The sequence below is a fragment of the Chryseosolibacter indicum genome (genome assembly GCF_018598585.1).
Classification (GTDB): Bacteria; Bacteroidota; Bacteroidia; order Cytophagales; family Cyclobacteriaceae; genus Chryseosolibacter; species Chryseosolibacter indicus.
The window spans coordinates 57,672-173,014 of sequence record NZ_JAHESD010000004.1 but is presented as its reverse complement, the minus strand read 5'-3'; the positions used below and the strand labels follow the sequence as shown (position 1 = coordinate 173,014).

The following is a 115,343-nucleotide window of genomic DNA, read 5'->3' as shown; positions in this document are numbered from 1 at the left end:
GACATTTGGAGGGGTACCTTTGGATTTAGGTGCAGGTGAATTGAAGTTTAATACAAACATCGTGAGAACTTCTGTTCGTAATACAGTACCTGAAGTTTATACAAAGGCCATTTTTCCTGATCTTTTAGCAGCAATTAATGATCTACCCGTTAACGGTCGTGTTACTGGTGGTGTAACAAAGACAGTTGCGCGACTTTACCTGGCAAAAGCTTATCTGACGTATGCGTGGTGGCTTGAAAATCCAAAGGGCATTCCTACATATCCCGAAACTCCGCGAACAGATCCTGACGGACATAATGCGCAATGGTATTTCCAGCAGGCATATGATGTAGCTGCAGCAGGCATTGACAATCCTGGTCCTTTCCGTTTAATGGATACCTACTATGATGTTAACGTGGGAACAAACGACCGTAACGCTGAAATTTTGTTGTATGCTGATCATACGGAATCAAGCCAGTTTTATAATGGTTCCAGCCTTACCTACAGCAACGGCGAGGCACCGGAAAACTTTGCAGGCTGGATGATGACATGGAACTATACCGAAATTAGAAGTGCTTCCAAAGCAGATGGAACAGAACCTGTAAGTTCAGTACAACGTGAAGCTGCCCAGGCACTAGGTCGTCCGTGGACACGGATGAGCCCTACAATCGGTGCCATTGAGAATACTTTTGCTGACAAGACTCAAGACTCACGATACGATGGTACTTTTGTTACCGTTTTTCGTGGTAACTGGCCTAAAGGTGGTGTTAAGAATGCTGTGTTATACAATGCCAACAACTTACCGGTTAACCCTGGTGATCCGATACTTACTTTCCTGAATGAGGAGCCAGGTACCCCGATTACATATCCAAATAACGGAGGTAGTAGTAATATTGGGGCCGGTACACTACCAGGAAGAGCGGATTATGTAATATCACCTCGTGGTATAAGCAGATTAACCTATCCTGGACTTTGGAAGCTTGGCCCTTACCGTACCGACAATGGTAGCGGATTAGGACAACCAAATGCTGCAAGTACCCGTCCTTTCAATATTGCGAAATTCTCTGAGTTATACTTTATAGCTGCTGAAGCTGCTGTTAAGGGAGCTGTAACACAAGCAGGAAAAAGTGCCAGAGAGCTGATCAATGTTATCCGTGCCCGTGCTGGTAAATGGCGTTGGGATAATAACGGAAATACAACGAAGATAGCTGACCATAGCGCCGATCTTGTAAATGCTACACCTGCAGTGTTAGACGTCGACTATATTCTTGCAGAGCGTTCTCGTGAATATTTTGGAGAAGGTTATCGCTGGTACGATCTGATCCGTACGCAAAAGTGGGAAGAGCTGGCTTCTACTTATGAAATCGGTGGAACGGCTAAGGGAGCTCATACGCCTGCAACGGTAACGCGCAGTATTAAACCGCATCACTACCTCCGCCCTATCCCGCAACGCCAGCTCGATGCGTTGAACATGAGCGCTGCAGAGAAGGCGGCTTACCAAAACCCTGGGTATAATAATTAAGAACAATCTCAGTCAATTTTCTAAAAATCCCCTGCTATCTTTTAAAGAAGCAGGGGATTTTTTTTCTATCTCCCGCAATCATTTGATGGAATTAAAACCAACTGAAAATATTCAACACATTGTTCCCTGATTGAAAAGGGGAACTTAAGTGAAGTTAGTTTGAAGCGCGCGAACTACCTATTACTCGGGAAATAGTATTCCCTTGATCTATTTTTTTAAGCCTGTTAAATTATACCTATTGAACTAATGAAACAGGTAGATCAGTACTATTGATACTGTTAATCCTTTACTCATATAGAACGTGAAATACCAAATTCCAGCCCTCGTAATTCCGCGAGGCCTTTAAGTCGGCCTATAGCAGAGTAACCAGGATATGTTTTCTTGTTGAGGTCGTCCAGCATCTGGTGTCCGTGGTCGGGGCGCATTGGTATCGATTCGCCTCTTCTTCGCATAAGCAGTACAATCTCTTTTACAACCTCATACATATCTGCATCGCCGCCAAGGTGGTCAGCCTCGAAGAAGTTTCCTTCACCATCATCACGTTTGGTATTGCGCAAATGAAGAAAATGAATATTATCACCAAACTTGCGTATCATCTCAACAAGGTTGTTGTCTGGTCTTGCGCCATAAGAGCCCGTGCAAAAACAAAGTCCGTTGGAAGATGACGGAACTGCATTCAACAATTCTTCAGCATCTTTTGCAGTACTCACTATTCGTGGTAAGCCCAACACAGAATATGGAGGATCATCAGGGTGTATGGCCATCGCTACCCCTACCTCTTCAGCTACAGGAATTATCTGCTCAAGGAAATGAAACAGGTTCTGTTTTAGTTTAGCCGCATCAATACCTTCATAGGTTTTTAACGCTGCAAGCACCTGCTCAGCAGTAAAGCTATCGTCACTGCCCGGCAGCCCCAACAACGCGCTCCTGTATACCTTGTCTATGGCTTCCTTGCTCCTGGACTGATACCACTTTTCTGCTTTTTCAATTTCCTCCTTCGGATAATCTTTTTCAGCCCCTGGTCTCTTCAGCATAAATAAATCGAAGGCAACAAATGCGGCCCGTTCAAATCGAAGGGCTTTACTACCTGTCGACAAGGTATATTCAATATCGGTTCTTAGCCAGTCGAGAATAGGCATGAAGTTATACGTAACAACGCGCAGCCCACACTTCGCTACGTTGCGCAGGCTTTGCTTATAGTTGTCAATGTATTGCTTATAGTTTCCGGAACGCTTCTTAATATCCTCATGTACAGGCAGACTTTCAATCACAGTCCAGGTCATGCCTGCATTTTCGATAAGTGCTTTTCTTTTATTTATTTCTTCAACTGTCCATACGTCACCTACTGGAATCTGGTGAAGTGCTGTAACAACACCTGTACATCCCGCCTGACGGATATCTTGTAAACTAACGGCGTCGTTGGGTCCGTACCAACGCATTGTTTGTTCCATTAACATATTCAATACTTTACAATTTTAAGATTTAACTAATCAAACTAGGTGCAACAATATACTACAACGATTATTTTCAAATAGGTTAATCGGCATAAAAAGACTTGCCTGCTTATAACCTGATCATTTAATAACAAATAAATCGGTCTGATAAACAGGGCAAATCCTTACCGTACGACCCAAATTCTTAGTAGTACTATAAGCAGACGTAGTAATGGCTAAATGCCCCTTACAGGTACACGTAGCGTAATTAATCCATCAGTAGTAATGCGTTGTCTTGTTAAAATTTAATGCATCATCTTAAATCGCCATTAGGCTTCCCGGATTCGATCCCGCTTAATTATATAAGCAATATGGAAGATTGCAAGAGGAAATGCAACCGATTGCAAAATATTTCTTTAAAATAACCTTTTTAATTCTTTTTTTAACCAATTTAGCATGCAACCGATTTAAATATAAGAAAAGCCGTAGCTATCTCTTTTATAAATCGTAGCACTTGGATTCTTTATTTACCAGGCTTATTAATGCAACTTATGAAACACGCTCTTTACAAGCTTCAAAAAAAACAATTCCTCCTCATTACTTTATCCTTCTCTATTCTTTTGCTTATAAATAGTACAACCCAATTACAGGCACAAACCGGGGAACCTGGCCTTAAAAATTACTATAAGGATTATTTTCCTATAGGAGTAGCTGTCTCTCCTCAGGTATTAAAAGGACCAGAAGCAGCGCTTATTAAAAAACATTTTAATAGCCTTACGCCTGAAAATGCTATGAAGATGGGGCCTATCCATCCTGAAGAAAATAAATACAACTGGGCTCCTGCCGATGAGATAGCCCAGTTTGCGAAAGTTAACAAGATGAAACTTCGCGGGCATACCTTATGCTGGCATAATCAAACACCAAACTGGATGTTTACCGATACGAAAGGTGATACCGTAACCAAAGAGGTGCTCTTAAAACGTCTTAAAGATCACATAACAACCGTAGTTTCGCGCTATAAGGGAACTATCTATGCGTGGGACGTAGTAAATGAAGCGATCGACGATAATGATAGCAAGTACCTTAGAGAGTCTGCCTGGTATAAAATCTGCGGCGAAGAGTATATTGCAAAAGCCTTTGAATATGCACATGCTGCAGATCCGAAAGCTAAACTCTACTACAATGATTACGCTACGGAAGAGCCTGGCAAAAGGGAGCGGATCTATAAGCTTGTAAAAAGCTTAGTTGAAGCCAATGTACCCATTCATGGTGTAGGCCTGCAGGCGCATTGGTCTATTTATGAACCCGATGCTGATGCTATTCGCGAATCGATTTCCAAATTCTCGGCCCTGGGCCTTGATGTTCAAATAACAGAACTTGACGTATCCGTATATAAACTTGAACATAGCAGACGCGAACGCAGACCCGATGATATCGATACGTACACACCTGAAATTGAACAGAAACAGGCTGAGCGATACAAGATGTTTTTCGAAGTATTCAGAGAACATAAAAAGCAACTAACCGGAGTAACTTTCTGGAATGTATCAGATAAACATAGCTGGCTGGATTCTTTTCCGGTAGCGGGAAGAAAAAACTATCCGTTGTTATTCAATCAGCAACTCGAACCGAAGAAAGCATATTGGGAAGTTATTAAATTTTAAAGGTGTAAGTAATAGTTGGCACTAATGATACTTAACACATCGAATGTTCAATCACAATGAATGGCTCTAAAGAAATTACCATTTACGACATTGCAGAAGCGCTTGATCTATCTCCGGCTACAGTAAGTCGTGGTTTGAAAGATCATCCTGCAATAAAAAAAGACACCAAGAAAAGAATTTTGGAAAAGGCCAAAGAAATGGGTTATCAGCATAACCTGTTCGCCAGCAATCTTCGACGAAATAAGACGAATACAATTGGTCTTATCGTGCCCAGGCTTAATAGCTACTTTATGTCAACTGTAATTGCGGGTATTGAAAAAGTAGCAAACCAGGCAGGATATAATCTAATCATAAGCCAATCGCTGGAATCTGTAAAGAAAGAAGAAATTAATGTACGTACCCTTTACAACAGTCGCGTTGACGGGCTATTAGTTTCTCTGGCCTACGATACGGATGACATCTCTCACATGGAAATGTTCCTCGACAAAAACATCCCGGTTATTTTCTTTGACAGGATCTTCCACCATCCGCAGTGCACCAACATTATTATCGACAACTTTAAAGCAGGCTATGACGTTACCAGTCACCTGATTGACCAAGGCTGCAAACGCATTGCTCATATAACAGCTAACATGAAGAGGAACGTTTATGCTGACAGGATGAAAGGTTATAAGCAGGCTTTGAGCGACCACCAAATTCCTTTTGATGAAAAACTTGTGTTCATCAATAACCTGAGTGACCATGCAGGCATTAAAGTATCAAAGGAAATCCTACAAATGAAGCCGCTTCCTGACGCCATATTTACTGCAAATGATGCTTGCGCGGTAAGCTGTATCCGCGAACTAAAAATGGCAGGGATTAAAGTTCCTGATGATATCGCTGTAGCTGGATTTAATAATGATCCGCTATCTAAAGTGATTGAACCAAACCTAACAACGGTGAACTATCCAGGTCAGGAAATGGGCGAAGCTGCAGCCTCTATACTTATCAGACGACTGGATAAGTTAGAAGGTACAAGTCTAAATACAATTGTACTTCGTCATGAATTAATTGTACGAGAATCTTCATTAAAGAAGAAGTAAATAGCTTTTTACACAACATCTATTTTACCTTATGCTAAACAGAGTAAATATCATTGTTATCCTTTTTCTATCTTTTATTTCTTCTTACGCAGAGGACGGTTATAGGCTATGGCTCCGTTATGATCTGATTAAAGATCAGGCAAAACTGAATGCTTATAAAAAAACAGTAACAGGTTTTATTATTGATGGTAATTCTTCGACCCTTGCCATTGCTTCTAAAGAGCTTGACAATGGACTAACCGGATTACTTGGTTCAAGAGTACCCTTGGTAAAATCCGTTCGGGATGCCAGCGTTATTATTGCCAGATTCCCTTCTCCCCTTTTAAAAGATATAAACCTGAAAACGGATACCAAAGCCATTTCGGAGGAAGGTTATGTTATTACTACAGCACTATTGAATAAGAAAAATGTAATTGTAATCGCTGCTCATACTGATGTTGGATTACTCTATGGTTCATTTCATTTTCTCAGATTAATTCAATCCTTTCATGATCTTAACAACATTGATATCGCAACGTCGCCGAAGATCAAACATAGACTATTAAATCATTGGGATAATCTCGACAGAACCGTCGAAAGAGGTTACGCGGGATTTTCTATTTGGGATTGGCACAAGCTTCCTGATTATATCGATCCGAGATATCATGATTATGCCAGAGCAAATGCATCCATTGGTATCAATGGTACAGTACTCACCAATGTTAACGCCAATGCGCAGATATTAACAGAAGCGTATTTAAGAAAGGTAGCAGCGCTTGCCGATATGTTTAGACCGTACGGGATAAAAGTTTATTTAACAGCACGCTTTAGTGCACCGGTAGAGATTGGCAATCTTAAAACAGCAGACCCACTTGATCCACAAGTACGCACCTGGTGGAAAAACAAGATTGATGAGATTTACAAGTACGTGCCCGACTTTGGTGGATTTGTTGTAAAAGCAAATTCAGAGGGTCAGCCCGGACCACAAAACTACAAGCGAAATCATGCTGATGGCGCTAACATGCTTGCTGAAGCACTGGAAGCTCACAAAGGCATAGTAATGTGGCGAGCTTTTGTTTATGACAACGAAGTGCCAGAAGACCGGGTAAAGCAAGCTTATAATGAGTTCAAGCCCCTGGATGGTGGTTTCAAAAGTAACGTACTCGTACAAGTAAAAAACGGACCGCTCGACTTTCAACCTCGTGAGCCTTTTCATCCGTTGTTTGGCGCGCTGCCTAAAACTCCTATTATGATGGAATTCCAGATTACGCAGGAATATCTCGGGTTTGCAACACACCTTGTATATTTAGCTCCGCTATTTAAGGAGTGTCTTGATAGTGATACCTATACAAAAGGTCAGGGATCTACCGTTGCGAAAGTAATTGATGGTTCATTAGAAAATCATTCATTAACAGGTATCGCAGGCGTTGCTAACATTGGTAATGATCGAAATTGGACTGGCCATATATTCGGACAGGCAAACTGGTACGCCTTCGGAAGACTTGCCTGGGACCACAACCTTACCAGCGAAGCAATTGCAGATGAATGGATTCGTATGACATTAACTAATGATGATCAATCCGTAAAGAAGCTTACGCAAATGATGATTGCATCGAGGGAGATTGTAGTGCAATATATGACACCTCTCGGATTGCATCACATTATGGGATGGAGCCACCATTATGGCCCTGGCCCATGGATAAAAGACAAACCTCGTGCCGATTGGACATCGGTTTACTATCATCAGGCAGAGGCCAATGGCATCGGATTTAACCGTACCACTACTGGCAGCAATGCGCTGGAGCAATATGCGCAACCAGTACGCAATCGGTTCGAGACATTGGAGCAGTGCCCTGAAAACTTTCTATTATGGTTTCATCATGTATCGTGGGATCATAAAATGAAATCAGGCAGGTCACTTTGGGACGAATTATGCCATACATATTATAAGGGAGCAGATTCTGTTAAATGGATGCAAAATGTATGGGAGACTGTACGGCCTAACATCGATGAAGAACGTTTCAGCCATGTAAAGACATTCCTGGGTATTCAACATAAAGAAGCCGAGTGGTGGCGAAATTCATGTGTTTTATACTTTCAATCATTCTCTAAAAAAGAAATACCGAAAGGACTGGCAAAACCCGAAAAGCCACTCCACTATTACGAATCCCTTGAGTTTCCTTTTGCTCCTGGTATACGACCACATTGGTAGAATAAAATTGTTCAGGAGATGAACGATAAAAGAAGCCCTGCTTTATTTTGATAAGGCAGGGCTTCTTTATGTTATACATCATGTGACTTAACAGGCTATACCAGAAGATAATTCAAGAGGAAACATACTCTACGGCTCCTGAAAAAGAAAAGATCCCGGACTAGTCAGACCGGGATCTATTATTTCCATAGATGAAACCATATTTCTATTTCACCGAAATCTTGGCAACAAAACCACCACCTGGCGCTAACGACACTTTTATCTTCTTGCTTTGATCAAGCGTAATTGTTTCCTGCTTAAAGTCTCTTGCTGCACGATGAGCATTTACACCATCTTTGAAAAGCTCTACGTTATAATTACCATTGGGCAAGAACGAGAGATCAAGGGTTAACTCACGCGCGTTCCAATCTGTTATTGCTCCGACATACCAATCATTACCTTTTTGCCTGGCGATTGCCACAAACTCTCCTACTCTTCCATCCAGTGCCCGGGTATCATCCCAGGTCGTAGGCACGCTTGCTATAAACTTCGTACATTCCGGTTCACGCATGTAATTGGAAGGGTTATCACAAAGCATATTAAGCGGCGATTCGAAAATCACATATTCAGCTAGCTGGTGGCAACGGGTTCCCTGACTCATTGGATCTGAGTTCACGGGTCTATAGCTATGTTTTGTCGCATTGCGCATCGCACCTTGTGTGTAGTCCATCGGTCCTGCTACCATCCTTATAAAGGGAATCGTTACGTCATATTCTACCATGTCAATAGATGGAGCGCCCCACTTCAATTGTTCAAGACCATGTACTCCTTCAAAATTAATTACGTTAGGATAAGTTCGTTGCAAGCCTGTTGGTTTAAATGCACCATGGAAGTCAATAAGCATTTTATATTTAGCTCCCATCTCCGCAGCACGATAATAGAAATTAACAACCTCCTGATCGTCTCGATCCATAAAATCTACCTTGAAGCCTTTTACCCCCATCTCGCTGTAGTGTTTACAAACCTTTTCCATATCTCTATCAAAGGCATAATATCCAGCCCAAAGAATAATTCCGACATTTTTTTGCTTACCATAATCTACCAACTCCTTTACATTAATTTCGGGGACGACCTGCATGAGATCGGCCTGAAGATTTACGGCCCACCCTTCATCAAGAATAACATATTCGATGTTGTTCGCAGAAGCAAAATCTATATAGTATTTATAAGTATCGTTGTTAATGCCGGCTTTAAAATCGACACCGTATATATTCCAATCATTCCACCAATCCCATGCAACCTTCCCGGGCTTTATCCAACCTGCATCCGCAACACGCGAAGGAGCGGCAAGTTTGTAAATTATATCGCTATCTGCTAAATTCCTATCTTCAGCCGCTATCACCATTACTCTCCAGGGGAAAGCCCGTGTCCCTTTAACCTTTGCAATAAAATTCTCACGTTCTTTAACCAATAATTGAAGTTTATTATGTCCGCCCTGCTCTACAGTTTTAGGATAAGGAGCAAAGACACCGGTTAACTTTTGAGATCCATCTTTATTAACCAGGTACATCCCTGGATATTCTTCAAGGTCTGCTTCTGTAATACATACTTTTTTTCCAGCCACATCTACCAGTAAGGGTAGGAATATTAACCTCTTTGAATCAATAGCGGAGAGTTTTGTTGATGTATATGTGTTCTCAAATGAATTCCAGAACTGCTCTTCGTATGTAGGCTTTGAATCTTTTACATAAGGTACTAGCGCAGTATAGTCTGATGAAAAGGAAAAGGCCGCCTGCTCCTCAACAACATTAAAGTCTTTCTTTTTGGAGGTGGTAAACCGATATGCCGCACCATCGTTATAAGCCCGGAAAATAATACCGTAATCGCCTTTGAAGGTCAATTTCAATTCATTGTAGGAGTCCTGAATCTTTTTTCGCTTGTAAAGCGATGCTTCTATTGCCTGGTCTGTCTTGCTTCTCTTTGCAGCCGAAAGTTTAGGCTTGCTTCCTAAAGTTTCCCCTGTTGAAAGCTTCATAGAAATTGGTGAAGCCGCTATAATGACATCGTTCTCATGTTTAACGGTATACAAAATCTGATCTCCAAGACTAACAGTTATTGCTATTTTACCGTCGGGAGACTTTAGCACCTGCTCTGTTTGAGCAATGCTGCTAAAGGATAGAAGAACAAAAAATAAAATCAGGACTTTCATTAATGTTTTTGGTTTTAAGTAATCGGAAGGAAAGCTATAGGAAATCGGCTATAATTCAAATGTTAAAATCTGTCGCAACTATTAAGCCTCAGATTGTGAAGATATTATTTGAAAGACATTGACAGTGATTACTTCTGGTATACTTTTTTATTATCCCATAGCCGGGAAAGTGGCGTCCACCCCCTTCCTACTACTATTCGTTAATAACAAAATTAAAAATTGCATATATGGAAGTTCTAGACTTCGTATCCAATCTCATATTGTTAGTCGCCGTTGTTGGATTATTTGTCTACATCAAATGGTATTCGTCCACCTTATCAAGTAACGTAAGAAACAGGCTTCAGACTCATGAAATCATCGTTAATATTCTGTTAGGGTTTATCGTGTTTTTCGTCATATACAACAAAGAGGTTTCTCTATCTTATCGATACTTTTTCTTTATACTGAGTGTGGTGATGCATATCGGCTCTTGCTATCTTATGTTAATGCACATCAATCGAAAAGCTAATGTTTACTCCAAATCCTATCTCATATTTCATAACGGCAAGTTCCTTAAAGGTGCTATACTGAAGAATGATTTGTCCGAAGAGGATATTATAAAATCTTTAAGATTAAAAGGCGTCCTTAACTTAAGGGAGATAGATACCATTATTCTAGAAGCAGACGGCGAACTTACAGTTATCTATAAAGAAAAAGTAAGCGAGCAAATTAACGCGTAGGACAACTTTTGTTTAACTAAACATTCTCCGCTTAAAATACATAATGCTAATCGGACAATCAGCATAGAAATGCTGATATTAATAATCTGCTTGTTATCTTTCAGGATTACCGTAAAACAGCAACCAGGATTTTTCCTGTTTTTTCATTTAAAAATTTTCTTTCATTTTGGATAATATTTAAACGTAAAATTCAACAAATAGTATTTTAATTGAACATCATCTATATTTTTATAAATAATTAAATAGAACTATGAACGTGCTGATTATTGATGATGATGACGAGGATAAAGAACTGTTTTGCGAAGCACTGCAAATTGTTGCACCTACTTTTAATTGCTTAACAGCGTCCTCCTGCCAATCTGCAATCACACTTTTATCAAATACCAAGGCTATTCCTCAATTCATTTTCATTGATATGCATATCAATGGCGTAAGTGGTATCGAGTGTTTGAAGAGCATTAAAACGCTTGAAGATATTCACAAGGCTACTATTATTATGTACACAGGTGTTATGAGTCCTGCTGACAGGGATGAATGTATTGCTTTGGGAGCCAATGAAATTTTGATTAAGCCAACAAGTTTCAATTTACTTGGCAGAGCTTTAGATTTAATTGTTAACGCGGGCAACAAGGATGATCAGTAATAGGCACCCCCCCAACTTATAACATAACACTTCCTTCTTGAAACATGAATAATTATATCTGGATCATTGTTGCACTGGCGGCGGGAGCACTCCTACCCATACAAGCAGGATTAAACACCCGACTGGGAAAGACAATAGAAAATCCCGTATATGCTTCTTTGATTTCATTTGTTATCGGCACAATTGCACTAGCCCTTTATGTAGTAGTTACAAAACAACACGTTACCTGGGCCGGAATTAAAACCGCTCCATTTCATATTTGGCTAGGTGGAATTCTTGGAGCCTTCTATGTTACTGCTATAGTTATTGTATTTCCTAAAATCGGCCCTGCTTTAACATTTGGGTTAATTGTAACAGGACAAATGGTTATATCTGTATTGCTCGATCATACGAATATACTTGTAGCAGAAGCACACAGCTTTAGCCTATGGAGGTTAGTTGGAATTATCCTTATTGTTGCAGGTGTGGTTATTCTTCGTAGATTTTAGAAAGTATTATCAAAATGGGATGCGCTTTCCCAACTAGGGTTAATTGTTTTATTTGATAACGGTTTTAATTTACTAAAGTAATATTTACGACAATATAGCTAAGTATTTATCCGTAGGTACTAGCGACTAAACTGCTGCAATAGTTGTATTTTTACCCTTTGACCAGGTCCACATTTGCCACGGTAAAAATTAGTTGAAGGCGTGTAGAAGTAAATGTCATTTTCTGGTTAGAAAAATGCTCAGAAAGCCTATCATCTAGTTTTATACAAAATGCTTAAACAATTAACATATAGTATACCCCTACTATTGTGTTTTATATTGAATTCGGTTCAATCAAAAGCTCTGGCACTTTACACTTATACAGGTAGCGGAGCCAATGGATTTTGGAATGATGCAAATACCTGGACTACGGACCCTACTGGCGTAACCCTTACCGGTAGCACCATTCCTGGCAATAATGATATAGTTACTATTCTTAATGGCTTTACAGTAACTTTAAACTCAAACGTTACGACCTTAGGATTAACAATTAACATTAACAATGGTGGAACTCTTGACCTTTCAACCTTCACGTTTCCTACAATTAATAACCTTTCGGGATCAGGAACTTTAAAAATTAAAGGAGGTTACTTTCCTACAATTACAACTAACAGTTTTCTATCAAATTTTGCTACAGGTGCAACCGTAGAATTTTATGACTTTACAGGATCACTTCCAGTTTCCACTAACTATCCTAATCTTACCTTTTCAAATTCAACTGGTGTAAATCAAACTATTAATTTATCCAATGCGACTGCATATAATTTAACTGTATTTGGAAATCTAATAACAAGAAGAACAGGAGCCGGTACTTTAACTGTAAAACTAGGTACCCAGGCCACAAATGTTATCAATACTATAGTAAATGGAAATGTATCCATTGGAGCAAACACAACTTTGGGAGTAGGATCATTTAATGCGGTACATAAGATCACTATCTATGGCAATTTCACTAATAATGGATCTGTAAGATTAAGTAACGACACGCAATACATTCCAACAGATGCGACCAACACGGGGGCTGCATCGTTATCATTCACCGGAGCAACAGATAATTTTTTTACTTGCAATGGAATTACTAATCTCTATACATTAACTGTTGATAAAGGACTTAATTCAACTAACATCCTTTCCGTTACATCAAACAACACGGCAAATCTTAATTTTTACTTTAGAGATAAACTCATTAACATTTTAAGAGGAACATTAAAATTAGGAAGTAACATTGATATCCCCCGGTTATATGGTAATGGCAGTCCTAACTACGATCTCGGCTCTACGACACTAAGTCCCATGCTTTGGGTTGATGGTGCTACTGTTAATTCCAACGGGTCTGCGTTAGTTGTGTACGGGAAGTTTAGAATAACCAATGGAAGCTTTACAACTATAGGGGGCGAGGGAAGCGTAATACGGGAGGAAGGACAATATATGATTGAGGGCGGTACTTTCACTACCGAAAAATTCAGACCTTCAAGTACTGCAACTACTCATCGCGGTTCTTTTATTATGACAGGAGGTGTTTTCAACTCAATTGGTACCACTGGCTCTGACGCGAGCTATTCCAGGTTCTCTCTTCCTTATCCTGAACAGGTTTTTATTATGTCAGGTGGAACTATTAACATAAAGAACTCCCAAAATTCAACTGGCATATTACACATTGGGTGCAATCCCTCAAATTATAATATTACAGGAGGAGCAATTAATGTTATTCTTTCAGGTACTTCCGCTGCCTATAATATGCTTTCGACAGCACCTTTATGGAATTTTAGCATCACAAGAGATGCAAGTGTTACACCTACTACTGTAACGATAAACAATATTGGCAGTTTATCTGGCGCACAAAATTCAGCACAGCCTTTGGTGATCCAAAATGATTTCATCATTGACGGCGCAAATAATCCTGTTTTCAATCCCAATAATTTAAATTTAACAATAGGAAGAAATTTCATAATAAATGCCGGAGCTACTTATACCCCAGGAACAAATACCACAATCTTCAATGGTACTGCTGACCAAAGTTTCAGTAATAGCGGAACCATAACAAGTGGTCTAAATAACCTTTCTGTAAATAAATTATCGGGTACCCTTACGTTAGGAGGATCGGCAACGACTTATCTGGTACGCCAAAACCTTACTCTTAGCCAAGGAATTTTGAACGACGGAGGTAAAACACTTCAGGTAAACGGAAATATACATAATGAAGCGGTGCACAGTGGGACGGGGAACATTACACTTAATGGTCCATCAACACAAGTAATATCCGGAAATGGAAGCGGCACTTTTGGCAACGTTGTTCTTAATAATGCCAATATACCGGGAGCAAGATTAACAGCTGATATTGCGATAAGCGGAACACTGACTCTAGCAGGCATTGGTAATAGTTTATTTGATATAGAATCATATCAATTATGGCTAACATCACCGTCAGCAACAGCGCTTACAACATCAGGATCGGGATTTACCAGTTCCAAAATGATTCGAACCCTGGGCTTGCAATCAGACAAAGGATTAAAAAAGACTTTCGGCAATCTCTCTGCCTTTACATACCACTTCGGTTCGGGCAGCGATTATACTCCAGCCACAATACAGTTAACTTCAGTACCCACGGGCTATGGTTCAGTTGCCATCAAACCTGTTAACTCAAGACACCCTTTTGTAGTGGCATCGAATACAAGAAATCTTCTTTATTACTGGAAGGTAGTGAGTTCTGGCTTTACTGGATTTGTATCTGCAAATCACGAATACCAATATCAGGCTTCAAAAGTGAGCCCGGGAAATGATGACGTAAATTATATACCTGCAAGATATAACAATACTACTTGGACAGAGATCAACGATCTGGCAAAAGTAAATGAAGCTTCCAAACTCATACTTTTTACAAACGTGAATTACCTGGATGGCGACTTCACGGCAGGAATCCCTGCAGCATTTGATATTGTTAGAATATTTTACAGTATAAGAGATGGTAATTGGAATGATGTTAATCCTGCAACCACGCCCTGGTCAACTCAAAGTCATACAGGTACGCCAGCAACAGTATACCCATCAGCGTCAGACCAGGTTATTATAGGAGATGGTGCAACTTTTAATCACTACATTGCAATTACGAACAATAATCAACTCTCAGGGGGTCTTGAAATCAACTCTGGAAGTACACTAGACATCGGAACTTCTACAGGACATAATTTTGGACGATTAGAAAACATCCAAATTTCTGGTAGCGGACTAATGAGAATATCCTCTGCAACTCCCTTGGCAGAGTTTCCTGCAGGAGACTTCGGCCTCTTTATAAGACAAACTGGTGGCACAGTAGAATACTATACTACAGGGTCGCAAAACTTTAATATCCCTACAAACTCTATATCCCCCACTAATCTACCTCTTATCACTTACAGAAATTTAATTCTTAAACCGAGTTCGGGTACAAGTATCACAATGCCAAATCAAGATATGCTTATTTTCGAGACCATAAGCATTCAAGGCACTTCACCTACCGCTATTGCAAGATTAAATTCAATAGCAGAAACCACCTTAACAGTAAATGGAAATATACATGTTCAAAGTGGCAATCTTGAATATGAAAATGAAACAGCGCAGACAGTTTCCGTAGATGGAAATGTTACTATAAATACAAATGCAATATTTGATGTTTTACCGTCGGGAACCCCTGTGAATAACACACTGATCATTAAAGGAAACCTCATTAACAACGGGGTATTTGACATGTCGGTTACCGGCTCGCGATATTGTAACACCACTTTTACAGGCACTGCAAATACATCTATTACCGGGACGGGTTCCATTACAGACTTTAACATTCTTACGATTTCAAAAGGTAGCAGCCAAACTCCAATTCTTAATGTAAATGCCGCGGCATTTTCTCTTTCTGGCGGTGGCTTACCTTTAATATTAAGCAGTGGAACATTCAGATTGACAAGTAATCAAACAGTAACTATTGCTAACGGAGGTATCTTTAATATACCCTCTACTTCAAGGTTATCGGCAAACGGCGGCATACTTCAATTAACGGGGGGTAATGGAATTGATATGAGATTAGCGGGCACACTTGAAGTTCTGAACGGCGCAATTCATGTAGGGACAACTTCTAATGATAACTCAATCGAATACGCTGCTACCGGAAGTCCTACAATAAATATCAGCGGCGGAGCATTAACTGTTAAATCACAGATAAGGAGATCAACAGCAAGCACGCAAGGTGGATTGCTTTACAATCAATCAGGAGGCATTGTTACCGTAGCAGATAAAAGCGCTATCTCCACTACACGGGGTGTATTTGAAATTTTAAATCCGGGCAGTTCGTTTACATTAACTAATGGCACATTAAGGATTTTACGTGGTTCAGGAAGTACATCTATTTCTGATCTGTACCTCTTTCCTTCATCCTACAATGTCACTGGTGGCACCTTAGAAATAGGTACTACTGAAACGTTACAAGCTGTTGATATCAATACTATTGTTCCGCTGTATAACTTAACTGTAAATGGTACTAATAACATAGCCAGGCTTGAATTTAATCCATTGACTCTCTTAGGAACTCTTAATATTAGCGCTACTAATGTATTCAATGCGAACACACTGAACGTAAACATTTCCGGTAATTTCATAAACTCCAACACAGATAATTTAGCAGGTGTTTCAGCAGGGGGCTTCCGGGCAGGGGCAGGAACACAAACAACAACATTTAACGGAAGTACTTCTCATCAAACAATAAGCGGAGTATCAGGTAATCTTACTAATTTCTCAAATCTTATTATCAGCAATACTTTTTCCGGTGGAATTGTATCATTACTTAACAGCACTAATCTTAGGGTCAGCGGAACATTAACATTGGCAAACGGTATATTGGCAGGGGAAGAAAATACTATTACTACCTTAGGCACGGTATCCAACTCTTCAACGCATACAAGTACAGGAGTCGGAAGTATAATTTTAGCAGGATCGGCTAATCAATTAATTACAGGCAATGGCAATGGGAAATTTGGAAACCTTACATTAAATAATGCTTCTGGTGCCTCCTTTGGTGCTAATCAGGAAGTAACGGGTATCCTCACATTTGCAAACGGGTCTTTGTTCATAGGTCAATATGGATTAAATATTTCCAATACGAGTTTAACAGCCATTAATAACGCCTCACCTACCCGATATATCATTACATCTGGTTTATTGTCCAATGCTGGGGTTTCTAAAGCGTTTGCCCCATCAGTAACAAATGGCAATTTTGTTTTTCCAATAGGAGTTGGCGGAAAGTATACTCCGGCAAACTACACCTTAACTACCGGCGTTGTAGGAGGAACAATCACAGTTACACCAGTTAACAGTAAGCATCCAAGTGCAACCGGATCCGGTACCGCTTATATTAATTACTATTGGCACGTTACACATAGTGTCATAGTTTTAAATAGCCTGGTTCATAGGTATACATATGTTGCGGCCGATGAACAAGGTACAGTTACCGATTACAGAGACGCCAGATTTAAAGGAGGTGCATGGACTATTGGTGTTACTTCCGGAAATCCTAATACTACTACTCGGGTTATTACTTTTACTAATACCGATCTAGCAGGTGATTATACTGCAGGAGAAGCAACAGCATTTGTTAATCCTACTACTTACACCAGCATAGTTTCCGGCAACTGGGAGTCCGATGCCACTTGGGATATTGATCCTCCCGGAACAAATCTTGGCCCACCACAAGGTTCGTTTGTGGTTATTAGTCAAACCCATACTGTTACCATGACAAACAATGCCAAACGAATGGCAACATTAGAAGTACGAGGAAGGCTACATTTAGGAAATACTACGGGACATGATTTTGGAATAATAACCACAAGTGGTACCGGCGAGCGCACAATTCAAATTCAATCCTCTACTTTCCCTTCAGGTGATTTCTCTTCTTTTACTGCCCAAAATGGAGGGACTATTGAATACAACGGTACAGTTATTCTCCCCACCCAGAACATCTATAATAATCTTTCGTTTTCAGGTTCAGGAGCAAAAACACTTCCGAACGCAGACCTCACAATAAATGGAAATATTACCATATCTGCTGGCACTGTTTCCAGTACTGTAAATAACAGGAGTATCGTAATGATAAATCCAAATGGTGACTTTACGAACCAAAGTATCTTTACATCCGGAAGCGGAGCCATCATTATCGGAAGAAACCTGATCAATAGTGGATCAGGCGCAAGTTTTACTGCAGGAAATGGTGATTTTGGTCTTCTTATAAACGGAAGTCTTATTAACAATTCTAACGGAACTTTTATTGCCGGCGCAGATAGTATAGGTATAAGGGGCAACTTCAATAACAGTGCAACATTCTCGGGGGGAATTGGAGCCATAAGAGTCAATGGGAATTTCAACAATACAGCAGGAACTTATACGGGAAGTACTGGCAAATTAAATATCTCCGGATCTTTAACAAACAATGCGAATTACAATGCAGGAAGCGGTGCTACTACAATAAAGGGTTCCTTTATTAATAGCGGTAGCTCCGCATTATACCAGGCTAATGGAAACACCATGAACATCTTTGGAAATTTTACCAACAACTCAGGGGCTGTATTTAATGCCAATAGCAGTTCAATACTACTTTCAGGAAGCTGGAATAACTCGAGTACATTTAACGCGGGCAGTGGAACAGTAGCTTTTATAAATTCTCTTCCTCAAACCATTTCCGGTTCTACTACATTTTTTAATATCGCAAAAACAAATGGAGGACCGCTTACCCTTAATAATTCAATTAATGCAAATGGAACTTTGACATTGACAAGTGGCAATATTATTACCGCAAACAATACGATCTCACTCACCAATACAAGCATACAACCTGTTACCGGAAACAGTTCAAGTTTTATTGATGGGAAGTTATCTATTAGTTTCCCAAACACAGCTTTATCAAGTCGCACATTTCCATTAGGAAAAGGGACATCCTATAGACCGATAACGATTTTCCAGGGAAGTTCATCTACTTCACCAGTTGTGCGTGCTGAAACGATTAACAGTGCTCCTACCGGAAGTTTCCCCGCTACTATTGAGCGTTTGTCGGAGGCAAGATATTATGCTGTCGATCTAATTTCCGGAATTCTTAATTCTCCAACACTTGAAATAAGCTTCAACACTAACCCACCTACTGATGAGAATATTACTGTTCCTGGTAATGTTCACATTTTAAGATCAGTTTCTCCTGGAGGTCCATGGGTTGATGCAGGGGGATCAGGGGTTTTTTCCCCTTCTGCACCTTCTGGATACGCAACATCAGATATAACATCTTTAGCTAATCCAACATACTTTACATTGGGTTATCAAAATGCTGCGTTACCTATTACACTCTATTCTTTTGAAGCTATTCTTAAAAACAGCTTCGTAGCCTTACACTGGATTACCTTACAAGAAATTAACAATGCTACCTTTTTTATTGAACGTAGTGAAAATGGTAAAACGTTTGAACCCATTGGTACTGTTGACGGAGCTGGAAATAGTAAAGAGCTAAGGCATTACAATCATACTGACACGAATCCTTTATTAGGCATATCGTACTATAGACTTAAACAAACCGATTTTGATGGTAACTATACGTATTCTAAAGTTGTAAAGGTATTCTATGAAGGAGATGGTTCTTTATTAACAGTATATCCTAACCCTTCTTATAATGTAACTGATATTCGCATTAAGGCTTCGGATAAGAAAACGAATTATACTAAACTCGTTATTACAAGTACCACTGGTAAGGTTTATTATTCTGGTTATGTTGATTTTAGTACTGAAATACAGCTGAAAGATTTAAAGTTAAATTATGGCCTATCCAGCGGCACCTACATTATTAGCGTGTTCTCCGAAAATCTAAAAGAGACGAGGAAGGTTATTATTTACTAGGATCTTTACTTATCGCTAAGTACGAAGCAAAATTAAAGCCTTAAAACCTAACTGACTTTAAGGCTTTAGTCTTAAGAACACTTAACGTTGTTTCACCAATTTCTGCGTAAGCATTTTCTCGCTGGTTTTTACTTTAAGGATATACATACCTGTTGGCCAACGTTCGCCTATTGAATAATCCGTATTGCATTTAAGGTTTAGAATGTTGTCAAACCTTGCTCCTGTTGGAGTGAAGACATCGACCTGTGCTTCTTCGTTTTCTTTTCCATTAACTCTGAAATTGAATTGGTGGACAAACGGATTAGGATAAGTTATGAGTTGGTCTTCGTGACCTCCTACTATGGCAGATTGCACGAAACCGCTTGCCATTTGTAGTTCTTCATCACAAGGTGGTTGTGGTATTGAGCTTATATCTAAAGCATAGGGTTCCGTTCCATATTCTAATGTATAACCGCCAAAGACCAATTTAGTTCCAGCTGAACCTAACTGACTTATCGGCTGGAGTCCAGTGTCAAAAGGATAGGTACCGCAGACAGTGCCATCGGTCCTCCAAATATTTCTTTCATTATAGACATTCGGAATAAAATAAGTGACATTGCCCAACTGTTGATCATATAAATACCCTGTATTCGGAAGGGTTTTAAGAAACGTTGTTCCTATACCTGTCCCATCCGTTACCCATAACTCTGATGCGGTGTTATCCGCACTTGCCACAAGAAGATAGAGCTTATCTCCTGCGTTGATCATTTGTTTTATCCGATTGATTTTAGTCACACGCTGCACGCCGCTACCTGATGCACCTCTCGTTTTGTATAATGCCCATTGACCATCATTGCCTATTGCACTAATGTAGAGTGAATCGCGCAGGACCCCTAGTGTGCTGATGTCGTACTCGAGGTTATCTGCAACAGGATCGGTGGTATTTAGATCAGCTACCATATAGGTGTTGGCTGTAGCACCTTGTGTTCTCCATACTTCATTACCATTAACTCCATTGTTTGCAATGAAGAAATGGACGCCATTAATCGTAGCAGTAGGTAGTGGTTGATACCGTAATTTTACACCTGCGCCTGAACGAATTGTTTTTATTTTATAGGTACCATCCGGTTGGCCATTCGTTCTCCAAATCTCTTCAACATTATTTTCAGTTACGTGCGCTACAATTACCTGGCCAGCTACTGCAAGAGAGTGAATGGACTGAAAATCTTTAAGCAAGGCTACTTGTGTGGTAACACCATCTATTTTCCATAGCTCACCTGAAGCATTTGAATAGTGAATGTTGTTATTAAGGTTTGTCAGGTTAACGGCTGGCTCTTTGTAATAATCCTGAATAATATCTAGTGTACTTGTGCCATCGGTTCTTCTTATATCCAGCCATTCCTTACCTGAACCGTAAATATGTGTATTTGTTGTTTTAATTTCTCCAATGTAATAGTCAAAATATAAAGCTTCATGTGTACCTGATGGTGTTCCATCCGTGAAAAAAATAGACTCTGCTCCCTGGTAATATGTTACTTGATTGATGAAATAAGTTTTACCTAAAAATTCACCAAAGGCATGAGGATTACCAGATTCGCTTGCGGCAAAGGGGTCATTCACACTTTCCGGATACTCCATTCCTGCCTGATATCTTAGAAGCTCTATTCCTCCGAATGCTATTTGTCCATAAAAATATAAACTATTTCCTACTACATTCATATCAGGGTAGTAATACCCGTATGTATCATTATAGAGTTCAAAAATATATTGCTGGCCATTACTGCCGTCTGTATTCATCCGGTACAAATGATACTGGTATTCGTAACCTCTCTCGGTATTGAAATAATAGATATAACCATCCAATAATGTAAAATCGGGACGAGGCTGACCTATACCTGGGCCATGAGCAATAAAAAGAGGGATTGTTCCTGCAGTCGTTCCGTCACTTTTCCAAACATAATAGTCATTGTATTGATAAGCGGTATAGAAGAGTGTGCCATTAATATTAGTGAAGTTGGCCATTTGATGCGTAAAGTCCTGCTCACCATGGCTACCCGGCTTGCCAGGTGTCATATCTTTCACTAATACCGTACCAGCTGAGGTACCATCACTCTTCCATAACTCCTGACCCGTGATACCATCGCTTGCTGTAAAAAAGAGCGTGTTGTTTACTGCAGTCATGTTACTAATGCCTGAACTCGCAGCACCTGCATAAATGTCTTTTACGAGCACTGTACCCGCAGCGGAGCCGTCACTCTTGTACAACTCCCTGCCTGTAGTACTTTCCGAGGCAGTGAAATAAACAATACCATTTACGCTTATTAACGACTGCGGAGCACTGCTTACTTTTGATCCTGTACGAATGTCTTTCACAAGAACAGTTCCAGCAGTTGTGCCATTGCTCTTCCAAAGTTCGTAGCCATTTGTCCCGTCATTGGCAGCAAAGAACAACGTACCATTCACATTGGTAAGAAAGGCAGGATTACTACTGCCTCCTTTTGCAAATACGTCTTTAACGAGAGTTGTACCAGAATCTGTACCATTGCTCTTCCATACTTCCTTGCCATCGACACCGTTGTTGGCAACAAAGTAGAGCACTCCATTAACATTAGTCAATTGCTCGGGATTACTTCCAACATTCCCTCGTCGTATGTCTTTAACACGAACAGTACTACTTACCGCGCCATTGGTTTTCCAAAGCTCAGCACCAGCTTGGCCGTCGTCTGCAACAAAATAAACAGTATTGCCTACAACCTCGAGCTCCGTAACTGAAATAAACTCACCCAGCTTTATTGACTCGTCGTAATTCTGCTCATTTAAAAAGGATGTCCAAAGTTCCTTTTCATCACTTACATAATAAGCATTAGTATTCGTTGTATATAGTTGGGAGAATTCGTTATAGGCTTGATTCTTTTGTTCATTAAAATCACCAAGAAGTATTGGTTGACCATGAGCAGAAAACATAACAGAAAGAAAAGCAAAGCATAAAGCCGAAACGCGTGCAAAAACATCCAATGTTGTCAAAACATTGAGAAAGTGAGAGGGTACATTTTTTCTCATATGATAGATAGTTTTATTAAGTATCCTTACCCTAATCACTATCTATAATTTAATCTGCTCATTTACGACATCTCATTGCCGGTAGATGCTATTTAACATTATAAAAGAATGAAGGGCTAAGATTACAATTTCAATCTGACAAAATATATACCCATGCAGTTTGCCGATATGTATTGCGATTTATCCTATTATCACGTTGGCAAACGAAAAAAAGAATGGTTGTGCTCCAAATAAAAAGCCCGTAAACCAATTAAGATTTACGGGCTTTAATGAGGTTCCGAGCGGATTCGAACGGTTACATACCGATGCACATCGATGCCCTAAATTGCACTGAAAACGCACTTTTTTCTTACCAATCCGAACTGAAGCCAGGCCATTTCTGTATTTTTAGTACGAAAAGTGTACTAAAAGTGTACTAATTTTTGGACGAGGGGTATGGCAAAGATCCACGCATTTATCAAAACCGATTACGTTGACAAGAACAGTGAAGCTCCATTGATCATCGAGTATTCACACCTCAAGAAGCGTTGGCGTATCAACACCGAGATTAAAGTAGATCCGGAATTCTTTTCATGCGATTATGCCGAAGACACGGAGTTGTTCAAGCTCTCTGGCAATGCTTCGATGAAGCGCGAGCAACGGAGCAAGCTCGGACCCTTCAACACAACACTGCAGGCCATCCAGCTAAAGCTGACTAGAATTGTCGGTGAGTTGAAACTGAAATCTGCTTCCCTCTCTCCTGCTACAGTAAAGAAGGAGTACGAAAAGGACACTCCGGTACAAAAGGAAACGAATAAGCCGGTCTCTTCCTGGTATGCTGAATTCATTGCAGTGAAAGAAAAAGAAATCGGTGAAGGAATAAACTCTTATCGAGCAACATTCCGTCACTTCAAAAGTTTCACCGAAAAGAAAGGGTCTGTTTTGCTAGAAGAACTCACCAAAGCATATCTTGAAGATTTTAAACAATATCTGATTGGCATTGGACTTGACGCTCCGACGGTCCACAAACAATTTAAGAACCTAAGGATCTTCCTTAACTGGATTCAGTCGCACGACGATAATGATAACCAAGAAATAAAAATTCCATCTGCGTATAAGAAGCTAAAGGTGAAAGCAAGGTATGGCGATCCAATTGGGTTGACTGTAAAGCAGTTCTTTGAATTGTACAAACTCGATTTATCCGCACACAAAGAACTCGAGCGCACTCGAAATCTTTTTGTGTTCGGGGTCTCAATCGGCGGGCCTCGCCATGGGGACTTAAAACGCTTGGGCGAATCGCTCCGTCGCTTTGGCTTTAATCTCAATAGCAACTCAATAAGTTTCTTTGAAGGAAAGACTGGAAACGCCCATAATGAAATTCAAGTCAATCGCTTCGGAATAGAAGTATTGGAAAAGGAGAAGTTCATCTTTCCTCATGTTCCATCCAACCAGCGAATGAATCAGAATCTTAAATCGATCGCAAAAAAGCTCGATTGGGACGAGATTAAATTTATTCCAAAGTATGATGTGTACGGAAAATTAATTTCAACAGAAGAGATTCCACTTAAAGATATTTTCTCGACCAAGTTCATGAGAAAGACGGCAGCAACGATTGATAATTACCTGGGTATTCCGACCAAGACTTCAATGAAGAGGACAGGTCATAAGACGTTTGCTGCGTTTAGCAGATATGTCGATGTGAATAAGGAGAGCATGACGCATGCGAACCAGAAGTGGGATGAGATGTACGCCTCATTGTCTAAGGTGGACGGTTAAGATAATTATATTAATTTCGGACAACCCTAACGTAAATGCGCATAAAGCAACATTTAATTCTTCTTACTGCCTCAACCTTGCTGCTCCTCTTGGCTTGTAAAAGCAAAGAAAAGCAATTAAAGACAATTGATCTCGGTTCTTTTACAATCGAAGCTCCGACATCTTGGCATCCAATAAAGCAAGCTGGTATAGACTCGTACGTTGGTCAGATAGCTATCGATGACAGAGATACTTTGTTTTTTGACCTAGGGTGGTACTCCAATGATCTCTCCGAAGACCAGCTATTTACTGTTCACGAAAAGAATATATACCTTCTGGATGAAGAATTGCTTTATAATGAAGATTCCCTTGTTTACACCTTCGTTGGAACTACGGATTCAATCAATGTTAATCGCTACTTCAAGGATTCTGTTGCATGGGAGGTAATCGACAACCGAAGAGCTAAAATTGTTCGGCCGAAAAAGACCGGGGTTGGGACAACCGGCATCTTTATAGATAGCCTCTGGCAAGCAGGTTCAGCAGTGGATAGATTTCAAATGAATGGCAAGAATTTGAAGCCGGAGAATGAAAAACACTTACTGACAGCAATTAGAACATTGAAGTTTAAAAACAATTAACAAAATAAATAGCCATAGTCAAACCTTAACAGTGCCGTTAATGGTTTAGAAAAAATTGGCCACAATATCCCCGCTATGACTCTTTTAAAACAACATTCTTTTCTTAAACAGCCGAAGGACGAAGATTATCTGTGGAGATACATTAAACCTGAAAGAATCCGTGACTTCTTGGATGGCAATATATATTTCTCTCCATTGGCATCCTTTGATGACTACTACGAGGCGATCAGTCCTCTCCATTATTGTGTTCTCAGTTTTTTAAAAAGATCAGCACCAAGAAATTTCGATTTAAGTATACCTATTTCAGAAGTGCCAGATATCGAAACGTTTATAGGGAACATTTTCATGTGGATGAACTTGTATCACACAAACAAAGTATTATCCCATTTGACTGGCGTCACAGATGAGAAACTTCTTCGAGAAAAACTCTTTCACTATTGTGAAAATCCAAAAATATTTAGTCAACCTCGTTTTGAAATACAAAGCTCACATTGCGCGTCTTGTTGGTTTGTTGGAGATAGCGTTGAGTCTGCATTGATGTGGGCCAGTTATTCGCAGCCTGGAGGGATAGCTGTACGAATTAGATACTCGGACTTCAAAGCAATTGTGCAAAATTACTTCACGACTAACAGTTATTCCCTTGCGTCACAAGGTGTGACCAACGTTTATTCGGGCTTAATCGAATATGTTGATTTTGATGATCAAGAAAAATGGTCGCAGCTTTCTGACACCGGTGTACCATTGGCCTTCTTCAAACAGCACTTCTATAAACAAGAGAATGAATACAGGTTGATGATTGTCAAGAAAGATGCACAGCAACCGTTTAATAATTTGATTAGACTGATTGATGATATCACTAAATTTACAATTATCCTCCATCCGAGCTCTACCCACCTGGATCTACTAAAAGTCAAAGGAATGATTCCCAATCCCACATATGTCCATATCAGCCTATCAAGAATGGAATCAAAAGACAAGAAATACATAGAGTATATACAGGCACAACCCTCCGGCCCTTCATAAATTCTTTGCTAAGGCAGTTTTCTTAAACTGTTTAGCACAAACCATATGGCATTGTCTTTAATACTCGAGTTGCACAATTAAAACATAACACCATGATCGACAGAAGATTTTACAAGAGTACTTCAATGTTTGTAGTGTTTCGGCAATTAGTTGAAACAGAGTTGAAAGATCTTGAGGACTACATTAATGAAGTCAGTCATGACCTTATTGAAAAGCAGCAAACTCTAACCGATAAATACGAGGAGGCAAATAAAAGGGTGGTTGAAAGCGAAGATTTCGATGTGCATTCATTTTTTGAAAACGACATTGACAGATACTTCAGAGTGTTTCCGATTTATTCGTATAACCCTTTACTTCTAAGCATTTACGGACAATTTGAAAACTGGTTAAAGAGACTATGCGAACTAGACAGAAGTAAGGGTCTATCACTAATTGGCGTTACCGACTTAGCAGGAAATAATTTGATCGAGAAAAGTAGACGCTATCTTGAATTGGTTGCAGAGGTCCCATTGAATGAAAAAGACCCTAGTTGGCTTCGAATAATCGAAATTCAGAAGATTAGAAATCTTCTAGCTCACAATAATGCCAGCATCGCAAAAAATGGTCGGAACATCAAAAACCATGAACTGTATAAAACCTTATCAGAGGACAAACGGATTACGTTCAATGAACAAAATGGCGACTTTTACATTCGAGATAAAGACTTTTTAATTGAGGTTATTCAACTGGTAAAGAAATATTTATTTGACGTGATTGATGTATTGAGATTGCGGAAAGTCGTAGCAAAAAACGACACAATGCCATTCGATAACCAAGCTTGGGGTGCTGAAAAAACGGAAGGATTGCTTAAAAGTGTAATTGCAGGTTTGAGGTTGTTAGATGCAACCACGGCAAGAACGGATGAGTTTAAAGAGGATGATCTGCAACACAACATGCGTGGAACTTTGCGAACCATGGCTTATGATTTAACAAAGCTTTACGCGTTTTTTACTAGTGGAGAATGGAACGTGCGAGACGCTGATTTAATAGTGAATGACAGGGAAAACGGCCTAGCCGAGGTAAAAAAGATATACAATTAGACTTCGTCCAACCGAGTTGGATTCTAAGGGCTTAAACAGAAAAGTTACCTAGGTTGAACACAACTGAATTATCGGTATCTGTGTTTTCAACGTCAATTTCCTCAATACTCATTTTTGTCATTGCAAGAATATAATCTGCTAATTCATCCTTGTGATTTAAATTCCCATCATGATTCAACTTTCGATTTACCGCTCCGGTAAACAAATCTGCTACCTGTATAAAGTAATTGCTTTCTGAGCTAACTGTATGAAAATTGTCTAGGTAAAGGCCATCAATTTGCTGGGCCTTAATGCGCTCCTTGATGTTAGCAACTTTCAACGCATCAGCTCCGGCTTCGTCTTGATCCATCCACACTTGAAGCAAACGCGGAAGGGGCGCCCTACCAGTATGATGCTCGTGGTTGATGCCTTGGTCGATCAAATGGAATGTTAGGTCATTAATCGGCTGAGTGAGATCTGAAAAACCAGAATTTCTGACTACGATAATTTTGAAGCCAGCCGTGGGATTTAACTTTAGAAAGCGGGCGAAAAATTCCTTATAGTTTTCAAGCTTCGCTCTTGTAAGTTCTGAAAAGTGAAATTCATATTTGATAGATGTTGATTCGCGCCATTTATCGAGTTCTTGCTTTACTTTAACTACATTGATACCGCTATCAGGAATCCATAGACCACCTACGCAAAGAAAATTTTGATTCTTGCCCGTTTCATCAAGATAGATTGTTGTGTTAGGAATCCCTGCTGGTCGATCTTCGACAGCCTGCTGTCTCGCATCCTCCTCTAAGGTCCCGCGAAACTCTTTAACATCGGCATCGGCCTGAAACAGCTTGTACTGATTTTGAATTCTTGCCCGCTCTCTAACCAACGAAGGCATCCTCGTCAACGCAAACATTTCATCCTTTGTAATAGATCTCCCAGAAAATTTCTCGGGCTCAAACAACGTCCAATACAGCCATGCCAGTTCTATGTCGGAGTTCCGAGCCTCCCCATATCTGTTGAGAATAAAAGCCACGCGGTCGCGGAGTGTGTCAACCGTTGCGCCACCTACGCGGTCTAGAAGCTCATGTGCTTCCTTTTCAATTTCCTCAATTGACTTACTTCTTTTTTTGCGACCCTTTTCTGATTCGTCACTTTCCTCACTTCGTTTTTGTTCATCGTTCGCCATAAACTATTTGATAGAAGAGAAGCTATAATATGTCCCTTGACTTCTCCACAAAATCCAACTTGATCAACTCCCAATGCTTCCCCTTCAAGCAGATAGGAGCAAAGTCTTCATCTGCCCGCTCGAAGTCGACTAAGTTCTCACGGATAACTTTCTCATCGTGAGCATGCGGATATCGTTGTTTGTGTAAAGCAATCATTTGTTCAATCGAATATTTCTCGATCAACTCATCCAGATCCCAGAAATCCTTCTTCCTCGCCTTGCGTTGAACGATGTCTATCTTCATTGCAATTATCTCTTCAACAGTAGCCAGTCTGTACGGACCAATCTCTAACGCTGGCTGAATGAAAGTGTCGGTGTAAAACAAATCGAGTTTAACGCTCTCATCCGTAGAATGACCAACCAGGTAAGACAGACCCATTCCAACAGGACCCGGTGCCAAATCTGAAACGTATTTGAATGTCTTCCGAAGAAATTTATCTATAGCTGTAAAGTCGAGTGAACTATAAGGTTCGTCTGTAAATAAATCAATGTCGTCAGACATCCTGTGACCAAGCTGCAAGCTCAACGATGTACCACCCACGAGCCTGAACGGGTCAAACAATTTTTCATGCATCAAGACCGTCAGCACTTCTTTGAGAATCGGCTTGACCGTATTCCAATGCAGACGATCAGGCATGTTGCAGTTTTAGCGCACCAGCAATCTTGTTGAAAGCCTTTTCACCATAAAAACGTTTGATCTCTGCTTTCTCTTCTTCACTGCCTCTCTCAATCACACGTTCAATGACTGCACGTTTCTGCCCCTGCCAATCAATCGTATTGATATCTGTATCCCAGAACAATCCAGGACGAAGCTTGGATAAATCCGGAGTTCCATTGCTGGAATGTTGACGCAGCTTTTCTTCTTTCATGTCATAGAATGCCTGCAGCACCATGAAGTAGCCCTCCTCCAAACCAAGTGCTTGTTCAATCTTGAATGCAAGCGTTGGATTCATTGCCCGTTTTCCTTTCGTGATCGCCGTGAGTGTTTGAGGATATTCCTTAATAGTAATAGCAAACCGGCTTTTCTTCAGCTTCTTTTCCCGAAGCTTTCTTTCCAGGATTAGCCCCGGGTGGATCCCCTTAATTATTGATATCTCCTTAAACATAAATCCAATCGATAAACAAATATAAGTAATAACGAAAATGTAAACAATTTTGTTTACAAATAGTAAAAATGGCGTAAATTGATGAAATTGGAGCTTAAATGCCGCTAATATTTTGAACAGTCTAGTAATAAAATGACAAGACGAACTGTAACCAGCCTGAGTGCACTTACTTCTTTGGTTCTGTTGTTGACCCTGATTTTCAAATTGAAAACAGTTCCAGGAGGGCTTATACTGTCTGGGCTGTTTCTCGGTGGAATGGTGTTGGTCTTAATCTTAATCACCGGATTAATCCTCAGTTATTTTCTCCGACTCCTTTTCAAAAAAGCATCTTTCTGGGCCATCTATTTCTTAATAATAAGTCTAGGCTTCTGCATATTCCATTACAAACTTTATTCACCAACGCTGACGATCATTGTTCCAGTTAATTACTCCGGTGAAGTCGATCTTATTCTTTCCAACGTGTCAGAAAACATTCTAAAACTTGACAGCAATGGAATAGGTTACTTGAACGAATGGACCTTTGAGAAAACGTACACAAGACCAATCGTCATTGACGAAAACGGAAAAAATCTCGACAGTCTGTTGGTCGGATTTAACCCTAGCACTTTTTGGGCGCTAGGAAAATCTTGTTGCGTTGACAAAAAGGAAGTTTATACCAAAAGATTTACGATCAAAAGCACACAAGCTAACGCTGAATTCAAAACCAGAATATTGACTACCCTCATAGACCCAAGATTAACAAAGACGATTGAGCCTGATCATCATACAATCATTCAAACAAATGAGTAGAACTTAGTCTATCGATAACAAGATCATGAAAAGTACTATTTCCCTCCTGTTAGTCATATGCCTGTCGTCAAGATGCAGCACGACCAATCAAAGCGAACCTGAAAAGGTTAAAGGAATACCAGATCACGCATTTTGGGTTGGCGGCGCGGATGGTGGGCAATGGTATCTCATCAGGGACATTGAAAAAGTATCCTCAACTGCTGCCATAGCAATTTACAATGACAATACTGGCGACCTCGAGGCTGACAAGAGATTTACATTGATTTGTAACTCAGCCTCTTTACTAGACCTCGACAATTTAAAAAACGAAATAGAAGCCTTCGATGGCGAAACAATATTCCTTAAACGAGTGGACAGTGACGGCAGGAACTGTATTCTGAAGTAACGGCAAAAGTATGACAATAACCTGGGACGACTTGACTGTCAAATTTGATGAGTATTCTTCCGACCGATTACTTCATGATTGGACGTGGCTCATCGGTACCGACAAAATTCTAGTTCTGGTTTCAAGCATCGGAGACATGTTCCTCCGCGATGGTACTGATAAAGTCTATTGGTTGAACTCTGGTGACGGCACCCTAACTCAGGTCGCGGAGAGCGTTGATGATTTTAAAACAAAATTACAAGATCCCAAAGTAGTACAAGATTGGTTTCTTGTTGGCCTCATATCCTCTTTGAAAGAGGAAGGTCACAAACTACAATCGGCACAGGTGTATTCTTATAAAAAACTGATAGTGCTTGGTGGTGACTATTCAACGGATAATTTTGAGCCCACCGACATCGAAGTACATTTTTCATTTGCTGGGCAGATTCACCAGCAAGTAAAAGATCTTCCTCCAGGAACGAAAATCAAAGCTATCAAATTCACAAAATCGTAATCACCTAAACGTTTTTCATGGGACTATTGGGAAATATTTTTGGCAAAAAGCACAAGACAAGAACACAACATCCAAGCCACAAAGTAGACTGGGATTTTTATTTTACAAACGTCGACCGCAAACTCAGCTCAATAGCTGTGGACCTTGGGTTAGCCAATATCGCACCAATAAAAGACCAGAAAAATGTTTGCTGGGTTTCAATCAAAATGCTTGCGCCAAGAGAGGATGGCCTTTCATCTAATAGCGAGAGTGAAATTCTTGGCGACATTGAAGATCAACTTGCCGAAAGTATGAAGGTAAAGCATTCAGCAACCCATGTGGGACGACTGACCTCTGACGGCAATCGGGATATATATTTTTATGTAAGCGACATTACATTAGTTGATAAAACCATTTCAGATGTAATGTTACTTTATCCGAAGTATTCGTTTGACTATGGGACAAAGGAGGATGAGAAGTGGAGTGGCTATTTCGATTTTCTATATCCGCTACCTCAACAAATGCAGTCTATTCAAAACAGGAGAGTAATTGACAATCTTGAAAAAGGGGGAGACAAATTAACGAAGGAACGACCAGTCGACCACTGGATCTATTTTAAAACCGAAAACGACAAGCGACAATTTTGGAACAGGATAGAAAATGAGGGATTTAAAATTGTCACGGACGACCATGACAAATCGTTTGGCGAGAATCCTTACAGGCTGCACATCAGCCGAGTTGACAAAGTTGATCAAAACAGTGTCGATGAGTATGTGATTCACTTATGGAAACTAGCTGGTGAATATAATGGCGATTACGATGGCTGGGAAACGTCTATTGAGACAGATTGAGTGTAATCCACGCGTCACATAAAATAAAATTTCAAGCGGCAACCTTTAAATCACTACCCCTGGCTAAAGGATTTTTGCTAATGTGATTTTCCAGCTCACGAATCGATACGAACGTCTTCCCTTCCGAGCTGCAAAGGGTGATGTACCCGCGCTTGTGATAATTGTAGATTGTTCTCCTGCAGATGTTGTATCGCCTGGTCGCTTCTTCAATTGAAACAAAGTCCTGTCCGATGAAAAGGTCATTTGATGCAATGGCCTCTTTTAATAACACTGGTAGCAATTCTTTGAACGTTGTCTTCAAATAGCAGCTTAACATTTCCTTGATCAGTTCCTTCGAGATTTCCATAGCTCATTTCATTTCATTTTCCTTCTCATCACCTTCGTATCAATTTCCTCCAAGTTCGTGCACCTTCTTAGCCTGACTCGCGACCTTAAGGAGGAATTCTAGGCACCATTCCTCCACCTTAAGCACGGCAAAGATTAAGTTTTTCCAGTCGCTCGACTCATGAGTTAAATAAAGGCAAAGCTTGAAAGCAAAAACAGTTACAAGGGTACTAGTACCCCCTTCAACTAGCTGATCTTCATTGGATAAAAATTTTAGGGTTTGAAAGTGCCTTGCGCGACTCTGATGTTCAGGAACAGAGTCTATCTGAGACATGGTTATGAGTCAGGGGTCTTTTATGATTCATGAAATGCCGAGTTCCGAGGCATTTTTGGCAGACATTTGTACATCTTGCTAATGCACCTAAAGCATTGATTTTTGTGGACAAAAATACATCTTGCTAATGCAGCTAGCATAGGGTTTTTGTATTACAAAAATACATCTTGCTTATGCTGGAGGATCAGGCATAGAACCTATGAATATTGACGAACGGGAACACCAAAATTTGAAGAGAAAATTCTGGGTTATTGCCGGAGTGACATTGCTAGTCTTGGCAACTACAACCACCATCGCAGATGTACTTGACACAAACCATAGTGATGGTGTGCTGGTAACAGTTCTCATTATCCCTTCAATGCCCGGTTTCATACTATACGTCCTGATCACAGGAGATATTCATGGTTGGCAACCCGGTCCGATCGGACAAGCCGGGCGAATTATTATGACAACATTAGGGTCGTGGGTATTCTGGAGTCCTGTCGTTTATTGGATTTACAAGAGAGTCGGGCGATGACTAAGGTGCCAGTGTCCTAAATGTGTTTGTTCCTTTGATTCTTTGTAATTCAGTTCCGACTGGTGAATCTAAGTAGTCAATAATTGAAGGATCATAATTTGCAATTGTATTGACATCGTAGATCGCCCAATGGTTTGCATTATCAGCGTACTCCTGCGACTCGGTGCCGGACAAGAATCTCCAGCCGCTATCGCTGTTGAAGTCAGGAGTTTCGCGATACATGTAATCGACAAGTTCACCCTCAACGGTGATTTTGTCCGTAGCCATACAACCACCCATTGGTTGAATCAATTGTTTTATGTCTCTTCCGTTGATTTTAAACTTCTTTGTCGTCATCCTATTGGCAGTAACAAATTAGCGTGTTTATCGGAGCTTATTTATCATATCTGAAAAGACCGCGATTCATCAGATCTTGCCAATTGGGAATGCTTTCAGAATTTGTCATGACTTCTTCGCCATTCTTCAACTTCATTAAGCTTCGAACATTGTTATCTCTGCCAACCGTCACTACTAAAGTGTCGCTGTTGTTCTCATGGTAAATATATTTTGATGTGAAGAAGTTTTGGTATTTAGAAAGGCTATAACTTCCATCTTTTGTGGAAATGTCTTGGGTCCACTTATATGATAGTGCGATGAAGGTAACGTAAGCCCAAGGCAACAGGAAGGTTACTGGGGTTCCGAAAACGATGATAAATGTTTTCATCAGCTTAGCCTTCTTGAGAATTTCTCTATCAACTCGCCTAAGTAAAAGCAATGCCCCAACCGTTACAAAAGACAGCAAGATGGCCGCCATCATGAATGTTACGGTTTCGACAAATAGGTCACTGGCGAATAAAGCTTGGTACACCAAGAGCCATATCGCAATTGGAAGAATCAAGGTGATGGTCCAGAGTACTTTTTTGGGGTTCATCATGGAAGGCGTCTATATCGCATTTTAAAGCAGTCTATCGGATAAGCCCCAACAATTCAATATCGAGCATGGAAAAAAACTTATAGATTTTTAAATCTTGATTCTTAGTTCTTATTGATTCGGTGTTATCCCGATCAACGCACTCTTTGCAAAAAAACTTGTAAGTCATCAGCTTTCCGCCTCTAAATTCATACAACGAGTAAAAAACGGTGTGATCAATAGACACTCGCTCTTCAACCGACTCGCGAACGATCTGCTCTCTGTTTTCCGCGTAAAATTTCAACGCTTTAGAGCTGACTGTCACTCGCGATTGCCCGCAGTTGTCGTACTTTATGAACTCGCTATTATTCGCGTCACTAGTGTTTACTAGTATAAATTTCAAAAAAGTCTCGTCTTTGCAACTGTCATACTTCGGGTAATACATTAATCCAGGATGCATCCTGTCCACGAAAATAAAATCAGTATTCCCAGCGGCAATAAACGATTCAACGAGGTTTCGATCGTCTCCCTTTAAATGTTTAGCGAGATCCAATGCTTTGTCTTGCCCGAATGCACTTAACGAGATTGTTGTTAATAGGTAAATGAGTTTGTTCATAGTTAATTGGTCTCGGACCGATATGAGCGATTCACCTTGAATCATTACAGTTTTTCAATCCCAAGGAGGTCCAAGGTCTTTCGATTGAAGATGCTCTCGAACTCACCCTCGCGTTTTTCAACAACGCAATAATTACCCAGGCTCACAAATGTCAGGTTACTCTTGCGATTTTTCTTTTGCTGCTCGGCACTCCACTCAACACTCTGGCTTCCTCCGATCGATAAATAGATGGGTGTGCCTTCCTCAAATAAGAGCTCAGCGAATTCTTGAATTCTGGCAGTCATGCTCGCTAACTCAGCTGGCTTGAGATTTCCATGACTAAAGACAACCAAGCAACTACCTAGACTGTTAAGTTTCGTTCCATACCACGCTTTCAGCCGGTTTAACACCGTGTCAGATTTTAATTTCAAGAACTCCCTGTTTATGAATCTATCTAAGCGCTCCCGAAAAACTATTGAGTCCGGTGTCGCGTCCTGTCCAACTGCTGAAAAGAGTATAGCTGATAGAACTATCGTTAAGGAAATTTTCATGTGTCCAATCTCATTTTTACTTTGCACACATACCAGGGAACTGGTTCAAACCCGTTCTCTTCATCGTTCATATATTCAGTAATCCGTCCCCAGTCTGCTCGTTCCTGAATTAAGCCATACTTATTAAATGTGACCCCAAACTTATTACTAAGGTCGTCAGCAATATCATGACAGTGAAGAGAGTGAAACTCTCCGCCAGATTCAATTCCAATTAAATCATAGCCGATTAAAACTTCATTAATGTCATCGGTCTCGCTGATCTTGAGACTTAGATTTTGCCAGATCCCTAGAGCCCCATTCGTTCCTTTGGGCATGAACGTCTGCATTATATCATTGACCTCACTGTCGGGGAAGTAAATAGTTAGAACCTTGAGGTCATTTACATGAGGAAAGAATCTGTTCCGATATTCCTTAACCGCATCTAGATCCGAAAAGACGTTTATCCATCCGACTTTCTTGTCGTTGAAATTTTTGTCAGCCCATGTATTAATCTCAGTAATCGTCTGTTCACTGATTTTGAAATCATTAGACACACTTACTAATTCATCTTTTCCTTTTGTAGTCCACGAAAGACTCCAGCTTCCAAATAACGAGTCGTTGATACAGTCACTGCAGGTATAGACAAACTTGTCCTTCAGTCGCCCGAAATCAAATTTCCTCAAGTGAATTAAATAATATCCTCCGAAGTAGCTGCTCATCTATTATTATGCTTCGTATAATTACTAATATACGGATTACATTACAGCATTTCCTTCCGATGCACGTGCGTGCACACTTGGTTTTGAAAGAGTTGTTGTATTGCCAAAAAGTGTACTAACGGTGTACTAATAAAATAAAAAACCCGCAAGGCTTTACGCCATGCGGGTTTTTCGAGGTTCCGAGCGGATTCGAACCGCTGTACAAGCTTTTGCAGAGCTCTGCCTAGCCGCTCGGCCACGGAACCATGCTTAAATCTCAAGGACAGCAACACCTGCTGCTGTTGCCGATCTTGAGGAGGCAAAACTATAAAATTCGCCTGTTATTGCAATGCTATAAAAAAATAAAAGGTGGTTCAATGAACCACCTTTTTATAATACGATAAGTAAATTACTCACCTTTGTCTCCACCGGACATTTTTTCTCTCAACGCTGCAAGCGCATCAAGATCGCCAAGTGTTGACTTCTCAGACTGTTGATTGATGTTCTGGATGGTTTTGTTACCACCTTTTGCAGGTGCCTTTTTCTTGGCAGCAGCAACTTCTTCTTCAACAGACCATGTTGCTTTGTGAGACAACACGATTCTTCTGTCATCTTTAGAGAATTCCAGAACTTTGAACTCAAGAGCATCACCAACTTCTGCTTTAGAGTTATCTTCTTTCTGAAGATTTTTAGCAGAGCAGAAACCTTCGATACCGTAAGGTAACTCAAGTACTGCGCCTTTGTCGTTTTTGCTGATGATTGTACACTTGTGGACTGACCCGATAGTGAATACAGTTTCGAAAGTATCCCAAGGGTTTTCTTCAAGGTGCTTGTGGCTTAATGCTAATCTACGGTTAGCTGCGTCAAGCTCAAGAACCTGAACTTCCATAGTGTCACCAACCTTTACAAATTCAGAAGGATGCTTGATCTTCTTGGTCCAGCTTAAGTCAGAAACGTGTACTAAACCGTCGATACCTTCTTCAAGTTCGATGAACAGACCGAAGTTAGTAAGGTTACGAACAACACCTTTATGCTTAGTTCCAACAGCGTACTTGTTAAGTACATCTTGTCTTGTCCAAGGATCTTCAGTAAGTTGTTTGATACCAAGAGACATCTTACGCTCTTCGCGGTCAAGTGTCAACACAACAGCTTCAACTTCATCACCAACTTTCAGGAAGTCCTGAGGGTTGCGTAAATGCTGAGACCAGCTCATTTCACTTACGTGGATAAGGCCTTCAACGCCAGATTGCAGTTCAAGGAATGCTCCGTAATCTGCTACGTTAACGATCTTACCTTTAACTTTAGAACCAACCTGGATATCAGCAGAAAGTGCATCCCAAGGATGAGGCGTAAGTTGCTTCATACCAAGAGAGATTCTCTTCTTGTCGCCATCGAAGTCAAGCACAACCACTTTAACTGTCTGGTCAAGCTTAAGTACTTCTTCAGGGTGGTTGATACGACCCCATGAAATATCAGTAATGTGAAGAAGACCATCTACACCACCAAGATCGATGAATACACCGAAGTTGGTCATGTTCTTGATAACACCTTCCAATACCTGACCTTTTTCAAGGTTAGTAAGGATAGCTGCCTTCTGTTGTTCAAGATCTTTCTCAATGAGGACTTTGTGTGATACAACTACGTTATCATTGGTGTAGTTGATCTTCACAATCTTAACCTCGATTGTTTTGTTAACATAAATATCGAAATCGCGGATAGGCTTCACATCGATTTGAGAACCTGGTAAGAAAGCTTCTATACCAAATACATCAACGATAAGACCACCTTTCGTTCTGCGTTTTACAAAACCTTCTACAACTTCATCTTTGTCTAATGCTGTTTGTACATACTCCCAGCCTTTAACAAGCTTCGCTTTTCTGCGGCTAAGAATAAGCTGACCCATTGCGTCTTCTCTTTCTTCAATGAAAAGATCTACAACATCACCTATTTTAAGGTTGGTCATATCTTTAAATTCAGCTAGCGGAACAAGTCCGTCTGATTTAAAACCAATGTTAAGAATAACATCGCGATCATTGACACCCACTACTGTACCCTTAACAACTTCACCCGAATTAACGGTTGCCACTGTTCCGGTGTACATTTTGTTCATCTCATCGCGCTTGTCTTTAGAATAGCCTTCTCCAAAACCTTTGCTTTCGAAAGCATCCCAATCAAACTCACCAGGCACTTGCTTAGTGTAAAGTGATTTTCTGAGTTCAGTAACAGGGATAGCCTCTGTGGTTATCTCGTCTTCTTCTCTCTTACGTCTTTTTGCTGCTTCGATTGGATCTTCATCTTCTCCATCAATGGATTTAGATCCTTTGGCTTTACTTGCAGGTGCTGCATTTGCTGGTCCTGCTGGCTTTTTTGGTCTTGATTCAGGACCTTTTTGTTGTTTTGCCATAATAAATGTGGTCGCCCTTATTACATGTATGAACCGGGCTTATTCATACAAATTTGGTTAAACATTATACTTTTCTTTCAACGAAAAGCCCTGTCCAATAGAACAGGGCTGCAAAGATAATAAAATTTTGGTAATCTAAGTTCCCCTATTACTGAGGAATGTCGTCAACCTTAAGTGTTCCTACCGCGTAATCCAGCAAGATCTTTTGGAACAAGAACCGGTATTTGGCCTGGGCCATGTCAGTCTGCGCTTGAACATAGGTTCTATTGGCTGTTGCAAAATCTACAAAACTGGTGATCCCCAGGTTATATCTTTCCTGCTCGAGGTCCAACGCCATTTTTGAAGCTTCCAATCCTGTTAAACTTGCTGAATACCCTTTCTTTACACTTTCAAAGTTTTCATAAGCACGCAATACGTCTGATTTTACTGTGATCTCACGGCTCTTGGTTAGCAGCTTATTATTCTCATAAGTTACTTTAGATTGAATGTAGAAGTACCTGTTCTGAAAGCCAGTAAAAATGGGTATGTTCAACGAAAGACCAAATGAGTTAGAGCGGTTATCAGTAACAAATTGATCATGGAAATTCCGATATGATGGATCCGACTTATCTGCACCTTTTACCTGGTTGTATGCCGATCCATTGTTGTAAAAAGCATACAAGCTTGGAAAATAGTTGCCTTTACTCGCATGCACGCCAAATTTTGAAGCTCTTTCAAGATCACGCGCCGATTTCAGGTCACTTCTATGCTGATTGGCGGCTTCCAAAAGCTGATCAAGGTTGAGGTTGTCGAGTGCAATTGCATTAACATCCCATAGTGGTTCTTCGATTCTTGTTTTTATGGTTGGGTCAACCATTAGCGATTGAAACAAAAGAACCTTATCGTTAGTCAGGGTCAGCTCTGCCTGCACTACCCTAACCTCTGCTGTACTTACCTGTGCCTGCTGATTATATTCGTCAACCGGAGAACGGCTTCCTACTGCAACCTGCTCTTTAATTAATTCAAATTGTTTCTGTTGTAATACGAGGTTTTCATGCGCTATCTTCAACAACTCCTGATCGAGAAGAACCTGAAGAAATTGGGTTGATACGGTATTGATAACATCTTGTGCTGACCGGTTAACCTGCTCAAGCTGTGCATCCAACTGGCTGGAAGCCTGTCGTGCTGTACTTAAAATATTAAGTCCGTTAAAAATAGGTTGATTAACAGATAACTGTGCCTGTAATCCGTTTACTGTTGCATTCACAACTTTGGCTTCTTGTTGAATGAAGCGATTACCATTACTTTGATAAAGTGACGCAGTGATAGAAGCTTGCGGGCCGAGCTGAGCTAAACGGTACGTCTTATTTACCTTTGTTTGTAAAAGATTATTGCGTTGTGTAATAAGCGTAGCATTGTTTTGTAACGCTACCCTCACAGCATCCTTAAAAGTTAAGACAGAATCAATTTGCGTCTGTTGCTGACCAAATGCCAGCGCTGTGCAAAAAGACAAAATTGCTGTAATCTTTAATCTCATAAACATCTGTTAAACCCTTTCTAAAACCTGTGTGTCTTCTACAATAGCCCCATCACCTACTCTCACAATGCGCTTTCCATACCGTGCATTTTCCTCTGAATGGGTAACTTGAATTATAGTAATGCCTTCGTTATTTAATTTCTGGAAGATCTCCATGATTTGCCGACCTTGATCAGAATGAAGATTACCTGTAGGTTCATCGGCCAACAATAATTTGGGTTGACCCACTATAGCACGGGCTATGCCCACAAGCTGCTGCTGCCCCCCGCTTAGTTGTTCAGGAAACAGATCTTTCTTTGCCACCATATTGAAGCGATCGAGCATTTCTGCAACCATGCTCTTGCGCTGCGGCGAACTTACGCCCTTGTAAAGTAAAGGCGTTTCTATGTTCTCGTAAACTGTTAATTCGTCAATGAGATGATAAGCCTGAAAGATGAAGCCAATGTAATTTTTATGCATCTCTGACTTCTGCTTTTCTTTCAACTTATGCACGGGTTGATCAAAAAAGAAGTACTCTCCGTCTGATGGTTCATCCAGCATACCAATAATATTCATTAAGGAAGATTTTCCAGCACCACTGGGCCCCATAATGGTTAAAAATTCACCTTGTTCTACATCCAGGTTAATTCCTTTTAGAATGAAAGTGCGTTGAAATCGTGAATCGATATACTTGTCGATGTCGCGGAGTTTTATCATAGTATGATTATTAATCGTTTTTGCTACGTGACTGGTTTTTTGCACATCCTACCACTACTTTATCTCCCCAACGCACAGATGCAATATCCAGCGCCTATTAAAGGAAAGCCAGAATGGTGCCAGAGGACTTTTAGCATTTAAAACACGTTTTTCAGCCTTTTTTAATTGAATGCTTCGTTCGCTTCTGAAAATGGGTGTCCGGAAACGGACTGAGAAGGTACATCACTTGTTCTAGAATGAGGCAATGGGTTGACCTGCTTATACAAGAATTTGGGAAGAATCACTAGAATATAATCGGATACAGTATTACATCTACCCTACGGTTTAATTGCATGCCCTGATAGGATTGGTTGCTATAGACAGGGTTTTCTAAACCCCAGTCTTTGACCGTGATTTTGCGTTCAGGAATGGGCTTTTGAACAAGGACGTCTCTTACCGCAGCACTTCTCATTTTCGAAAGCCATTCGTTATAATCCCGCCCCCCGATAGGATCTGTATGACTGATAAGGTGGATATCGTACTTTTCCAAAATATTGGGGATGGAATCGAGCCAATGGTAAAGGTCAACAATTTGATCTTCAGAGATGTAATAGCTTCCGCCGCCGAAGTAGATGCTTTTTCTGATCTCATCATTCTGCTGCTGGGCCATCCCCTGAAAGACTATAATAGTGAACCACCCCAGCAATAACCATCTCATATGCTAAATCTACAATGATTCATGGTGCGGTTCCAGAATTAATATTAATATTTTGTCTACGATGGATCTTAACCTTATTCTTTTTTGAAAAAGCCTGATGCGCCTGGAAGCGCTCATGTAGGTTAGGTACAGAATCAGAGTAGCTTTAGTACAGATTCTGTGACAATTCACTGCTAATTGTGTTATTCTTCAACAAAAAGCCCTTTTTATGATAGTTGATAGAAGGATTGCAGAAGAACGACACAAGCAATACTAATGCGTCTCTGATCCTTCTCTATAGCGAGAACTATCATTTATGAACCTTCAATAAGAGTTTGAGAAAGAGACAAGGCTGTATGGAGGTCATTTTTTTAAATTACTTCTACGTGTTTTCAGTAATCTTTAGCAGGGCATTTAAATCACTTAATGTGTTTGCCTCTTTGGCTAGTTTATCTTTCCGCCAGCGGGCCATTCTGGGAAATCTCAGGGCGATGCCAGATTTATGTCTTGATGACTTATTAATACCTTCAAAAGCTATTTCAAAAACGAGCTCGGGCTTTACGCTTCTTACGGGTCCAAAGCGTTCTACTGTATTTACCTTTACCCATCTGTCTACCTGACGGATTTCTTCATCTGTAAGGCCACTATAAGCTTTTGCAAAAGGTACGAGCTGGTCTCCATCCCAAACAGCAAAAGTGTAGTCTGTATAAAGGTTTGCTCTTCTTCCATTTCCACGCATGGCGTAAATCAATACAGCATCCACCGTAAGCGGATCTATTTTCCATTTCCACCAGTCGCCTCTTCTTCTTCCGTTTCGATATATAGAATCTTTGCGTTTAAGCATGATGCCTTCACTAAGAAAATCACGTGAACGGGCACGTTCTTCTGCCAGTTGTTCCCATGTGTTAAACATTACTCTAGGTGATAGTCTTAATACGGTACTTTCTTTACTGCAGATTTCTTCAAGAAGTTTTCGCCGATCTTCAAATTTGCAGGTGCGGATGTCTTGCCCCTGCCATTCCAATACATCGTAAGTTATGAAGGATACAGGAACGTCTTTTAATAGTTTCTGTGATATCGTTTTTCTGCCAATACGTGTTTGCAGGTGATTAAATGTAAGGGGCTTGTCGTCTTTAAATGGAAGTATTTCACCGTCCAGCACAGTGCCTTCCGGAAGTAGGCTTAGCATTACGTGGTACTCAGGATACTTATCGGTTACCAACTCCTCTCCTCTTGACCAGACAAATAATTGCCCGTTTCTTACTATTACCTGCCCACGAATGCCATCCCATTTTCTCTCAGCAATCCAGTCTTCAGGGTCGCCAAGAGAACTTATCTCATCTTCTAACGCATAGGCTAAGTAAAAAGGATAGGGCTTTGAGAAGTCCGTGCCTTCATCAGCAAAAAGTAAATCCTGAAAAGTATTGATATCTGGAGACCAATTCCCCATAAGTCTATGCGCAATTATATTTTCTTTTACGTTTGCATATTTAGCAAGTGCTTTCACCATTAATTGCTGTGAAACACCTATCCTGAAACTTCCTGTGATTAGTTTATTAAATACAAATCGTTCTGTTTCATTGAGCTGACTCCATGCCCACAAAATCTTCTCCTTTTTCTGATGCACTTCAAGTGGCTCCAGTGCTTTAATAAAATCTATCCAATAAGTTAGTGAGTAATTGGACTCTTCAAACTCTGCAGGTAGCATGAGTGTGATTGTCTCAGCCAAGTCGCCTACAACGTGATGCGATTCATAGAATAACCAATCGGGTAATCCAGATAACTCATTCGCCCATTGTGCAAGGTAGGATGCATTTACAGTACGCTTGGGCCTGCGATGAGAAAGTAGTGCTATTGCCCATAGTTTATCCTGATCACTTGCTTTCTCGAAATACTCTACCAACGCTTTAATCTTGCCAAGTGTTTTGGTGGTTTGGTCAAGATCCGTAAAAAGCTTGGTGAAGTGTTTCATTAGTTCAAGGTTGTAGAGTTCTGGTTGATTTTGTTAAAGGTTACAGGTTTAAGGTTGCGTTGTGGTGGTGTCGTTTTTAGTTCCGTCTTCATTTTCAGTGCTTGCCGTTTCTGCCATTTCACCTAGCTCCCCTTCGTATTTTGTTTTCACTTCATGCGCTTCAACACCTTGTTCATTTAGCCATTGAGCGAAAAGCTCAGAATAGCCATGAGTAACATATACTCTTTGTGCGCCTGTTTCTTTAATGGCTGTATTTAAGTCATCCCAATCAACATGATCTGATAAAACAAAACCTCTGTCTGCCCCTCTTCTTCTCCTCGTTCCTCTAAGCCTCATCCACCCGGAAGCAATACCCAGTGAGTATGGCAAAAACCTTCTTACCCACGGTGAGCCTACTGCTGAAGGAGGACATATAATCAATGCACCTTTTAAATCATCCTTTGAAACCTCATTTGTGATGCGCGGAGCTTCAGGTAAATCAATTCCTTGTTTTCGCATTACCTCATTTATCGTGTCTACTGCTCCGTGTGTAAATATCTTTCCTATTGAAGGATCAACATTTTTGAGAATACGCTGACTTTTCCCAAGTGTATATCCCGCAATAAGAGAAGCTTTACCTTCTGCCTTATTCTTCAACCACCACTGATTAATTTCTGTAAAAACCTCTTGCTGTGGTTTCCATTTATATATCGGAAGACCAAAAGTAGATTCTGTAATAAAGGTGTGACACTTCACCGGCTCGAAGGGTGTTGAAATTCCATCATCCTGCAATTTGTAGTCGCCCGAAAACACCCATACTTCTCCCTTGAATTCAACACGAATTTGAGCGGAACCTGGAATATGACCTGCAGGGTGAAATGAAAAGTTTACGCCGTTTATATTAATTATCTCTCCATAGTTTAGTGTTTCAATATTATCCTGGAGATAGAGCCTGTGTTTAATTACAGGCATGGCAATGGAAGTGCTCAGATAATACTTATGACCAAAGTAAGCATGATCAGAATGTCCATGACTTATAATAGCTTTTTCAACCGGCTTCCATGGATCGAGGTAAACACCGGCCTGGGCGCAATAAATTCCTTTATCTGTAAATTGAAGTAAATCCACGAAAGAAAACTATTAAAGTTTAATTTAATGTGGTTGTAAAAAGGAATGCCGCCATCATTGCATTGTTAACGGTTACAAGGTTTGAGGTTATAAGTTTTTCATAACCTTAACCTTAAACTCCACTTCATTAATCAGCCACGATTAACTAGTAATTGAGCCAGACGCTAGTGGCTGTTTTACCTTTTTCACACACTGTAACTATCAGTATGTTGTCATAATCCTCGTCAGCAAAATCGTTGTACTGCTCTTTTCCAAGAAGGTAATTGGCAGTCCACGGAATTGTATTAGAATGACCCACAAGTACAATCGTTTTTCCTCCGTACTTATTTAACATTTCATCTATTGTAGCTCCGTGCTTTGGTTGATATACAACAACGTTTACACCTTTTGCGTTCACAAGCGGTTCTGCTGTTGACAGCGTACGTTTGTAGTTGGTAGAAAAGATTGCATCTATTGGTGTATCTTTAAACAATGACACTAACTTCTTGGCCCTCTCTTTACCCATCGAACTTAGTTCAGGATCTGAAGTACCATCATTATCCTTCTCAGCATGGCGAACAAGAATAAAAGTAGTTAGTGGCCTTGTTTCCTGACCTGCTACTTTTGTTACAATCAGTATAACAAAGAGGAACATACTTACTAGAGACCTCATATCTACTTGTATTTGTTTTGTACTGCAACAGGAATATTACAATCAGTTTTTCTTCTTGTGTCAGCAAGGTGAAATATTTTCCATCCATCTTTTGTGCGATACATTTCAAATGCATCAACACCGCAATGGCTAAAGTTTTTATCTACATAAAAAGCATAATTGCACCAGCCTTGTGCGAAGTCGCCATCTACCCTAATCTTAAGGTCCCATATCTCTTCATTCCATACTTCTTTATGTGGCGTACCCACTGCCTTAAGGAAATCAACAATAGAAGATTCTGCTCTAAGATTTACATTTCCTTCTTTGTCTTTATAAACAGTACCCATTGTTACTTCTGATGCGAATGTAGAATGTACCATGGCACTATCACCAAGTTTCATTCCCTGAAAAAGCGTTTCAATAACTTTGCTTACCGATTTTTCGTCGGCATTTTGTGTTTGGGAAAACGAAGCCGGTGCGGTGACAACAAGAGTGAGGATCAAAATAAGTTTTTTCATTGCTTTTATTTTTTACTGAAGATGTGGAATTCTTTTGACATACAAATGAAATTTTATGTCAACGGATTTAACATGACATCTTCAATTCTTAGGAAATGACTATTTTTGAGATTGCATAAAACCCTTTATGAAAATAACATCAGCATTGAGTCTTTTTCTGGTAATTTCTCTCCCTCTACTTGTAGTAGCACAGAAGCACGACAGTCTTCGGGCCGTTCTTGATACCGTGCGGGGCGAGCAGAAAGTAAAAACGCTAAATGAGTTATTCAGAGAAAACCTGTATCACGATCCAGTTAAAGCACTAGGTTATTCAAGAGAGGCGCTAAATCTAGCTACTGAAATAGAAGATAAACGGGGCATGGCTGCATCTTACAATAACCTAGGCGTAGCTTATAGAAACCAAGGTGCTCTCGACAAGGCTTTAGAGTATTATATAACTTCTTTAAAAATATATGAATCACTGAAAAATCAGGAAGGCGTCGCCACTACGAAAAACAACATTGCCAATATTTATAGCATGAAGAAAGACTATGGTCAGGCCATGCGCTACCTTGAAGATTCCTACGCAATTTTCTCAAAACTTGGTGACCAGAATAAGGTGATAGGAACCATGAATAACTTAGGCAATCTATACAACGATATACAGCTTTTTGAAAAAGCCCACAAGTACCTTTCGGAAGCTTATCAGCTTAGTGAAAAGAACGGAGTAAAATATGCTGACCCTCTCAATAACATTGGCAATATTTATTTTAAACAGGGCAATTACGACAAGGCCATTGAGCAGTACGAGAAAGCATTGGCAATTGAAAAAGACCAAGGCAGCAGACTTGGTTTACTCAATGTAATCACTAACCTAGGGATAGCGTATACAAAAGCCAAGAATTCAACATTTGCGGAAACGTATCTTGCTCAGGCGGTATTACTTTGTAAGGAACTTCACGCATTCACTTCTTTACCTGCCATATACAAAGCTAGCGCTGAGAATTACTTCAACCAGGGAAAGATGAAAGAAGCTTACGAGATGCTACTCAAGTATGACGATGAGCGTGAAAAGATTTATGGAGAACAAAGTAGTCGCAATATCGCGCAGATGGAGATGGTACTCGACTTCCAGGAAAAAGAACGGGAGCTTGAGGTATTAAAAAAAGAATCTGAAATTCAGCGTTTAGAGTTACGGAACAGTCGCCTATTTATTGTGATGGTTATTTTAGGCGTGTTTTTCGTGCTTGCTATCATCAATTTATTGTATCGCGACAGAAAAAGAAAATTAATAAGCCCTTAATTCATGATCAGTTATAATCTAGCGAAGGAAATTTTAAACGAACATACCAAAAGTGCAAGTTTGCTACGCCATATGCGCACAGTAGAGCTTGTAATGGAAGCGTATGCGGAACAATTCGGGGAAGACAAGCTGGAGTGGGCCATAACAGGAATGCTGCACGATGCTGACTATGAAGCTTTTCCTGACAAACATCCTTCTATTATAGTTGATAAACTAAGAAGTATGGGAGAAGAGAAAATAGCACATGCTATATCTGCTCACTATACCAAATGGGGTGTTCCTTACACCAATACGCTTGATAGAGCTTTACTTGCCTGTGACGAACTCACAGGTTTTATTGTAGCATGTGCCCAGGTAAGGCCTGAAGGAATTGCAAGCCTTGAACCAAAGTCAGTTATTAAAAAACTAAAGGATAAAGGGTTTGCTGCTAAAGTAGAACGAGACGAGATACATAAAGGAGTAGAACTGCTAGGCGTAGAACTGACTGCGCACATCGCTTTCATTATAGATGTTCTGAAAAAGAATAAGGAAGAGTTAGGCCTTTGAAGACAATCACTCCTCCTTTTTTCGAACCGTTATACGGCAACGAATAGTGACGTTGTTTAGAGTTCGAGGAGATAACTGATATCCTCACCTGCTTTTATATCAACAATTGGTTTATGAAATTCATACAACCTCGCAATTCCTTCTCCCTGAAGCGAAAGCTTATCCCCTTCCCGTTGAATAAGCATACCCTCTGGTAAACCCAGAACCTTACGTGCCGGATTTACTGCAATAAATTCCTCAAGTCTCTCTCTTCTTGTTTCTCCTCCCTGGTTTGCAAATTTCAGCTCGTGATAATGCGGATTAATCTGAAATGGCACCAGGTTAAGCGCGTTAAACGATGGAGGTGCTACTACGGGCATATCGTTGGTTGTCATAATAGTAGGACATGCAATGTTTGAACCCGCGCTCCATCCAATATAAGGAATGCCGTTGAAAACCCGCTCTCTAATTACCTCGAGCAGATCTTCATTATATAAATTACTAAGAAGACCAAAAGTATTGCCACCTCCTACTATGATGGCATCTGCATCGCGTATAGCCTGGGTTTTATCGTTAACTTTATGAATACTTTTAATACTGTATCCCATCTCTTTATATACAGTCTCAACTTTAGACGAATATTCGTCCCAGGAAATTGTAATTCCAGCAAATGGAATGAAAATCAACTGCTTAGAATCCTTTCCCAAGAACCTTTTAACCCATTGCTGCGGCCATGTAAAGAAGTTTGTTCCAGGCATTGTAGAATTACTGAGAAGTAGCAATCTGATCATAATTTAATTCGTTACACAATTTTAACAGAAATTCATTTTTCAATTCAACTATATAATATAGATTTGCCCCTGTAAAAAATACAACAATGTTCAATCAATATCTTCAGGACGGTGCCAACACATTCATAGCAATAGTAGCTGTGCTTGTAGGCTTTGCTACAGCCCTAGGTTATGTAGATTTTCTTAAAACAAAAAAGGCCGACAAGAAGGAAGACTAAATGATTAATCATCAGTAGGATATATAATAAAAAAGCCCTGATGCCAGGGCTTTTTTATTATCTCGATGTTATGCTATTCTTTAATTGTTCTGTCTTTCTTCCGGCCCATATGGCGATTTATATTTAGTTTGCCAGTCAGTCCATTTAACTGTCTTGTAATAATTTTCGCCAATAAATTGGGCGATCATATGGAACTCAGGTGCTTTTCGATATCCTGGCACGGGTTGAATCATTTTAAATTCCTCGTCGAGAAAAACCACTGTTGGATAACTTAGTTGGTTGTTTAAAAGGGCAGCTGCAAGCTGGTGATAACCATTCCTGCCGCTTTCGACAAATTTGAAGGTGTTGCCATTAAAAATCACATCTTCCCTTTGCTCTGCATCAAATTTTACGGGGTAGAAGTTTCTATTCAGAAGGTCGGCAACTTTAGGATCATTAAAAGTGTTTTTGTCCATAACTTTGCACCAACCGCACCAGTCTGTATAAACATCAATAAAAATCTTGCGCTTATCCGTTTTTGACTTTTCTACAGCTTCTTCAAAAGACATCCACTTGACTAAACCCGCTTCTGGGGGAGCGGCGTCATAGCCAGAAGATGCTGCCAATAACAACACTGAAGCAACAGCAATAAAAGACGCAACAAAAACCTTATTCATATTAAAATATCTCTTTTCGGATAAAAACAAATTTAGCAATAAAACCGCTCACTTGCTTTTAATCTTTTTCAGCCAAATTCTGTAACCTCTGTCATTTAAACTGGTAATGTATGTACGAATCTTCTGTTATCTATGTCCAAATGTGAACATCATAAATGGAGAAAGTAGAATCAGATCACGTAAAAACGCATTTTTTACAACTGGCATGTTATTCGTAAATCCGATTGAAGTGAAACATCGCATTACATATAAAGAGATAACAATGGCAATCGGAATTGTGGTTGCAGTTGTTGTTGTGATGTTAACGTTATGGATAAAGTTACCTCAGCCAGAATCTGCGACGGCCCCAAATAAACCTACTTTATTAAAAAGCGCTGTCTCCAAAGTTGTGATTCACTCTGCTTCAGAACTTATCTCCCTAAAGAAATTTCCTTTTAATTTATAAGCCTATCTCCTGGCCCTTTGCGGCATTTTCCGTGCTTCGCGAATATTGTAGTAATCAGGATTGAGATTAAAAATAATAGAGAATCTATTGGATGAGATTGCCTTAAATGTCTCGTCATTTAAATTGATATTCCTTCCATAAAAGATGCTTACGTAACCAAAGAGGCTGATGCCAGCTTTAGGGGTAAACATTACTGATTTATGCTTATCAAAGTCGGTATAATAAGTAAAGTCTGCCGCTAAACCGAGAAGTCCTGCAGTGAGCTCATAACCAGCCTTCGGACCTATAATAACCTCGTCAGTTTGAAATACGCCATCAACCGAAATGTATGGTCCCATAGAGGCAAGACTTAATGGATGCACGTAGATCTGATGCAATTGTGCACCTATTTCTCCAAATCCTGTTTCCTGAACACCGAAACCTACTTTTGGCACAACACGTGGCTTGGTCCAGTATCTGGCAAAAGGTCTTATGCTAATGGTGTCCGCCTTTAATGTTTGATTTTTTTGAGCAACAGAAATGGTAGTAGATAGTAGTATTAACAGTATACCGAGACCTAGCAGTGATCTAATTTCGATAAGCATAGTAGTGAAGAACAGTTTCAATGGCGCGTTGAATGGCCTTATTGATTGGATAAAAATCCTGCGCCAGCTGGTAGTCAATCCCATGAAGCTTCATGTAATATTGATTCATTACCGGTGCAATTTCATCTTCCTCAACTTCAATCTTTGATTTTTCGTAAGCTTCTGCCTGTTCAGTTTTAATTACCTGGCAGGTTACAAGCTCTTTTTTTCCATATTTATTAGTACGGGCGGAATAACCAAATAACCGACAAATTAAACCACGATAAGTGTATTCAGAACACAAACCTGCCCCTTCTTTAGTTGGATTAAGAATAAGACATAGTGAAGTGTCGGTATTTTGCAGCCGTTCTAACCATTCGTATGCAACGTTGTTCTTGTACAGCTCAAGGGCAAAAGGCAAGAATTCGAGCGCTGTTGCCTCAATATCAGATTTAAAACAACATTTACCACAGCCAAATTTACAATGAAGGGTAGACTTTGACTGAAACGCTGCAATCTTATTATCGAGGTCATTAAAGACCTCTTCAACCGCCTTAACTTTCTCAATCAATTCCATTTCTAACACAAAGTTAAGACAGAAGATGATTTATTCATGCAATATTTTCTCTCAACCGATTGCACCATCAAAAGTTATACTTTTTTAAGCGTAAAAATTTAATCGTTTTTTAATGGCCCTGCTGGTTAACAAAATTGTAAAATTATGTGTTGGAGTAATTGATTATTTAAATTCATTTTAAATGTCAGAATATTGTCGTTAATGATAATTTCTATTGAAAATAAGACTTAATTTTGGCGGCTTGTTAAGCAATACGATATGACAAATCCAGGTTTAGCAGATTATTTACCCATAGGTTTAATGTTTCTACTCGCGGCAGGCTTTGTTGCTGTAACTATGGTAGTAACACATTGGTTAGGACCTAAGCGTAAAACCAAGGTAAAACTCGAATCATTTGAATGTGGAATTGAGACAAAGGGTAACGCCCGTGCTCCCTTTCACATTAAGTACTTCCTGGTAGCCATTCTCTTTGTATTGTTTGATGTAGAAGTAATCTTCATGTATCCATGGGCTGTTAATTTTGAAGAGTTTGGCATAGTTGGATTTATTGAGATGATTTTATTCATAGCACTTTTGCTGGTTGGATTCTTCTATATCATCAAAAAGAAGGCGTTGGAGTGGGAAGATTAAAATTTAAAAGAGATGCAAGCAACACAAACACAAAATACAGATATAAAACTTGTTGAGAAGCCAGAAGGCTACGAAGGCGCAGGTTTCTTTGCAACCAGTCTTGATAAGGTTGTAGGAATGGCCAGAAAAAATTCAATTTGGCCCTTACCATTCGCAACGTCTTGCTGCGGTATTGAATTTATGGCAACAATGGGTGCTCATTACGATTTAGCACGCTTCGGTTCTGAACGTTTGAGCTTTTCTCCCCGTCAGGCTGACCTATTGATGGTGATGGGAACCATTGCAAAGAAAATGGGACCGGTACTAAGACAAGTATATGAACAAATGGCTGAGCCACGTTGGGTTCTTAGTGTAGGTGCTTGTGCTTGCAGCGGTGGTATCTTTGATACCTACAGCGTTCTTCAAGGTATAGACAGAATTATTCCTGTCGATGTTTATGTTCCAGGATGCCCTCCACGCCCGGAACAAATTATAGACGGTATTATGAAAATACAACACCTGGTAGAGACTGAATCCCTTCGCAGAAGAGATTCACCTGAATACAAGGCGATGCTAAACAAATACGGTATTGAATAACCCCATGGATAGTACAATTCAGGAGAAGATTATATCAATTATTAAAGAGAAGTTTGAAGGCGACATCCTTTCAATAGAAACGCCATATAATTTCCTTACGATTAATTTAAAACAGGACAACATTATTGAGATCATCCGGTACTTGTACAATCACCCGGAAGCCAAGTTTCAATACCTGACGACGGTCTGTGGCATTCATTATCCTGATGTGAAGCAAATTGCTATCATGTACCAGCTTCACAGCTTAACCAACAATTGGAGAGTTAGGCTAAAGATTTATTTACCTGAAGAAAATCCTGTAGTACCTACATTAACAACTGTTTTTGCAGGGGCAAACTGGATGGAACGTGAGACGTATGATTTCTTCGGAGTGAAATTTACCGGCCACCCTGACTTGAGAAGAATTCTGAATGTTGAAGATATGATCATACATCCACTACGGAAGGAATATCCGTTGGAAGATCAAACACGTGAAGACAAAAAAGACTTTATGTTTGGACGATAAATCATGGCGAGTACAGATATATTAAATACACCCAGCGACGTAGAGAAAGGTTACTCCACGTTAAACCTTGGTCCAACACACCCTGCCACCCATGGTATTTTCCAAAACGTACTTACCATGGATGGCGAAGTGATTGTAAAATCCGAACCAACAATCGGATACATTCACCGTGCATTTGAAAAACTAGCGGAGCGCAGGCCATTCTATCAGATCACACCGATTACTGACAGGATGAACTATTGCTCCTCTCCTATTAATAATATTGGTTGGCACATGACGGTTGAAAAACTAATTGGTGCTGACATCCCTAAGCGTGTGCAATACCTCCGAGTTATCATTATGGAGCTTGCACGTATTTCTGACCACCTGATCTGCAATACGGTTATTGGTGTAGATACAGGAGCACTAACAGGTTTCGTTTACCTCTTCCAATTCAGGGAACTGATCTATGAGATTTATGAAGAGATCTGCGGTGCTCGTTTAACAACCAACATTGGCCGCATAGGTGGATTTGAAAGAGACTTTTCTCCTAAAGCATGGGCAAAAATTGATAAGTTCTTAAAAGAATATCCTGATGCCCTCAAGGAGTTTGAAAAACTGGTAATGCGTAACAGGATTTTTATGGATCGTACTATTGGTGCAGGTCCTATCAGTGCTGAGCGCGCATTAAGCTACAGCTTCTCAGGTCCTAACCTTCGTGCTGCAGGTGTTGACTACGATGTGCGTGTAATGAATCCTTACTCTTCTTACGAGGATTTTGACTTCATTGTGCCTGTAGGAACAAACGGTGATACGTATGACCGCTTTATGGTGCGCCAGGAAGAAATGTGGCAAAGCTTAAGCATTATCCGACAGGCTATCGAGAAACTTCCTGAAGGCCCTCATCATGCTGAAGTACCTGAGTTTTATCTTCCTCCGAAACAGGAAGTTTACAATAACATGGAAGCCCTTATCTATCACTTTAAAATTGTGATGGGTGAGACAGATGTTCCAAAAGGTGAAGTATATCATTGCGTTGAAGGCGGCAATGGCGAGTTGGGTTTTTACCTGATCAGTGATGGCGGAAGAACACCTTTCAGGCTTCACTTAAGAAGACCATGTTTTATTTATTACCAGGCATATCCTGAAATGATTCAGGGAACAAACATATCCGATGCTATTCTTACCATGAGTAGCATGAATGTAATTGCCGGGGAGCTTGATGCATAAAGCAGTAGGTAATTTTCAGTTGACAATTGACAATAATGTCAATTAGGCAAAATCTAGAACTTTAACCGGAAACAGGGAGCTGGCGACCGGTAAACAGAAAGAAGAATGACTGACAGAATTCAACTAGGAACGATGGAACAACCCCAATTCTCACCTGCCGCGATGGCATTGGTTCAGAAAATTATTAAAAGATATCCTGAAGGAAGACATAAATCTGCATTGCTTCCCATACTTCATATCGCACAGGCAGAATTTGGCGGATGGCTTAGCCCATCTACAATGGACTACGTGGCCTCTATCCTTAACATTAAACCCATCGAAGTATACGAGGTTGCGTCGTTCTATACGATGTACAACATGAGACCTGTTGGTAAGTGTGTACTTGAAGTATGCCGTACAGGTCCGTGTGCATTACGAGGTTCTGACGATATCATTGAATACCTCGAAAACAAATTGGGTATTAAAGAAGGCGAAACAACTGCCGATGGCATGTTCACTTTAAAGGCAGTGGAATGTCTTGCTTCATGTGGTTCAGCACCAATGATGCAGGTTGGCAATCATTATATAGAAAACCTTTCTGTTGAAAAAATGGATGAGGTTCTCGATCAGTTAAAAACAAGGCATAATGTTCCGAATCCGGATTATGGATCACCATATCCGGTGTCACCAGAAAATAACGGTTAATAGCAATGGGAAGGAAATTATTATTAAAAGACATTAACGTACCAGGCATTAAGTCTTTCGAGGTATACCGGAAGATGGGCGGTTATGCTTCAGTAGAAAAAGCGCTGAAGACTATGACGCCGGATTCAGTCATGGAAGAAGTTAAGAAATCAGGCTTACGCGGTCGCGGAGGTGCAGGTTTCCCTACTGGCATGAAATGGAGCTTCCTCGATAGAAAATCAGATAAACCTCGCTACCTCATTTGCAATGCAGATGAAAGTGAGCCCGGTACTTTCAAAGACCGTTTCTTAATGGAATATCTTCCTCACGCCCTGATTGAGGGTATGATCGTATCAAGTTTTGCGCTTGGTGCTAACACCTCATATATCTACATGCGTGGTGAGTTCCGTTGGATCTTCCCTATTCTTGAAAAAGCGATTGAAGAAGCCCGCGCAGCTGGCTTCCTCGGCAACAATATGTTAGGCACTGATTACTCCCTTGAACTCTATGTTCATTCCGGAGGAGGTGCTTACATCTGCGGTGAAGAAACTGCCCAGATCGAATCTCTTGAAGGAAAAAGAGGTAATCCAAGAAATAAACCTCCGTTCCCTGCTGTAGTCGGCCTTTACGGATGCCCTACTGTGGTCAATAACGTTGAATCAATTGCTACCGTACCACACATTTTAAACATGGGTGGCGATGAGTACGCAAAAATCGGTATAGGGAAGAGTACTGGTACTAAACTTATTTCAGCATCTGGTCATATCAACAAACCTGGTGTTTATGAAATTGAATTAGGATTACCCGTAGAAGAGTTTATTTACTCGGATGAATACTGTGGCGGTATCTGGAAAGGAAGAAAGATGAAAGCTTGCGTGCCTGGCGGTTCTTCTGTTCCTATTCTTCCTACCGAACTCATGTTGAAAACCGCTAAAGGCGAGCCCAGGTTAATGAGTTATGAATCGCTTTCAGATGGTGGTTTTGCAACAGGCTCTATGCTAGGTTCCGGAGGATTTATTGTGTTTGATGAAACTGCTTGTATTGTTCGTAATACATGGACATACGCCAGATTCTACCATCACGAATCATGCGGGCAGTGCAGTCCGTGCAGAGAAGGAACAGGCTGGATGGAGAAAGTACTTCATCGTATTGAAACGGGTCACGGAAAAATGAGCGACATTGATCTTCTTGTTGATGTTGCGAAGAAAATAGAAGGAAATACAATTTGTCCTTTAGGTGATGCTGCTGCATGGCCAGTAGCCGCGGCAGTACGTCACTTCAGGGAAGAGTTTGAGTATCATGTGCGTTACCCTGAAAAAGTAAAAGATCCTAAGCATTTTGAAAAAGAACCATTTGTCTCAGAAAAGAAAGCAGTAGCTGCGTAGCAGGATAGTGGATGCCAGTTCTCTAAATGTTGGTAGACACTCAATGGTGATTGCATTGCCAGCATCAAGAATCCAGAATCGAGCATTGCTTACGATTTGATGAAATAGATATTAACGAATTGCCAAATAGACGAAAGAAGAATGGCCAAAGTAACAATAGACGGAATAGAGATTGAAGTAGCGGATGGAACAACCATCCTTCAGGCTGCCAGACAAATCGGGGGAGAAATTGTACCTCCTGCGATGTGCTACTATTCCACGTTAAAAAATAGCGGAGGTAAATGTCGTGCATGTCTTGTAAAAGTTGCAGCGGGTTCTGCTAAAGATCCAAGACCAATGCCAAAGCTAGTGCCTTCATGCATTACCACAGTTCAGGATGGCATGGTGGTAGAGAACATTACCAACCCAACCGTCTTAGAAACACGTAAAGGCGTTGTAGAATTCCTGCTGCTGAATCACCCATTGGATTGCCCTATCTGCGATCAGGCTGGTGAATGTGATCTTCAGAACTTTGCGTATAATCATGGCGTATCTAAAACACGCTATGAGGAAGAGCGAAGAACCTTTGAGCAACATGATATAGGAGATAAGATTAAGCTGCACATGAATCGTTGCATTCTTTGCTACCGATGCACGTATGTAGCTGATCAGCTGACAGACAACCGTGTACACGGTGTTTTAAATCGCGGCGATCATGCGGAGATCAGCACCTATATTGAGAAAGCAATAGACAACGAATTCTCGGGAAACATGATTGATGTTTGTCCTGTAGGTGCACTTACAGACAAGACATTCCGCTTCAAACAAAGAGTATGGTTTACAAAACCACTTGATGCCCATAGAGATTGCCCTAAATGTTCTGGTAAAGTTGTTCTTTGGACAAAAGGAAATGATGTATTACGTGTTACAGCGCGTAAAGATCAATATAATGAAGTAAAAGAATTTATCTGTAATGAATGCCGCTACGATCATAAAGATATGAACGATTGGGTTATTGAAGGCCCTCGTCATATTGAACGTGGCTCTGTAATCTCTCAAAATCATTACGAAAAGATTGACCTGGTAAAATTAAAGGCTGATGTAGAACGTCAGCTCAAGTTTCAGGAAGGAAAAAGATTAAACGAAGCTAATAATACACCTGCATGAGCACTTTTTTAATCTATAAGTTAGCACTTGTTCTCGCAGTGTTTGGAATCACCCTTCTGGTGGCCATGTATTCAACCTACCTAGAAAGAAAGGTAGCTGCATTCATGCAGGATCGTGTTGGTCCGGACAGAGCAGGTCCTTTCGGAATTCTTCAACCATTGGCTGATGGTGTGAAGATGTTTATGAAGGAAGAGATTATTCCCAATGTATCTAACAAGTTTCTATTTATTGTAGGGCCCTGTATTGCCATGATCACAGCTATTATGGCTGGGGTTGTAATCCCTTGGGGAAATACGATTACTATTGGTGGAGAGACCTACACCCTACAGATTGCTGATATTAATATTGGTATTCTCTATGTTTTCGGAGTTGTGTCAATCGGCGTTTATGGTATTATGATCGGCGGCTGGGCGTCCAATAATAAGTACTCTTTATTAGGTGCCATTCGTGCTTCCGCCCAGATGATTAGCTATGAATTAGCTATGGGGTTATCCATTATAGCGCTCATTATGCTAACAGGCACCTTATCGCTACGAGAAATTGCTTTAATGCAAGGTGGCGGCGTTGGAAGTGATTGGAACATGTGGAATGTGGTGTATCAGCCTGTAGGATTTCTAATGTTCATTATCTGCGCTTTTGCAGAATGTAACCGTATGCCATTCGATTTACCTGAATCAGAGACTGAACTTGTAGGTGGCTACCATACGGAGTATAGCAGTATGAAGCTTGGCTTCTACCTCTTTGCAGAGTATATAAACATGTTTACATCTTCTGCACTAATGGCTACGCTTTACTTCGGTGGGTTCAATTTCCCATTCCAAAATGACCTGGGATTAGATCCTAACCTTGTTACAATACTAGGAACAGTAGCTTTCTTTTTAAAGATAGGCTTCTTCATCTTCTTCTTCATGTGGGTACGTTGGACTTTACCTCGTTTCCGATATGATCAGCTGATGAACCTGGGCTGGAAAATTTTAATTCCTCTGGCAATCGCCAATGTTGCGATCACAGGACTAGTGAAGATATTAGTTAAATAAAAATATAAAGGAGATTTGCTATGCAATCCTTATCGGGAAGATCAAAAGTTGTTGTAAAGAAAGAGATGACGCTGGCGGAGCGTATGTACCTCCCAGCGATTCTCGGTGGTGTAATGATTACCCTTCGTCACTTTTTCAAGAGAAAGACAACTATAAAATATCCGGAAAAGAAAAGAGAGTTTAGTGCTATCTGGCGCGGACATCACGTATTAAAGCGTGATGAAAAAGGTGCGGAGCGCTGTACGGCGTGCGGACTTTGTGCTGTATCCTGCCCTGCAGAAGCAATTACCATGACTTCCGGCGAACGTAAGAAAGGTGAAGAACATCTATACAGGGAAGAGAAATACGCAGTTACCTATGAAATTAACATGCTTCGCTGCATCTTCTGCGGACTTTGTGAAGAAGCTTGTCCTAAAGAAGCGATTTTCTTAACAGACAGACTTGTCTCTACAGATTACGGCAGAGATGGCTTTATCTATGGAAAAGATAAACTGGTAGAGCCTGTTGATAAAAGAATTGATGTAACAAAAAGGCAAACTCCTGCTGTTCTTGAATTCAAGAAACACAAAGAGTTTAGTCATAATAAATAGTAGGCAGTAGGCAAAGAGCAGTTGCCAGTTCATTTTCTGGCGCCTGTGATCATGATAATTGTTCTTTTTTAAGTTTCGTGCTTAAAAAAGTCAATTGTCAATAGTAGATAGTCGAGAGTACATTACTAATGACTAATGACCGTTGACTGATGACGAGTGACTCTGATAAGATTTGATGAATTTGAGTTGCAAGAGAAGTGAACTAGTCAAAGTGAATCCGATGACCAGTGACTAATGATCAATGCCCCTTCAAAAGCCAGATGAGCTTTGAAGTGTAAGAAAAATGAATTAGATAAATAAGGGACTTTAAGTCCGAAGTGCCATATTTGCGGCACAAAACGTAATACTAAACAACTTAAGTATCGTGACTTTATACGCATTTTACTTCCTCTCCTTCCTGGCTGTGCTGAGTGCACTGATGGTTGTGTTTTCGAGGAACCCGATTTACAGTGTATTGTACCTTGTAATCACGTTCTTTTGTGTAGCGTGCCACTATCTACTGCTTAACGCACAATTCCTGGCTGCAGTTCACATCATTGTTTACGCCGGAGCAATTATGGTACTTTTTCTCTATGTGATTATGCTTCTTAACTTGAATCAGGAGACGGAGTCTCAGAAAAGTAACATACTCAAATTTGCTGCAGTAATTTCATCAGGATTACTAATGGTTGTAATTATTGGCGCCTTACGAGGAGTTGAAACAGGTGTTATCGAGCTAGGCAGCAATAGCAAGATCGGTCTTGTAAAGAACTTAGGAAACCTGTTATTCAATGAGTTTCTTTTGCCTTTTGAAATTGTGTCTCTGCTTTTATTAACAGCGATGGTAGGTGCAGTAATGCTCGGAAAAAATCATATGCGTAGAGCACAGCAAATTGCTAAAAACAGAAATGGGAAATTCGCCGATTCGGCAACTAATAATATTAAAGTAAAAGAGCTTACCAATGAATAATGCTGTTAGTGCGGCCATACAAGGCGTGCCGTTAAATTATTATATCTGGCTTAGCACAGCACTTTTTGTAATCGGGGTGCTTGGTGTTCTCTACAGAAGAAATATCATCATCATATTCATGTGCATTGAATTAATGCTCAATGCAGTAAACCTGTTACTTGTAGCATTTTCCGCGCATCATGGTGATGGCGCAGGGCAAGTCTTCGTATTCTTTATTATGGCAGTGGCTGCGGCAGAAGTTGCTGTTGGGCTTGCCATCCTGATCGTGATTTATAATAACACCCGCTCTACTGATATTAAAGTATTGAATAAACTGAAATGGTAATGGACAACTTGATAGGTTTAATTCCGCTTTCTCCCCTTCTTGGTTTTCTGATCATTGGTTTATTCAACAGATATTTATCTAAAGGATTGGTGTCAGTAATAGCCTGTGCCTCTGTGCTCATTTCATTCATTCTTTCAATTCTTGTATTTCTCCAATTGGAAGAGGGTCAGCATGCACTAACACTTACAGCTTTTGACTGGATTACTACAGGTAAACTTTCTGTTTCTTTCTCATTCCTTGTTGACCCTTTGAGTGGGCTGATGATGCTAATCATCACAGGAGTTGGTTTCCTAATTCACCTCTACTCTACAGGGTATATGCACGAGGATGCAGGGTTCAACAGATTTTTTGCGTACCTGAACCTCTTTATCTTCTTCATGCTACTCCTTGTAATGGGAGCAAACTATCTTCTGATGTTCGTTGGCTGGGAAGGCGTAGGTTTATGCTCCTATCTATTGATAGGGTTCTGGTTCAAAAACACGGAGTACAATAACGCTGCTAAAAAAGCTTTTATAATGAACCGCATTGGAGACCTTGGGTTAATCCTTGGCGTCATCCTAATCTTTGTTCATTTCGGAAGTGTTGCCTATGCTGATGTATTTGCTACTGCAGGAAGTTTTACTACTGGCTCAGAAATAATTACCTGGATTACTGTCCTTCTTTTCGTTGGTGCGGTTGGTAAAAGCGCTCAGATACCTTTATATACCTGGCTTCCGGATGCGATGGCAGGTCCTACGCCTGTCTCTGCGTTGATTCACGCAGCAACCATGGTTACTGCTGGTATTTATATGATTGCCAGAAATAACGTTCTTTATTCTCTATCACCGCTTGCACTTGATATTGTAACCATTATCGGTTTGGCTACTGCTTTATTTGCTGCCACCATTGCTATTACTCAAAACGATATTAAAAAAGTACTCGCCTATTCCACCGTTAGCCAATTGGGGTTAATGTTTGTTGCGTTAGGTCTAGGTGCTTACACAACAGGTATCTTTCACATGATGACACATGCTTTCTTTAAGGCATTGTTGTTCTTAGGTGCAGGTAGTGTAATTCATGGAATGAGCGGCGAACAAGATATTCGTAAAATGGGAGGTTTAAGAAAATATCTTCCTGTTACCTTCGCTACTTTTCTTATTGGAACGCTTGCGATTTCTGGTATACCTCCTTTTGCAGGATTTTTCTCAAAAGATGAAATACTTGCAAATGCCTTTGCTCATAACCCATTTGTATACGGAATTGCATTAGTTGCTTCTTTACTCACTGCCTTCTATATGTTCCGTCTTTTCTTCCTGACTTTCTCAGGAGACACAAGAGCATCGCATGAAGTACAACACCACATTCACGAATCCCCAAAGAGCATGACAATTCCTTTGATAGTTCTTGGTATACTTTCAATCATCGGTGGTTTTGTTGGTATTCCTGAAGTACTTGGAGGACATCATGCGTTAAATAACTTCCTCGCTCCTGTATTTGAAAAATCAACTGCAATAGCTCAGCCACATCACCTGGAACATGCTACAGAATTGATGCTTATGGGATTAGTTATCGGATTGACTCTCGTTATGATTGTTGTAGCTTATGTAATGTATGTACGAGGAAAACAAGTACCAGCGAATGATGAGTCAATTGATGGAATACAGAAACTAGTTTATAACAAATATTATATAGATGAACTCTATGCGGCTTTAATCACTAAACCGCTCAATGCTTTATCCAAGGCAATGGATGCTGTTATAGAAAGATTATTTATCGATGGTATCGTGAATGGCGCAGGACGAATTGTAACGTGGGGCGGAAAGACCATTCGTATTGTACAAACTGGTAATACTGGTTTTTACATATTCACAATGGTTATTAGCATCATTATCATTCTTGTTGTAAAGAGTTTAATTTAAAATACTTCGTGTGTAGTAAACAGATGCCCTTTTGTGTGCATCTGTAAATGAAACACAAAGAAAAACAGATAAACATGTTGACTGCTGTATTGATCTTCTGGCCTTTTGTTGCGGCCCTCATTGTGTTAGCACTTAATTCCAATCAGGCAAAGGGTTGGGCTTTAACTGCTTCCTTAATTGAGCTTGTTCTTTCTATTTACGTAGCCTTTCAATTTCAACCTACTGCAGAAGCTCAATTCGAAATAAATACTCCTTGGATAGCTTCTTTGGGTATTAACTTTCATGTAGCGATTGACGGTATCAGCTTATTACTCGTACTGCTCACCACAGTACTTACCCCTTTCATTGTATTATCTTCTTTCAACCATAACTACGAAAAAGCTAACTCCTTTTACAGTCTAATCCTGTTTATGGAGATGGCCCTTGTAGGTGTTTTCGTCGCACTTGACGGCTTCCTGTTTTACATATTCTGGGAAATGGCATTGATACCCATTTATTTCATCTGCCTGCGCTGGGGAGGAATTAACAGAGGTGCTGTTACATTAAAGTTCTTTATCTACACACTTGCAGGAAGTTTAGTAATGCTTCTGGGATTCATTTATCTGTACTATCAAACTCCTGGAAGTCATAGCTTTGATATCAAGGCACTTTATGCTGCGGGACAAAGCCTTTCTGAATTTGATCAACGGATAATATTCTGGGCCATCTTTATTGCTTTCGCAGTAAAAATGCCAGTGTTTCCTTTCCATACATGGCAACCAGATACTTACAATACGGCGCCTACGCAAGGCACTATGCTGCTTTCTGGTATCATGTTAAAGATGGGCATTTATGGCGTTATACGCTGGCTTATCCCTGTAGTACCGGGGGGTGTTGCTATATACGGCAATGTTGCTCTAATAATCTCAGTTATCGGAATTGTATATGCATCCTGCTTAGCAATTGTACAGAAAGATCTGAAAAGGCTTATCGCTTACTCTTCTATTGCGCACGTTGGTCTAATAGCAGCAGGGTTGTTTACGATGAATAAGCTTGGTATGCAGGGTGCAATCATTCAAATGGTGAGTCACGGATTCATTATTGTAGGGTTATTCTATGTTATTGATATCATTATTTCCAGAACAGCTACCCAGGAAATATCAAACCTAGGAGGAATCAGGAATATCGCTCCTGTTTTTACAACTGTATTTGTTATCATCATGCTTGGTAATGTTTCATTGCCGTTGACCAGTGGGTTTGTCGGCGAATTCCTGTTGATTAACTCTGTATTTCAATACAACTACATTATCGGCGCTGTAGCAGGCTTGACAATGATTCTCGGAGCCGTGTACATGCTTAGAAGCTTCCAGCAGACCATGCTGGGAGAAACAAATTCAAACACCAGAGGTTTTATAGATTTAGGTACAACAGAGAAACTAGTTTTATTCCCTATTGTAGCCATTATTATTTTTATCGGAGTTTATCCTGCCCCTCTTTTAAAGATCTCAGAAGCTGCGGTCGATAACCTGTACACGATAATCAGCAGTTACCAAGCTTTAAAAGGCCAATAAGAGATTTGGGTTATTGATTTAATGAGCAGGTAATTTAGGCAAGGAGTAAGCCACGGATAAACGATAAGCACTAAAACTATCTCATCTATCTAACCTAAAAGTATAAGATGAGGTTTATAAGATAAAAAGTATTGCACAGGATGTGCGCTTAATTATAGAAATTATGAACGCTGTATTTGTTCTTTCAGGATTAGGAATTTTTTCATTGATAGCTGAAATATTCAATTTCAGAAGAGCACTATTTCCGATTGTTGTTCTTGGATTAATTGCTTCTGCTGTACTACTTATCCTCGATTGGAATACTGGTCATTCCTACTATAGCAACATGCTTACCTTTGACAATTATGCTGTCGCTTTCAGCACCGGCATCTCTGTCATTGCTTTGTTATGGTTTATGATGTCCAGTGACTATTTCCATAATAACACCCATGTTACTGATCATTTCGCATTGGTGATTTTTGCGTTGGTAGGTGCCGTATTTATGGTTTCTTATAGCAACCTTGCTATGTTATTCCTGGGCATTGAAATACTTTCAGTTGCCTTGTACATTCTAGCGGGAAGTAAAATGAAGGATCTCCTTTCAAACGAAGCTTCCTTCAAATACTTTTTAATGGGTTCATTCGCTACTGGATTCCTGTTGTTTGGTATCGCGCTGATTTATGGCGTTACAGCCTCATTTGATTTGAGTCAGATAGCGCAAAAGATTTTAAGTCCGGAGTCTGAAACAAGCGCCTTACTATATGCTGGCGTTCTTCTAATGATGGTTGGTCTGTTGTTTAAAATCTCAGCAGTTCCTTTTCATTTTTGGGCACCGGATGTTTATGAGGGCTCTCCTACTGTTGTTACAGCGTTTATGTCAACTATCGTAAAGATAGCTGCATTTGCTGCTTTCTTCCGTTTATTTACTACTTGCTTCAGCCCTGTTTCCCCTCAGTGGACTGACGTACTTATTGTCATCACGGTTCTTACATTGGTTGTTAGCAACGTTACCGCTGTTTATCAACATAGCGTTAAGAGAATTCTTGCTTATTCAAGTGTTGCGCATGCCGGTTATATGTTAATTACATTGGTCTCATTAACTGATATCTCATCAGGAGCCATGTTTTATTATGTGCTAGCTTATGCTGTCGCTTCTATTAGTGCATTTGCTGTACTACACAATGTAGCTGGTGAAGGCGACTATGCTATTGTTGATTCCTTCAACGGCTTGGCCAAACGTAATCCTTTTCTCGCTTTTACCATGGCAGTTTCGTTATTATCATTAGCGGGTATTCCTCCCCTTGCTGGCTTCTTTGCCAAGTATTACATTTTTACCGTAGCCTTCCAGGCAGGGCATGTAGGACTTGTCTTACTAGCAATTGTTACGTCATTAATAGGCATCTATTACTATTTCCGTGTAATTATAGCAATGTATTTGAAGTCATCAGATAAAACTGAATCAATTGCAGTTCCGGTACTTAATCAGATTCTCCTTGTTATCTGCCTTATAGTAACAGTGGTACTGGGAATTTTCCCGGATATGCTGATTAATCTGCTTTAACCTGCCTAAAACAGGAAGATTTCTTTTGTAAGACGAAAGAGAAAGACTAGCGGTTTATTCTGCGATAAGGTATTCATCTTTGAATACCTGAGTCAGTATGTTACAAAGCTCGTTAAAAGTACTTGGCTTTGTAAAGAATGCTTTAGCGCCAAGCTCCTTTGCCCGCAACATGTCCTTTTCATTTACAGAGGTAGAGAGAACTATAATGGGGATATAACTGAGTCCGCTATGCGCTTTGATGATTGAAAGGAAATCAAATCCTGTAAGTCCTGGCATATTTAGATCAAGAAGGATGAGGTCAGGCGATATTTCTCCCTCACTTAAAAGATTTAAAGCCTCTGCTGCTGAATCTACTGCGAAATACGGAATACGATTATCTAAAGCATCCAGAGCCATCTTAAATAAAGACAGATCGTCTTCATCATCATCAATGTATAAGACGCTTTGATTTTTGTAGTTGTTTATTTTTTTAGTATCAGGCAAAGAAACCTCCAGGTATAAGCGGCAAGCCTTCAGGTAGGCTTTTTATCTTAGTCAGTAACAAATGTAGTTAGGGGCTTATCAATTAGCTATCCGGGAAATCCCGGATTTTTAGCACTTTTTTATCGATAATATTGTCTGTAATGGAGGCTCCGTATACATTTGCTGCCTTCATAGACCTATGCCTTCAAGAATAAAGGTTTTTCACCTCGAAGATTACACCATCATGAGAGATGGTATTAGATTTCTCCTCTCACAAGACAAAGACATGAACCTGGTAGGAGAAGCACACCAGGGAGAGCAGTTCCTAAAAATAGTTAACACTGTTGATATAGATGTACTGCTTCTCGACATCTATCTTGATTCTATGGAGCACCTGCAAACTATTGACGGATTTGAAATCTGTAAGCGGCTTCAGAAAATTGCTCCTTCAATTAAAGTGATTGCACATTCTGTATATGATGATGCTGATCGTGTAGCGACAATATTCAAGGCTGGTGCGCTTGGCTTTGTATCTAAGAAAGCTGGCTATGCTGAGTTGATCCACGCGATTAAAATTGTACATTCGGGAAAGAAATACATTTGCCAGGAGACATCAAAAAAACTGAAGAACCTTAATCAGTTTCTGGCAGGTTTAGAAGATACGCTTGAAAGTACTGAAGAGTTTTTTTCAAAGAGGGAAAAAGAAGTGTTGGCACTTCTCGCGAGTGGCGCCTCTTCAAGAGAGATCGCTAAAAAGCTTTTTATCACCGAAAAAACAGTAGAGTCGCATCGAAAAAACCTGGTTCAGAAAGCGAAAGTAAAAAACACTGTTGAGCTTATTACTTATGCTTCCCTAAGAGGATTGATTAAAAAATAACCTAAGTTTATCTGGCTATACCTAATCAATTAATGCCAGTGACAAAATCATCTATACCAGAAGTAATAAGCGCAATCGGAGCGTTAGCGAAGGATGGGTACTTTCTATATAACGTAAAAAAAAATACACTCGATTACACAAATTCTTCGCTATTGAAGATTTTCGATATCAGTCACACATCTTTTAGCTCCCAACCTGCCTTTTTTATTAATCATATTTTAAGCGAAGATTTGGAACATCTGCAGGCCGAGTACAGCTTATTCTCCAGGTTAAATAAAGTGGAAGATGTACTATTTAGAATCAAGCAGCATGATGGTACATTCAGGTATTTGCAATTAAACGCCTATAAATACAACAATGAATACGTAGTTGGTATCATTAAAGACGTTACGGAACTTAAAGAGCGGGAAGAGTATGTTATTAATTATGGGGCAAAAAAGAATTCTCTACTTGATATGGTAACACATAATCTTGCTGGCCCTTTGCATCTATCCAGGAATATTATAGAGTCTATAGAACGCAACAGAATTTCAAAAGTATCAGATATTCAGGCTCAGCTTGAACTAATAAAAGAAAATACTAATCATTGTATAGATATTGTCAACGACTTCCTTGAAGAAGAGCACCTGGTATCGGAACATATCAGCGTAAAGGCAAATCCATTCAACGTTATTGAAAAGCTGGAAATCATAATTGAACGTATAAGAAAATCATATCCTGATTATAGTTTTAAGATCAATACTAAGCAAAAAGATATCACCATACAGGCGGATGATGTTAAGTTCTTACAGGTTGCTAACAATCTTATTTCAAACGCTGTTAAGTTTTCACCAACAAAGTCTACCATTGAGATAGCAATAACAGAATCACCAAAAACTGTAATCATTGCCTTTAAAGACTCTGGCATTGGAATACCTGATTCAATGAAATCGGCACTTTTTCAAAAGAACACTCCTGCCAGCAGACCGGGTCTCATGGGCGAAAAATCAATAGGTATGGGATTATACATTGTAAAGAAACTTGTTCAGCTCATGAATGGCCAAGTAGACTTTGAGAGTAAGGAAAACGTGGGAACCACATTTACATTAACGTTCCCTAAGGATGACATCGAGCATGCTTCTTAATTCACTACCAATTTACTCACTACAAAGCCCTGAACACTTTCATACAACCGATACACCAATTGATAACCAGTCAAAAGGAGTCATTTTAACGGCTAATAAGAAAAGTAACGAATTGCAAGCATGAACATCTTCAGAACTTTACTTTGGATACAAGGATGTTATACGTTGTTAACAGCAATATGGCCATTGGTTGATATTCATAGCTTCATGTTGGCTACGGGTTACAAAACAGACATTTGGCTTATAAAAACCGTGGGCGCACTTCTTATTCCTGTAGCGCTCACCATGCTATCTTTTTTATTTATAGATACAGATCAGAGACCAGTTTTTATACTCGGAAGCCTTACCTCTGCTGCTTTTATCAGCATTGATTTCTATTACGCACTCAATGATGTAATCTCTGACATCTATTTGGGCGACGGCATCATTCAAATCATCTTTCTCATTACATGGCTCGCCTTAGCGAAACCCCTGCTGTTGAAAAGAAGTAATAAGTAAAACACTAAAGGCGAAAAGGAAGTCCTTCTTCAAGTTTAGGTTTTATAAGATAACCATCGGGCTTTACTCCCAGTGATTCCACGTACTCTTTGGAACGAAGCGATGAGACTAGAAAGATTACGGATAGTTCCCTTTCCTTTGGTTCCGATCGGATTATATCAAAGACTTCAAACCCATCAACAGATGGCAGTACTAAATCCAAAAGAATAAGCTTAGGAGCACCGTCAGATTCAAAAAGTAAAAACTTAACCGCCTCTGCCCCATCCTGAATATATCTTATCTTATTATTTACGTGACTTCGAAGGAATTTAATTAAACGTTCAGCGTCGTCTTCATTATCCTCAATCAACACTATTTCCAAGTCCTCTTTCATACTGTAACATTTCCTTATTTGAGGAACAAAAACATGCCGGCATGTTGCGAAGGAGAAATTGGGTGTTTCGAACAGCTACTTTTATTGTCTGAATTAACCGGCGGCGCACTGCTGGTAACAATTCTTAGTCGTCTTGAAAGGGGTAGCGTACCCTTCTGCAAGTTAGAAACAACGTGCGTTTGTAGGTCCTACCCTAACCTCAATGTAACTTAATGCCAATTACCTAGCTTAGTGGTAACTGATCAAATCACTGCTGGACCTGCAAGGGTTTATACGAGATGCATTCATTTATTCTTCATCATTCCTGCTCACGGAAAGACTACCAGAGCTTTTTTCTGTCTGAACAATCTGCTCGATATCTTCAAGATGTGATTCAATTACAGGAAGATTGTTTACAACAAAATCACGAACCTCGGGATCACTAAACTTTTTCGCTCTGCTGAACTGACGGAGATCATGTTTGTGATCAAGCGTTATCATACGAACAAACTTCTTATCGAAGAATCTTCCATTCTCACTTCTTAACTCATATAACCCATGTGTTCTTCTATTGCTTAAAGCTTTAGGAAGCCTTACCTTTTTCTTTTCAGCAAGTTCTTTAAGCTCTTCAAGTACCTTTGACTGATCCTGTATGATCTTTTCGCCATAAGCGCGGATTTCTTCGGTAGTACCACGCTCTTTAGCCAGCTTACCTTGTTCTATGCCCATCATTCGGGTATCAGCAGCCTGAATAATAAACGCTGCAATGTGGTCGTCAACCATTGCGTGTTCCTCTTCACTTACATTATTTACGTTTTCTTTTTCACCCATTGTGCATTGGTAAAAAAACACCACGCTGATAATGAGTAAACTAATCAGAACTCTTTTCATTTTAGATAATCCTCCTTCACATTCCAATAATTATGCCTTTTGTAAAACTTAAAACACATCGTACGACAAAAGGAAATATTTCGAGTTAAATGTTACCAGCATTGCATTAACGTTTTCGCAGCACTTCCAATGCTCACTAACGTAATCCAATAATAAATGTATAGGTATAATTTTTAACATTTATTGAGAAACGCAATTCCCTATGAAAAAATCCTTTCAGTTATCAAGAAGAACTTTCATCGAACATTCTTATCGCTATAGTGTTGCTGCTTTCTCAGTGTATTCATTTTCTTCGCTTACTTCTTGCCAGAGTAAACAGGAGAAGGAAGAGAAAAGCGAACAGAATGTATCAGAACAACAGGCATCAAAGAAACTAGGTATTGCGTTGGTAGGACTTGGTAACTACAGCAAAGGACAACTTGCTCCTGCGCTTCAGGAAACACAGCACTGTTACCTTTCCGGAATCGTTACAGGTTCTCCTGATAAAGCAGATGAATGGAAAACGAAGTATAATATTCCGGAGAAGAATATTTACAACTACGAGAATTTCGATCAGATAAAAGATAACCCTGATATCGACATCATCTATGTTGTGCTTCCTAACGCCATGCACAAAGAATTTGTTGTAAGAGCAGCGAAAGCGGGCAAGCATGTTATATGCGAAAAACCAATGGCTGTTACCGTACAGGAATGTGACGAAATGATAGCTGCATGCAAGGAAGCCGGTAAGATGCTTTCTATCGGTTACCGCTTACGTTTCGAACCCTACAATCGGGAGATGACTCGCTTTGGAACTGAAAAAGTATTCGGCAACATTAAAAAGGTAATTGCAGAAAATGGCATGAGTGATACAGAAGGCTGGCGATTAAACAAAGCACTCGCGGGCGGTGGCTCTCTTATGGATGTCGGAATCTATGCCATACAAGGCGTGCGTTATACAACAGGAATGGAACCGATAGCTGTTACTGCTAAAGAAGGTCCTAAAAAAGACAAAGATCGATTTAAAGATATAGAAGATTCGCTAAGCTGGACCATGGAAATGCCGGGAGGTATTATAGCAGAATGTAAAACTGCCTACACCAACGAAATGAACAAACTTCGCCTTGAAGGTGAAAACGGTTGGGCCGAACTATCTCCTGCCTATCCTTATAAAGGTATAAAGGGAGAAACTTCAAATGGTAAGATGGATTTTCCGGAAGTAAACCAACAAGCCTTGCAGATGGATGCGTTCGCACAAGCAATAAAGGAAAACAAACCATCAACTGTTCCAGGTGAAATGGGAAAACAGGATGTTAAAATCATACAGGCAATTTACGAGGCTATGCGCACAGGAAAAAAGGTGACAATTTCCTGATGCATTGTCTCTAAATTAATCACCTTACTTCTTCATATACAATTACACTTGTTGGTGGAATTACTACCTCTTCTGATGAAGTAGTTAATGAAGGCAGTGTTTGCTTTTGCTTTCCGTCTTCGCTCCATTGTACTTCCTGGGAATCAAGAATCTTTCTCCATTTCTTATTTCCCAGAGGCATTGTGTATCTTACTTTCTGCTCGCCAAAATTAAACAGACATAGCACATGATCACTTCCTCCTACTGCCTGGCGATGAATAACAAGTGCATCCTGAGCGATAACCTGAGCCGTGATATCGTTCTTGTCAAAATTTCCTATTGCTTTGTTCGATCTTCTTAGCTGAATAAGCCTCTTATGCCATTCAAGCGTAATTTTGTGCTTGCCTTCATTTCGTTTAACCCACTTCAACTTTGAGTCATTGAAAGTCTTCTCATCATAAGGATCTGGTGATTCTCCTTCTCCCTTATAATCTTTAAATTCTTCTTTTCTTCCTTTTCTTACAGCTTCAACAAGGGCAGGATCTGTGTGGCTTACGAAATAGTAGAAAGGAGATTGATCTGCATACTCTTCGCCCATAAATAGCATCGGCACGTAGGGCGAAAGCATTAAGGCCGCTGCTCCTAATTTAACTTTCTCATGATTAACAAGAACACATAGACGTTCAGCATGTATGCGGTTTCCGATCTGATCGTGGTTAAGATTAAATGCTACGAATTTATCACCAGGGATACCTGCAGAAGAAACACCGTGCTTTCTCTTCCTGAACTTTACATACTCCCCGCTGTGAACAAAGCCATCTGTATATGCTTTCGCAAGTTGTTCTATCAATCCGAAATCAATATACCGTTCTCTGCCTTTTGGGTCGAGCATCACATACAGCGCATGATGAAAGTCGTCAAGCCATTGGGCTGTGAAACCATATCCTCCTATTACTAAAGGATTAATTACGCGAGGGCTATTCAAGTCACTCTCTGCGATCATATGCAACGGTCGTCCTACCTCTTCCTGCAATTGCTTTACCTTATCGTTTACATACTGCCAGAAATGATATGCACCATTATCATAGGCCATGTGAATTGCATCGAGTCTCAGTCCATCAAGGTGAAAGTATTTAAACCAATACAAAGCATTGTTACAGAAGTAATCTCTTACGCCATCCGACCAGTCTCCATCGAAATTAATGGCATCTCCCCAGGGTGTACAATATGTATCTGTAAAATAAGGTCCATATTGAGGGAGGTAATTTCCTTCAGGGCCAATATGATTATATACCACATCCAGGAATACAGCGATACCTCTTTGATGACAGGCATCAACCAGTCTTTTTAATCCATCAGGTCCCCCATAAGTATTTTGAACAGCGTAAGGATAAACACCATCATAACCCCAGTTTCTACCTCCGCTAAACTGTGACACAGGCATAAGCTCCAACGCATTAATTCCTGTTTCATAAAGCTCGTCCAGATAAGGTATAATGGCTTCAAAAGTACCCTCTTGAGTAAATGTACCAACGTGGACTTCGTAAAGTATAAGGTCTTTAAAAGGCAATCCACGCCATGCCTGGTCCTTCCATTCATAGTCATGGGTATAAACCTGTGAGGGACCATGCACGCCCTCTGGCTGGTAGAATGAAGTAGGATCAGGATAATCTTTTTCGTTATCGGGTCTAAAGAAGTACTTCGCTCCCTGCTTTACATCTTTTAATGTTATACTAAAATAACCTTCATCATCTTTCTTCATCTCAACCTGTCGTTTTGATTCTGTTAGATGAAGAATCATACGCTCCTTTAAAGGAGCCCAGACAGAAAATGTACATTCAGAACCATTAAACCTGGCACCGGCCAGATTGGTAGCGAGCGTAGTTCCCATAGAAGTTATACCAAGAGTTGTTTTTAATTTTCTTTTAATTTGATAATAATACCTTCATCTCCGCTTAAACTTATTGTACCTTCTACTGCTGTACCTTCAAGCTCAGGAGAAGTAGAAACTACAATAGTACCCGTATAAGATGTTTGCTTCTGCCTGAAATAACATGGTCTATGGGTGAGATTAAGAATGATAAGAAATGCTGGGGAGCCTTCTGCTTTTCGTATGTAAGCTATCATCTGGTGATCCGAATAAACCGGAGTATAACTTCCTACGGATAATGATGACTCCTTCTTACGTAAAGCGATAAGCTTAGCATATAAATTATATATTGACGTTTCATTATTGCGGAGTGCTTCTACATTCTGCCGCGTATAGTTCCTGTCAACTCTCAGCCACGGCTTAGTTGTTGAGAACCCTGCATTAGTCGAGGCATCCCATTGCATGGGTGTTCTTGCAGGATCCCGGCTCAGGTTCTTATCGGGCATGTTTAAACCCTGCGGATCCTGGATTTCTTCAACCGGTATCGGTACATCTTTCAACCCGATTTCATCACCATAGTAAATAGTAGGTGTGCCTCTTAACGTAAGAAGAAGCATGGCTGCCACACGTGCTTGTTCAGAACCAAGTCTGCTTGCCACCCTTGGTTGATCATGATTTCCTAAAACCCAGTTAGGCCATCCATGTTCGGGTAAAGCATTTTCATACTCCGCTATGGCGAGTGCTATCTGTGTTGCATCCCACGGTAAGGTTAACAGTTGAAAGTTAAAAGGAAGATGTGCACCTTTTCTTTCTGCACCATAGTACGTAACCAGTTTTTGTATCGGAAGGTAGATCTCTCCTATCATCATACGCTCATCGTACTGATCGAGCAGATCCCTCATCATCCTCACGATCTTATGAACTTCAGGCTGATCAGTAGAAAACACAGGAAGCAGTTGATCATACGTGGCCATGTGTTGCTGATATGTTGGATTAACAGGATTATCTCTGAACTGATCATCCTTTATCATGTGCCACATTACATCTACACGGAAGCCATCAACACCTTTATCCAACCAGAACTTCATTACGTTCAGCATCGCCTTTTGAACTTCCGGGTTTCTCCAATTAAGATCGGGTTGCTCTTTAAGAAACGCATGGTAGTAATACTGTTGAGTCTTTTCATCCCATTCCCACGCACTTCCCCCAAATGCAGCAAGCCAGTTGTTAGGTGGTGAATGATCAGGACCTGGATCTTTCCATATATACCAATTGCGTTTGGGATTATCTCTTGATGAGCGTGACTCAAGAAACCAGGGATGCTGATCTGAAGTGTGATTAGGAACAAGATCAAGAATTAGCTTCATTCCCCTGTTATGAATTTCCTTTAACAGCACATCAAAGTCAGCAAGAGAACCAAACAAAGGATGGATACCGGTATAATCTGAAATATCATAACCAAAATCTGCCATGGGTGATGGGTATATTGGTGAGATCCAAACGGCATCAATTCCTAAATTCTTTATGTAATCAAGACGGGTAATTATTCCTTTTAAATCTCCTACCCCATCGCCATTGCTATCCTGAAAAGAACGTGGATAAATTTGATATATAATTCCTTCCTGCCACCATAAGTGGTTCTGTTTTTCCTTCATGTACTTCAATACTTTAAAGCCAGATTCTGTTGTTTGAAATGTTGACTTCTTGACCTAACAGACTTCAGGGAGGTATAACAGGCAAAAGCCGATTATTAAAATTCTATTCCTGACGTACTACCAGCAGAAGAAATGATCCAGCAATTGCATTTATTAATGTTAAACAACCTGCTTTAAAAGGCATGGTTATTTCAGTACAACAAGAAGTGTAGAAAGGATTTGTGTTATGGACAATTACGAATACAACCGGCAAAAAGTCTATCCTGGTCAGCTACAAGTTGACGGGGAAAGATTCATGTATCAGGATATCTTAGCGAATTCAAGATATGGTAAGCGGCACATAATAAAAGATGTTGCTGCCAGTACGGATGAAGATATTGCTGACGAAATGCAACGAGAGGAACGCCCATCTGCAACTTTTAATGAAGGTAGCAGAAATGAGAACAGGTTTCCTGAAAGTGGTGCAAACTATGATACCCGAAATTTACATTCGGGAATGCCACCACGTACAGCAGGAGAACGCAAGGAACAACGTGCGGGTAACAATGAGCTGGAGCGAAAAGCAGATGCAAGGGAAAATGAAGGTTCAGTAACAAGAACAGAAGGCAGCACCAGGCAGTTATCTGATTAGCCAAAAAGGCAAGGTCTATAAACCAAACAAAAGAGAGAGAACGTTGAGTAACTCTCTTCTTTTTTTTACATCCATTAGCGTTAAACTATTACTTCTCTTTCAGCTGATAGTTTAATGAAACCAAACCTGTTTCATACACCTTGCTGTTTACTAGCGTAAGATTGATAGGATGTTGAAGGTTGGTGAAAAGTGGTTTTCCTTTTCCAAGTATAATGGGATGAACCGTAAACCAGAATTCATCAACAAGATTTGCTTGCATCAACGACTCCGTTAAGGCGGCACCGCCAAACAACCAGATATCTTTTCCGGGTGCAGCTTTAATTTCCTTTACCTGTTCTAAGGTACTTCCCCTTACTAATTCAGCACCTTCAAGCTGCCCCTTTATTGTATTGGAGAATACATAGTTTTTCTTGTTCCCATACATACCAAGGCCTCCTTCCATCTTAACTACAAGCTCATAACTTTTTCTGCCATATAAAATTGTATCAATCCTGTTGAGAAAATCAGTCATACCATAATCCTGATCGGTGAAACACCAATCAATTTCTCCATTCGGACCTTCAATAAAATTATCCAGCGTAACAGCTACTGCCAATATTATTTTTCTCATAAAGTTATAATGTAGTTGTTTTATTATTTAAGCCCAATTTGTATTTCAGAGACGTTTGCCTCGGGATGTTTAAAATCTACATTTATATAGATCTCGCGATTAACAGCAAGTGGTTCCAATTTATTATCTGCTATGTAATGAAATGCAACATCATAACTTCTTGGAAAGTCGAGCCAGTTTCCTTCATGCACTAAGGCCAGGCACTTGAAAGCTCCCGTTCTTTTGAAGTGAAAATTGCCATCGTATTCCTCAAGAACATAAGCAACAGGAAGTGCAATTTCGAGCGTAAAGGCTTGTTGTTCACCACCCGTAAAGCTGTGGTAATGCCAATGAACAGGGCCTGTAATAGGAATTTTATTCTTCACAGCTTCCTTATACAACTCCTGCGAAACCGGGAGGAATTGGGTAAGTGTATTAATCTGAGCTTCCGTTCTGAAAAACAAAAAACTAATTGGCGGTACTTCTTTAACCTGCATCATACTGATTTTTTTGCTAAATACAGGCACAAAGCTGACAACCTTATGTCAGCAGGGTGAAAAGAACTATTGATTGATTAATGTGGTTGGTAACTGCAGGAGGATTACGAAAACTTTAATGCACCTTTATAGTGTAGTACAAGTTCATCCACCATTTCCTCCATTATTCCCCTTAACTTATCCGGGTTTTCGATTTCTACGGCGTTTCCATACATGAGAAGCCACTTGCAGAAAGAGCGTGTGTTTGCAACCAAAAAGGTCATACGGCACCTGTCTCCCAAATCCTCTTCAGACACATAGCCGTAGTAGTAGCGCGCATATTTAACATTGCGTGTCATTGATTTATCAAACAGCAAGGTAACCTTCTCCATTTCCTGGTGTGCTGCAGTAAGGCTTTGGAAGTATTCCTGCAAAGTAAACAGGTTGCGTGAATCAAAACTGGCACCGGTGTTCTTCAACGATTGAATAAGGTCAACACGAAAATCGCGATAGCCATTGCGTAATCTGCACCAGCCTATTAAATGCCAACGCCCTGAGTAGTGTACAATCCCGATAGGTTCAATTTCACGTGTGGTTCTCTCCTCCTTCGTAGAGAGATATTCGACGCGCATCACGTTTTTCTTGGAGATGGCATTTTGAATTTCGGCCATATATTCATTCGGATAGTCCTCTTGTTTATCGTGCCTTAGTATTTCAATAGCAGATTGAAGATTTTCAAGATGGTCTTTCTCCGAATCGTTAAGCACGGATTTTATTTTAAGAAGTGCTGATTCATATGCTTTACGAATAGATACATCGGTCATCTTTTCTACCAGTTTCCCGGCTGTGAGCATAGCACTTGCTTCTTCCTGGCTGAACATGACGGGAGGAAGATGATATCCGTCTACTATAAAATATCCTTTCCCTGCTTCTGAACCAATGGGTACTCCCGCCTCCATCAACGCCTTAACATCGCGATAAACTGTTCTGAGGCTTATCTCAAATCGCTCAGCAATTTCTTCTGCTTTAACTACACGCTTTGTCTGTAATTGTATAAGAATAGCTGTTAAGCGATCAATTCTGTTCATATATGCTAATATACAAGTTTAAAAAACAGATACGAATTATTAACGTACAGTAATATGCTACCAACCCATCAATGATTTTATTTTCGCCGTTAACTCATTGGCGATTAATGTATGATCCTGTAAATCAGGATGGCTGCCACAACCATTGTTAAAACTTCTTGAAAAAAAATATTTATCAACTTTTTTCTCGCCGTTACTTTGAAGATGTGAAACCACACCTGTAAGATATCTTCGCATAACTTCCGCCAGCTTCTCATCCGCCATCGGACTTGTGATACAAAGTATCTGTGCTCTGGGATAAAGCGTTCTTATATTTTTGATGAAAGAAACATAAGCGGAGCAAAACTTTACCGAGTCCTGAATTCTGTCATTCTGGCCCAGGCAAATACTCACCACCTCAGGTTGATATTTTTTAAAGTCCCACAGGATAGTATCATCTCTCATATTTATTTTATCGAAAACATCAGGCATGGTTATCTCCATATTACAGCAACTGCGAATAAGACCAATACCGGAAACAGAACTTAGATGCCATTGTGCATTAAGTCTGCGGGCTGTCTGAGCACCATAGCTTAAGTAAGCATTGTGCTGATCGTACCATTGCCCGCTATCACATGGGATCACTGACAGATCACTACCCATACCACACGTAATCGAATTGCCAATAAATTCAATTTTTCGTGAAGGTTTGTTAGGCAGGCGCAAGAGCTTCTCACATTTTAACCCGACAAACTCAAGGTAACCAATGCCAGCTTCCGTATTCTTACAGATCACAATAGTATGCTCGCCTTTCAAAAGGTTTCTAACGGTATCAATAACATTCTTCTTGCCTTTTGTTTGCAGACGAATGGGTGCATTATCATCGACAATAATGGAAATGTAATTATGGGATTTACCCCAAAGCTCTTCGTCATTAATATGCAACTCGCAATAGGTGCCGTAGAACTTTGCTTTTATGTAAACTCCCGGCTGCCAAAAACGTAGAGCTTCGGGATTGGATGCATCAATACGTCCTACATATTGAATTAACGGATCACTTGCAGCAAAAAATTTTCCTGCATGCTGTTGCGCGCTTACGCTGTTATACAAAAAAACAAAAATAAAAACCTGTAAGACTAATCTTAAAAGCATCGTGAGGAATGGTTAACAGATCGAGGCGTTAAAATACAAAGATTCCAAAGCACTCCTAATAACCTTCGCGTAAACCAAGAAGACTCATTTTCCATTTACTCAACCGTGTAAACAAATGGTGTACTACCCATATCGCAATCATCAATAAATGCATGGATCTTCATGTTATGACGAAGCAAGAAATCATGTCCGGTATGAAGTATAAATTCCGTTTTGTCGCTCTTGTTTGCCTCGCCTTTAAACACAGGTAAGCCATTCTCACCGTAAATAACAACCCTCACCTTTCTAACTGCAAAATCTTTCTTATACGCATTAATCTTTACGGTGTCTTGCACCTTACCATTCTTTTTGTTTACGGCTATTGCTTTAATCTCTCCTTTTCGCATATACTCTGTAATGGCTGCAGTATATGCGTTTGGCAATTTTAACTTCCTGGCCTTATGCTGATAGTAGGCCTTCTTCTGCGGGTCTAGCAAAACATGCTTAGCATAAATGGTGGCGCTTCGAAATTTCTCGCGATTTCTTCGCTGGCCTTCACTTTGCTTTTCGGGTGGAGAAGGCTTTGCTGACATAATTGTCTTATTGCGCACCTGCCTGAACATAACACTACCGAAGGCACCCCTGGCGCCTTTTGTAAGGGAATTATGAGTTATGATAGCCATATTTTTCTTTTTCCTGGAAAACTAGGGTATGCCAGTGACAAATAGTGTCAAAAATGAAAATAGGGATTAGAAATCAGGCATTGGGGGTTAGGCAACGGGTATTGGGAATTAGGCACCAGGCATTAGGCATTAGGGGTTGGTATTAGGCATTGTAGAGTGGGAATTGGGGATTAGGGGCTGGGAGCTAGGAATTGGGCAAAGGCGCTAAGCGTACTTGGGCTTGGCTCTGCTAAGTATTCTCTAAAGCTCCTCTAAGGCACCTCTAAAACATTCTCCACACCCTCTGCACTCTCTTTGCACTTTCTCTGCACTCCCCAGGGAGTTGTGTTGAAACGAAATTTATAAATAAAATGATTTAAAACCCGGGAAAATATGGGCCACTATGAATTACTTAAAGATACAAAAAAAGTAAGAGATGGCGAAGGCCACAACAAGCGTTTAAGTAGCAAAACTTAAATCTGAAAACAACCCCTAACTTATTCCTCTATTCCAAATATGGGACAATTACCCTGTTTTCTAGTTTCAATTTGAGACGGTTTTTTGTTCAATAATGGCGAAACGGCCGTTTTTACAACGATTGCACTGATTTTTAATTGAGGCATTAAAATGGCAATAGTGGTATCAAATTAAACCCCATGAAAAATTATACTCTCACACTTCTTCTCGGCATCCTGGCAGTAGCCATTAGTGGTTTCAGGGCTGAGGTGATCGAAAGCTCAAAAATAGAAAGAGCGTTAACAAATAAAGACTGGGCTTTTTACAGAGCCGAATCTTTAAATGGAGACATCAGTCATGTTATTAACACCTTGTATAACAACTCATCTTTCTACTTCTCAAGTACTAAACAATATGAAGAGAAGTTCTTTGAAAAGAATGTTGACGGTGAGTGGTATGTGGAAGGAAATAAGTTATTTCTTAATAAAGGCAAGTTTGATGAGGAAGTACTTGACGTTATTGAGATAACAGATAAGACATTAAAGCTAAGTGTAATTGAGAGAGGTGAAGTAGTTACACTTACTTACAGATAACTTTTCGTTAGTTGGTTTTTTCAATTAGGTTAATGTGAATGTGAGAATCTGCCGCCCTTCCCAGGGGCGGCATTCTTATTTTTATTGATCATCATCTTCATTAAGCATACCCGTTATTGGTTTACCTTCTTTATTAAAACGATAAATGTGGGTGGTTATGCCTTCCTTCTTCTCGAGTAAATAAATTTTGTTTTGAGAATCATAATACAACGTCTGATTTTCCCATCCTTTGTACTGATCTTTTTGTGAGAGTGTTTTTTTCAGATCAGAAGGAATATCATCTACATCAACTTTTTGAACGTATTGATTAAGAAAATCACTGCCTTCATTTTGCATTGAAAGTGTATCACTTTTTTTAAGCGTTAGATTACGCGTTGTATCAGTTTGGGCATATAGCGCTGACGCAAAAACAAATGACAACAAGATTAAAACTAACCTCTTTTCCATGGCTTTCTTCAATTTTATTCAAACTAAAAATCACTCGCAGAACAGAGAAGAAATATGCCAGCCGGCAGCGCAGGAAACAAAATGCGCGACTAGCGGCAAAAGTTTTAGGTAAAGAAAAAGCAGCTTTACTGATCGTCGTTCTTACTCACTTCGTCATAGGTAACAGGGCGGCCGCTTTCGTCTAATCCGTAAATCCTGGACGCGTTACCTCTTTTAATCTCTACAAGATAAAGGTGTGTGTTCTTATCGTAATAAACGGTACTCCCCTGCCAGCCTTCATATTGATCGCCTTTTCGAAGGGCTTTCTTTACTTTCTTCGGTATTTGAGATTCAGGTACAGCCACAATGTTTTCCTGAGGCCCCAGATCAGATTGCGGGAATACAGCTACCGTATCATCTTCACTAACCGGTAGGCCATGTACATAGGCAGTACTATCACTTTGTGCTTTTACCTGAAAAGCAGCAAGCATTAAAATAATTGATATATAAATAAAAACAGATTGCAGTTTCATACACGCATAACATCTAATTATTATGCCAGGCATTACATAAAAAAGGAAGTAAACCAGGTATACAAGTCTGCTTTACTTCCTTGTTGATGAAGGTATTTCTACTCAAAACCTTCAGCTACGATCATGCGTGTAACAGAAGCTGATTGCCTTAAAGCTTTAGCAGGCGCGTACTCTTCTGATGACCACCAAGCTTTCGCTTTTTCGAGCGATGGAAACTCGAGTATTACTATTCTCCCCGGCTCCCAGTCCCCTTCAAGTGTTTCAGTTTCTCCTCCCCGTACAATAAACTTCCCTTCAAAAGGTTTCAGCGATCCTGGTGTCAGCTTCTTGTAGTCGTCATACAATGCAGGATTATTAATTTTAACATCAACAATAACGTAGGCTTTCATGATACAGTTAATTTACAATAAGCAAATACGAATTTCTTTAACAGAGATCTCTTTTAAAAATCAAATGTAAAAGATTAACCTGCTGGATAACAAGTAACAGATGTACTTATTGATGTGTATTAAAAAATGGAGATAATAATGTAGATAATAAACAGTAGTGCTAGTAACAGGGCTACCCATCTCAATGAAGACGAAGAGGTGGTAAATTCATAACCACAGATGGGACACGTCCTTGTTTTTACATCCACCTCCATGGCACAAGACGGACATTCTTTTTTCTTCATTTTCGCACTTATTTACTGCACTGGAATCCCGCCCATATTTGGTCTAACTCTTTCCATACACGATGCTCCTTTGATTGGGGCGATATTGAAAAGAAGACTGCTTCCTTATTGTGTTCCTTACAAAAGGTTTTGTTTACCTTGATATTTAAAACAATTGGCTTCTCGCTCATATAATCAAGCATAGATACCGTGCCAACAAAATAGTTACCTGATGCATCCGTTACCTGCTTAAACCTCGCTTTTGTAGGCACTACTTTCGATGTTTCTATTTTGCGACTTGCAACATTTCTACTCACCAATCCATTGTAGTAGTCCTCAAGGTGATTTTTAAGATTGGATGCTGTTACTTCCACCTCACCATCAATCCACCACAAATAACAGTAAGACCATAACTCTTCATTACCAGGAGTTCCCCACCCAGGCGAAAATCTAAGCTCTTCAATACCACTGTAAGGAATGTTTGGCGCAAAATCTACCGGAAGCTTAAACGATTCAGTACTCCAACCTTTAGGACAAGGAAGGTTAACAGTTTGTGCGTAAGAAATCAGAGAAGAGATTGAAAGCACCAGACACAGCACATACCTAATAATCATGGGGTCATTCTTTTAGATTATCCTCTAAGATACAAACCAGCATTAAGATTAGCACATTCTCAATCCATATTACGCTACGTTTACTATCCATTTTAATTTTTCAGGTCAATTATTGAAGATTTCTCAAAACCCATACTACTTTTTTATGAATTACTTATAGTTTTTATATTTACAATTATGGCTAAAATTAATCCTCCTCTCATTGATGCAAGTGAAGTAAAACAGCATCTTGCGATAAGCAACACTGTTGTTATTGATGCACGCAGCGGACCTGATGCTTTTGAAAGGTATAGCAAAGGGCACGTTGCCAGAGCAATACACGTAGACCTTGACAAAGATCTTTCTAAAAAACCAGAAGACGCTGCTAAAGGCGGACGTCATCCTTTGCCTGCAATAGAAGAATTCTCAAGCCTTCTGGGCAAGCTTGGTATAACACCTTCGTCACACATTATTGCGTATGACGATAAAAATGGTGCTAATGCAGCTGCGCGGTTTTGGTGGATGATGAAGGCGGTAGGTCATGAAAAAGTACAAGTTGTTAATGGTGGCCTTGATGCTCTGGTAAAAGAAGGCATTGCAAGCGCCACTGATGCATCTGTAGTTACACCAACATCATCATACCCCGTAGATAAATGGAAGAGACCGACACAAAGAATTGAAGACGTAGAAAAGGCTGCGTCAGACTCGCGATTTCTCGTGGTTGATGTAAGGGAGGCTTTTAGGTACAGAGGGGAACGTGAACCTATTGATCTTGTTGCCGGACACATTCCTGGCGCTGTAAACATCCCTTACATCAACAACCTTGACACGGAGGGCAAGTTTCTTCCTGCTGAAGAGTTGGAACAACGATATAAGCAGGTCATTGGAGAAAGACCCTCAGAAAATGTAATCGTTCATTGCGGATCAGGTGTTACTGCATGTCACACCCTTCTTGCCATGGAACACGCAGGCATTACAGGCGCACAACTTTATGTTGGCTCATGGAGTGAATGGTCTCGTACGGGAAGAACAATTGCCACGGGTGACTAAGAAATATTAAAATTGGAGGCGATGCCTTTAAAAAGGCTTTTGTCTCCATTTTTTCTTTTCAGAATTCTGCTTTTTTGAATCAATTCTGCTTTTTATAGAAGCTTTTGTTGGCTTAGTAGGTTTTCTTACTTTCTTCTTTTCAAAAGCCTTGTTTACAACCTGCTCAAGCTTTTCTAGTGCTTCCTGCTTGTTTTGTAACTGCGAGCGTTTGTCATCAGCAGATATTACCAACATACCCTCTTTTGTAATTCTCGATGCCAGTTTTTTCAGAATTACTTCTTTTTCATCTTCCGATAAAATTGCTGAGTGCTGAACATCCCATTTTATAGTAACTTTTGTGTTTACTTTATTAACGTTCTGCCCGCCTGGTCCTCCGGCTCGGGATGTAATGAATTCCAGTTCTCCCAGAATGAGATCAGAAGTTATTTTTCTTCGTGCAGGCATTGCGTAAAATGTTAGCTGATGCTTAAACTACAATCAGCGGTTTAAGCATCAGTTAAGTTAATCAGAAATTATACTTTAGGTAATTCCCAGCCATTGTGATACTGAGGTGTAATGTATTTATTCGCTTCAGCGTTGTTAATAAAACTTCCCGCCTTTGAATCCCAGAACACTTTACTGCCAGTACGATAAGCTATATTACCCATCTGCGCGTTGATTGCTGCAATACTTCCTGATTCAATAGGTGTATTTAAAAACGACTGATCATTTTTCTTTATGGCCTCAACAAAATTCTGTGTATGAAGGTCAAGGTAATTTAGTTCTGCTGGCTTTTTATAACCTTCTATAGGTTGCATTTTAGGCTCCCCAGTTGATGAATAACCTTGTGCCTGGCGTTCGATCAGCACCTCGTAACCTCCGCGGTCTACCACTACGGTTCCGTTATTTCCGATAAACGCAATACCTTCCCTTCTGTTGTAAGGCCCGTTATCAATACCGGTGGCATGTTCCCAAAGCATGCTAAAATTCTCGTATTGAAATATAGCCTGTAATGTGTCAGGCGTCTCAGAAGCATCATCAGGGTATGCCAGTTTTCCTCCCGATGCCATTACAGAAACTGGTGCGTTAACCTGCATGGCGTACAGGGCAATATCAATTTCATGTACACCCCAATCGGTCATCAATCCACCTGCATAATCCCAGAACCAGCGGAAGTTAAAATGAAACCTATTGGGATTGAAAGGTCTCTTGTTTGCGGGACCCAGCCACATGTTATAATCTACACCTTCAGGGGGATTGGAATCAGGGGCGACAGGTACCGGTTTCATCCAGCCCTGGTAAGCCCATACTTTAACAAGGCGTATTTTTCCTAACACGCCAGACCGTACAATCTCTATCGCCTTACGGTAATGCGGCCCGCTTCTCTGCCACTGGCCCGCCTGAACTATCTTTCCGGTCTTTTCCTGTGCATTTACCATCAAATTACATTCTGCAATGCTGTTGGCGACTGGTTTTTCAACGTACACGTGCTTACCAGCGTTCACAGCGTCTACCATCATTCGGCAATGCCAATGATCAGGCGTTCCTATGATAACTGCATCTATAGATTTATCATTAAGTAGCTCGCGGTAGTCTCCATAAACCTTTGGCTTATTTTTACGAAGCTGAGCATACTCTGTAAGGCGTTTCTGAATTACGTTTTTGTCAACATCACAAATTGCAACCAGGTCAACGTCCTGCTGTTTTAATATTGAAGTTGTGTTAGACCAACCCATACCATTGCAACCAATAACAGCTACATTGATTTTATTGTTAGCGGAGAAAATTCTTCCGGCGCTGACAATTTCCGGGGCAAGCAAAAGGCCTCCTGCCAAAGCAGAGCCTGTTCCTTTTATAAAATTACGGCGATTCATATATTTTGGGAGTAGTTTAAAGCAATGTTTGAAGAAAGGTAAAAGACTACACACATGCAACTTCTATTGTGTATATGGTACAAAGAGCGGTACAGCACACTTATAAATTCGTATTTTAACCCGGGTCAATAATTATGGTAATCTTTTCTACAAAAATTAATCAATTTGATAAGCAGGGAGAGAAATCGGGGTGGATGTATATCAAGATAACCAAACAACAAGCAGAGAAACTTAAGCCCGGAAACCGCATTGGCTTTCGTGTTAAAGGCAGGCTCGATGAGTATCCGATCAAACAAACAGCACTTCTCCCTATGGGAGATGGATCATTCATTATCCCATTTAACGCTAGTATGCGTAAAAGCACTTCAAAAAAAGCAGGAGATATCATAAAGGTACAAATAGAAGCAGATGAGCGTCCGCTGAAGATTTCAAAAGACCTTTTGGATTGCCTTAAAGATGATCCGCTTGCAGCGCAATATTTTAAAACGCTCACGAAATCTCATCAGCAATACATTAGCAAATGGATAGAAAGTGCCAAGACATCGAATACCAAAACAAAACGATTGACAGTAGCACTCATGGTGCTATCAAAACAACAGGGTTATACCGATATGATGAAAATGAACAGGGAAATTGATTAACTATGATTTAAAACCTTATAATAACTCTGCTTTTAATACAAAATTAATTCACCAACAATCGATTTAAATTAATTTTATTCGTAAAATTGAAGAAAGCCCCTCCCCTGGCACACGTTTTTAAATTCTGAACAAATTGATCTATTGGCTTTATACAGCTAGTAGAGACTTTTAGTATTATGACAACAATATCATCTTCTTCATTCTCTATGAACATGGACCAATTTAATGGCCTATCGCTTAACGAAAAGGAGCTTTATATAAAGAATAAAGGTCACCTAATTGAAGCGGAGGATGATTATAGCTACAGGTTGTTGTTCTATAGTTTAGAAGACAATGTTGTTGAGTTGATGTATGACAACGAAACAGACACGCTGCTCAGCGTCACCTTTTTGGAAGAGCATGATGTTGGCGACATAGATGACATTAATGAAGATGGCATTTAATACCTAGCTGCATACAAGCGAAAGTAAACTGACTCCTAACAACGTATTCTTTAAATTCAGTAGATAAACCGGTATCCTGTACGCGCTTTAATTTTCGCATTGCTCACAATCTTATACGGTATATTTTCTTCTTCAGAAAAATGAGGAGGTTCTGAATCTAACTCAGCACTTGCCGCGGTGTAGAATTCTTTTTTAGCAGGATGTTTATCTGAACAAGCATTAAAGATTTCTCCCCATATATCTTGCTTCAACAAAGTTTTAATTACACCAACGCAGTCATCTAAATGAATAATGTTAACGGGAGTGTTAGCACCCTTAATATCTTTCTTCCCGCTTAGAAATTTACCTGGATGTCTGCCAGGCCCTATAAGCCCTCCAAATCGTAATATAGTTGTACGGGTAGGCGAAAGCTTTTTTACGATATCTTCTGCCTGCACAAGGTAATGTAGCGGGTCAGCATCTTCTTCATTTACAACCCTGTTTACATCAGGGTAAACGGATGTACTGCTGATAAATAGTAACTTCTTAACCTGATACCCGACTACGGCTTCTGCTATTGATTTAATCTGCTGAAGATAGATATCTGTCTGTCCTGATTTTCTTTTGGGTGGAATTGTTACAATTAAGACCTCCGATTTAAAAAAGTCACCAAGTTCGCCTTCAACGCTGGATGTAAATTTAAGGTGGTACGGCTCTATACCACCTCTTTCCAGCAATGATAGTTTTTCCTGCTGCGTAGTTGACCCTTTTACCTGGTAGCCTGAGGCTATTAATTCTATTGCCAGCGGGTGCCCAAGCCATCCGCATCCAAGAATACTAATTGAAGTCATTAATTATCTGTAGTACTCAACAAAAATAAAGAAAACTGTTAGATGAACATTGACGGAAGAATGGTCAATATTTTACAAAAGAAAAGAGCAGGTCTCCCTGCTCCTACTTTATTTCAGTTAACATGATCTTTTAAAAGGATGACACTGAATCTGGCTGAGTAGCTTCTAAATAGAATTCTATATTTACTACTTCGGATATGAACTTATCTCCTAAGGTCTTATCATTTCCATAGTTCATATTCCATTGCCTTCTGTCGATATCAAAATTAGCTTTTGCTTTAAGTTTATTTCCGTCGAGGTCAACCCTTGCAGGGAACGTGATATTTTTAGTCACATCCTTTATCTTAAGGTTACCGCTTATATTAAAATTAGCTCCTTCGACTAAAGACTTGGTACCATCCTGCTCCAGTTTGTAAGGAACAACATTCGTAATTTCAAATGTTGCGGTTCCGAACTTATCGGCCTCAAAAAAATCACCACTCATTAAGTGAGGCTTTAGCTTCCCTTCTATATGTTCACCCTTTTCCTCCATGCGCATGGATTTAACATTGATTACAAAACTGCCGCCTGAAATTGAATCTTTGTTAATTGCCGTAGCGCCATAGTTCAACTTAAAATATCCAGGATGGTTTTTACCTACACCATGACCTGTAAACTTCACCCACGAAGTAGCTGTATCCACTACATACGTAACTCCTGTAGGCTGAACAGCCTGTTCAGCATCTGCAATTTTAGCATCATCGCCCTTAGGAGCCTTGTCACAGCTAAGTATTGCAATAGCTGCTACACATGATAATCCAACTAGCTTTAGTTTTCTATTCCAATTCATTGTCATTATAGTTTGTACTTTTTCTAATTGATTGAAAAATAACATACCATCTGTATCTTTTAAGATAACAACGAGGACTGAAACTAAAGATTGAATTCATTAACTACGCATGAAACTTTTCCATCAGTTTATGGATGCTATTCTTAAATCTGACAAAAATAAGATACCCTAAAGCAACACCTATCGAGTTCGCGACAACATCTAAAAACGAAAAGTTACGACCAGGTACAAACAATTGCAGTACTTCAATAAGGATGCCCAGAACAAAGGAATAAACAACTGCCACTAACAAAGGTTTTGGAATTTTGTTTTTGATCAGGTTGCTTTTCGTAAGTCCGTGTGCTGACAAGATTACCAGTAAGCCGAAAATAAAAAAATGGACATACTTATCAGCATTCCATACCCCTACATCAGGAATTGCTTTACCGGGAAGAAGCGTAATAATCAGGATAAACAACGACCAGGCAATGCCTGGCCAACAGTGCTTTAATAACATTTTACAAAGGAATAAAAAGAGATGCAAAGCAGAAAGCATATAATTGCACCACTCTCGTTATTTTTACACTTATGTGTTTTAATGACAGTGGTACAAGACTATGACTTATATTAAACATTATGCGAAAGTCATATCGCATTTATTTTCCAGCACGTATTCCTATAAGAAGTTCTCCCTCTTCCTTGACTATGTTGTATTAGTAATAAATTCATTTATACATCACAAGATTTCAAAACGAATCAATAATAATGCATGTTGTAAATTTTTAGGTTTCAATATTACTTTCGATGACTATGGTCAGCTTATTGATATGATTGAAGAAATCTTTATTTACCAGGTATACAAATTTGAAAGCGTACGGAATACTCCCACTATTATAGATTGCGGAAGCAACATAGGCATATCTGTATTATTCTTCAAAAGGCTTTATCCTTCAGCAATAATATATGCGTTTGAACCTGACAAAAAAGCCTTTGACTTGCTTGAGAGAAATATCCATGAGAATAATTTAACAGAAGTGTTCGCATTTAATATAGCCCTCACAAAACATGATGGCGAAGTGATGTTATATCGTTCACATCATGAAGGTCTTCTTAATACAAGGCTATTTTATACAGCAGGAAGTACAGCTCAAGGTGCAGTGCAATCGGCAAGATTAACAAATTATATTTCAGAGCCAGTTGATCTTTTAAAGATAGATGTAGAAGGCTCTGAGCTGGCAATTATTGAAGATTTAATGGAAAACCAGAAGATACGATTCGCAGAACAGATGATTATTGAATACCACCTTATGATAACCCTACAACCTGTCGAAAACTTCATTAAGCAACTAAAACCATTTTATCGGGCATGTACAGTTTCTAATGACATTTTACATACTCATGCGTCGGAATTATTAATACGATGTACTAATTAATAAAGAACCTATTCAGCAATAAGAAACTGAGGGTCTATTCTATACTTGTCATACATGGTGAGATTGTTCTGCTCAATTATCTTCTTCAGATCTCTGGTATATTTATTTTTTCGTTCTGAATAATTACTTAAATGTTTAACAAGCAGAAAGGGATCGGATGTCTCTGAACATGACTTGCGAAGTGACTTATAAGCATTGGAGCGTGATAACACAGAAAAATAATCACGAATAGATTGAAGGAGGTTAGGATAAGATCTTACATAGATCGTCTTGTTGTTTCGTGTTTTCCGGGCTGCAATTCTTTCTTCATTTTCTTTTACTGACCAGATTCCGAAGATATTGTTTGCTTCCTCAAAAAAACGCGATTGTCCCCAACCTGTTTCTGTTGCAGCCTGTGCTAAAACTATGCTGTTGGGCAACACGATCATTCGGTTAATAACATCATCAATATTCTTCCCGTTGTAGCGTCTTTTGGCTTGCTGATACATCATACTGTCTTCTTTCTGCCATACTCTTTTTTCCTTCAGCTTAATTAATTTACTTCTTAAAGTTTCTACTTCATGTTTTGCAATGAGAACAGCAGGAAGAATGGTAGCAATAAATTTCTGCTTGGCCTTGGTTACAGGAAGTTCACCGAGGCCAGTTACTTTATTGTAGATAACAGGCTTAACCAAAGTATCCTTAAGGGAGATAATGTCGTGAAGGGATTTTACTTCAACAGTATCAGCAACAACAACGTAATGCTCTGCACGATTACACGACAGCAATAATACCGTGAGCAGGGTGAAGCTCAGGAACATTATTACAGCAGTCCTTCTGAAACGCATTCCACAAGATACGCACAGCCGCTTAAATATTAAAGCCGATTGGTAAAAGCGTTGTTAGGCACACTATTTCAAGCACTTACTTTGGAGAATCTGTTGGTTGCATTAGCTTCGCAAGCAAAAAAAATTGATTACAATTTTTAAAAATAAACTTCATCGCGCTGCACAACTCATTCTGTTATTTTTCCTTCTTGTTCAATTCGCTGAACCAGAAATAACGGGAAGTGTTACAGCAATTGCTGATGGTGATACATTTACCCTGCTTACACCTGCCAACAAACAAATTCGCGTTAGATTATATGGCGTTGATGCCCCTGAGAAGGGACAGGACTTTCATAACGTATCAAAACAATACTTATCTGACCTAATCTTTAAAAAAAAAGTTGTAGTAAAACAGATTAACAAGGACCGTTACAAAAGAGTAGTAGGAATTGTTACTGTAGAAGGTATTAATGTAAATGAAGCGTTGCTCAAAAAAGGATTGGTTTGGCACTATACGCAATACGACAACAACAAGGAATGGGCAAAGCTGGAGCTAAAGGCCAGGAAGGAAAAGAAAGCAATATGGTCTATGCCTAATCCTACACCTCCGTGGAATTACCGAAAGAAGAAACGTACAACTCGTAGTACTTCCTATATAAATTCGCCCCTTTTTCTTTGCACGCCTGAAGCTGTTCTAACCTTATAGAAACACCATCGCAATGTGTAACTTAAAAAGCAGCAAAGAACTAACAGCGCTGTTTTGGCAGGCTAACCATATAACACAACATTAGGTGGCTACGGCATAAATTTTTGAATAGCAAGAATAAAAGATAAGCTATGAAAACAATTTACCAGGTATTTGTTATTGCCGTCATATCTATGATTCTCTCTTGTAATTCATCCAATAAGGATAGTGTTAAGCAGGCACAGGAGCAGAACTTAAACTCTGCTATTGATGAAGAAATTTCAAGGTTTATGACCGAAGCTGCCGATGCTAGAATGATGGATATTGAAGAAGGTAAACTTGCTGCTACAAAAGCTACTACTCCTGAGTTAAAACAATATGGCGAGTGGATGGTAGCCGACCACACTAAAATGCTTCGCGAACTGAGAATGCTGGCTGCTTCAAAGAACATTATTCTGCCAAATACATTGAGCAATAAAAAAGCGGATGGCCTTGAAGATTTAAAAGGACAACAAGGACAGGATTTTGATGAAAAATTTATTGAAATGATGAAAATCGATCACAAAAGAGATGTGAATGATTTTGAAGATGCTACGGATTTTAAGGATAAGGACATTCAGAAATTTGCAGAGACCTACTTGCCGATAGTAGAATCGCACCTGGAGAAAATAAAACAGCTGGAAGAAAATAAAAGGGTGTCATCAAATTAAGTACTAACGACTTTACGACAGACAATTAAAGCCCAAGTCAGTAATACAAATATTTCTGATAAACTTCAGCAAGTCCTTCTCAGAAGCCAATGAAATCCGTGTTACCTTCTGCGCTGACGTTTCGAAATATTCTTCTATGAAATATTTATCCCATGAATACAGTCTTACTTCATAATTGAAGTAATCCAATTTTAAAACAAGGGTTGCGTGTCTTTTTATGATGTCACGCTTTATTCCAAAATCTAAATTATCAAACACATTCATATGACCTCCTTTCGATGGCACATCTTGCCTTTCAGTCCAATTAAAGGCAAAATAGTTGTGCCATCAAAAAGAGGTATAAAATCATCCGCCATACCCTTTACCTTCACTTACTTCTGCATTTGAAGGATAAGTCTGCTCGCTTCTTTCCCGCTGTTCTGTTTGACCTGCAGAGGGGCTACGTTCACCTTGCTGCCCGGACGTTTGCTCCCCACTCACGTTATAGCTCGTAAGCATCCGGTCAAGAAAATCTTTGTCATTTACTAGGTTGTTAATTGCTGTCCTGTCAATACTAACGTTTGACGTTTCAACCGTTTTACGATCTACAATGTATCCTCCATTTTGAAGGTCGGCCTTCATCAATGCCCAAGGAATAGCGTAATAGTTATCCGCCTCTTTTAAATCGGCGACAACGTATACAACTTTTCCCTGTACAACATCCATTATCCATTCTACAACTTTACCAATTTCATTTCCTGCAGTATCTTTAAGTTTTACTGCTGTTAACCTCGCTCCTTGTGACAATGTTGGGTAGCTCATAAGATGTTTTTTTATTTGAGCCACGATAGCAAAAAAAAGCACGCCAGAATATGCCGGCAATTCAGTTGGCAAATACCGGTTGTAAGGTTTACCTTGTCAAGGGATTAATATTAAACCTAATTAAATCATGTTACCTTATAAGATTAAGTTCATTATTGAAGATAAGAAGTCAAGTGAAATTTCTTTTGAAAGCAATGAAAAACCCGTTAAAGGCGAAATATATACGATACAAAATGTAAATGGTAAAATCGAGGAAGTGAGGCTAACGGAGGTAAATAAGGTAATTGTAAGAACGGATACTTCAGAAGCAATTTTAGAATACAGATGCAAAACAGAGAAGCATGAGGCTACCGCAACTACAATTGGTTTTGGAAAAAGAGACTGATAATAGCATTGAGGTTTTGAGCGTTGCATAGCGTAACCAGGATTTTGTTTAAAACGGATAGCATGTAGGAATTTGCTGCCGATTAAAAGTTTTCTTTGATTCTGCTGTTTTTACTTTGTAGGAGAATTCCTTCTGCAATGAAAAGGATAAACACAAAAAAGATCTTCTCATACCTATACGAACAGCTTACTGGCAACTTTACAGGCTTTTTGATTGGAGCCTCTGCAACAGGACTGGTATCACAGTTTTTCGAAACACGGAGCATTAGAAACCTCTGGGGGCTAACTGCTAAAAAGACTGTCGTCAATAAAGAAACGTTTCAGGATCTGGAATGGATCGTTTCAATCATTATTGGATTTATCGTTTTTGAAATCATTACAAAAGTTGTAAAAGAAAGGATTGATAAGAACTTTCCTAAGTATAAGATGATCACATACAGGTGGGTTATCAGAAAAGACATTAGAAACAGATTTAGATCTTTCAGTGCATTTGCCACTGATCGCGGAATTGCATTCTTTGCCGCAGTTCACCAGGGGGTAAAACAAGGTATTAACCAGTATTCCCGACGCAATTAACCAAGCCTTAACAGTTTCTTTATCTTTCTTTCAACGGCAAGAACTACTTTCAACTTAATTTACAGACTTCGTTATTTAGGAATACAACAGGCTTTGATTAGTTTAGGATTGTCATTTTCTCATGCGCCTGATTACTTATTTTTTGATTCTGGTTCTACTAATAGCAGGTAAAACTGCTAAAGCTCAGGATTCACTTATCATTTCCAATGACATATATCGGTTTGCTGATGGCGTAGCCTATACTTATACACAACCCCTGCGGTGGAAGCAAAAGAACTGGATAACTCTAGCAGGGCTTCTGGCAGGCACTGCCCTTGTAACCCTGGCCGATAAACCTGTTCAGGACTTTTTTGATGGTGCTGAAGGAAAGTTCTACGAGCGTATAGAGAGGATCGGATTTCACTATGGTAAACCCTACAGCGCATTTACATTTACGGGAACATTTTACATTGGCGGGCTCATTCTTAACAACCGGTGGGCTAAGGATACGGGAATTGGATTAGGCGCAACATTGCTTACAAGTGGACTGCTTCAAACCTTTTTGAAAGATGCTGTTGGCAGGGCACGACCCGGCACTGATGTCGGTGCTTATCGTTTTAAGCCTTTTAGCCAGGACGTTGGTTATCACTCTTTTCCCTCAGGTCACATGTCTGTAGCATTCGGCATAAGCCTTGTAATGGCAAAACGCATCACCTATATACCAGTAAAAATATTTTTCTATAGCCTTGCAGCAAGTACTGCTATTTCACGCCTTTATTCAGATGCCCATTGGATCTCTGATATCGCCTTTGGTGGTGCCATTGCCTGGTTTTGCGGAGAGACAGCGTTAAGGCGACTCAGTGTAAACACAAGCAGACCCCGGAGAAACAATTCTGTATCGTGGCATGTCACTCCCTACCCCGGAGGATTATCACTTACCTGTAAGCTTTAAAGGCAGTGCGAAGCAATTACGCGGCTTACGCCTGTTGCCCAATACCTACCAGCTATGCAACGTAAACAAATAACCAGTGCTAACCATGTAGCATCCGAGTAGGTTCAGTGTAGCTAGCGATATTGTCTAAATGGGTTATAGACGTTGTATAGATGGCTCCCATTGTTCTATAGATGGGCTCTCAATTTCTCCCATTGTTACCAGTAGATCACTAGTCAAGCACCTTTCTTTTCTCCGATTGTTCTCCCATTAGTCATCAGATAAGGAAAGGGTAGCATGAGAGATCGTTCCATAAAATGCAGAATCTATGAAACGATCTCCATAACTACTCCCCGGCTACACTGCGTCATCACTACGTATGTTATACAATTAAAGAATTTGATTCGGAATCAGGGAATGCGGAAATTATGTTATTTTAACCCTGCCCTAATCACATGATATGAAATACCTGCCCTTTATACTAGGAACATATTCGACTGCACCAGGTTTAACATTAATGAACAAGGCAACTCCGGGAAAAGATCAACTTGTTTTTCACATTGATGAAACCTATAAAGAGTACCTGAACAACAAAGTTATGTGTCGAAAAGAAGATATCAGAAAATACTACCTGGAACATGCGCTTGCGACCTCAACAACCGCACTTATTAACCGATATATTCTGCATCAGTTAGTAAAAGAATACCCGGAGCAATTCATTTTTGAGAACGATGACAACAACTATTCACTTGTCAATAGAACAACAGAAGAAAAGATTCAATGGAGCGATGATTGGACATCGGTTGAAGGAAATTTGTATCTCTCCTTGTTTGATGCGTTGTGCTGCCAGCTGCAGGAAGATGTAGCTGTCTTTCAAATAGACGACAATGAAAAAGATTATCTCACAGCAATACATCTTTGTGCACCTAATCACTGGTCCCCCGCAGCTAAAATCGGTAAACCCTTTGATCAGATACATGAGCCGGTTCCAAATATGGAGCGCGTGACATCCCATTATTTTAAAATGCTTTCTTCCATCATTAATTCCCGAGGTCCGTTTACGCGATTTGCATGGGGCATAGCAACAGATACCAGATTAAATCATCATCCGGAGCCTCCACCGCATACAGATGCTGCAATATGGAACGGAAGACAAACCAATAATACCAACCAGTTATTTTTTATACGCACTGAACGCCAAAACCTGATTGGATTCCCCGAAGTGAACACTTTTCTGTTTACCATCAGGACTTACTTTTACGAAGTAGATATATTAACCGATAAAGAAAAAAGCGCGCTTCTTACTGCAGTAAACAGTATGTCGGCAGAAACCCTTCGCTATAAGGGATTGGATAAAACATTCCATAGTCTCAAAAGCAAGCTATTGTCTTAAATGGTTTCCTGAATTTATGAACTAAGAAATCCTGATTCCAACGGTATGAGATTTATGCGTGTCTATAAAGAAAAGAAATTAATATGAGAAAGATCCCTTCTATTATAGCAGTTGTGCTTTCTATCATTTCCCTTGCATCCACTTGTGACGATAATGAATCACACGTTTCGCAAGTAGAACCTAAAAACGTTGCAGGTCGCTGGGTGCTTTACGAAAGAGGTTATTCACCAGGTAGCGGATACATCACTGAGCAAATACCTGCAAATCCTGCGCAAGAGATTACTTTGGAACAAACAAAAAGGTTTACTTCAAACATACAGGGCCTCTCAGACTACAAATTTTATGAGATCCTTGATGATACTAATCTACAAGTAAAAGTATTAGCATTGTTTAAAGCAAAACCAGAAGGTTTTGTTGAAATAAATAACCTTGAGCACAGCTATAACCTTGAAGTTAAAGATGGCAATCTACGCCTCGCCTACCGTTTCTGTATTGAAGGTTGTCATATGGCATTCAAGCCAGCCAAATCAACAAATTGATCTATGACTCAAAAAAAGTAATCTTTTATACCACACATATACTGTTATTATCCGTTCATATCACCTAATATCCAAAGCGATAATGTAAGATTTATCTAAAAAAGAAATGATCTTATGCCCCTTTAAATAGCAGATACTAACAATCTAAGTAATACTACGGACTCCATTAAAGTACTTTTACTCCATCGCAGTAGTAGCTTTTAAAGACTAATGGCAGATTTTAACCATGAATTTCATTGCCATAAAAAAATCAGGACGGTATCATGAAAATAAGGTAAAGCAGCTGTTTAAATAAATTTTGAATATCGAACGATGTAAATTGCTGCTACTAATTTCAAAACCTCATGAAACTAACCAACATTGCAACACTATTATTCATGCTGTGTGTTATAGTAGCGTGTAACACAACTTCAAAAACAGAAGCCGAAAAGCCAACAGAAGGTAAGAAGGCATCCATGGAAGGCATTCTGAAAGATGGAAGTTGTTTCGAGCAAAGAATGGAGAAATGGTTTATCACATTCAACCAATTCCAGAACGAAGGCTTCGACATGATTGCTGCTAACGAAAAAGCGATTGGAGCAGTTGAGTCAGAATTCAAGATCTGTATGGCAAAAGATTCAGGCCTTGCTAACGACGAAACATCTGCTGACCAATAGCATTGAAAACATTGCTAAAGTTATGTAAGGGTCGTGCTTTAGCTATCAAACCTTGGAACACAGTTCCAAGGTTTTTTTATGCAGTTAACAATGTAGGAGACAACAGTGGTTATTGAACGTATAAGAATAAAATTATATCTTTTACCTAAAACCAATTGTTATGACTACTCAAGAAATTGCAGAACGGTTAGCGGCCTATTGCCGTAAAGGAGATTGGGATGGCGCCCAACAAGAATTATACGATGAATCCGCTGTTAGTATAGAGCCTTACGCTACGCCTGACTTTGAAAAAGAAACGATGGGCTTGAATGCCATACATGCTAAAGGTAAAAAGTTTGACGAGATGATAGAACAGATGCACAGCATTGAAGTGTCGCAACCATTAATTGCCGGCAATTCCATCGCCTTTACCCTACAGATGGATGTAACAATGAAAGGCAAAGGCCGAATGAAAGCACCAGAGCTGTGTGTGTATGTTGTAAGAGACGGAAAGATAATATCAGAACAATTCTTTGTTTAGCAACCAATAGTCTGATTACACTTTCAACAATCGTTGACCTACTTACCTTACCTTCTAAAACATCAATTGCGAGTAAAGCAATTCTATGCAAATAAACCCACTTGCACTTAACTTGTATTTAGCACATTTTAGTGCCTCAACTAACGAAGCATGAAGAAATTGATTAAACTTTACCTGGTGTTAACCCTGCTCCATACGGTTACTTATGCGCAACAACAAGACATCCTCCCTCCTGTTTTATCATGGAAAGGAAAAAGCCTGGAATTGATAGCAAAGAAGGATAATGTTTGGATTACACCCGCGGAAAAGAACGATTTTGTAAACACGCCCTCATATTCAGAAACCATAGCATGGCTTGATAACCTTTGTAAGCATTCAGATTTTATGGAAATGGTTTCCATTGGCAAAAGCGCCAATGGCCGAGACATATTTATTGTTATTGCAAGTCAGGATAGAATATTTGATAAAACAGCCTTGAGTAAATCAGCAAAACCGTTGTTGCTAGCACAGGCTGGTATTCACGCAGGTGAAATTGATGGAAAAGATGCAGGCATGATGCTGTTAAGAGATATTGCCTTTGGTAAGAAAAGAGATTTGCTTAAAAACGTCAACATTCTCTTTATACCTATACTCAATGTAGATGGACATGAACGTGCTTCGCAATACAACAGGGTAAACCAGCGTGGCCCGTCAAATATGGGATGGAGAACAAATGCGCGTAACCTTAATCTTAATCGTGACTATACAAAACTTGACAGTGAAGAGATAAGATGTGTAGTACAGGTAATGAATGAGTATAATCCAACGCTCTACCTGGACCTACACGTAACAGATGGCGCTGATTATCAATACGACATTACTTATGGTTACTCAGGCATTTCCCCTTCTATCGTCAAGTGGCTTGACAACACTTTTAAGCCTGCTACAGATCAGTACCTTAAGACCAATGGTCATATACCAGGTCCATTGATGTTTGCTGCCAATGATCGCGACTTTACAGAGGGTAATGTGGAGTTTGCATACTCTCCGCGTTTCTCAAACAACTATGGCGACTTAAGACGCATTCCATCAATTCTTGTTGAAAACCACTCTCTAAAACCTTTCAAACAGAGAGTTCTTGGTACGTATGTATTCATCGAAAGCGTACTGGCCTTACTGGCAAAAGAAGGAAGTGCACTAAAGAACGCAATAGAAGCGGATAAAGCTTTACGAAATGCTGAGAGTGTATTAACGTATAATCAATCTGAAAAGCCTGATACAATGACTCTTCTTGGAGTTGAATCAAAGCTTATGAAGTCAAGCCTAACAGGTAAAGATTACATTGTATGGACAGGAAAGCCTGTAACTCAAAAAATACCTTATATTAAAAATACCAAACCTGGTATTGTAGCTAAACGACCAAAAGCATATTGGATACCAGCAACACATAAAGATGTTATTTCAAGATTAAAACTTCATGGTATTAATGTACAAGAAATTAACGCGCCCCGTTCTATCGAAGTAAAGATGTACAGAATCAGAGATTATAAATTTTCCCTGCAACCCTTCGAAGGACACTTTACGGTATCTGGATCGGCAGTTCCGGAAACACGACAGGAAGTTTTTTATCCTGGCTCAGTAAGAATCGAGACCAATCAAACTCTGGGCGAACTTGCCATCTGCCTGCTTGAACCATCTTCACCGGACAGCTTTCTTCAGTGGGGATTCTTTCCTGAAATATTCACCAGAACAGAGTACATTGAAGAATATGCCATTGAGCCTCTCGCACGTAATATGCTTGCTAATGATCCTAAACTTAAAGCAGAATTCGAACTACAAAAACAGAAGGATCCTGCATTTATAAATAATACTCGTGCCGTATACGAATGGTTTTATACGCGATCACCTTATGTGGATAACAGGTATCTTCTTTATCCAGTAGGGATAGAAGAATAAATGTTATCCCTGATCATAAGTACCCACTATATTTTTAATCTACCTTTTATAGTCCGCTAATATTATTCCTATATAAACATCATTCGTTTGCTTGCCTGCGAATGATGTTTTTTTAACCCTAAAACTCCGCCACTTTTCTCTAAAACCTTACCCCGGCTTTGTTTCTTGCCAAACAAATTGTTTATTATTAAGTATTCTATCCATGTCCATCATTAAAGTATTATGTCACAGGCTTCCTTCTCAAAGAAACAGAGCATTTTTAATAGACTGCTATTCATAACTACCATCTTCCCTGTACTATGCCTTATAATATTGTTAATCTATATTTCAATAAGTCAGGAAGTGTCGGTGGCGAGACTGGTCTTATTATCCGGTTGCATTCTCGTATTAGTTGCGATAGTTGCTTTGGTATTTTCTAAAAAGCTATCATCACAAATAAAAACAGTTCGTGATGCGATCGTTGACCTTTCAAATGGAGACCTAGATCATACCCTAGAAGCCGAAGGAACGGATGAAATAGCTCAGATTACAGAAGCCATTAATAAAGTAGCACTAGGATTTAAACAGAAAACAGAATTTACCACACAAATTGAAAGCGGAAACCTGAACGCGGCTTACACACCTTTCAGCGAGGCAGATTTATTAGGGCACTCGCTGCTGCGAATGAAAGAAGCGTTAGTAAGAATTAAAGCAGAAGACATAAAAAGAAATTGGGCTGCAGAAGGCCTGGGAATGTTCGCAGGTATACTACAAACAGCTAGAGATTTAAAATCCTTAAGTGAAGATGTTATCAAAAACTTAGTAAAAATGTTGAATGCCACCCAGGGAACAGTTTTCATACTCCATGAAACGGAAACTCCTTTTCTGGAAATGACTGCCTGCTACGCCTATGACAGGCGTAAGTATATAAACAAGCACATTGCTATTGGAGAGGGATTGGTTGGACAATCATACTTAGAGAAGCGAACAATTTACCTTAAGAAGGTGCCGGATGATTATGTGAGAATAACATCAGGTCTGGGGCAGGCGAATCCAACTTGTGTTCTCATTGTTCCACTTATCGCAAATGAGGTAGTAGTAGGTGTGCTTGAACTAGCATCTTTTAATGAATTTGAAAAATACCGTATCGACTTTGTAGAGAAGCTGGCACAGAACATAGCGCATACTCTCACTAACTATAAAATTAATGAGAATACCCGAAACCTTCTTGACGAAAGCCAGAAGAAGACGGAGCAAATGCGTTTACAGGAAGAGAACCTTAAACAAAACCAGGAAGAGCTGCAGGCGACGCAGGAAGAAATAAGCAGAAAATACAACGCACTCTTTAGCGAACTTATAGATCTAAACTATCAATCTAAATTTGATCAATTAAAAGCTATAAACGCTACTAAAAAACGTAATGTCGAGTATTACTTCGACATAATCAGAAAACAAATTCTTACATACGCCAATAATACTACAATCATCGAAGCTGTTAAAAAATTTAAAGATGCTTTTAATAAACTACCTGACTTGCAAGTTGAGCAATTAAACGTTATTTCCGAGAACCTGATCCGTTATTATAAACAAGACTTCATTCCTAAATTAACTGAGAATGCAGGCGTTCCTGCGCAAATGGAAAAGTACGTTCCAAAAGCCAGTAAAACATTACTGCTTCAAGACCTTTATATTGCCTCCAATGAATTTCCTACAGGAAAAAAATATTTTTTGAACAGGGCTAAAAATAATTTTGAATACAATGAAGTACATGCCACATATCATCAGGAGTTTAAGAGATTTCAGGAGAGTTTTGGATACTATGACATCTTTCTGATAGACCATGAAACCGGCAACATGATCTATTCAGTATTTAAAGAAGTAGACTTTGCCACAAGTCTCTTTACAGGAATATATAGTAATACAAACTTTGGACAAGCCGTAAAATCCGCTGCATCTAGTAATGATAAAAACTTTGTTAAGCTTGTAGACTTCGAAGCGTACGATCCGTCTTATGGAGCCCCGGCTTCCTTTATTGCTTGTCCTGTTTATGATCAGGAAACAAAAGTAGGAATACTAGTATTTCAGATGCCTATCAACAAAATTAATCAACTTCTGACGGGCGATAATAAATGGGAAGACGATGGGTTAGGAGAAAGTGGTGAGACACTTCTTATAGGGGCTGATTTTAAATTGCGTTCTATATCAAGGAAACTAATTCAAGCCCCAGAAGAGTATCTACTGGAACTTAAAAAGAAGGGCTACACAGAAGTGTTGGCAGATAAAATCAAAAAGACTAACACCAGCATTTTATTAGAGGAAATAAAACTTGAATCGATCAAAGAGGCGCTGGCAAAGAAGACGGGTACAAAACTAGAAAAGAATGATCTACAGGAAGACATTCTTACTGCGTATGCTCCTTTAGACATAAGAGATGTTAATTGGATCATTATTTCATTAATGTCCGAACAGGAAGCCTCGCAGAAGATTAAAAGGCTTAGGGATAGAAATTGATTTAAATAAAAAGAATATTGGAATTAAATTAAGACAAGAGCAATTGCTTTTAGGTATGGCAAGTGTATTGAAACTACTTCTCTAACTAATGTAATGTTAAGTCACTATTAACTGATTACACATATAGTTTTCATTCTAACTTTATATAAATAACTACACTTCAATGAAATACAATTTTTTAACCCTAGCCCTATTTTTTTCCATTGTCATATTTATTTCTTGCAGCGATGACGACGAGAGTGCTACTTCTGCTTACAAATTTGATAACGTGGATGCAACGGGAAAAATCAATAATGTTCCATTTACTTATGCAGATGGATACGCAGACATAAGTAATAATGAAATAAGAATAACTTTATCACTTCCTCAAGACAACCCAGGCTGCGCGATGTTCATTCCGGAAGGGAACCAGGTATTCTTTACTATTGACAAAGCAATTAAAATTACAGCGTTGAAATTCACACAAACAGAATCTCATACTGTTACTTTATTCGAGGCAGATAAAACAATGAACTATATAGCATCAAAAGGTGCGGTTGAAATCACTGAAATAACAGACACAAAAGTGTCCGGCAGAATAGACGCGCGAATGGATAGTAAAACTTTTGTAAATGGCAATTTTACCGTCCCTGTTTGCCAATAGTTTCAATTATAATATAGTAAGAAAGCCGTGCAGGCTTTCTTACTATATTATATATTGTGCGATACTAAGTGGGCCAACAACTATTCGCCTCTTCTTACAAATTCCTCTGTTCATGGCTAAATAAACATAGTATAATTGACTATATCATTACATAGCCCTCCAGTTAAATTCATCCTTATACTTATCCGTTAAAAGTGTTTTACATCACACACGTGCTAATCGCATTCTAGCTTTTTTCATTTATTTTTTCGTGTTACGAAAAGCACACAAGAATCATCTCCATTGCCTTCATAAACAATCGATTATCTTCCTTACCAATCGATGAAGTAAAAATAAACAATAGCCAAAACGTTATTAAAAGCGCTACTTTAGTATTAATTCCCCCGCAGCAATTAAACATATACTTACACTGTGTGCTTTTAAAAACACATTGTGGCCTTCAAAATCTTTTCCTCTACTAAGGAGGCTAAAGATTGATCGTGTCCTTATACACATGTTACTGAGTTGGTTTTGCGCGCATTACTATAATATATTTTTAACAACCAAACTTTTAACTTATGAAACTACCAAGTAATTCATCAATTCTGTCATGCTCTAAAATAATGTGCATGCTCTTATTTGCAACAATCATTTCATGTGATAAGGAAGATAGTAATAGTATCACTCCAAAGACGCCAAGTAATCTCGAAGCGCACTACCAGTTCCTTACTGGAACAACGGGATATGGAAGAGATGAAATATCTTTCGATGACAAAAAACAAATCTTTACGATTCATGAGGATATGATCATATCCAAAGAGGAAGTTGAAAATTATATCACCAGGCAATCAACTTCGCCAAATGGTCGTACGGAACAGAGGCGCTATACATACATTGTAAGCGATGCCTACGTCACTAACATCAAGTACTACCTTGATAGTACTGTACCCGCAGAGTGGCGTACTGCCATAGCAGATGCTATAAGCCAATGGAATGCTGTTAATGGCACCAAGTTATTCTTGTCACAAGTATCATCGAGTGCCAGTGCTAATATTAATGTAAGGGCGCTTTATGAAGGTGGAGCTAACTGGGTAGCACGCGCCGCATTACCTTTTTCAAATGGAGCGCCGGGCAGCTTTATGGAAATTAATACATATCACAATTCGCTTAGTGCAGGGCAAAAGCTTTTTGCAATGGCACATGAAATGGGGCATAACTTCGGCTTGTTGCACACTAACCAAACTGATGGTACCATGATTCCTGGTACACCTGAAACAGACGCAAATTCTGTAATGAATTCTTTTGTTCTTCCATGGAATGGCTTTACCTATTATGATCAGGTAGCAGTACAAGTACTATATCCTGAGACATCATCTGGATCAATAACCTTGTATCAGCATTGTGATTATACAGGATGGGCTGCTTCCTTTGGTGTTGGTAATTACAACCTTGCTGCCATTAACGCAGCAGGTGGAATAAATGATGACGCTTCCTCTGTTCGTGTTCCTGCTGGGCTCAGGGTTACCTTCTATGAACATGACAATTTCGCTGGTGCAACACTCGTAAAAACCGGAGATGACAACTGTTTTGTTAACGAAGGGTGGAATGACAGAATTTCTTCTTTCCGTGTAGAGCCAAATTAATAGTTACTAAAAATAGAGGTGCTGAATTTCAGCACCTCCATTTATCGTTATAATTTATTTTGAAACGAATATCTGCCTACCTGATCTTATCAATCTTTGTCGCTAGTAATGCTACAGCCTCCTCTGAGGAGACTTCAAGATACCATTTATTGTCAGGCATAACGGCCACTACAGGCCCCCATTTACACCTATCTGTACAGCCTGTTTTAATGACCTGAATAGAACCTTTTAAATGAGCAGCTTTTAAACGCACTTTAAGTTCTTTAAAAATGTGTTTGCCTCCCCTCTTTTTGCATTTACTACCACAACATATATAAAGTACGCAGTCAGGATTCAAAAATTTCTTATTACTCATAATTAGCCGCTAAGATAGTCCTTTATAAGATAGGTCTTCTCAAACGCAGAACCTGTTTTCGTTTATCAGAAAAGTAAGGTCATAACTTTGATTTGAAACAACCTACTATTACAATTGTTATTGACTGCGTTCTTTACCGCGTTCTTTTGCTAATTCTTCACCAGATGCATCTTTTCGTAACAGCCCATCGTTCTCCATCTTTGCAACAACAACTTGAGCAAATTCGCGGGAGAAAGAATCAAGACTACTTGGGTTATATGTCTCTGATTGTCCTGACCATAATAATTCTTCTGTACGTGCATTATATAGGTTCGTTTCTATAAAGTATACTTTATCTTCCTCGTAGTATCCGGGTGAATATAAAGTAGGAAACCAGGTATTGTAATAGCCCCAAAACGAACCATAATAACCGAAACGTGGGACAGGGGCATATCCTGTGCTACCAGGTACATATCTGTTTTCAGTTTCCTTATCAATAAGCGCAACGGTCATAATAGCATTGGCACCCGTTTGATTTATTTTGGAAAACAATACCTCCTTATCCGGCGTTTTTCCTTCAGTAAATGGAGGCAGCACATCAAAACTTTTTACCGTCTTATAACCTCTCTTTTCGAGAGCAGCTGCTATATCACGCTCAACCTGCTGGCGCACATTTGTTCGTGCTGTTAAAGCAGTAACCAATATCGTATTGAATCTTTGATTGTTTGCCGTAGCATTCGTATTCTTCCAAGAACCTGTAATTTCAGTTGCTGGTTGGCACGCAGCAAAACAAAACACTAACACCGCATATAATACTATTCTCTTTCTTTGCATAAGCTTTTTTACTAATAAAAAAATATCGTGCCCCTGCATCAGCACAACGATAGCAGGAGTAAGTACAGTACGCAATATGTGGAATTACAAAAGATAACTGATACGCTGTTATGAAGAGATGTATTATTAATGCTGTTTTAACGATAAGGTGATGCTGTATGAATTGATTATTTTCTTTCTATTCCTATCTTACCCAAAAAATAACCCTTACACTTTTCTAAATATGAAATTTAGTATCACATTTTCTGTCACTCTTCTACTTTCAAACTTCCTCCAGGCTCAATCTCCTTCAGTAACAGTAATAAAAAACATCAACGTTATTGATGTTAAAAAGGGAAAAGTTCAAAACAACATGTCTGTTATTATTAAAGGAGAACTCATAACAGATATCGTTCCGACCCGAAGACTTGAAACTGATGGTACAACTGTAGTAATAGACGGGAGCGGGAAATACCTGATGCCAGGTATGACTGATGCTCACATACACTTTTTTCAGTCAGGAGGATTGTTTACAAGACCAGATGGGTTTGACTTTACTTCCGTTCGTCCCTATGACAAGGAAAGACAGGAAGGCTTTAATAACACGGAAGATTACCTAAGGAGATACCTCAGATGCGGTATTACAACGGTAGCGGATATGGGTGGCCCTCTGAGCAACTTCAAAATCAGAGATTCAATCGCCCGAACATTTAACGGCCCTGATGTTCTGGTTACTGGTTCTCTTTTTTCAAATGTTTCAAATCCTAAACTCGACCTTACCGATCCCATTGTTGTAAAAACAGTTACAAAAGAAGATGCGGATCTCCTTCTCGATAAACTTCTGGAGAAGAAGCCGGACTATATTAAAGTCTGGTACATTATAACTCCTGATTTTCCTGCAGAAAAAGGTTTTGAAGTAGTTAAACACATTGCAGAACGTACACACAAAGCAGGCCTTAAATTAGCTGTTCATGCTACAGAAGCAAAGACTGCGGAACTTGCAGTAGATGCAGGCGCTGATATTCTTGTACATAGTGTAGACGATCAGGTTTTTAGTGATCAATTTACAAAGAAGCTGGTTACTAAAAAGGTGTCCTATATCCCGACATTGATTGTGTCATCGAACTGGTATAAAAGCGGACTCGGTAAACTTGATAATCATCCTCACGAACTTCGCTGGAGCAATCCTTTTATCTACAGTTCCACTCTTGAACCCTTATGGATACCCGAAGATAAATGGCCTGCCAATTTTAAAGGCTTACGGAGCAGCGGCATGGTTCGCTCTTCTAAAACAACTGATTCCATAATGGCTGTCAACTTGAAAAAGGTATTCTCATCAGGTGTTAATGTAGTTACTGGTACAGATGCTGGCAATCCTGGAACAATGCATGCGTCTTCTTACTTTAAAGAACTTGAAGCGATGAAGAGAGCAGGCTTGTCTAATGCAGAAATTATTCGTGCTGCCACTCTCAATGCTTCAACATTATTCAACAACAATAAGGGATTGGTAGAGAAAGGAAAAACAGCGGATCTATTGCTGCTAACTAAGAATCCCCTTGAACAGCTCGACAACTTAAATACCATCGAAATAGTTGTCAAATCAGGCAGGACTATTCCAGCAGATTCAATCGTAAAAGAAACACCTGAAATGTTAGTGCAACGACAAGTTGTTGCGTACAACGCAGGAAATATTGATGCGTTTCTTGACACTTATAGTGATGAGATTGAATTATTCAATTTCCCTGATAGCTTGATGGCGAAGGGTAAAGATGCGATGCGTAAGATCTATGAACCCTTATTTAAAAACCCAGGGTTTAAGCCTGTTCAGATTGTAAACCGAATTACATTGGCGAATAAAATCATGGATCATGAAAGCTTGGTTTACAACGGCAAGAAGATAAATGCTATTGCCGTGTATGAAGTAAAAGACGGCAAAATAACGAGAGTAACCTTTATCCGATAGAAAGAAAGAAGGCTGTTTCCAAAATTAGAAGTAACGATGGAAACGTGGACCTGATTTTGAGACAGCTTTCTTTACCTTAGATATTTCGCTAAATATCCAATGAGCATTACGCTACTATCTCCCCTTCCTTTTAATTGAATTAAGAAAAAAGAAAACAGGTGGCCTTTCTGCTAGAATATCTGTTTGATTTTTTGAACTTTGAATTTTATTCTGACGATGATTAATACAACCGAGAAGGAAGAGAGAGAGTACCTTGAAGAAATCAAAGAAAAGCTATTATTGGCCATCCGTAGAGTTGATGACCGGGTAAAACAATTTTCAGAAGAACTCAGGCAAAACAAGCAATATATCCATGAACACCAATCCGGAATGGATGAGGCCGACATGGTGGCTGCAGGACAATCTATTGACAGAATGGCGTTTACTGGCGAATCTGCTGTAGCGAGAAAACGTAAGCTATTGAAGCTGGGCGACTCACCTTATTTCGGACGTATTGATTTTATCACCGGCGATAATAGTGAACGAACTCCAATTTACATTGGTATCTATACCTTCTCGGATGAGACCATACGGGCTAATCTTATTTACGATTGGAGAGCACCTATTTCCTCTATGTTTTACGATTACGAATTAGGTGAGGCAAGCTACAAGACACCTTCGGGTGAAATTAAGGGAGAGATTGCCTTGAAACGTCAGTACAAGATCAAGGAAGGCCAGATGGAGTTTATGATTGAAAATGCCGTAAACATCCATGACGATATCTTACAGAAAGAGCTGAGTAAATCATCGGACGACAAGATGAAGAACATTGTCGCCACTATTCAACGCGATCAGAATGCCGTGATCAGGAATGAAACGGCGCCTGTTATGATCATCCAGGGAGTTGCAGGATCTGGCAAGACTTCTATTGCGCTTCACCGCATTGCTTTTTTGCTGTATCGCTTTCGCGAGTCTATCGCCTCCAAAGATATTCTTATTATCTCCCCCAATAAAGTGTTTGCTGATTACATCTCAAACGTATTACCTGAATTAGGCGAAGAGCAGATTCCAGAAATGGTTATTGAAGAGTTAGCCGCGGAAGTATTAGAAAACAAGGTTAAGTTCCAAACTTTCTTTCAACAGGTATCTTCACTGCTGGAGAAACATGATGAGGCTTTTATTGAACGCATTCAATTCAAATCTTCGTTTGAGTTTCTGGCCAAACTAAATCAATACCTTATTCACATTGAGAATAACTTCTTTGAACCTATCGAGTTAAGAATAGGAAAAACAGTAGTACCCTCACCCTTTATTCATGAAAAGTTTAGAGCCTATCATCGTATCCCTTTATTGAAACGCTTCCATGAAGTAGTAAAGGACATACAGCAATACGTAAGAGATGATGTACGCCGAAAGTTAACTGGGCATGAAAAAGCACAGATATGGGAAGCTGTACCAAGAATGGTAAAGGTTAACAATGTGTTTGATTTATATAAAAACTTCTATAACTGGATAAAGAGACCCGATCTATTCAACGTTCTTCCCAATGAAACATTTGAATATGCCGATGTCTTTCCGCTTATCTATTGTAAGATAAGAATGGAGGGAGTTCAATCATACGACCACGTTAAGCATTTGCTAGTGGATGAGATGCAGGACTATACCCCTGTTCAATATGCTGTACTATCTAGATTGTTTAAATGTAAGAAGACCATTCTGGGCGATATCAGTCAAAAGGTCAATCCTTATAGTGCTTCTTCGGCAGAAGGAATAGGTCAGGTCTTTCCACAAGGAGAAACGATTAAGCTTTTCAGAAGTTATCGCTCCACCTGGGAAATTACCGCCTTTGCCCAACGACTCTATCATAACCCTGACTTGATTGCTATGGAAAGGCATGGAGAAGAGCCGGAAGTAAAGCGGTTTGAAAATAATATCGAAGAACTTGAAGAGATAAAAAAGAGAATCGCGGTATTTAAGGAATCAGGACATCAATCATTAGGGATAATATGTAAGACACAGGAACAGGCTGAGTTTGCTTATGAAGAATTAAAGCAACCACGCGTTCACCTGCTTACTGCAGATAGTACAGTTTTTAAAGATGGAATTATTATAACTACAGCACATCTCGCTAAGGGTCTGGAGTTTGATGAAGTAATTGTACCATTTGCTTCAGCACGAAACTACCAGACAGAAGTAGATAAACGCATGTTGTACATCGCCTGTACAAGGGCTATGCATCAGCTACTACTTACTTATTCGAGGGAGAGTATCAGCTTTATAGAATCTATAAAGTAATTATGCTTTAAGATCAAAGAAAAGGTTTCTACTGTATTGTTAGCAGTGAATCTATTTTTGTATACTTATCACAATCGAAGTTAATATTAAACTCAACAGGCCTTTTGAAGGCTCCCTGTGTGAAACCTGCTTTAGCATTAGCGTACACCTTTTGCATAAATTTATCCCAGATGGGCAGGGCTGCCTTACCTCCAGAGCCCTCTCCCCAATGAGGGAAATGAATGCTGCGTTCATCGCCGCCAACCCATACACCTGCAACAAGGTTATGTGTAACCCCCATATACCATCCGTCAGAGCCATTATCTGTCGTACCTGTTTTCCCGCCAACTTCATTCTCACTCTTTACCATTTCGCTTAATGCACGAGAGCTGCCTCCCTCCTCTTCAACACCCCCTTTTAACATATGAATCATGGTATAGGCAGTGCTTTCATTCAGAACCTGTTTAGGCACTGGGAAAAAATTCTCGATAACATTTCCGTTTTGATCTTCTATGCGCGTGATATAGTAAGGCTTGATATAGAAACCCAAATTTGCAAAGGTACTATAAGCGGCTACCATATCATAGAGGGAAACGTCACTTGTACCTAACGCCAGCGAGTACACAGGATCTAAGGGTGTAGTAATACCGACTCTCTTCGCAAATGATGCTACATTCTCTGGCCTGATCTCTTTAATAACCTGGATGGAAACAGAGTTTAACGATCTGGCTAACGCTTGTCGGATTGTATATTGTTTGCCATCGCCAAATGTGCCATTTGCATTTCTTGCCTGATAGATCCTTCCGTTAACAGGTATAGCAGGAGCAATATCATAATATAACTGACATGGTGAAAAGCCGTTTTCTATAGCAGCACCATAAACAAAAGGTTTAAAAGTAGAACCCGGTTGTCGGGTAGCCTGCCTTACATGATCATATTTGAAGTATGTATGATTAATACCCCCTACCCATGCTTTTATTCCTCCAGTTGACGGATCTACAGCTAAAAGTCCGGCATGGAGAAATTTATAATAGTATTGCAGTGAGTCCCACGTACTAAAAAGCGTATCACGCTGCCCTCTCCAGGAGAAAACTCGCATGGATTTCTTCTCATGAAGTTTCAGGTTAATAGAGTCTACATTATTCCCATAAGTTAATTTCAGGACTTTATATGCCTCAGTTTGATGGATTTTCTTTTCCAGAAAATTCTCTATTTCGTATCCGTTATCGTCTACCCAGGGATTTCTATCTCCCCAATCTGCTTCAAAATTCTTCTGAAGTAAAGCCATATGCTCCCGCATTGCCTCTTCGGCGTATTGCTGCAGCCGACTATCAATTGTGGTATAAATCTTCAATCCCGATTCAAACAGATCATAACCTCTTTCCTTACACCACGGAAGCAGTTCATTCTGTAAAGCAGCTCTGAAATAAGGCGCAAGGCCTTCATTATGATTCTGAATATTAAAATTTAACTGCAAGGGAAGTGCTTTTAGTGAGTCCGTTTCCACCTGAGAAGCAATGTAGCCAAGGCGATAGAGCTTCTGAATTACTTCATTTCGTTTACGTTTCGCTCTTTCCGGATAGGCAACAGGATTATAAATGGTTGTACCCTGCAACATACCTACAAGCAATGCAGACTCCTGTATATTAAGCTCGGCGGGAGACTTTTGAAAGTAAGTTTCGGCTGCCACCTTGATACCATATGCGTTATTATTAAACGGAACTGTATTGAGGTATAGCGCTATTAATTCTTCCTTAGTAAAATTTTCTTCCAGCCTTGCTGCTATAATCCATTCTTTTGTCTTACTGATAAGAATTTCGAGAGGTTCTGCCAGTTTTGAAAGCTTACCACTTAATTCTTCTTCCCTTGTTCTGAATAAATTCTTAGCAGTTTGCTGTGTGAGTGTGCTTCCACCTCCTTGTGCACTAAAGGTAATCATGCCCTTGATAACCCTGAAGTATGCAGCGAAGTCCATACCTGAATGTGAATGAAACCGGTGATCCTCAGAGACGAGTAATGTATTCACTAAATCCGGCGAAAGATCTGAAAAAGTTACAGGACTACGGTTATAACGTATGAACCTACCCAGTGACACCCCATCAACAGAAATAAGTTCAGAAGAGAAATCATTATGAGGATTTTCGATTTCCCGTAGGGTAGGCATTGCACCGAATAAGTTATACGGATTGGCAATTAAGGCATAGACATAAACCGGAACACCAATGGCAATAGTAAGCGTAACGATCCAGACGATCTTTACCAATTTGGGAAACCATATACTTCGGATCAACAACAACGTATTGATCCTGTTGACAACGCTTCTGATAAGGTGGGGAGCAGTCATACGCCTTCAGGTATTATAAAGATAAGTGATTTACCGAAATAATATCGATTGGTTGATTGTAACCACGAATATGTAAGATAAAACGACAATAAAAACAGTTTTAAAGCATTGTCAACTTACGAAGCCTTCTGTACCAGGAAGAGCCTGCGAAATTCTTTTACCGATCAATATTTTTTTTAGGATAAGTCGTCCAATTTTTCAAATCTCAATTGTCATTGTATAAATCATAAATTCACAACTAAATTTAAGGTAATATGCAAGAATTCGTATTAATCATGAGGCATGAAGACGGCTCAAAAGTAGCTTCTCCTGAGCAAATGCAAATTTGGATGAAACAAACCATGGAATGGATTGAAAGCATACGTAAACAGAATAAGTTTGTCTCGGGTACCGGCTTACTTTTCGATGATGCCAGGGTTGTAAAGTCTAATAAACTTGTCACAAACGGCCCCTTTGGAGACATTAAAGAGACTATAGGCGGATATGTTATCGTAAAGGCAACCTCTGTAGATGAAGCCGTTGAATTTGCGAAGGGATGCCCTGTATTACTGGGCGAAGGTAACTCCATGGAAGTTCGTAAGATTGCTAATGGAGATGGCGTTCATTAATACATAGCACATTATAGACCTATGTAAAACGTAGAGGTTCTATTGATTCTCTTTCTTATGCAACAACAAGAGTTAATACCACACCTTTTCAGAACCGAATTCCGAAAAATTGCCTCTGTGCTTTGCGAGTTTTTGGGCATAGAACGTATTGAAGTTGCAGAAGACATTACAAGTGAAACTTTCCTACAGGCACTTGAAACATGGAGTTATAAAGGCATTCCGGAAAATCCTACAGCATGGCTTTATACCGTAGCGAAAAATAAAGCCAGGAATTACATGGTACGAAACAAGATCTTTACAAAGAAAGTAGCTGACGAGATAAGAGAATTAAATGCAAAGCTGGAAATCGACCTTTCGGATAAAAATATCATGGATAGTCAATTGCAAATGTTATTTGCAATTTGTCATCCATCAATTTCAACTAAAGCGCAGGTAAGCCTTGCTCTACGAATTTTATGTGGTTTCGGTATAGAAGAGATTGCAACGGCCTTTTTTACAAATAAAGAAACTATCAATAAACGATTATTCAGGGCAAAAGAAAAGCTTCGCCTGGAAAAAGTTGATATCGCATTTCCACCTGAATCGGAGGTTGACAAAAGACTTGATACAGTACTTACCACGCTATACCTATTGTATAATGAAGGTTACTATTCCGAAAGCCAGGATGATGTCTTACGGGAAGATTTGTGTGCTGAAGCAATGCGTTTAACCTATCAGCTTCTTGAAAACGAGAGAACAGATCTTCCTGCAGTAAATGCACTATTTGCGCTAATGAGCTTCCAATCTTCACGCTTTGCAGCACGACGGAAACAAGCGGGGGAATTTATTTTATACCACGACCAGGATGAAACCTTATGGAACCACGAGCTGATAGCCAAGGGTACATATTATCTAAACCGCGCCTCAACAGGCACGCGTATTTCGAAGTACCACCTTGAAGCTGCTATCGCTTATTGGCATACAATAAAAGCCAACAGCACCGAGAAATGGAGTAATATTCTAAAACTTTATGATCATCTGCTAGAATTGGAGTACTCAACATTAGCTGCTCTTAACAGAATTTATGCATTATCTAAAGTTAAGGGCGAAGCGAATGCAATAGCTGAAGCGGAGAAGCTTACCTTAACAAATAATCATTTTTACTATACCCTGTTAGGAGAACTTTACAGGAATGTCAATACCATAAAAGCAAAGGAAAATTTTGAAAAAGCTTTGGCCCTGGCCAGAACAAATACAGATAAGCAAACTATTTCAAGAAAGCTTAATGTGCAATAAGTTAGTAAAACCAGTGCAAGGATGTTATCGTTATATGGTAATTTAAAAGATATAATAAACGTGAAAACAACTTTCCTTGAAGCAGAATGGAGAAAACTTGCCATTGTTAACTACGCTATTGATAAGAGTTTTCTTTTACAATATCTACCTCATAAAACAGAATTAGACACTTGGAATAATACGTGTTATATAAGTCTTGTCGGTTTTATGTTTCTTAATACAAAAGTTAAAGGAATAAAAATTCCTTTTCACGTAAACTTTGAAGAGGTGAATTTGCGGTTCTACGTAAAACACAAGTATAATAATGAATGGAAGCGCGGCGTGGTCTTCATTAAAGAAATTGTTCCAAAAACCGCAATTACGGTAGTAGCAAATACCATTTATAAAGAAAACTACGAGACCATGAAAATGGCGCACGAATGGCTGACAAAAAATGAAAATCTAAGCGTTGAGTATAGATGGAAAAAGAACCATTGGAATGTATTGAAAGTACAAGCTACAAACCAGCCCTGGGATATAGAAAATGGAAGTGAGGAAGAATTTATAACAGAACATTTTTGGGGATACACGTATATAAACAAAAGTAAAACATCGGAATATGAAGTAGAGCACCCGCGTTGGAAAGTTTATAAAGTAAACAGTTATTCGTTGGAAGTAAATTTTGCAGACATATATGGAAGTAGTTTTAACTTTTTAACAACAGAAACACCTAAATCGGTATTTTTAGCCGAGGGATCTTCTATTGTTGTAAGAGGAGGAACAATTCTATAGCTAAGTTATACCTTGAATCTCGAGACTTACATACCGACCCCAAAATTAAGAAAGTTCGTTAAGAGTTATACGATAATTGATTGCGTCGAAGATAGAACTAACCACGTGTTGCCCGATTCTGCCCTGGTAATAGCTTTTAGATATCGTGGTAAAGTAAACTACATAAACAATAACATTCAGAATGAACTTCCTTCTATAACAATCTCAGGAATTCGTAAAACAGATCGTCATATTAAGTATACAGGAGGAGCTGCTAACTTGTTAGTTGTATTTAAAGAGGCAGGTGCTGCTGCATTCTTTAAAGAGCCACTTCACGAGTTGTTTCAGCAAACCTATTCTCTTGACAACTTTCTTAATCGCAGCATACTCGCGCAACTGGAAGAAGAACTGTCCGAAGCAAAGAACAACATGGAAAGAGTTAAATTGATAGAAACTTTCCTGCTCTCAACGTTACAGGGCTACAATCCTGATAAGTTGATTTTTGCTGCACTTGATAAAATCCATGCTTCGAAAGGGGTTATACGAATAAAAGAGCTTGCAGACGCACTTTGTATCAGCAATGATGCATTTGAGAAAAGGTTCAGACGTGTTGTAGGGGCATCACCAAAACAGTTTTCATACATCATAAGAATGAAACATGTTCTTCAGCTTTTGAAGCACAACCATAAATTTACTGATCTGGCACTCGATTCCGGATATTTTGATCAATCGCATTTTAATAAAGACTTCAAATCATTTACAGGTCAATCGCCTCGAGCTTTCCTGGCTTCTCCTTCTTTTTGGTAATCGCTTAAAATAGAACATGCCAGGAGGCGGCCTGGCATGTTGACAACTTATAGAACTAACTAAAACTTATCCTAATCTTTCAAGTACGTCCATCACCTCGCGTACTGCCTTGCGGCTTGCTTCCAGCAATGCCTTCTCTTCCTGTGTAAGGTCTAATTCAATGATTCTTTCGATACCGTTCTTACCTAGTACAACGGGCACGCCAAGATAGCAATCTTTTATTCCATATTCACCTTCTAGCTTCACACAAACTGGAAAAATTCTTCTCTGATCTCTTACAATCGATTCCACCATTTGTGCAGCGGCAGAACCTGGCGCATACCATGCTGATGTTCCCATTAGTTTTACAAGTTCACCTCCACCGACTTTAGTACGTTCAAGGATCGCGTGAAGTTTATCTTTATCGATAAGTTCCGTAACCGGAATACCAGAAACTGTAGTATAACGAGGAAGCGGCACCATTGTATCTCCGTGGCCACCAAGCAACATTGCCTGAATATCTTTAGGAGAAACATTCAATGCCTCAGCAAGAAACGCTCTGTAGCGTGCCGTATCCAGAATTCCAGCCATACCCATAATTCTGGTACGAGGGAATTTAGATGTGATATGAGCCTGATAAGTCATAACATCCAAAGGATTCGACACCACAATGATTATGGATTCAGGAGAATATTTAACGATATTTTCTGTTACTGACTTAACAATACCAGCATTTGTTCCGATAAGATCATCACGGCTCATACCTGGCTTACGAGGCAAGCCTGAAGTGATCACAATTACATCAGAGTTGGCAGTTCTTGCATAATCGTTAGTCGCACCAATAGTACGGCTGTCATACAAATCTATCGGAGCTTTCTGCCAGATATCTAATGACTTACCTTCAGCAAGTCCTTCTTTGATATCAAGTAAGACAATTTCATTGGCGATCTCGCGGTAAGCTAAAACATCGGCACAGGTCGCTCCTACGTT

General features: G+C 39.7%; 115 protein-coding genes and 1 tRNA gene (2 of these 116 cut by a window edge). 64 read left to right on the top strand and 52 right to left on the bottom strand.

The features are described 5' to 3' along the window. Nucleotides 1-1,501 carry the 3' portion of a RagB/SusD family nutrient uptake outer membrane protein gene (locus tag KK060_RS03410; RefSeq protein ID WP_254152154.1) on the top strand. Its footprint begins 455 nt before the window's first position, so the window shows 1,501 of its 1,956 coding nt (coding positions 456-1,956); the start codon falls outside the window, past its left edge; it ends in the stop codon at nt 1,499-1,501. 290 nt (nt 1,502-1,791) lie between these two features. On the opposite strand, the gene uxuA is transcribed toward KK060_RS03410, so the two are convergent. After that, nucleotides 1,792-2,952 (bottom strand): mannonate dehydratase, encoded by a 1,161-nt coding sequence (gene uxuA / locus KK060_RS03405; RefSeq protein ID WP_367397457.1) that lies wholly within the window; start codon nt 2,950-2,952, stop codon nt 1,792-1,794. 533 nt (nt 2,953-3,485) lie between these two features. On the opposite strand from uxuA, the gene KK060_RS03400 reads away from it, so the two are divergent. From KK060_RS03400 to KK060_RS03390, 3 genes are read left to right on the top strand one after another with little or no spacing between them, the layout of a single operon-like run. After that, nucleotides 3,486-4,598, top strand: a complete 1,113-nt coding sequence (locus KK060_RS03400) for an endo-1,4-beta-xylanase (protein ID WP_254152151.1) — start codon at nt 3,486-3,488, stop codon at nt 4,596-4,598. A 56-nt stretch (nt 4,599-4,654) separates the two neighbouring features. Next, complete coding sequence (locus KK060_RS03395; protein WP_254152149.1) at nt 4,655-5,680, top strand: LacI family DNA-binding transcriptional regulator; 1,026 nt, start codon at nt 4,655-4,657, stop codon at nt 5,678-5,680. 31 nt (nt 5,681-5,711) lie between these two features. Then, nucleotides 5,712-7,871, top strand: a complete 2,160-nt coding sequence (locus KK060_RS03390; protein WP_254152148.1) for an alpha-glucuronidase family glycosyl hydrolase — start codon at nt 5,712-5,714, stop codon at nt 7,869-7,871. Nucleotides 7,872-8,076: 205 nt separating this feature from the next. On the opposite strand, the gene KK060_RS03385 is transcribed toward KK060_RS03390, so the two are convergent. Then, on the bottom strand, nt 8,077-10,059 hold the full coding sequence (locus tag KK060_RS03385) for a retaining alpha-galactosidase (RefSeq protein ID WP_254152146.1): 1,983 nt from the start codon (nt 10,057-10,059) through the stop codon (nt 8,077-8,079). A gap of 227 nt (nt 10,060-10,286) precedes the next feature. Here KK060_RS03385 and KK060_RS03380 point away from each other — a divergent pair, with 227 nt between their 5' ends. The 4 genes from KK060_RS03380 to KK060_RS03365 all read left to right on the top strand — a co-directional run bounded on the left by KK060_RS03380 (nt 10,287) and on the right by KK060_RS03365 (nt 19,844). Beyond that, nucleotides 10,287-10,778, top strand: a complete 492-nt coding sequence (locus KK060_RS03380; RefSeq protein WP_254152144.1) for a YetF domain-containing protein — start codon at nt 10,287-10,289, stop codon at nt 10,776-10,778. A 250-nt stretch (nt 10,779-11,028) separates the two neighbouring features. Then, nucleotides 11,029-11,421: a response regulator gene (locus KK060_RS03375; RefSeq protein WP_254152142.1), complete on the top strand. Its 393-nt coding sequence runs from the start codon at nt 11,029-11,031 to the stop codon at nt 11,419-11,421. Nucleotides 11,422-11,465: 44 nt separating this feature from the next. Further along, on the top strand, nt 11,466-11,909 hold the full coding sequence (locus tag KK060_RS03370) for a DMT family transporter (RefSeq protein ID WP_254152140.1): 444 nt from the start codon (nt 11,466-11,468) through the stop codon (nt 11,907-11,909). Between the two features lie 270 nt (nt 11,910-12,179). Beyond that, nucleotides 12,180-19,844, top strand: coding sequence for a T9SS type A sorting domain-containing protein (locus KK060_RS03365; protein ID WP_254152138.1), 7,665 nt, complete (start codon nt 12,180-12,182; stop codon nt 19,842-19,844). Between the two features lie 81 nt (nt 19,845-19,925). On the opposite strand, the gene KK060_RS03360 is transcribed toward KK060_RS03365, so the two are convergent. After that, nucleotides 19,926-22,883 (bottom strand): ELWxxDGT repeat protein, encoded by a 2,958-nt coding sequence (locus KK060_RS03360; protein WP_254152136.1) that lies wholly within the window; start codon nt 22,881-22,883, stop codon nt 19,926-19,928. Between the two features lie 435 nt (nt 22,884-23,318). On the opposite strand from KK060_RS03360, the gene KK060_RS03355 reads away from it, so the two are divergent. The 4 genes from KK060_RS03355 (at nt 23,319) to KK060_RS03340 (ending at nt 27,357) form a co-directional block, all read left to right on the top strand. Beyond that, nucleotides 23,319-24,638, top strand: coding sequence for a tyrosine-type recombinase/integrase (locus tag KK060_RS03355; RefSeq protein ID WP_254152134.1), 1,320 nt, complete (start codon nt 23,319-23,321; stop codon nt 24,636-24,638). A gap of 35 nt (nt 24,639-24,673) precedes the next feature. Beyond that, nucleotides 24,674-25,255 carry a hypothetical protein gene (locus KK060_RS03350; protein ID WP_254152133.1) on the top strand — a complete coding sequence of 194 codons (582 nt, stop codon included), beginning with the start codon at nt 24,674-24,676 and terminating at the stop codon, nt 25,253-25,255. A gap of 75 nt (nt 25,256-25,330) precedes the next feature. Next, a complete protein-coding gene (locus tag KK060_RS03345) occupies nt 25,331-26,278 on the top strand; it encodes a hypothetical protein (RefSeq protein WP_254152132.1) in 948 nt (315 codons plus the stop codon). A gap of 92 nt (nt 26,279-26,370) precedes the next feature. After that, nucleotides 26,371-27,357 carry a hypothetical protein gene (locus tag KK060_RS03340; RefSeq protein ID WP_254152130.1) on the top strand — a complete coding sequence of 329 codons (987 nt, stop codon included), beginning with the start codon at nt 26,371-26,373 and terminating at the stop codon, nt 27,355-27,357. Nucleotides 27,358-27,388: 31 nt separating this feature from the next. Here KK060_RS03340 and KK060_RS03335 read toward each other — a convergent pair whose 3' ends face one another. From KK060_RS03335 to KK060_RS03325, 3 genes are read right to left on the bottom strand one after another with little or no spacing between them, the layout of a single operon-like run. After that, nucleotides 27,389-28,519 (bottom strand): DUF3800 domain-containing protein, encoded by a 1,131-nt coding sequence (locus KK060_RS03335; RefSeq protein WP_254152128.1) that lies wholly within the window; start codon nt 28,517-28,519, stop codon nt 27,389-27,391. Nucleotides 28,520-28,541: 22 nt separating this feature from the next. Next, a complete protein-coding gene (locus tag KK060_RS03330) occupies nt 28,542-29,195 on the bottom strand; it encodes a nucleotidyl transferase AbiEii/AbiGii toxin family protein (protein ID WP_254152126.1) in 654 nt (217 codons plus the stop codon). After that, nucleotides 29,188-29,664 (bottom strand): helix-turn-helix transcriptional regulator, encoded by a 477-nt coding sequence (locus KK060_RS03325; RefSeq protein ID WP_254152124.1) that lies wholly within the window; start codon nt 29,662-29,664, stop codon nt 29,188-29,190. The genes KK060_RS03330 and KK060_RS03325 overlap by 8 nt, the downstream gene beginning before the upstream one ends. 132 nt (nt 29,665-29,796) lie before the next feature. Between KK060_RS03325 and KK060_RS03320 the strand changes: the two genes are divergently transcribed. From KK060_RS03320 to KK060_RS03305, 4 genes are read left to right on the top strand one after another with little or no spacing between them, the layout of a single operon-like run. Next, nucleotides 29,797-30,453, top strand: a complete 657-nt coding sequence (locus tag KK060_RS03320) for a hypothetical protein (RefSeq protein ID WP_254152122.1) — start codon at nt 29,797-29,799, stop codon at nt 30,451-30,453. A gap of 25 nt (nt 30,454-30,478) precedes the next feature. Then, on the top strand, nt 30,479-30,838 hold the full coding sequence (locus KK060_RS03315) for a hypothetical protein (RefSeq protein WP_254152120.1): 360 nt from the start codon (nt 30,479-30,481) through the stop codon (nt 30,836-30,838). Between the two features lie 10 nt (nt 30,839-30,848). After that, nucleotides 30,849-31,331 (top strand): T6SS immunity protein Tdi1 domain-containing protein, encoded by a 483-nt coding sequence (locus tag KK060_RS03310; RefSeq protein WP_254152118.1) that lies wholly within the window; start codon nt 30,849-30,851, stop codon nt 31,329-31,331. Nucleotides 31,332-31,348: 17 nt separating this feature from the next. Beyond that, nucleotides 31,349-32,161: a DUF695 domain-containing protein gene (locus KK060_RS03305; RefSeq protein ID WP_254152117.1), complete on the top strand. Its 813-nt coding sequence runs from the start codon at nt 31,349-31,351 to the stop codon at nt 32,159-32,161. Between the two features lie 31 nt (nt 32,162-32,192). Here KK060_RS03305 and KK060_RS03300 read toward each other — a convergent pair whose 3' ends face one another. Continuing rightward, nucleotides 32,193-32,507: a helix-turn-helix domain-containing protein gene (locus KK060_RS03300; RefSeq protein ID WP_254152115.1), complete on the bottom strand. Its 315-nt coding sequence runs from the start codon at nt 32,505-32,507 to the stop codon at nt 32,193-32,195. Between the two features lie 511 nt (nt 32,508-33,018). Here KK060_RS03300 and KK060_RS03295 point away from each other — a divergent pair. After that, nucleotides 33,019-33,336: a hypothetical protein gene (locus KK060_RS03295; RefSeq protein ID WP_254152113.1), complete on the top strand. Its 318-nt coding sequence runs from the start codon at nt 33,019-33,021 to the stop codon at nt 33,334-33,336. On the opposite strand, the gene KK060_RS03290 is transcribed toward KK060_RS03295, so the two are convergent. The 14 genes from KK060_RS03290 to KK060_RS03225 form a co-directional block, all read right to left on the bottom strand. Next, on the bottom strand, nt 33,337-33,672 hold the full coding sequence (locus KK060_RS03290; protein WP_254152111.1) for a DUF2185 domain-containing protein: 336 nt from the start codon (nt 33,670-33,672) through the stop codon (nt 33,337-33,339). A 37-nt stretch (nt 33,673-33,709) separates the two neighbouring features. Further along, nucleotides 33,710-34,249 carry a hypothetical protein gene (locus KK060_RS03285; RefSeq protein WP_254152110.1) on the bottom strand — a complete coding sequence of 180 codons (540 nt, stop codon included), beginning with the start codon at nt 34,247-34,249 and terminating at the stop codon, nt 33,710-33,712. Between the two features lie 31 nt (nt 34,250-34,280). Beyond that, the gene (locus tag KK060_RS03280; protein WP_254152108.1) at nt 34,281-34,841 is read right to left on the bottom strand and encodes a hypothetical protein; all 561 of its coding nucleotides are present in this window, start codon (nt 34,839-34,841) and stop codon (nt 34,281-34,283) included. Between the two features lie 44 nt (nt 34,842-34,885). Then, entirely contained in the window at nt 34,886-35,125 is a 240-nt protein-coding gene (locus KK060_RS03275) for a hypothetical protein (protein ID WP_254152106.1), read from the bottom strand. A 242-nt stretch (nt 35,126-35,367) separates the two neighbouring features. Then, nucleotides 35,368-36,069: a hypothetical protein gene (locus KK060_RS03270; RefSeq protein ID WP_254152104.1), complete on the bottom strand. Its 702-nt coding sequence runs from the start codon at nt 36,067-36,069 to the stop codon at nt 35,368-35,370. A 174-nt stretch (nt 36,070-36,243) separates the two neighbouring features. Then, nucleotides 36,244-36,314: transfer RNA gene (locus KK060_RS03265), tRNA-Cys, on the bottom strand. A gap of 143 nt (nt 36,315-36,457) precedes the next feature. Further along, nucleotides 36,458-38,452, bottom strand: coding sequence for a 30S ribosomal protein S1 (rpsA, locus tag KK060_RS03260; protein ID WP_254152103.1), 1,995 nt, complete (start codon nt 38,450-38,452; stop codon nt 36,458-36,460). A gap of 148 nt (nt 38,453-38,600) precedes the next feature. Continuing rightward, a complete protein-coding gene (locus KK060_RS03255; protein ID WP_254152102.1) occupies nt 38,601-39,968 on the bottom strand; it encodes a TolC family protein in 1,368 nt (455 codons plus the stop codon). 9 nt (nt 39,969-39,977) lie between these two features. Next, on the bottom strand, nt 39,978-40,664 hold the full coding sequence (locus tag KK060_RS03250; protein WP_254152101.1) for an ABC transporter ATP-binding protein: 687 nt from the start codon (nt 40,662-40,664) through the stop codon (nt 39,978-39,980). Between the two features lie 283 nt (nt 40,665-40,947). Continuing rightward, a complete protein-coding gene (locus KK060_RS03245) occupies nt 40,948-41,361 on the bottom strand; it encodes an OmpA family protein (protein WP_254152099.1) in 414 nt (137 codons plus the stop codon). A 361-nt stretch (nt 41,362-41,722) separates the two neighbouring features. Beyond that, entirely contained in the window at nt 41,723-43,312 is a 1,590-nt protein-coding gene (locus tag KK060_RS03240; protein ID WP_254152097.1) for an ATP-dependent DNA ligase, read from the bottom strand. A 48-nt stretch (nt 43,313-43,360) separates the two neighbouring features. After that, the gene (locus KK060_RS03235) at nt 43,361-44,419 is read right to left on the bottom strand and encodes a ligase-associated DNA damage response exonuclease (protein ID WP_254152095.1); all 1,059 of its coding nucleotides are present in this window, start codon (nt 44,417-44,419) and stop codon (nt 43,361-43,363) included. A 145-nt stretch (nt 44,420-44,564) separates the two neighbouring features. After that, nucleotides 44,565-45,071, bottom strand: coding sequence for a SixA phosphatase family protein (locus KK060_RS03230; RefSeq protein ID WP_254152093.1), 507 nt, complete (start codon nt 45,069-45,071; stop codon nt 44,565-44,567). Nucleotides 45,072-45,073: 2 nt separating this feature from the next. Then, nucleotides 45,074-45,568, bottom strand: a complete 495-nt coding sequence (locus KK060_RS03225) for a nuclear transport factor 2 family protein (protein WP_254152091.1) — start codon at nt 45,566-45,568, stop codon at nt 45,074-45,076. 127 nt (nt 45,569-45,695) lie between these two features. On the opposite strand from KK060_RS03225, the gene KK060_RS03220 reads away from it, so the two are divergent. Together KK060_RS03220 and KK060_RS03215 are read left to right on the top strand one after the other, a co-directional pair. Continuing rightward, nucleotides 45,696-46,850 (top strand): tetratricopeptide repeat protein, encoded by a 1,155-nt coding sequence (locus KK060_RS03220; protein ID WP_254152089.1) that lies wholly within the window; start codon nt 45,696-45,698, stop codon nt 46,848-46,850. Nucleotides 46,851-46,853: 3 nt separating this feature from the next. Beyond that, nucleotides 46,854-47,396, top strand: coding sequence for an HD domain-containing protein (locus KK060_RS03215; RefSeq protein WP_254152087.1), 543 nt, complete (start codon nt 46,854-46,856; stop codon nt 47,394-47,396). Between the two features lie 56 nt (nt 47,397-47,452). Here the strand turns inward: KK060_RS03215 and pepE are convergent, their stop codons facing one another. Then, nucleotides 47,453-48,166: a dipeptidase PepE gene (gene pepE / locus KK060_RS03210; RefSeq protein ID WP_254152086.1), complete on the bottom strand. Its 714-nt coding sequence runs from the start codon at nt 48,164-48,166 to the stop codon at nt 47,453-47,455. Nucleotides 48,167-48,252: 86 nt separating this feature from the next. Here pepE and KK060_RS24985 point away from each other — a divergent pair, with 86 nt between their 5' ends. Continuing rightward, nucleotides 48,253-48,384, top strand: coding sequence for a hypothetical protein (locus KK060_RS24985; RefSeq protein ID WP_302180003.1), 132 nt, complete (start codon nt 48,253-48,255; stop codon nt 48,382-48,384). Between the two features lie 80 nt (nt 48,385-48,464). Here KK060_RS24985 and KK060_RS03205 read toward each other — a convergent pair whose 3' ends face one another. After that, nucleotides 48,465-49,040 carry a thioredoxin family protein gene (locus tag KK060_RS03205; protein ID WP_254152084.1) on the bottom strand — a complete coding sequence of 192 codons (576 nt, stop codon included), beginning with the start codon at nt 49,038-49,040 and terminating at the stop codon, nt 48,465-48,467. Between the two features lie 106 nt (nt 49,041-49,146). Between KK060_RS03205 and KK060_RS03200 the strand changes: the two genes are divergently transcribed. After that, a complete protein-coding gene (locus KK060_RS03200; protein ID WP_254152083.1) occupies nt 49,147-49,485 on the top strand; it encodes a hypothetical protein in 339 nt (112 codons plus the stop codon). Between the two features lie 2 nt (nt 49,486-49,487). Here KK060_RS03200 and KK060_RS03195 read toward each other — a convergent pair whose 3' ends face one another. Both KK060_RS03195 and KK060_RS03190 read right to left on the bottom strand, forming a co-directional pair. Continuing rightward, entirely contained in the window at nt 49,488-50,069 is a 582-nt protein-coding gene (locus tag KK060_RS03195) for a hypothetical protein (RefSeq protein ID WP_254152081.1), read from the bottom strand. Continuing rightward, on the bottom strand, nt 50,053-50,625 hold the full coding sequence (locus KK060_RS03190) for a YkgJ family cysteine cluster protein (protein WP_254152080.1): 573 nt from the start codon (nt 50,623-50,625) through the stop codon (nt 50,053-50,055). The genes KK060_RS03195 and KK060_RS03190 overlap by 17 nt, the downstream gene beginning before the upstream one ends. A 258-nt stretch (nt 50,626-50,883) precedes the next feature. Here KK060_RS03190 and KK060_RS03185 point away from each other — a divergent pair, with 258 nt between their 5' ends. The 14 genes from KK060_RS03185 to KK060_RS03120 all read left to right on the top strand — a co-directional run bounded on the left by KK060_RS03185 (nt 50,884) and on the right by KK060_RS03120 (nt 64,628). Continuing rightward, nucleotides 50,884-51,255, top strand: a complete 372-nt coding sequence (locus tag KK060_RS03185) for an NADH-quinone oxidoreductase subunit A (RefSeq protein WP_254152078.1) — start codon at nt 50,884-50,886, stop codon at nt 51,253-51,255. A gap of 12 nt (nt 51,256-51,267) precedes the next feature. Then, nucleotides 51,268-51,831, top strand: coding sequence for an NADH-quinone oxidoreductase subunit B (locus KK060_RS03180; RefSeq protein WP_254152076.1), 564 nt, complete (start codon nt 51,268-51,270; stop codon nt 51,829-51,831). A gap of 4 nt (nt 51,832-51,835) precedes the next feature. After that, nucleotides 51,836-52,336, top strand: coding sequence for an NADH-quinone oxidoreductase subunit C (locus KK060_RS03175; RefSeq protein WP_254152075.1), 501 nt, complete (start codon nt 51,836-51,838; stop codon nt 52,334-52,336). A gap of 3 nt (nt 52,337-52,339) precedes the next feature. Then, a complete protein-coding gene (locus tag KK060_RS03170) occupies nt 52,340-53,545 on the top strand; it encodes an NADH-quinone oxidoreductase subunit D (protein ID WP_254152072.1) in 1,206 nt (401 codons plus the stop codon). Between the two features lie 105 nt (nt 53,546-53,650). Then, nucleotides 53,651-54,229, top strand: a complete 579-nt coding sequence (locus KK060_RS03165) for an NADH-quinone oxidoreductase subunit NuoE family protein (RefSeq protein ID WP_437124568.1) — start codon at nt 53,651-53,653, stop codon at nt 54,227-54,229. Nucleotides 54,230-54,234: 5 nt separating this feature from the next. After that, a complete protein-coding gene (gene nuoF / locus KK060_RS03160; RefSeq protein WP_254152070.1) occupies nt 54,235-55,593 on the top strand; it encodes an NADH-quinone oxidoreductase subunit NuoF in 1,359 nt (452 codons plus the stop codon). A gap of 141 nt (nt 55,594-55,734) precedes the next feature. Then, the gene (locus tag KK060_RS03155; RefSeq protein WP_254152069.1) at nt 55,735-56,739 is read left to right on the top strand and encodes an NADH-quinone oxidoreductase subunit G; all 1,005 of its coding nucleotides are present in this window, start codon (nt 55,735-55,737) and stop codon (nt 56,737-56,739) included. Next, the gene (gene nuoH / locus KK060_RS03150; RefSeq protein WP_254152067.1) at nt 56,736-57,776 is read left to right on the top strand and encodes an NADH-quinone oxidoreductase subunit NuoH; all 1,041 of its coding nucleotides are present in this window, start codon (nt 56,736-56,738) and stop codon (nt 57,774-57,776) included. Before KK060_RS03155 ends, nuoH begins: the two co-directional genes overlap by 4 nt. A 20-nt stretch (nt 57,777-57,796) precedes the next feature. Beyond that, nucleotides 57,797-58,366, top strand: a complete 570-nt coding sequence (locus KK060_RS03145; RefSeq protein WP_254152066.1) for a NuoI/complex I 23 kDa subunit family protein — start codon at nt 57,797-57,799, stop codon at nt 58,364-58,366. Between the two features lie 418 nt (nt 58,367-58,784). Next, complete coding sequence (locus KK060_RS03140) at nt 58,785-59,315, top strand: NADH-quinone oxidoreductase subunit J family protein (protein WP_254152174.1); 531 nt, start codon at nt 58,785-58,787, stop codon at nt 59,313-59,315. Beyond that, nucleotides 59,308-59,640, top strand: a complete 333-nt coding sequence (gene nuoK, locus KK060_RS03135; protein ID WP_254152064.1) for an NADH-quinone oxidoreductase subunit NuoK — start codon at nt 59,308-59,310, stop codon at nt 59,638-59,640. Before KK060_RS03140 ends, nuoK begins: the two co-directional genes overlap by 8 nt. Next, complete coding sequence (gene nuoL, locus KK060_RS03130; RefSeq protein WP_254152062.1) at nt 59,634-61,538, top strand: NADH-quinone oxidoreductase subunit L; 1,905 nt, start codon at nt 59,634-59,636, stop codon at nt 61,536-61,538. The genes nuoK and nuoL overlap by 7 nt, the downstream gene beginning before the upstream one ends. Before the next feature lie 74 nt (nt 61,539-61,612). Continuing rightward, entirely contained in the window at nt 61,613-63,088 is a 1,476-nt protein-coding gene (locus KK060_RS03125; RefSeq protein WP_254152061.1) for a complex I subunit 4 family protein, read from the top strand. Between the two features lie 163 nt (nt 63,089-63,251). Then, complete coding sequence (locus tag KK060_RS03120; RefSeq protein WP_254152059.1) at nt 63,252-64,628, top strand: NADH-quinone oxidoreductase subunit N; 1,377 nt, start codon at nt 63,252-63,254, stop codon at nt 64,626-64,628. Between the two features lie 54 nt (nt 64,629-64,682). On the opposite strand, the gene KK060_RS03115 is transcribed toward KK060_RS03120, so the two are convergent. After that, the gene (locus KK060_RS03115; RefSeq protein ID WP_254152058.1) at nt 64,683-65,111 is read right to left on the bottom strand and encodes a response regulator; all 429 of its coding nucleotides are present in this window, start codon (nt 65,109-65,111) and stop codon (nt 64,683-64,685) included. Nucleotides 65,112-65,289: 178 nt separating this feature from the next. Here KK060_RS03115 and KK060_RS03110 point away from each other — a divergent pair, with 178 nt between their 5' ends. From KK060_RS03110 to KK060_RS03100, 3 genes are all read left to right on the top strand, one after another. Next, nucleotides 65,290-65,967, top strand: a complete 678-nt coding sequence (locus KK060_RS03110; protein WP_254152056.1) for a LuxR C-terminal-related transcriptional regulator — start codon at nt 65,290-65,292, stop codon at nt 65,965-65,967. Nucleotides 65,968-65,999: 32 nt separating this feature from the next. Further along, entirely contained in the window at nt 66,000-67,091 is a 1,092-nt protein-coding gene (locus KK060_RS03105; protein ID WP_254152054.1) for a PAS domain-containing sensor histidine kinase, read from the top strand. Nucleotides 67,092-67,211: 120 nt separating this feature from the next. Then, nucleotides 67,212-67,589 (top strand): hypothetical protein, encoded by a 378-nt coding sequence (locus KK060_RS03100; protein ID WP_254152052.1) that lies wholly within the window; start codon nt 67,212-67,214, stop codon nt 67,587-67,589. A gap of 4 nt (nt 67,590-67,593) precedes the next feature. Here the strand turns inward: KK060_RS03100 and KK060_RS03095 are convergent, their stop codons facing one another. Both KK060_RS03095 and KK060_RS03090 read right to left on the bottom strand, forming a co-directional pair. Continuing rightward, nucleotides 67,594-67,962, bottom strand: coding sequence for a response regulator (locus KK060_RS03095; protein WP_254152050.1), 369 nt, complete (start codon nt 67,960-67,962; stop codon nt 67,594-67,596). Between the two features lie 288 nt (nt 67,963-68,250). Then, nucleotides 68,251-68,772, bottom strand: coding sequence for a DUF4142 domain-containing protein (locus KK060_RS03090; protein ID WP_254152049.1), 522 nt, complete (start codon nt 68,770-68,772; stop codon nt 68,251-68,253). Nucleotides 68,773-69,034: 262 nt separating this feature from the next. On the opposite strand from KK060_RS03090, the gene KK060_RS03085 reads away from it, so the two are divergent. Continuing rightward, a complete protein-coding gene (locus KK060_RS03085) occupies nt 69,035-70,186 on the top strand; it encodes a Gfo/Idh/MocA family protein (RefSeq protein ID WP_254152047.1) in 1,152 nt (383 codons plus the stop codon). A 19-nt stretch (nt 70,187-70,205) separates the two neighbouring features. Here KK060_RS03085 and treZ read toward each other — a convergent pair whose 3' ends face one another. Together treZ and KK060_RS03075 are read right to left on the bottom strand one after the other, a co-directional pair. Continuing rightward, nucleotides 70,206-72,056, bottom strand: a complete 1,851-nt coding sequence (treZ, locus tag KK060_RS03080) for a malto-oligosyltrehalose trehalohydrolase (protein WP_254152046.1) — start codon at nt 72,054-72,056, stop codon at nt 70,206-70,208. Nucleotides 72,057-72,079: 23 nt separating this feature from the next. Beyond that, nucleotides 72,080-73,690 (bottom strand): alpha-amylase family glycosyl hydrolase, encoded by a 1,611-nt coding sequence (locus KK060_RS03075; RefSeq protein ID WP_254152044.1) that lies wholly within the window; start codon nt 73,688-73,690, stop codon nt 72,080-72,082. A gap of 226 nt (nt 73,691-73,916) precedes the next feature. On the opposite strand from KK060_RS03075, the gene KK060_RS03070 reads away from it, so the two are divergent. Next, nucleotides 73,917-74,321 (top strand): hypothetical protein, encoded by a 405-nt coding sequence (locus KK060_RS03070; protein ID WP_254152042.1) that lies wholly within the window; start codon nt 73,917-73,919, stop codon nt 74,319-74,321. A gap of 88 nt (nt 74,322-74,409) precedes the next feature. Here the strand turns inward: KK060_RS03070 and KK060_RS03065 are convergent, their stop codons facing one another. The 5 genes from KK060_RS03065 to KK060_RS03045 form a co-directional block, all read right to left on the bottom strand. Further along, nucleotides 74,410-74,931, bottom strand: a complete 522-nt coding sequence (locus KK060_RS03065) for a dihydrofolate reductase family protein (protein ID WP_254152040.1) — start codon at nt 74,929-74,931, stop codon at nt 74,410-74,412. A 23-nt stretch (nt 74,932-74,954) separates the two neighbouring features. Then, nucleotides 74,955-75,410: a GyrI-like domain-containing protein gene (locus KK060_RS03060; RefSeq protein ID WP_254152039.1), complete on the bottom strand. Its 456-nt coding sequence runs from the start codon at nt 75,408-75,410 to the stop codon at nt 74,955-74,957. A 101-nt stretch (nt 75,411-75,511) separates the two neighbouring features. Beyond that, a complete protein-coding gene (locus KK060_RS03055) occupies nt 75,512-76,474 on the bottom strand; it encodes a helix-turn-helix transcriptional regulator (RefSeq protein ID WP_254152037.1) in 963 nt (320 codons plus the stop codon). A 57-nt stretch (nt 76,475-76,531) separates the two neighbouring features. Beyond that, nucleotides 76,532-77,605, bottom strand: a complete 1,074-nt coding sequence (locus KK060_RS03050) for an SGNH/GDSL hydrolase family protein (protein ID WP_254152036.1) — start codon at nt 77,603-77,605, stop codon at nt 76,532-76,534. Between the two features lie 95 nt (nt 77,606-77,700). Then, the gene (locus KK060_RS03045) at nt 77,701-78,267 is read right to left on the bottom strand and encodes a hypothetical protein (protein ID WP_254152035.1); all 567 of its coding nucleotides are present in this window, start codon (nt 78,265-78,267) and stop codon (nt 77,701-77,703) included. Between the two features lie 635 nt (nt 78,268-78,902). Here KK060_RS03045 and KK060_RS03040 point away from each other — a divergent pair. Further along, the gene (locus tag KK060_RS03040) at nt 78,903-79,295 is read left to right on the top strand and encodes a hypothetical protein (RefSeq protein WP_254152033.1); all 393 of its coding nucleotides are present in this window, start codon (nt 78,903-78,905) and stop codon (nt 79,293-79,295) included. Nucleotides 79,296-79,376: 81 nt separating this feature from the next. Here KK060_RS03040 and KK060_RS03035 read toward each other — a convergent pair whose 3' ends face one another. From KK060_RS03035 to KK060_RS03015, 5 genes are all read right to left on the bottom strand, one after another. Continuing rightward, the gene (locus KK060_RS03035) at nt 79,377-79,742 is read right to left on the bottom strand and encodes a hypothetical protein (RefSeq protein WP_254152031.1); all 366 of its coding nucleotides are present in this window, start codon (nt 79,740-79,742) and stop codon (nt 79,377-79,379) included. Between the two features lie 125 nt (nt 79,743-79,867). Further along, complete coding sequence (locus KK060_RS03030; protein ID WP_254152028.1) at nt 79,868-80,254, bottom strand: hypothetical protein; 387 nt, start codon at nt 80,252-80,254, stop codon at nt 79,868-79,870. A 98-nt stretch (nt 80,255-80,352) separates the two neighbouring features. After that, nucleotides 80,353-80,643 carry a DUF1330 domain-containing protein gene (locus KK060_RS03025; RefSeq protein ID WP_254152027.1) on the bottom strand — a complete coding sequence of 97 codons (291 nt, stop codon included), beginning with the start codon at nt 80,641-80,643 and terminating at the stop codon, nt 80,353-80,355. Nucleotides 80,644-80,762: 119 nt separating this feature from the next. Continuing rightward, nucleotides 80,763-80,927: a zinc ribbon domain-containing protein gene (locus KK060_RS03020; RefSeq protein ID WP_302180002.1), complete on the bottom strand. Its 165-nt coding sequence runs from the start codon at nt 80,925-80,927 to the stop codon at nt 80,763-80,765. Nucleotides 80,928-80,935: 8 nt separating this feature from the next. Next, complete coding sequence (locus KK060_RS03015; RefSeq protein WP_254152025.1) at nt 80,936-81,520, bottom strand: hypothetical protein; 585 nt, start codon at nt 81,518-81,520, stop codon at nt 80,936-80,938. Between the two features lie 177 nt (nt 81,521-81,697). Between KK060_RS03015 and KK060_RS03010 the strand changes: the two genes are divergently transcribed. Further along, nucleotides 81,698-82,549 (top strand): sulfurtransferase, encoded by an 852-nt coding sequence (locus KK060_RS03010; protein WP_254152023.1) that lies wholly within the window; start codon nt 81,698-81,700, stop codon nt 82,547-82,549. A 27-nt stretch (nt 82,550-82,576) separates the two neighbouring features. Here the strand turns inward: KK060_RS03010 and arfB are convergent, their stop codons facing one another. Both arfB and KK060_RS03000 read right to left on the bottom strand, forming a co-directional pair. After that, complete coding sequence (arfB, locus tag KK060_RS03005; RefSeq protein WP_254152022.1) at nt 82,577-82,993, bottom strand: alternative ribosome rescue aminoacyl-tRNA hydrolase ArfB; 417 nt, start codon at nt 82,991-82,993, stop codon at nt 82,577-82,579. Nucleotides 82,994-83,061: 68 nt separating this feature from the next. Continuing rightward, entirely contained in the window at nt 83,062-84,402 is a 1,341-nt protein-coding gene (locus KK060_RS03000; RefSeq protein ID WP_254152020.1) for a Gfo/Idh/MocA family protein, read from the bottom strand. A gap of 134 nt (nt 84,403-84,536) precedes the next feature. Here KK060_RS03000 and KK060_RS02995 point away from each other — a divergent pair, with 134 nt between their 5' ends. Continuing rightward, entirely contained in the window at nt 84,537-85,043 is a 507-nt protein-coding gene (locus tag KK060_RS02995; RefSeq protein WP_254152018.1) for a DUF1905 domain-containing protein, read from the top strand. 176 nt (nt 85,044-85,219) lie between these two features. Further along, nucleotides 85,220-85,486: a hypothetical protein gene (locus tag KK060_RS02990; protein ID WP_254152017.1), complete on the top strand. Its 267-nt coding sequence runs from the start codon at nt 85,220-85,222 to the stop codon at nt 85,484-85,486. A 56-nt stretch (nt 85,487-85,542) separates the two neighbouring features. On the opposite strand, the gene KK060_RS02985 is transcribed toward KK060_RS02990, so the two are convergent. The 3 genes from KK060_RS02985 to KK060_RS02975 all read right to left on the bottom strand — a co-directional run bounded on the left by KK060_RS02985 (nt 85,543) and on the right by KK060_RS02975 (nt 87,641). Continuing rightward, complete coding sequence (locus KK060_RS02985; protein WP_254152015.1) at nt 85,543-86,316, bottom strand: SDR family oxidoreductase; 774 nt, start codon at nt 86,314-86,316, stop codon at nt 85,543-85,545. A gap of 130 nt (nt 86,317-86,446) precedes the next feature. Further along, nucleotides 86,447-87,145: a YceI family protein gene (locus KK060_RS02980; protein WP_254152013.1), complete on the bottom strand. Its 699-nt coding sequence runs from the start codon at nt 87,143-87,145 to the stop codon at nt 86,447-86,449. Between the two features lie 103 nt (nt 87,146-87,248). Further along, complete coding sequence (locus tag KK060_RS02975; protein ID WP_254152011.1) at nt 87,249-87,641, bottom strand: VanZ family protein; 393 nt, start codon at nt 87,639-87,641, stop codon at nt 87,249-87,251. Between the two features lie 100 nt (nt 87,642-87,741). Between KK060_RS02975 and KK060_RS02970 the strand changes: the two genes are divergently transcribed. Continuing rightward, nucleotides 87,742-88,557 (top strand): FkbM family methyltransferase, encoded by an 816-nt coding sequence (locus tag KK060_RS02970; protein ID WP_254152009.1) that lies wholly within the window; start codon nt 87,742-87,744, stop codon nt 88,555-88,557. An 8-nt stretch (nt 88,558-88,565) separates the two neighbouring features. Here the strand turns inward: KK060_RS02970 and KK060_RS02965 are convergent, their stop codons facing one another. Beyond that, nucleotides 88,566-89,384 (bottom strand): glucosaminidase domain-containing protein, encoded by an 819-nt coding sequence (locus KK060_RS02965; RefSeq protein ID WP_254152007.1) that lies wholly within the window; start codon nt 89,382-89,384, stop codon nt 88,566-88,568. A 124-nt stretch (nt 89,385-89,508) separates the two neighbouring features. Here KK060_RS02965 and KK060_RS02960 point away from each other — a divergent pair, with 124 nt between their 5' ends. Together KK060_RS02960 and KK060_RS02955 are read left to right on the top strand one after the other, a co-directional pair. Then, the gene (locus tag KK060_RS02960) at nt 89,509-90,069 is read left to right on the top strand and encodes a thermonuclease family protein (protein WP_254152005.1); all 561 of its coding nucleotides are present in this window, start codon (nt 89,509-89,511) and stop codon (nt 90,067-90,069) included. Between the two features lie 131 nt (nt 90,070-90,200). Next, on the top strand, nt 90,201-90,758 hold the full coding sequence (locus KK060_RS02955; protein WP_254152004.1) for a DUF4142 domain-containing protein: 558 nt from the start codon (nt 90,201-90,203) through the stop codon (nt 90,756-90,758). A gap of 12 nt (nt 90,759-90,770) precedes the next feature. Here KK060_RS02955 and KK060_RS02950 read toward each other — a convergent pair whose 3' ends face one another. Beyond that, nucleotides 90,771-91,043: a hypothetical protein gene (locus tag KK060_RS02950; protein WP_254152002.1), complete on the bottom strand. Its 273-nt coding sequence runs from the start codon at nt 91,041-91,043 to the stop codon at nt 90,771-90,773. 60 nt (nt 91,044-91,103) lie between these two features. Continuing rightward, nucleotides 91,104-91,559 (bottom strand): PRC-barrel domain-containing protein, encoded by a 456-nt coding sequence (locus tag KK060_RS02945; protein WP_254152001.1) that lies wholly within the window; start codon nt 91,557-91,559, stop codon nt 91,104-91,106. Between the two features lie 127 nt (nt 91,560-91,686). Between KK060_RS02945 and KK060_RS02940 the strand changes: the two genes are divergently transcribed. From KK060_RS02940 to KK060_RS02890, 11 genes are all read left to right on the top strand, one after another. Continuing rightward, a complete protein-coding gene (locus KK060_RS02940) occupies nt 91,687-91,944 on the top strand; it encodes a hypothetical protein (protein ID WP_254151999.1) in 258 nt (85 codons plus the stop codon). A gap of 137 nt (nt 91,945-92,081) precedes the next feature. Further along, nucleotides 92,082-92,519: a hypothetical protein gene (locus KK060_RS02935; protein WP_254151998.1), complete on the top strand. Its 438-nt coding sequence runs from the start codon at nt 92,082-92,084 to the stop codon at nt 92,517-92,519. A 121-nt stretch (nt 92,520-92,640) separates the two neighbouring features. Continuing rightward, nucleotides 92,641-93,450: a phosphatase PAP2 family protein gene (locus KK060_RS02930; RefSeq protein ID WP_254151996.1), complete on the top strand. Its 810-nt coding sequence runs from the start codon at nt 92,641-92,643 to the stop codon at nt 93,448-93,450. 439 nt (nt 93,451-93,889) lie between these two features. Next, nucleotides 93,890-94,822 carry a heme-dependent oxidative N-demethylase subunit alpha family protein gene (locus KK060_RS02925; protein WP_254151994.1) on the top strand — a complete coding sequence of 311 codons (933 nt, stop codon included), beginning with the start codon at nt 93,890-93,892 and terminating at the stop codon, nt 94,820-94,822. Nucleotides 94,823-94,905: 83 nt separating this feature from the next. Further along, nucleotides 94,906-95,361: a hypothetical protein gene (locus KK060_RS02920; protein WP_254151993.1), complete on the top strand. Its 456-nt coding sequence runs from the start codon at nt 94,906-94,908 to the stop codon at nt 95,359-95,361. Nucleotides 95,362-95,705: 344 nt separating this feature from the next. Then, nucleotides 95,706-96,017, top strand: coding sequence for a hypothetical protein (locus tag KK060_RS02915; protein ID WP_254151992.1), 312 nt, complete (start codon nt 95,706-95,708; stop codon nt 96,015-96,017). A gap of 160 nt (nt 96,018-96,177) precedes the next feature. After that, complete coding sequence (locus KK060_RS02910; protein ID WP_254151990.1) at nt 96,178-96,537, top strand: nuclear transport factor 2 family protein; 360 nt, start codon at nt 96,178-96,180, stop codon at nt 96,535-96,537. Between the two features lie 150 nt (nt 96,538-96,687). Then, entirely contained in the window at nt 96,688-98,472 is a 1,785-nt protein-coding gene (locus KK060_RS02905) for a M14 family metallopeptidase (RefSeq protein ID WP_254151989.1), read from the top strand. A 222-nt stretch (nt 98,473-98,694) separates the two neighbouring features. After that, complete coding sequence (locus tag KK060_RS02900) at nt 98,695-100,962, top strand: GAF domain-containing protein (protein WP_254151987.1); 2,268 nt, start codon at nt 98,695-98,697, stop codon at nt 100,960-100,962. A gap of 163 nt (nt 100,963-101,125) precedes the next feature. After that, a complete protein-coding gene (locus KK060_RS02895) occupies nt 101,126-101,605 on the top strand; it encodes a hypothetical protein (protein WP_254151985.1) in 480 nt (159 codons plus the stop codon). 608 nt (nt 101,606-102,213) lie between these two features. After that, nucleotides 102,214-103,227, top strand: a complete 1,014-nt coding sequence (locus tag KK060_RS02890) for a M57 family metalloprotease (protein ID WP_254151983.1) — start codon at nt 102,214-102,216, stop codon at nt 103,225-103,227. Between the two features lie 76 nt (nt 103,228-103,303). Here the strand turns inward: KK060_RS02890 and KK060_RS02885 are convergent, their stop codons facing one another. Both KK060_RS02885 and KK060_RS02880 read right to left on the bottom strand, forming a co-directional pair. Next, nucleotides 103,304-103,582 (bottom strand): (2Fe-2S) ferredoxin domain-containing protein, encoded by a 279-nt coding sequence (locus tag KK060_RS02885; RefSeq protein WP_254151981.1) that lies wholly within the window; start codon nt 103,580-103,582, stop codon nt 103,304-103,306. Between the two features lie 117 nt (nt 103,583-103,699). Then, entirely contained in the window at nt 103,700-104,395 is a 696-nt protein-coding gene (locus KK060_RS02880; RefSeq protein ID WP_254151980.1) for a DUF4136 domain-containing protein, read from the bottom strand. A gap of 223 nt (nt 104,396-104,618) precedes the next feature. On the opposite strand from KK060_RS02880, the gene KK060_RS02875 reads away from it, so the two are divergent. Both KK060_RS02875 and KK060_RS02870 read left to right on the top strand, forming a co-directional pair. Beyond that, a complete protein-coding gene (locus tag KK060_RS02875; RefSeq protein WP_254151978.1) occupies nt 104,619-106,337 on the top strand; it encodes an amidohydrolase family protein in 1,719 nt (572 codons plus the stop codon). Between the two features lie 216 nt (nt 106,338-106,553). Then, complete coding sequence (locus KK060_RS02870; RefSeq protein WP_254151976.1) at nt 106,554-108,611, top strand: HelD family protein; 2,058 nt, start codon at nt 106,554-106,556, stop codon at nt 108,609-108,611. Nucleotides 108,612-108,639: 28 nt separating this feature from the next. Here KK060_RS02870 and KK060_RS02865 read toward each other — a convergent pair whose 3' ends face one another. Continuing rightward, entirely contained in the window at nt 108,640-110,934 is a 2,295-nt protein-coding gene (locus KK060_RS02865; protein WP_254151975.1) for a transglycosylase domain-containing protein, read from the bottom strand. 254 nt (nt 110,935-111,188) lie between these two features. Here KK060_RS02865 and KK060_RS02860 point away from each other — a divergent pair, with 254 nt between their 5' ends. From KK060_RS02860 to KK060_RS02845, 4 genes are read left to right on the top strand one after another with little or no spacing between them, the layout of a single operon-like run. After that, complete coding sequence (locus tag KK060_RS02860) at nt 111,189-111,542, top strand: YciI family protein (RefSeq protein WP_254151974.1); 354 nt, start codon at nt 111,189-111,191, stop codon at nt 111,540-111,542. Between the two features lie 57 nt (nt 111,543-111,599). Continuing rightward, on the top strand, nt 111,600-112,817 hold the full coding sequence (locus KK060_RS02855; protein ID WP_254151973.1) for an RNA polymerase sigma factor: 1,218 nt from the start codon (nt 111,600-111,602) through the stop codon (nt 112,815-112,817). Nucleotides 112,818-112,877: 60 nt separating this feature from the next. Beyond that, nucleotides 112,878-113,588: a YqjF family protein gene (locus KK060_RS02850; RefSeq protein ID WP_254151972.1), complete on the top strand. Its 711-nt coding sequence runs from the start codon at nt 112,878-112,880 to the stop codon at nt 113,586-113,588. Nucleotides 113,589-113,600: 12 nt separating this feature from the next. Next, a complete protein-coding gene (locus tag KK060_RS02845) occupies nt 113,601-114,374 on the top strand; it encodes a helix-turn-helix domain-containing protein (protein WP_367397456.1) in 774 nt (257 codons plus the stop codon). Nucleotides 114,375-114,440: 66 nt separating this feature from the next. On the opposite strand, the gene mdh is transcribed toward KK060_RS02845, so the two are convergent. Continuing rightward, nucleotides 114,441-115,343, bottom strand: the 3' portion of a protein-coding gene (gene mdh, locus KK060_RS02840) for a malate dehydrogenase (RefSeq protein WP_254151968.1). The gene runs 27 nt beyond the window's last position; the window shows 903 of its 930 coding nt (coding positions 28-930); the start codon falls outside the window, past its right edge; the stop codon is at nt 114,441-114,443.

Bases quoted from the DNA above. Each gene is read 5' to 3' on its own strand.
- uxuA (WP_367397457.1), bottom strand. From the start codon at position 2,952: ATGGAACAAACAATGCGTTGGTACGGACCCAACGACGCCGTTAGTTTA.
- KK060_RS03400 (WP_254152151.1), top strand. From the start codon at position 3,486: ATGAAACACGCTCTTTACAAGCTTCAAAAAAAACAATTCCTCCTCATT.
- KK060_RS03395 (WP_254152149.1), top strand. From the start codon at position 4,655: ATGAATGGCTCTAAAGAAATTACCATTTACGACATTGCAGAAGCGCTT.
- KK060_RS03390 (WP_254152148.1), top strand. From the start codon at position 5,712: ATGCTAAACAGAGTAAATATCATTGTTATCCTTTTTCTATCTTTTATT.
- KK060_RS03385 (WP_254152146.1), bottom strand. From the start codon at position 10,059: ATGAAAGTCCTGATTTTATTTTTTGTTCTTCTATCCTTTAGCAGCATT.
- KK060_RS03380 (WP_254152144.1), top strand. From the start codon at position 10,287: ATGGAAGTTCTAGACTTCGTATCCAATCTCATATTGTTAGTCGCCGTT.
- KK060_RS03375 (WP_254152142.1), top strand. From the start codon at position 11,029: ATGAACGTGCTGATTATTGATGATGATGACGAGGATAAAGAACTGTTT.
- KK060_RS03370 (WP_254152140.1), top strand. From the start codon at position 11,466: ATGAATAATTATATCTGGATCATTGTTGCACTGGCGGCGGGAGCACTC.
- KK060_RS03365 (WP_254152138.1), top strand. From the start codon at position 12,180: ATGCTTAAACAATTAACATATAGTATACCCCTACTATTGTGTTTTATA.
- KK060_RS03360 (WP_254152136.1), bottom strand. From the start codon at position 22,883: ATGAGAAAAAATGTACCCTCTCACTTTCTCAATGTTTTGACAACATTG.
- KK060_RS03355 (WP_254152134.1), top strand. From the start codon at position 23,319: ATGGCAAAGATCCACGCATTTATCAAAACCGATTACGTTGACAAGAAC.
- KK060_RS03350 (WP_254152133.1), top strand. From the start codon at position 24,674: ATGCGCATAAAGCAACATTTAATTCTTCTTACTGCCTCAACCTTGCTG.
- KK060_RS03345 (WP_254152132.1), top strand. From the start codon at position 25,331: ATGACTCTTTTAAAACAACATTCTTTTCTTAAACAGCCGAAGGACGAA.
- KK060_RS03340 (WP_254152130.1), top strand. From the start codon at position 26,371: ATGATCGACAGAAGATTTTACAAGAGTACTTCAATGTTTGTAGTGTTT.
- KK060_RS03335 (WP_254152128.1), bottom strand. From the start codon at position 28,519: ATGGCGAACGATGAACAAAAACGAAGTGAGGAAAGTGACGAATCAGAA.
- KK060_RS03330 (WP_254152126.1), bottom strand. From the start codon at position 29,195: ATGCCTGATCGTCTGCATTGGAATACGGTCAAGCCGATTCTCAAAGAA.
- KK060_RS03325 (WP_254152124.1), bottom strand. From the start codon at position 29,664: ATGTTTAAGGAGATATCAATAATTAAGGGGATCCACCCGGGGCTAATC.
- KK060_RS03320 (WP_254152122.1), top strand. From the start codon at position 29,797: ATGACAAGACGAACTGTAACCAGCCTGAGTGCACTTACTTCTTTGGTT.
- KK060_RS03315 (WP_254152120.1), top strand. From the start codon at position 30,479: ATGAAAAGTACTATTTCCCTCCTGTTAGTCATATGCCTGTCGTCAAGA.
- KK060_RS03310 (WP_254152118.1), top strand. From the start codon at position 30,849: ATGACAATAACCTGGGACGACTTGACTGTCAAATTTGATGAGTATTCT.
- KK060_RS03305 (WP_254152117.1), top strand. From the start codon at position 31,349: ATGGGACTATTGGGAAATATTTTTGGCAAAAAGCACAAGACAAGAACA.
- KK060_RS03300 (WP_254152115.1), bottom strand. From the start codon at position 32,507: ATGGAAATCTCGAAGGAACTGATCAAGGAAATGTTAAGCTGCTATTTG.
- KK060_RS03295 (WP_254152113.1), top strand. From the start codon at position 33,019: ATGAATATTGACGAACGGGAACACCAAAATTTGAAGAGAAAATTCTGG.
- KK060_RS03290 (WP_254152111.1), bottom strand. From the start codon at position 33,672: ATGACGACAAAGAAGTTTAAAATCAACGGAAGAGACATAAAACAATTG.
- KK060_RS03285 (WP_254152110.1), bottom strand. From the start codon at position 34,249: ATGATGAACCCCAAAAAAGTACTCTGGACCATCACCTTGATTCTTCCA.
- KK060_RS03280 (WP_254152108.1), bottom strand. From the start codon at position 34,841: ATGAACAAACTCATTTACCTATTAACAACAATCTCGTTAAGTGCATTC.
- KK060_RS03275 (WP_254152106.1), bottom strand. From the start codon at position 35,125: ATGACTGCCAGAATTCAAGAATTCGCTGAGCTCTTATTTGAGGAAGGC.
- KK060_RS03270 (WP_254152104.1), bottom strand. From the start codon at position 36,069: ATGAGCAGCTACTTCGGAGGATATTATTTAATTCACTTGAGGAAATTT.
- rpsA (WP_254152103.1), bottom strand. From the start codon at position 38,452: ATGGCAAAACAACAAAAAGGTCCTGAATCAAGACCAAAAAAGCCAGCA.
- KK060_RS03255 (WP_254152102.1), bottom strand. From the start codon at position 39,968: ATGAGATTAAAGATTACAGCAATTTTGTCTTTTTGCACAGCGCTGGCA.
- KK060_RS03250 (WP_254152101.1), bottom strand. From the start codon at position 40,664: ATGATAAAACTCCGCGACATCGACAAGTATATCGATTCACGATTTCAA.
- KK060_RS03245 (WP_254152099.1), bottom strand. From the start codon at position 41,361: ATGAGATGGTTATTGCTGGGGTGGTTCACTATTATAGTCTTTCAGGGG.
- KK060_RS03240 (WP_254152097.1), bottom strand. From the start codon at position 43,312: ATGAAACACTTCACCAAGCTTTTTACGGATCTTGACCAAACCACCAAA.
- KK060_RS03230 (WP_254152093.1), bottom strand. From the start codon at position 45,071: ATGAGGTCTCTAGTAAGTATGTTCCTCTTTGTTATACTGATTGTAACA.
- KK060_RS03225 (WP_254152091.1), bottom strand. From the start codon at position 45,568: ATGAAAAAACTTATTTTGATCCTCACTCTTGTTGTCACCGCACCGGCT.
- KK060_RS03220 (WP_254152089.1), top strand. From the start codon at position 45,696: ATGAAAATAACATCAGCATTGAGTCTTTTTCTGGTAATTTCTCTCCCT.
- KK060_RS03215 (WP_254152087.1), top strand. From the start codon at position 46,854: ATGATCAGTTATAATCTAGCGAAGGAAATTTTAAACGAACATACCAAA.
- pepE (WP_254152086.1), bottom strand. From the start codon at position 48,166: ATGATCAGATTGCTACTTCTCAGTAATTCTACAATGCCTGGAACAAAC.
- KK060_RS24985 (WP_302180003.1), top strand. From the start codon at position 48,253: ATGTTCAATCAATATCTTCAGGACGGTGCCAACACATTCATAGCAATA.
- KK060_RS03205 (WP_254152084.1), bottom strand. From the start codon at position 49,040: ATGAATAAGGTTTTTGTTGCGTCTTTTATTGCTGTTGCTTCAGTGTTG.
- KK060_RS03200 (WP_254152083.1), top strand. From the start codon at position 49,147: ATGTATGTACGAATCTTCTGTTATCTATGTCCAAATGTGAACATCATA.
- KK060_RS03195 (WP_254152081.1), bottom strand. From the start codon at position 50,069: ATGCTTATCGAAATTAGATCACTGCTAGGTCTCGGTATACTGTTAATA.
- KK060_RS03190 (WP_254152080.1), bottom strand. From the start codon at position 50,625: ATGGAATTGATTGAGAAAGTTAAGGCGGTTGAAGAGGTCTTTAATGAC.
- KK060_RS03185 (WP_254152078.1), top strand. From the start codon at position 50,884: ATGACAAATCCAGGTTTAGCAGATTATTTACCCATAGGTTTAATGTTT.
- KK060_RS03180 (WP_254152076.1), top strand. From the start codon at position 51,268: ATGCAAGCAACACAAACACAAAATACAGATATAAAACTTGTTGAGAAG.
- KK060_RS03175 (WP_254152075.1), top strand. From the start codon at position 51,836: ATGGATAGTACAATTCAGGAGAAGATTATATCAATTATTAAAGAGAAG.
- KK060_RS03170 (WP_254152072.1), top strand. From the start codon at position 52,340: ATGGCGAGTACAGATATATTAAATACACCCAGCGACGTAGAGAAAGGT.
- KK060_RS03165 (WP_437124568.1), top strand. From the start codon at position 53,651: ATGACTGACAGAATTCAACTAGGAACGATGGAACAACCCCAATTCTCA.
- nuoF (WP_254152070.1), top strand. From the start codon at position 54,235: ATGGGAAGGAAATTATTATTAAAAGACATTAACGTACCAGGCATTAAG.
- KK060_RS03155 (WP_254152069.1), top strand. From the start codon at position 55,735: ATGGCCAAAGTAACAATAGACGGAATAGAGATTGAAGTAGCGGATGGA.
- nuoH (WP_254152067.1), top strand. From the start codon at position 56,736: ATGAGCACTTTTTTAATCTATAAGTTAGCACTTGTTCTCGCAGTGTTT.
- KK060_RS03145 (WP_254152066.1), top strand. From the start codon at position 57,797: ATGCAATCCTTATCGGGAAGATCAAAAGTTGTTGTAAAGAAAGAGATG.
- KK060_RS03140 (WP_254152174.1), top strand. From the start codon at position 58,785: ATGGTTGTGTTTTCGAGGAACCCGATTTACAGTGTATTGTACCTTGTA.
- nuoK (WP_254152064.1), top strand. From the start codon at position 59,308: ATGAATAATGCTGTTAGTGCGGCCATACAAGGCGTGCCGTTAAATTAT.
- nuoL (WP_254152062.1), top strand. From the start codon at position 59,634: ATGGTAATGGACAACTTGATAGGTTTAATTCCGCTTTCTCCCCTTCTT.
- KK060_RS03125 (WP_254152061.1), top strand. From the start codon at position 61,613: ATGTTGACTGCTGTATTGATCTTCTGGCCTTTTGTTGCGGCCCTCATT.
- KK060_RS03120 (WP_254152059.1), top strand. From the start codon at position 63,252: ATGAACGCTGTATTTGTTCTTTCAGGATTAGGAATTTTTTCATTGATA.
- KK060_RS03110 (WP_254152056.1), top strand. From the start codon at position 65,290: ATGCCTTCAAGAATAAAGGTTTTTCACCTCGAAGATTACACCATCATG.
- KK060_RS03105 (WP_254152054.1), top strand. From the start codon at position 66,000: ATGCCAGTGACAAAATCATCTATACCAGAAGTAATAAGCGCAATCGGA.
- KK060_RS03100 (WP_254152052.1), top strand. From the start codon at position 67,212: ATGAACATCTTCAGAACTTTACTTTGGATACAAGGATGTTATACGTTG.
- KK060_RS03095 (WP_254152050.1), bottom strand. From the start codon at position 67,962: ATGAAAGAGGACTTGGAAATAGTGTTGATTGAGGATAATGAAGACGAC.
- KK060_RS03090 (WP_254152049.1), bottom strand. From the start codon at position 68,772: ATGGGTGAAAAAGAAAACGTAAATAATGTAAGTGAAGAGGAACACGCA.
- KK060_RS03085 (WP_254152047.1), top strand. From the start codon at position 69,035: ATGAAAAAATCCTTTCAGTTATCAAGAAGAACTTTCATCGAACATTCT.
- treZ (WP_254152046.1), bottom strand. From the start codon at position 72,056: ATGGGAACTACGCTCGCTACCAATCTGGCCGGTGCCAGGTTTAATGGT.
- KK060_RS03075 (WP_254152044.1), bottom strand. From the start codon at position 73,690: ATGAAGGAAAAACAGAACCACTTATGGTGGCAGGAAGGAATTATATAT.
- KK060_RS03070 (WP_254152042.1), top strand. From the start codon at position 73,917: ATGGACAATTACGAATACAACCGGCAAAAAGTCTATCCTGGTCAGCTA.
- KK060_RS03065 (WP_254152040.1), bottom strand. From the start codon at position 74,931: ATGAGAAAAATAATATTGGCAGTAGCTGTTACGCTGGATAATTTTATT.
- KK060_RS03060 (WP_254152039.1), bottom strand. From the start codon at position 75,410: ATGATGCAGGTTAAAGAAGTACCGCCAATTAGTTTTTTGTTTTTCAGA.
- KK060_RS03055 (WP_254152037.1), bottom strand. From the start codon at position 76,474: ATGAACAGAATTGATCGCTTAACAGCTATTCTTATACAATTACAGACA.
- KK060_RS03050 (WP_254152036.1), bottom strand. From the start codon at position 77,605: ATGCTTTTAAGATTAGTCTTACAGGTTTTTATTTTTGTTTTTTTGTAT.
- KK060_RS03045 (WP_254152035.1), bottom strand. From the start codon at position 78,267: ATGGCTATCATAACTCATAATTCCCTTACAAAAGGCGCCAGGGGTGCC.
- KK060_RS03040 (WP_254152033.1), top strand. From the start codon at position 78,903: ATGAAAAATTATACTCTCACACTTCTTCTCGGCATCCTGGCAGTAGCC.
- KK060_RS03035 (WP_254152031.1), bottom strand. From the start codon at position 79,742: ATGGAAAAGAGGTTAGTTTTAATCTTGTTGTCATTTGTTTTTGCGTCA.
- KK060_RS03030 (WP_254152028.1), bottom strand. From the start codon at position 80,254: ATGAAACTGCAATCTGTTTTTATTTATATATCAATTATTTTAATGCTT.
- KK060_RS03025 (WP_254152027.1), bottom strand. From the start codon at position 80,643: ATGAAAGCCTACGTTATTGTTGATGTTAAAATTAATAATCCTGCATTG.
- KK060_RS03020 (WP_302180002.1), bottom strand. From the start codon at position 80,927: ATGAAGAAAAAAGAATGTCCGTCTTGTGCCATGGAGGTGGATGTAAAA.
- KK060_RS03015 (WP_254152025.1), bottom strand. From the start codon at position 81,520: ATGATTATTAGGTATGTGCTGTGTCTGGTGCTTTCAATCTCTTCTCTG.
- KK060_RS03010 (WP_254152023.1), top strand. From the start codon at position 81,698: ATGGCTAAAATTAATCCTCCTCTCATTGATGCAAGTGAAGTAAAACAG.
- arfB (WP_254152022.1), bottom strand. From the start codon at position 82,993: ATGCCTGCACGAAGAAAAATAACTTCTGATCTCATTCTGGGAGAACTG.
- KK060_RS03000 (WP_254152020.1), bottom strand. From the start codon at position 84,402: ATGAATCGCCGTAATTTTATAAAAGGAACAGGCTCTGCTTTGGCAGGA.
- KK060_RS02995 (WP_254152018.1), top strand. From the start codon at position 84,537: ATGGTAATCTTTTCTACAAAAATTAATCAATTTGATAAGCAGGGAGAG.
- KK060_RS02990 (WP_254152017.1), top strand. From the start codon at position 85,220: ATGACAACAATATCATCTTCTTCATTCTCTATGAACATGGACCAATTT.
- KK060_RS02985 (WP_254152015.1), bottom strand. From the start codon at position 86,316: ATGACTTCAATTAGTATTCTTGGATGCGGATGGCTTGGGCACCCGCTG.
- KK060_RS02980 (WP_254152013.1), bottom strand. From the start codon at position 87,145: ATGAATTGGAATAGAAAACTAAAGCTAGTTGGATTATCATGTGTAGCA.
- KK060_RS02975 (WP_254152011.1), bottom strand. From the start codon at position 87,641: ATGTTATTAAAGCACTGTTGGCCAGGCATTGCCTGGTCGTTGTTTATC.
- KK060_RS02970 (WP_254152009.1), top strand. From the start codon at position 87,742: ATGACTTATATTAAACATTATGCGAAAGTCATATCGCATTTATTTTCC.
- KK060_RS02965 (WP_254152007.1), bottom strand. From the start codon at position 89,384: ATGCGTTTCAGAAGGACTGCTGTAATAATGTTCCTGAGCTTCACCCTG.
- KK060_RS02955 (WP_254152004.1), top strand. From the start codon at position 90,201: ATGAAAACAATTTACCAGGTATTTGTTATTGCCGTCATATCTATGATT.
- KK060_RS02945 (WP_254152001.1), bottom strand. From the start codon at position 91,559: ATGAGCTACCCAACATTGTCACAAGGAGCGAGGTTAACAGCAGTAAAA.
- KK060_RS02940 (WP_254151999.1), top strand. From the start codon at position 91,687: ATGTTACCTTATAAGATTAAGTTCATTATTGAAGATAAGAAGTCAAGT.
- KK060_RS02935 (WP_254151998.1), top strand. From the start codon at position 92,082: ATGAAAAGGATAAACACAAAAAAGATCTTCTCATACCTATACGAACAG.
- KK060_RS02930 (WP_254151996.1), top strand. From the start codon at position 92,641: ATGCGCCTGATTACTTATTTTTTGATTCTGGTTCTACTAATAGCAGGT.
- KK060_RS02925 (WP_254151994.1), top strand. From the start codon at position 93,890: ATGAAATACCTGCCCTTTATACTAGGAACATATTCGACTGCACCAGGT.
- KK060_RS02920 (WP_254151993.1), top strand. From the start codon at position 94,906: ATGAGAAAGATCCCTTCTATTATAGCAGTTGTGCTTTCTATCATTTCC.
- KK060_RS02915 (WP_254151992.1), top strand. From the start codon at position 95,706: ATGAAACTAACCAACATTGCAACACTATTATTCATGCTGTGTGTTATA.
- KK060_RS02910 (WP_254151990.1), top strand. From the start codon at position 96,178: ATGACTACTCAAGAAATTGCAGAACGGTTAGCGGCCTATTGCCGTAAA.
- KK060_RS02905 (WP_254151989.1), top strand. From the start codon at position 96,688: ATGAAGAAATTGATTAAACTTTACCTGGTGTTAACCCTGCTCCATACG.
- KK060_RS02900 (WP_254151987.1), top strand. From the start codon at position 98,695: ATGTCACAGGCTTCCTTCTCAAAGAAACAGAGCATTTTTAATAGACTG.
- KK060_RS02895 (WP_254151985.1), top strand. From the start codon at position 101,126: ATGAAATACAATTTTTTAACCCTAGCCCTATTTTTTTCCATTGTCATA.
- KK060_RS02890 (WP_254151983.1), top strand. From the start codon at position 102,214: ATGCTCTTATTTGCAACAATCATTTCATGTGATAAGGAAGATAGTAAT.
- KK060_RS02885 (WP_254151981.1), bottom strand. From the start codon at position 103,582: ATGAGTAATAAGAAATTTTTGAATCCTGACTGCGTACTTTATATATGT.
- KK060_RS02880 (WP_254151980.1), bottom strand. From the start codon at position 104,395: ATGCAAAGAAAGAGAATAGTATTATATGCGGTGTTAGTGTTTTGTTTT.
- KK060_RS02875 (WP_254151978.1), top strand. From the start codon at position 104,619: ATGAAATTTAGTATCACATTTTCTGTCACTCTTCTACTTTCAAACTTC.
- KK060_RS02870 (WP_254151976.1), top strand. From the start codon at position 106,554: ATGATTAATACAACCGAGAAGGAAGAGAGAGAGTACCTTGAAGAAATC.
- KK060_RS02865 (WP_254151975.1), bottom strand. From the start codon at position 110,934: ATGACTGCTCCCCACCTTATCAGAAGCGTTGTCAACAGGATCAATACG.
- KK060_RS02860 (WP_254151974.1), top strand. From the start codon at position 111,189: ATGCAAGAATTCGTATTAATCATGAGGCATGAAGACGGCTCAAAAGTA.
- KK060_RS02855 (WP_254151973.1), top strand. From the start codon at position 111,600: ATGCAACAACAAGAGTTAATACCACACCTTTTCAGAACCGAATTCCGA.